The sequence below is a fragment of the Citrobacter freundii complex sp. 2025EL-00176 genome, assembly GCF_053309355.1.
In genome coordinates, this window is record NZ_JBRYHT010000001.1 from 286,734 (window position 1) to 402,076 (window position 115,343).

Below are 115,343 nucleotides of genomic sequence, written 5' to 3' on the forward strand. Positions count from 1 at the left end.
AGGGGATGAGTTATAAACAGTTATCTCAGGATAACGAGAAAGCTCAATTATTGCAGTCCCGACAATGGGGCGTGGAAGAAGTGTGCCGTCTCTATAAAATCCCGCCTCATATGGTGCAGATGCTGGAGAAAGCCACGAATAACAACATTGAGCACCAGGGGCTGCAGTTTGTGATGTATACGCTGTTGGCCTGGCTGAAGCGTCATGAAGGCGCATTAATGCGCGATCTGCTTTTACCCAGCGAGCGCAGTGATCTGTACATTGAATTCAATGTTTCTGGCCTGCTGCGCGGGGATCAGAAGTCACGTTATGAATCTTATGCATTAGGCCGCCAGTGGGGGTGGTTATCGGTTAACGACATTCGCCGCATGGAGAACCTTCCACCCATCGCCGGAGGGGACAAATACCTGACGCCTCTGAATATGGTCGACAGTAAACAAATCTTACCTGGCGATAACACGCCAACAGCAAAACAACTGGCAGAGATCAACTCTATTCTGTCCAGAAACTGAATATCACCCGCAGTGCGGGCTGACCTGGTAAACATCATGACAAAAAATTTAATTAATCTGCCGCATCTGGCGGCTATGGTCTTTGGTGTACCACATTACGTGACACGACAGACAATGGATTCTGTAAAAGCTGTGCTGGTTCCCCGTATTCAGGGAATATCAGAAGAGGCTGGAATTCACATGACGCAGGATCCTGATAACAATCAGGCGCCAGATTTGGTTCAACCAGCTGGTGGAATGGCAGTTATTCCTGTTCACGGCATTCTGGTTCCGCGTCGTGGGCAAATTACTGCAATGTGTTCTGAACTTACCAGCTATGAGCGCATACGTAGCCAGGTGCATGCTGCATTAAATGACCCTTCTATCAGTGAAATTGTGCTGGATATAAATTCTGGTGGTGGTGCGGCGGTTGGATGCAAGGAACTGGCCGATTATATTTTCCAGTCACGTCAAACTAAGCCTATTACTGCAATTGTGAACTACAGCGCCTATTCTGCGGCTTACTTTATCGCTTCGGCCTGCAGCAAAATTGTAGTCAGCCAGACCAGTGGAGTCGGCTCGATTGGAGTGATCATGGAACACCTGGATACTTCCAGGATGGAAGAGCAAATGGGGTTAACATTCACCACGATTTTTCGGGGAGATAACAAAAATAACGGTACACAACATGAGCCACTGAGTGAAGACGCTCGGGGAATGTTCCAGAGGATGATTGACGATATGTACGAGACGTTTATTACCTCTGTAGCGGAATACCGGAATCTTGCCCCTCAGACGGTGATTAACACGCAGGCCGGAATCTATTTCGGCGCTGATGCCATTTCTGCTGGTCTTGCCGATGAAGTTTCGGATCCTCAGTCCGCAATTAATGCCATTGCGGCAAAGTACAAACAACCTCAAAGAACCACTGCCATAAAGTTGCAGGCAGCCGCGATGGACCTGCAAACAAGAATGTAACCCGGCGCTAACGCGTCATTACCAGAAAGCAGCCTGTTGGCTGCTTTTTTTATGCCAAAAAGAGAGAAAAAACATGGATCATATTGAAGAGTTGCGTCGTGAACGTGCGGGTATTAATCAGAAGGTTCAGGTACTGGCGGCAGTAGAAACTGGTGGCGGTACGCTGACAGCGGAGCAGTTAACCGAATTTGACAGCCTGCAGCAACAGTTCACGGATATCAGCGCCAAGATTGAACGTCTGGAAGCGGCTGAACGTGCGGCAGCGCTTGTCGCCAAACCGGTTAAAGGCACACAGCAGGCTCCAGGTATCAGCATTAAGGCTGAGCCAAAGCAATATACCGGCGCAGGCATGACCCGTCTGGTGATGTCGATTGCGGCAGCACAGGGTAACGTCCAGGACGCTGCAAAATTTGCAGCTGAAGAACTGAATGACCAGTCTGTCTCGATGGCCATCAACACTGCCGCCGCGTCAGGTGGCGTTCTTATTCCGCAAAACCTTCACAGTGAGGTGATCGAACTGCTGCGCGATCGCACTATCGTTCGTAAGCTGGGCGCGCGCTCCATTCCGCTGCCGAACGGCAATATGGCGCTGCCGCGTCTGGCCGGTGGTGCGACGGCGAGCTACACCGGGGAAGGCAAGGATGCGAAAGTATCAGAAGCCCGCTTTGATGATGTGAAACTCACTGCGAAAACCATGATTGCGATGGTGCCAATCTCCAACCAGCTGATTGGTCGTGCTGGCTACAACGTAGAGCAGCTGGTTCTGCAGGATATTCTGACCGCGATTTCTGTTCGTGAAGATAAAGCCTTTATGCGCGATGACGGTACTGGTGATACGCCTGTCGGTATGAAAGCGCGGGCAACTGAGTGGAACCGCCTGCTGCCGTGGGAAGCTGCTGCAGAGGTTAATCTGCAGACGATTGATACCTATCTCGACAGCATCATCCTGATGGCTATGGACGGCAACAGCAACATGATTAGCTGCGGCTGGGGTATGTCGAACCGTACCTACATGAAACTGTTCGGTCTGCGCGACGGTAATGGTAACAAGGTCTACCCGGAAATGGCCCAGGGGATCCTGAAGGGATTTCAGATTCAGCGTACCAGCGCTATCCCGGCAAACCTCGGTGACGCAGGCAAAGAGTCGGAAATTTACTTCGCTGACTTTAATGATGTGGTTATCGGTGAAGACGGCAACATGAAGGTGTCGTTCTCGCAGGAAGCCTCCTACCAGGACGGGGATGGCAATCTGGTTTCCGCGTTCTCCCGTAACCAGTCGTTGATCCGCGTGGTGACGGAGCACGATATCGGCTTCCGTCATCCGGAAGGTCTTGTTCTCGGGACAAAAGTGCTGTTTTAACCGGTCCTGCACGCTGTGCGACCACGGTCGCACAGCGTAAAAGCACGTAATTCCCCAGGCCCGCAGCAGCGGGTTTTTTCTTTTCAGGAGCAAAACGATGACGACGAAAGCGGCAAAAGCAGCGGCAGCGGCGGCTGCAGCCGGTGATGTGAAAAAGCCGGATGAACTGACGCCGGAAAATACAGTGGACGGGGATGGCGGTCAGAATACTGCAGCGGGTTCAGGTGATACAGGTGTTGATCTGACCGGAAGTGAAACTAACGGGGCCACGGGCCTGACGGGAGCAGAAGTGGCGCGGAAAGCGGTTTTTTTCCTGGGGCCCTATCATCGTTATTCACGCGGTGATACGGCCTGTTTTGATGCTGAGTACGCAGAGAAACTGGTAGAACGCCATATTGCGGTATGGCCAGAAGATGCGGAAAAGGCGCTGAGTCCCCGCAAGGGAGCCGATGACCATGATACTGACATTGGATGATGTGAAAACCCAGCTCCGTCTGGAGCCGGATTTCACGGAGCATGACGACATGCTCACTAAAATGGTGGCGGCAGCGCAGAAGAGTATTGAGCGTGACTACTACTGCAAACTGGTGGGAAGCGATGACGAACTGCAGGCGCTGCCGGAAGGGGTACGCGGTTTTGTGGCGGATGAAGATATCCAGCTGGCCATGCAGTATCTGGTCGGGGATGCGTATCTGAATGGTTTCACTGGTCAGTGGCTGGAGACGGCTGCGGTCCGGCACCTTCTTTTCCCGTTGCAGGAGAACACGGTATGAGCCTGAAGCCGGAAGAAATGACCTGCCGTCTTTCGATTGGGTATATGCAATCCGGCCGGGGGCCGCTGGGTGAACATCTGCCGGAACAACTGGTCGCGACCGGGAAAGCCTGGGCGAAGCGCGAGCTGGTATCGGGCAGAAAGGTCCGCACACTGGATCAACAGCAGGTTGTTGAAACGTGTCTTTTTACCACTCATCCGAACCTGAATATTGATATCGACTGGAAAATAACGACGTCTGAACGGGTTTATATCGTTCGTAACGTCGAACGTCTTGCGGACCGCATCATCATCACAGGGGAGGCAGACGCACGTCATGATCGAGCTGGCATTAAAGACAGCACTTGAACGCCTGACCGGGCTGGATGTTTATCCTCTGCTCCTGCCTGATGAGCTGCAGGAGGGGATTACTTACCAGTGTATTTCCGATCCGGAGCTGTACGCCGGACTGTTGCGCACAGGTCTGATTGCGGGCCGCTTCCAGATAGCGATTCAACTGCTTAATGACTACACCCGCCTGTTACAGCTGGATAAGAAAATCAGCGCGGAATGGACCGCTATCGTGCATGGCCAGCTGGAGGGTTTTCCCGTGCAGAATGTGGTCCGGGGTGGAATACAGCAGAGTAAAACGGTACTGACCAGCGGCAATATTCAGTACCGGCTCGTGCGGGATTTTACCTTTCACTACCGGGACGCCTCACCATGATCACTATGGACGTAAAAGGGCTGGACGAGCTGGAGCGGCAGCTTACTGCGCTCGGTGAAAAGGTCGGCACGAAGGTGTTACGTGATGCAGGGCGTGAGGCGCTGAAAGTGGTGGAAGAAGACATGAAACAACATGCCGGCTTCGACGATGCGTCCTCTGCAGAGCATATGCGTGATTCCATCAAAATTCGCTCTTCCACCCGGAAAGGTCGCGGAAATACGGTGGTCACCCTTCGGGTTGGCCCCAGCAAAAAGCATTACATGAAAGCGCTGGCCCAGGAGTTCGGGACGGTTAAACAGGTTGCCGATCCGTTCATCCGTCCGGCACTGGATTACAACGTCCAGAAGGTTCTGCGCATTCTGACCGTAGAAATCCGCAATGGCATTCAGAACAGGTAGCAACCGCTGCCCACTATTTAAGAGAGAATCATTATGGCTGATGAAAATAACACGCCAAAATCATCCCCTGAGTACGCAATGCTTCCTGCCGGGACGGTGGTGAAGTTTGGGGAGGTAGGAGCCGCTGTAGCGGCGTTGAAACCGCTGATTAACTGCAAGGCGCTGGGCGCGACAGGTCAGACGGGAGGATTTGTCGACTGTACCACCCTGCTGGACAAGAGTAAGCAGTCGGTGTCAGACCTGCCGGAAGGGCCGGAGAAATCGCTGGGCTTCATTGACGACCCGGAAAACGAAGATTTCACCGCATTCCTCAATGCAGCGGAACAGCGTAAGACCGTTCAGTTTTATATTGAGCTGCCGAACAAACGAACGGCCTCAATGATCCTTGCGCTTTCAGGCTGGCAGATGAACGAAATCACCGCCCCTGCCAGTGAAGTTATCCAGATTACGGTGCAGGGTAAGCAAAACAATATTAAATGGGGGATCGCCGCCCCGGCGCCAGATGCCGGAGCGTAATCCGTTTCCCGTTACACACCGCCTCCGGGCGGTTTTTTTTCGTCTGAAAAACAGGATACACCATGTCTGAATTTAGCCTCTCCGAACTGAAAAAAGCCCTGCTCAGCGCAAAACCCTCTCCAATTAAAACCGAAATCTTCGGTACAAAGGTTTACCTGCGCCGACTGACGGCGGCTGAGCTTATTGATCATGAAGATGCGCTCATCGAGGCGCAGACCTCTGGCAATGCCCGCATGGCGTCTGAACTGAGCGTACAGATTGTTATCGACAGCCTGGTTCAGCCTGACGGCTCACCGATTAAAGCCAAAGACAAACCCACGGCGAAGGAGCTGCTGGCGGCACACGATAACGTTGCGCTTCTGGATGCCATCGACAAAGTGAAAAAGCACGGCATCGGTAAGCTGGATACCGCCGAAAAAAACTGAGTGACTCGCCCTGGCTGGAGCTGATTTTCTGGCTGGCCGACCGCTGGGGCGAGCCTGACCCGTCAAAAATTGCGGCGCTTCCGGCTGACACGCTTTTTCACTGGCGTGCTTTCTTCCTCAAACAGGGCATTTTCAAAAAGCCTTCGCCAGAAGGTTCTGACAATAACCCGCCCCCTGTAAAATCCACCACCGACGCCGTGAATCCGAGTCTGGATGCGCAGTGTGCGGCAGTCATGAAGGTATTAATGTAATGGGTGACGTTGCCTCTCTTGCCGTTGGGCTGCATCTGAATGCAGCGAACTTTAAATCGCAGCTGATGAGCGCCTACGGCAGCGCTGAGAGTCAGTCACGCCAGTTTAACCGCAATGCCCGGGCTGATGCGAAAAAGACGGAGGATGCCTATAAGCGTGTTTCTGCTTCGGTATCAGGGCTGGCTGGCAGGCTGGCAGCTTTTGCCGGGGCGGGGTTATCGCTGGGCACCATTATCAGCACCACGCGGCAGTACAGCCAGTCGTTGTCGGATTTGCAGGCTATCACCGGCGCCACCAGTGCGCAGATGAAACTGTACGATCAGGCGGCGCAGGAAATGGGCCGCACAACGGAATACAGCGCATCACAGGCCGCTGAGGCCATTAAGTTGATGGCTTCGGCAAAGCCTGAACTGCTGAGCACCTCTGCGGGGCTGACTGCGGCGACCAAAAGCGCGTTAACGCTGGCCCAGACCGCGGGTACCACGCTTCCGGATGCCACCCGAACGCTGGCCCTGTCATTAAACCAGTTTGGGGCGGGAGCCAGTGAAGCCGACCGGTATATCAACGTGCTGGCTGCTGGCGCGAAATTTGGCTCATCGGAGATAGCCGATACTGCTGCCGCGATTAAAAATGGCGGGGTGGCAGCGGCACAGGCTGGCGTAGGTTTTGAAACCCTCAATGCTGCCATACAGGTACTGGCAGAGCGCGAGGTTAAAGGCGGCGAGGCCGGGACCGCGCTGCGCAACGTGATCCTGAATCTGGAGAAGGGAACCGATAAGACCCTGAAGCCTTCTGTTGTCGGGCTGAGTCAGGCGCTGGAGAATCTGGCGGGAAAAAACCTGTCAACCAGGCAGGCCGTAAAGCTGTTCGGGGTGGAAAACCTCAGCGCGGCTTCCATCCTGGTGCAGAACCGCGAGAAGGTGGAGTCGCTGACCGCCGCCCTGACAGGTACGCAGACCGCGCATGAGCAGGCAGAAATCAGGGTAAATAACCTGAACGGCGATCTTCTCAGCCTGACTTCGGCTTTTGAAGGTCTGATTATTAAGGTGGGACAGAGCGGAAACGGACCGCTGCGCAGTGGTGTTCAGACCGTTACCGATGCCATTAATGGCCTGACGGATAATTTCAATACAGTAGCCAGCGTTGCGCTGTATACGCTGATTCCTGTTCTGGCGACAAAACTGACGGCAGGTATCAGGGGGAACATCGGTGCCTGGGTTGAGCAGCAGCAGGCAGTCAGGGCCAGCGCGATGGCGCAGGCCGATATGGCGCGAAAAACGCTGGAAAGTACCGCCGCCACGCTGGCACAGAATAACGCAGAATTCGGGCGTTATCGGGAAATGGAGAAAAGTGCCAGACAATTTGGCCTTAACGTGAGTTACCAGAGCGAGTTTAACCGCTTAATCCGGCAGGAAACCGAGCAGACACTGCTCTCCACCCAGGCAAAGAGCCAGCTGAATGCTGCCAATAAACAGCTTTCCGTTTCAGCCCGAGCGGCCTCTGCAGCAGTAGGTATGGTCAGAGGGGCGCTGGCACTGGTTGGCGGTCCGGTGGGGGCGGCGATGCTGGCCGGTTCGGCGTTGCTCTATTTCCATAATCAGGCGCAGGATGCCCGTCAGTCAGCGATTGATCTCAAAGATGCTGTTGTTGAAACCACAGCTGCTCTGATGAAGTTATCTGAGAAACAACTGGCTGTAAAACAACTGGATCTTACCGACCAACTAAATGACCAGTTAGATGAGCGAGGAAAACTACAGAACTACCTGAATTATGTGAACAAGCAGATCGAACAGTCCAATAAACAGGGATGGATTGGTGATTTTCTTGGTAATAAGAAAGATATGCAGGAAGCGCGCCAGCGTACCGAAGCGGCTCTCGAGTCGATGGATCAAGGTATAAATAAAACCCGCGATAATCTGGAAAACGTGGGTAAGGCCAGTTTCCTTGTTCAGACGGGGATCGCTGATTATGCCAGTCAGCTGGCCAGTGATATCAAGACGATAACAACCAGTACAACATCAGAAAGTGGACAGGATACTCCTTCCACACCCTGGACAGGTCAAGACGGTGACAGCGGTAAGGGGCAAAAGGCAAAGGTTAACCAGTATGATCAACTGCGGCGTGAAATCGAAGCGGCGCATACCTCAAGTCTCGGACGTATCAACCTGCAGGAGCAGGAAAGCGCCAGAAAACTCCTTGAAGCCGCCCGCGCTGACGGAGCCAGCGAGGCTGATATTCAGAAGACGCTGCTGCTGAATGCTGAAAACTATCAGAAACAGCGCCTCGAACTGGCAGAACAGTATGCGCCAGCCAGAGCCTCTCTGACGAAAGAGCGCGAAGCGAGCCAGGAGCTGAAGTCGCTCCTGAATGCCCGTCTTCTGGATGAAAAGGAATACCAGACGGCCAGAATCACGCTGGCACAAAGTACGGCCCGCGAACTGTTACAGGCACAGGCAGCGGCAGTGTCTGCCCCTCTGATTGATATCGCCGGGACGGTTGATCCGCTGGCAGAACTGCGCAATCAACTGGCCGAGCGTCAGTCACTGCTGCAGGCTTTTTACCAGAACGATGCGATCAACAAAGAGCAGTACGAACTGCTGAAGCAAAAGGCTGACAAGGATTCTGCGGATGCGCAGTACCAGACGGCGGTGGAGCTTTATAAGTCGCAGGGAAACCTGAACAGCCTCGCTATTGGCATGTTAGAGACCACCCAGGAGCGTTCCACTAACATGCTGACCGGCATGCTGGTAAACACCCAATCACTCCGGGACGGGATGATTGGGTTATTTTCCTCCCTGACTCAGTCGGTGATTAAAAACCTTGTCGATATGGCAACGCAGGCGCTGATTACCAACACCATCCTGAAATCCATTATGGGCATCGGCGGCAGTCTTTTTGGCGGCGCAGCCACTGCGAGTACCGGCACGGCCATCAGCAGTTTTGGCAGCAGTTTTAGTTTTAATGAGAAGGGCGGTGTTTATGACTCACCTTCATTAAGTGCCTACAGTAATGGCATCTATGACAGCCCGACCCTGTTTGCTTTTGCAAAGGGGGCAGGCGTGTTTGGTGAAGCAGGTCCGGAAGCCATTATGCCTCTGGCAAAAACGACTGACGGTACGCTGGGTGTCAGGGCGCTGGGTGACCCGGGTTCCTCTGGTGGTGGTATGAATGGGGGGATTGCTTATTCACCTGTGTATCACATTGCCATTCAGAATGACGGGCAAAACGGGGAGATAGGGCCGAAGGCATCGCAGATGCTGGTCAAAATGATCGATACGCGTGTCATGAGTATCCTGAGAACTCAGGGACGTGATGGTGGCATGCTGGCGGGAGGATAAGTGAAAACCTTTCATTGGGCACCCAGGGAGGGGATGCAGTCTTCTGTTTCCCCTTCGGTGACAACCATAAAATTTGGGGATGGCTATGAGCAACGTCGCCCGACCGGACTCAACCATCAGTTAATTAACTTCCAGCCTGTTTTCCGTATAACGTCGGACAATTCCCGCACCGCACTTGAAGCGTTTCTGGCCGAGCACGGAGGATATAAAGCCTTTCTGTGGCGACCGCCAAAATACAACCGCACGCTAAAAGTTGTCTGCCGGGAGTGGTTTGTTACGGACAACGTCACGTATTCCGATTTCAGCTGTAAATTTGAGCAGGTCATTGCTTAAGGATCCTTATGCAAGATATTCCTCAGAGCACCCTCAACGAAACCACGAAAACCGAACAGTCGGCCCGCATTGATTTGTGGGAAATCGACCTGACGGACTTTGGTGGCCAGCGTTACTATTTTTCAAATGAACTGAACGAGAAGGGCGAGCCGGTCACCTGGCAGGGCCGGAAGTATGACGTATATCCGATACAGGGAACCGGGTTCGACCTGGTAGGGAAAGGGACTACCGCCCGCCCGACGCTGGCGGTGTCGAACCTGTTTGGCATGGTTACGGGACTTGCGGCAGATATGCAGAGCCTCGTCGGGGCCACGGTGGTAAGGCATGTTGTGTACGCCCGTTTTCTCGATGCGGTGAACTTTACAGGCGGCAACCCGGAGGCCGATCCGGAACAGGAAGTAGTCAGCCGCTGGGTGATTGAACAACTGTCAGAGCTGAAAGCCACCACGGCGACCTTTGTGCTGGCCACGCCGACCGAAACGGACGGCAGCGTGTTTCCGGCGCGGATCATGCTGGCTGATGTCTGCAACTGGACCTACCGTTCTGAGGAGTGTGGGTATGCCGGGCCGCCTGTGGCGGATGAATTTGACAAACCCACGGCAGACCCGGCAAAAGATGCCTGCAGCAAATGTCGTACTGGCTGCGAGCTGCGTGATAACCTGCCGCGCATCGGCTGCTTCCTCTCGATTAACCGTCTTTCCTGATGGATACACCCATGAAAAAAACTATCCTGGCGCATGCCGCTGCGTGTGCACCGGCTGAATCGTGCGGCTGGGTGGTGAAGACGCCTGCCGGGGAGCGGTATTTTCCCTGCCAGAATCTTTCCGCTGAACCGACAATGTATTTCCGCATGGATCCGGCAGATTACCTTCAGGCGCAGGCGGTGGGAGATGTGGTGGCTCTGGTACACAGCCATCCCGATGGCCTGCCGTTTCTCAGCGATGTTGATCGCCGCCTGCAGGTGCAAAGTGGCCTGCCGTGGTGGCTGGTCTGCGATGACCGGATATACAAATTTCGCTGCGTGCCGTTCCTCACAGGGCGGGCTTTTGAGCATGGCGTGGCTGACTGTTACACCCTGTTCCGTGATGCGTACCATCTGGCCGGTATTGAGATGCCGGATTTTGCGCGGAAGGAGGACTGGTGGAAGCAGGGGGATAATCTGTATCTGGATAATCTGGAGGCGACCGGTTTTTACCGGGTGAATGCCACAGAGGCCCAGCCCGGAGACATTCTGATTTGTTGTTTTGGTTCATCGGTTGCCAACCATGCTGCGATTTACTGCGGCGACGGCGATCTGTTGCACCATATTCCTGACCAGCTCAGTAAACGCGAGAGGTATACCGACAAATGGCAACGCCGCACACACTCCATATGGCGACACCGGGCATGGCACGAGTCTGCCTTCACGGGGATTTACAACGATTTGGCCGCCGCTTCAGCCTCAGTATAAAAACGGGGGCCGAGGCCATTTACGCGCTGGCCATGCAGGTTCCGGGGTTCCGGCAGAAAATGAATGATGGCTGGTATCAGATACGCATTGCAGGCCTGGATGTGAATGAAACCAGCCTGTCAGCCCGTCTGCACGAGCCGCTGCCAGACGGTGCCATTATTCATATTGTCCCACGCATGGCTGGGGCTAAATCCGGTGGTCTGTTCCAGGTGGTGCTGGGAGCAGTAGCAATAGCCGCGTCCTTTTTTACAGCAGGGGCTTCACTGGCAGCCTGGGGAGCAGCGTTATCTGCCGGTGCTATTTCAGCATCTTCAGTCCTGTTTTCTATGGGAGCGGCCATGATGCTGGGTGGTGTGGCGCAGATGCTGACGCCGCAGGCAAAAATCCCCTCGTCGCGGCAGACCGATAACGGCAAACAGAACACCTATTTTTCGTCGCTGGACAACATGATGGCGCAGGGTAATGCCCTGCCGGTGTTATACGGTGAAATGCTGGTCGGATCCCGCACGATCTCCCAGGAAATCAGCACACGGGATGAAGGTGGCGGGGGGCAGGTGGTGATCATCGGTCGCTGACTTACTGCAGCATATTTGTATTTACATAGAACCGCCTCCGGGCGGTTCTGTCGTTTCAGAGGGAACAGATTATGGGTAAGGGTGGTGGCAGCAGTAAAACACCGCATGAGGCTCCTGACGACCTGAAATCTAGTCAGATGCTGACGGTAGTTGATGCCATCTGCGAGGGGCCGATTGAAGGTCCTGTGGACGGGCTGAAGAGTGTCAGAATTAACAAAACGCAGGTCCTCGGCAGCGACGGTAACGCGATGGTTCATGGTGTCACCGTGGTTTACCGCGTGGGGGAGGATGAGCAGACTGCGATGGAGGGGTTCGAAGACTCCGGTGCTGAAACCCTGCTGGGTGTGGAGGTGAAGAAGTCAGAGCCGGTGACCCGCACCATTACCACTAAAACGCTGGACCGTCTGCGCTTTACCTTTGGTGTGCAGTCGCTGGTCAGTACCAGTACCAAAGGCGACCGCAACCCGACCAGCGTACAGATGCTGATCCAGTTTCGCCGAGATGGCCAGTGGCAGGTGGAGCGGGATATCACCATTACGGGGAAAACGACCACGCAGTTTCTGGCATCTGTGGTGATTGATGATTTACCGCCCCGACCGTTTGAAGTCCGCATGCTGCGCCTCACTGATGACAGCACGACAGACCTGCTGCAGAACAAAACGGTGTGGTCGGGCTATACCGAAATCATCGATGTGAAACAACGTTACCCGAATACCGCTGTTATCGGCGTAAAAGTGGACGCGGAGCAGTTTGGCAGCCAGCAGGTCACGCGAAACTATCTCCTGCGCGGGCGTATTGTGCCGGTGCCGTCAAATTACGATCCGTTAAAGCAGACTTATACGGGACTCTGGGACGGGACGTTTAAACCTGCCTGGACAGATAATCCAGCCTGGTGTGTGCTGGATATGCTGACTCACCCGCGCTACGGCATGGGAAGCCGCATTGGTGTTGCCGATGTGGACAAGTGGGCGCTGTATGCCATTGCACAGTACTGCGATCAGCCTGTTCCTGACGGTTTTGGCGGGACCGAGCCACGTATCTCCTGCAATGCGTATCTGACGGATCAGCGTAAAGCGTGGGACGTGCTGGGGGATTTCTGTTCCCTGATGCGCTGCATGCCGGTCTGGAACGGCAGCACCCTGACGTTTGTGCAGGACCGGCCCGCCGATAAAGTCTGGACCTATACGCAGAGTAATGTGGTGATGCCCGCTGATGGTGCGCCGTTCATCTACAGCTTCAGCGCACTGAAAGAGCGCCACAATGCCGCCGAGGTCCGTTACACCGACCCGAACAACGGCTGGGAAACATCCACCGAACTGGTGGAAAACGACGCTGCCATCCGTCGCTACGGTCGCAACATTCTGAAGATGGATGCGTTCGCCTGTACCAGCCGTGGGCAGGCGCACCGCGCAGGACTGTGGGCCATCACCACCGAATTGCTGGAAACGCAGACGGTGGATTTTTCCGTAGGGGCTGAGGGGCTGCGACATGTTCCCGGCGATATCATTGAGGTCTGCGACAGTGATTATGCTGGCGTGACCGTGGGCGGACGCATCCTGTCGGTCGACAGCCTTACGCGCACGATCACGCTGGACCGTGAGGTGGAGATACCGGCAGGCGGCAATGTGGTGCTGAACCTGGTGGGCAGCAATGGCCAGCCTGTTACCGTCGCGGTCACCGCACACCCCGCCCCGGACCGCGTGACCGTCAGCCAGTTACCCGATGGCGTGGCGGAGTACAGTGTGTGGGGGCTGAAACTGCCGGACCTGCGCCAGCGGCTGTTTCGCTGCGTGGCCATACGGGAAAACGATGACGGCACGTATGCCATTACCGCCGTACAGCATGTCCCGGAGAAAGAGAGCATCGTGGACAACGGGGCGACGTTTGATCCGTTGCCGGACACAGGTATCACGAACACTCCGCCTGCCGTGCAGCACCTGACCACAGAGATTCTGGCGGAGGATGGGCAGTATCAGGCGCGGGCACGATGGGATACGCCGCGTGTGGTGAAGGGGGTGAACTTTTCCCTGCGCCTGACGGTGAAAGCGGAAGATAACAGCGACCGCCTGGCCAGCAGCCTGACCCTGACCGAAACGGAGCACACCTTCCGCAACCTGACGCCGGGGCGCTACACCCTGACGGTGCGGGCGGTGAATACCCAGGGCCAGCAGGGTGAACCTGCCAGCACGGATTTCAGCATCGCCGCGCCCGCAGTACCTTCTTATGTTGAGCTGACTCCCGGCTATTTCCAGATAACCGCCACCCCGCGCCAGGCGGTATATGACCCCACGGTGCAGTATGAATTCTGGTTTACAGATACGCAGATTGCCGATATCCGCCAGGTGGAAACCGATGCGCGTTATCTCGGCACCTCGCTGTACTGGATTGCGGCCAGCAGCAGTATCAAACCCGGCAGGGATTATTACTTCTATATTCGGGCCGTGAACCAGGTCGGGAAATCGGCGTTCGTGGAGGCTAAAGGGCAGGCCAGCAACGATGCGGCGGGCTACCTGGATTTCTTCAAAGGGGAAATCACCGAAAGCCACCTGGGGAAAGAACTGCTGGAGAAGGTGGAACTGACGGAAGACAACGCCAGCAGGCTGGATCAGTTTTCGGAAGAATGGCAGGACGCGAACGGCAAATGGAATGCCATGTGGGGTGTGAAGATAGAGCAGACCAAAGACGGGAAGCACTATGTGGCTGGTCTGGGCCTGAGCATGGAAGACACGGAAGAAGGGAAGGTAAGCCAGTTCCTGGTGGCAGCAAATCGTATCGCGTTTATCGACCCGGCAAACGGCAATGAGACCCCGATGTTTGTGGCTCAGGGTAATCAGATATTTATGAACGAGGTGTTCCTCAAATATCTGACGGCTCCCACTATCACCAGTGGCGGGAACCCGCCGACCTTTACGCTGACGCCTGACGGCAAACTGACCGCCCGTAATGCGGATATCAGCGGCCATATCAGTGCGAACTCTGGTGCTCTCAACAATGTGACGATTGAGGAAAATTGCACCATAAAGGGTACGCTCCGGGCCGAGCGTATTCTTGGGGATATTGTTAAGGCAGCGGGCAGGGAGTTTCCTTACTTCATAACCAATAATGGTGAAAAACGGTACGCCAACGGGACACTGACAGTCGTGATTGAAGATGACCAGTCTTTTGACCGACAGGTTTCCATTCCTGCGATTACCTTTCAGGGGGCAGCGTATGACAGCCAGACCAGTAATGACGTATGGGATGACTGTACGCTGACTGTCAGGAAAAACGGGGTGGAGATATACAACCAGACAAGCAGAGGTGTACCGGCCGTTTTTACGCGAACACTGGATATGCCTGCCGGGAGCGGACGAATGACGCTGAGTTTCAGCGTCAGCACACGCGGTAACAGCAGCGGCTATCCATTTTCCCGAATCAGTGACCTGCTGGTTATTGTGACGAAAAAGTCATCAGCCGGGATAACAATAAGTTAATGACAGAAACCGCCTTCGGGCGGTTTTTTTATGGAGGTACTATGCCGGTACTCATATCAGGCATTCTCAAAGATGGCGCGGGAAAACCCGTACAGGACTGCACTATTCAGCTGAGCGCCAGGAAAACCAGCCCGACCGTTGTGGTTGAGGTGACCTCATCCTCGGTTACGGATGCGAATGGCCACTACAGCATTGAGGCTGAACCGGGTTATTACAGTGTGTCACTGCTGCGGGAAGGTTTTCCTCCCTCAGTGGCCGGCGACATTTACGTGGCCCCGACCGATGCGCCGGATACCCTGAATGCGTTTCTCGATGCGCCGAAGGATGCGGATCTTCGTCCGGAGGTGATGAAACGCTTTGAGGAAATGGTAAACCGCACAGCAGCGCTGTACCAGGAGGTAGAGAAGGATCGGGAACGCGCCGAACAGGCCGCACAGTCAGCAGAGCAGAGTAAAGACGCGACAGCGTTGTCTGCAACGGCTGCGGCAGAGTCACAGCGCCTGGCGGCGCTCTCTGCCGATGCTGCTGATGTGTCTGCCCAATCTGCCACAGACTCTGCCCGGCAGACAGCACAGGACGTTCTGGCCAGCGGTGCAGATGCGGACAGTGCGGCAAAGTCTGCACAGACCGCGACGGAACAGGCCGGAGTGGCAAAAACTTCCGCTGATACGGCACAGAAAGCGCAGCAGGAGGCAGGTACTTCGGCACAGTCTGCAGCTGGAAGTGCCGAAAGTGCCGCCTCTTCAGCACAAACAGCGGGTGAGCATGCAGGCAATGCAGCTGTATCTGAAACCTCAGCGCGTGAAAGCGCCCTCACGGCTACACAGGCTGCAGAACAGGGTAATAACAGCGCAGCAGCTGCAGCACTAAGTGAACAGCATGCCAGGGGATCCAGCGACAAGGCCGCTAAATCAGAGACTGCGGCATCAGCCAGTGCAGAATCGGCATCTTCAAGTGGAGCGTCAGCCCTGCAGTCAGCCAAAACGGCTGAGAACCATAAAAATGAAGCCGCTGAGAGCGCCACCCGCGCAGAACAGGCCAGAGATGAGGCCCTGACGCTGCGCGATGAAGCTAAGGAAAATGCCCTGAATGCCCGGAACAGCGCACAGGATGCTGCTGCCAGTGAGAAAGAAAGTGGACAGGCAAGGGATGAAGCACAGCTTCTTGCTGAACAGGCCAGAAGTGCAGCCTCAAAAGCCGCCGCTGATACCATTAAAGAGATACAGGAAAGTGAAGACCTCAGTGGTCCGCCAGGTCCGCAGGGGCCAGCAGGTGCAAAAGGTGAAAAGGGTGACAAGGGAGACACCGGGTTAACGGGGGCAACAGGACCAATTGGCCCTGCTGGTCCGCAGGGACCGGCAGGTGCAAAAGGCGAAAAGGGTGACAAGGGAGACACTGGGCTAACGGGGGCTACAGGACCAACAGGCCCTGCAGGTCCGCAGGGACCGGCAGGTGCAAAAGGTGAAAAGGGTGACAAAGGAGATACCGGGTTAACTGGTGCCAGAGGGGCTACTGGAGCAACTGGCCCTGCAGGTCCGCAGGGACCGGCAGGCGCAAAAGGAGATAAGGGAGATAAAGGGGATACCGGGTTAACTGGACCGCAAGGACCACAGGGGCCTGCAGGCGCTAAGGGTGCAACAGGAGCTACTGGACCACAAGGACCGGCAGGCGCAAAAGGAGCAACAGGTGCTACGGGACCGCAAGGGCCGCAGGGACCAGCAGGTGCACCAGCGGGTGCTCTTCATGCTGTAGGTACGTTTGCGCTGGCATTTTTGGAACCACCCAGAAGTCCTTTGAATCCCGGTGTAAATTTTGCAGGGAGTAGCTTACTGGCGTGTGGAATTCTAACTGACAGCGATCGTAAAGCATCATTTTGTATCTGGGGTATTAACCAAGGATATAGGTTGCCGGGTACATGGCGTTCGTGTGGGATTGTAACCACTTCATCGAATGGTATATCTGGGAATGATTTTCAATATTATGCTGGTCTTTTTCAGCGAATTTCATAGCAGGAGATTGTATGAATATTGAGGACATTCAGGCTCCTGAGTGGGCGGATAAAGAACATACAGCAATTAACTGCAGGGTTAAATTTGCAGAGTTTGATGAGTTTCTGCCGTTCACTGCATGTCAGAATGATACTGAGGAGCATGGACGCCGTATCTACAGCGAGCTTGAATCAGGAAAGTATGGAACTGTAGCCCCTTATATTGTGACTGACAAGATGGTGGAGGATTTACGAAATCAGAAACTGACTGAAATCAGCAACTGGCGGGACGTTCAGGAAAACGCCAACATTATTTTTGAATTTGGTGGACAGCGGTGGGATGGAGGCAAAGCATCGCATGAGCGTCTTGCGCCCGTGGTTATGGCTGGCAGTGCAGGACAGTTACCGGAGGGATTTTTCTGGACGGATGCGGATAACCACGATGTTCCCGTTAATTTTGCGTTCCTGCAACAGCTGGAGGCAGCGATGGTGCAGGCAATGGTAATGCACGGCTTCAGAGTTCACGAGCGGCAGCGACAGATGAAAGAAGATGTGACACAGCTGACAGATATGAGCGCCATAATTGCTTACCAGCCAGGATGGCCGGAGGAGGCATAATGAGTCGCTTTACCACGCTAGCGATACTGGAAATGCTGGTTCACTACCGATGGCGCGTATACGCGCCATTTTCGTTAATTTGCATAGAGAAAGGCCTCTGCATGTGCAGGGGCCTTTTTTTGTGGCCTGTCCATGCCCCGCTAATCGGGATACGGGCAGACAGAACGAGCACAAAGCGGCTGGTAAACTGGCGAACGTTCGATAGTGCGGGTATTGAATGATTACCAGATTTCTACTGTTCACCCCAAACGGAGGATTTTAGCTATGGGGTTCCCTTCAACTGCCAGTGATTACGTTGAAACGAGGATCTCACTCGATCAGCAGCTTATCAACCAGCAACGACTTACTTCATGCGGGTATCACGTTCACATTTCAGGGAAGGGATACTCCAGGGGGCGCTGCTTGTGGTAGAGGCATCACTTACTGCCTGCGATGACTCACTGCTGATATGTGCAATCGACGGGGAAGCGATATCGGACTCACCCTCAACCCCACCTGATTAATCTGGAGAGCGGGCGAAAGGAGGCGCTGCCAGTAGATGATGACGGATACGGTTCTGCACCCGCTATATTCTGGGTGATTACTTACATCATCAATGATGCTAGGAATGCAGAGTTTGATGATTGCCCGGCCATGTGAGCACATTATTGCTAAGTGAAGTATGAAGTGGGGTTACGTGGTTGAGGCTAATTATCATTTCTGTCTGGATTGTTAGACAAACCAATCCCTACTTTTACCGCAGCGAACAACATGATGCACAGAGTGGTAATCGCGGCAAATACCAATAAGAGACTAGTAATCATAGAGCTTCTTAATGTCAGATGAATTCAATTGTCAGACAACTGTAAAGGGAAAAGGTTCCTGGCAATTATCGTGCTTGCTATTCAAGAGGATATTACAACCCGATAGAACCTAGTTGGCTGGTAATCTGTCGATAGTTTCACCCCAATAATCCCCCTGAGTTTCCCCGTACAGAAAACAGGCATAAAAAAACAGCCGTAAAGTCTGGTTCTTAAAGGAGTTTTGGTCGGCGCGAGAGGGTTTGAACCTCCGCCCCCCGACACCCCATGACGGTGGCTACTGTTTTTAGGATTGCTATGTGCTAAAAGCGGAAATAAATAACAATTGTTCGATAATCACTTTTAGTGATCAGAAGCATTAAATCCCCTGCAGCAATATGCAGGGGCTTATATATGATGCCGGGTGCCTCCCGGTAAGTCTTTGGGTAACCTCCCATGACTCGCTGCTTCAGTCGTGCATGATGAACATTCCAGCATAGGAGTCATCAGGTTAATTAGCCCTGCCGCTCAGGAGGATTCATCATAAAAGGCAAGATAGCATGAGGAGGGTGAGAGAAATATCGGCATTTAATCAGATAACAAAGAATATTTCTCTCATGTCAGTGTAGGTATTAAAATGTTGAATATGAAAAAAAGCCTGCTGTTAGCAGGCCGTAAATATTTTTAACTCATTTTTTGTTCGCTTCTGATAAATATGGTAAGAATGCAATCAAACGTGAAGCAGAGAGCATAAAAAAAGCTATAAATATTTCCTTGCCGCATCAAGTATCTCCTGTGACGTTAACTCCCTGTCAGAAGCTACGTAAACAATACCATGAACGCCAGTTAAGGAAGGAAAGCCTGCAGACATAATCCGAAAATGCGTTTCTTCACCGTTCGGATATTCCTGCCTGATAGAGGATATATCTTCCAGAACAGTCATGACTTTACAGGATTCAGCATTAAAGAAAACAAGGACTTTTATCATATTCCACTACCCTGTTCTCTCGTGGATGTAAACAGTCAGATGCCATAAGGTAAAAGCAAAGACGTGATGCTTTCGGAGGCAGCCTCGCCTCTTACGCACTTTATTATTTAACAAGCAGTTAGCTTCTGCTTTCAGACTTTTATGCAGCAACCCTGCACTTCATCACATCGGTCAGCACACTCATAATTGCGAAAAAACATGCTGACCTGATATTAAGAATAAACGACTTTTATCTGATTTAAGTTATGGAACTGTCTACTCAGGAATAATTCTTCATCGTTATCGCAGCTCCACAAAGATTTATTTATCGCAAAGTATTACGTTTGCAGCAGCAGGACCTTTGTCACCACTGTGAATGGCGAATTCAACTTTCTGTCCTTCAAATAAGGTCTTAAAGTTGTCGCCGTTAAGCGCAGAAAAATGAACAGAGATGTCTTTACTACCATCAAGAGGAGAGATGAAGCCAAACCCTTTGTCTTCGTTAAACCATTTTACCAAACCTTTAATTCTTATGGTCATACCAACTCCTGCCACACATGATTGTATTGATAGTAAACGTATAGTATTAAACGTATGGACTCAAAAGGAGGGGATATCAGCGATAACACCTGGTAATGAGGACTACACGGAAAATGTTTAACGTTCGTCTGTACATTGAACTGATGGGATTCATTAAGGCACGGTAATTAATAATAAGCAAATTATATTTTAGCCATCCAGAGAATCTGCAAGAGAAATTAAACTGGCAAAGGCCTCAACATCCCTTCAGGGTGCCTGTGGTTGCAAATATCTACTTCTCCTGAATTTCAGTGCCTCAAAATAAATAGATTAAAACTTAACCACATGTGATACGGTGAAGCTCGTTCATTGAAAGGTTAATGGTTATGTCTATTATCAATTACGCAATGAAACTCTTCACCAATGCGTCTACCGCCACTGCCGTCTGCCCTGTTTGTGGCTTAAAATCGGCTCAACTTCTGTCAAAAATCCGGCGCAATCAGGCCATGCTTTGCCCTGGATGTAAGGCTCTGTTTATCTCCCGACGCTAGCTCGGCCAAAAAACGCAGACAAAACTCATATTCTATACTTAAGTCAAATCTCGGCAGCTGTTAAATCCCTGATGCCTTACGCCCATCCTGAGAGAACGTTTCTGAACTGATTTTGCAACTGCTCCTGCATGCTAACTCTGCATCAGAGCAATGCTATGAAAATGAACCCCAGGGCGTGGTTTAACCGCTCCCATATTCCGATGAATGCTACCGAAAGCGTAACGTTTTCGGCGAACGATCCTGCAAGTGAAAGCACTCTGCAGTCAGAACTCTTTTCGACCGCCCAGATGGAACGCTACGGTCAGAAGCTCGCCCGGACCCATAAATTATCGCCGGATAAACATCCTTATTATCTTCTAAAAAGACTCGGCGAGAATGAGGCCATCATCACCCAAAGCTGTTATGAGTTTAACGCGGGTAAAAAGACCAGCATCATGCCTGCCGGGGAGTGGTTGCTGGACAATTATTATCTTATTGAGGAACAAATCCGCACGGTCCGCCAGCACTTGCCGAAAAGCTTTGGTAAAGGTCTCCCGTCGCTGATGTCGCCGCTGAATTGCCCACGAATTTACAATATTGCATCAGAGGCCATTGCTCACGGTGACGGGCGCTGGGATGTCGCCAGCCTGACTAGCTATCTCACTGCCTATCAACAGGTGACCCCGCTGACATTAGGTGAAGTCTGGGCGTTACCGGGAATGCTGCGCCTGGCGCTGATTGAAAATCTTCGTCGTATCAGTATCGAAGTGATCAAAGCGCAGCAGGACAGAACGCTGGCTGATATGTGGATAACAAAGATTTTCGGATGTGCAGAGAATGCCCCTGGCGATTTAATCATGGTGGTTGCCGATATGGCACGCTCCCGACCTACGTTAACCAGTGCGTTTGTCGCAGAGTTGGTGCGGCGCCTGCAGGGGCATGGCAATGCGTTGTCGTTACCTCTGACCTGGGTTGATCAGTGCCTTCGGGAACAGGGGATCACCACCGACGTTCTCATACATAATTTCAATCAACAGCTTGCCGCCAGCCAGCTATCTGTCAGTAACAGCATCGCGGGTCTGCGATTACTGAGTGAAACGGATTGGGCTGATTTCGCCGAAACGATAAGTGTCGTCGAACGGGCATTACGCAATGATCCTGCCGGTATCTATCCTCGGATGCACTTCAATACTCGGGATCATTACCGGCACGTTGTTGAGGTCCTGGCCAGGGACAGTGGTCTCAGCGAGCCTGAAGTTGCTGACAGGGTGCTGACGCTTTCAGGGAACAGTGCTCCCGATACACTGGAACATCATGTTGGTTATTATCTCGCAGGCGAAGGTCGGCAGGCGCTGGACATTCATCTGTTAGCAGACACCTCAAGGCTCATGCGCTTGCGGCACAGTTTCAACAGAATAACCCTGCTGTCATGGCTTGGAAGCCTGGCGTTGTTGACAATCGCAACGACCGCAACGATTTTGCACGAAACAGCCATGCAGGGCGTAGACTGGCTGTTGATCGCGGTGATATTCCCTCTGATTATCGCTGTAACTCAGTTAATGAGCGATTTACTCAGTGACGCAACCACCCGTTTTCGCGTTCCTCGCCCATTGCCGCGGATGGATTTCTCAACCGGCATTCCCCCTGACAGCGCCACTCTGTTAGTCATCCCCTGCATGCTGACCAGCCACGAAAGTTTCAGCCAGCTCCTCACCAGTCTTGAAGTCTGCTGGCTGGGGAATGAAAACGAAAATCTCAGGTTTGCGCTGCTCACTGATTTCGCTGATTCTGCAAATGAACCCTCGCCGGAAAGCCAGATGCTGCTCAGACAGGCGATCGCCGATACGCAGGCGCTGAATCGCCGCTATCCCTCCAGCCGCCCACGTTTTTATCTGCTACACCGCCAGCCTGAATGGAACCCCGCGGAAGGAACGTGGATGGGCTATGAACGCAAGCGGGGAAAACTGGCGTTACTGAATAGTTGGTTGCGCCATCCGGGGACACAATTCGTCAGCGTTGCAGACATGCCTGCTAATCTTTTACCGGGCCACATTAAATACGTCATTACCCTGGACAGTGATACGGTGCTGCCGCGCGATACGGCGCACAAACTGGTCGCGACGATGGCGCATCCGCTGAATATGCCAGAGTATGATCCGGTACGCCAGAGGGTTGTCAAAGGATTTGGCATTTTACAACCCGGCCTTGCGGAGGAGATACCACGCAACGGTCAGGGACGTTACGCCGCCATGCGCAGCAGCATACCGGGCAATAATCCCTATTCAATGATGTCTTCGGATATCTATCAGGATCTTTTTGGGGAAGGATCGTTCGTGGGCAAAGGGATTTACGATGTTGACATTTTTATGCAAGCCACTGCCAACACCTGCCCGGAAAACTTGGTTCTCAGCCATGATCTACTCGAAGGATGCTATGCACGTTCGGGTCTGCTGAGTGAGGTGTTACTCTATGAACAGTACCCGAATAATTATCTGTCGGATGTTGCACGCCGTTCACGCTGGATCCGGGGTGACTGGCAACTGCTTAACTGGCTGAAACCACGTGTCAGAAGAGCCGATGGAACCCGGACTAGGAATCCGCTGACCGCGCTTTCTTACTGGAAATTACTCGATAATCTGCGTCGCAGTCTGGTCGCCCCTTCATTACTGGTATTGCTGTTCTTCACCCTGCTAGGGGTACCTAATCCGATTTACTGGCTGGGCGTACTGTCGCTGATATGGCTGTTGCCAACCATCCTCTGCATCACCCATGACCTACTGCATAAACCTCTGCGTCGCCGCCTGAAGCCGCATCTGTTACTGGTAGGGGCGGGCGCGCTGAAGCGTTTGTCAGGTATCGGCCTTAATTTTGCGATACTGCCGCACGAAGCCGGATATTCGCTAAAAGCGATCGCCGTGACGTTATGGCGATTGGGGATCAGCAGGCGTCACCTCAGCCAGTGGGTCAGCCACAGCCAGGACAGCAATCAGGCCGGACCCACTGTCGCGCGTTTTTATCAGGCGATGTGGCTGAATGTTGCATGTGGTGTGATGCTGATAATACTGACCGGACAATTTGCTCCACAACTGCTGGGGATTGCGTTGCCGATCGGTTTGTTATGGTGTGTGGCACCGCTGCTGATGAGCTGGCTGAGTCGCCAGCCTGCGCGTAAGGTGTTTTCGCCCAATCCGGAACAAAAACAGCTGTTGCGCCAGACAAGTCGTGAAATCTGGGCGTTTTTTGAAACCTTTGCCACAGAAAAAGAGAACTGGCTTCCGCCTGATAACTACCAGGAAATACCGCAGCCGACGGTGGCCCATCGAACTTCTCCTACCAATATTGGCCTTTCCCTCATGGCTAACCTGACGGCATGGGACTTTGGCTACCTGCCCGGCGGGGAAGTGCTACGGCGCGTGTCGCTCACGCTCGACACAATGGATAAAATGGAGCACTACCGGGGCCATCTCTACAACTGGTATGACACTCGTACGCTGGCCCCCCTCAGCCCACGCTATATCTCAAGCGTCGACAGCGGCAACATGGCAGGGCATTTGTTGACACTGCGTGCAGGGCTGTCCGCCATGCGTCATCAGCCAGTTTTAAACCGCCAACAGATACTGGCGGGACTGAACGATACGCTGGATATTCTGGAAAAACAGTGGGGTCAGAACCCGCCTGACAGCTTGCGGTTGCTGCGAAAACACTGCCTGAGCGCGGTGTCGCTCTCTCCGCAGACATTTTTCAGCGAGCTGAAAAATATGCGCACCCAGTGCAATCACCTGAACACGCTATGCCATCAGGGATCTCCTATTCAGATGCGTTGGGCAGGACATCTGGAGCATCAACTGGTTCAGCTTTGCCATGAGTGGTCGCTGCTGCTTGGTTGGTTACCCGCATCCTGGAACGAACAGACGCTGCCGACTTTGTGTGAGCTTGCCCGCGCAACATTTACTGGTGCAGGAACCCCCCCGGCGTCAGCGACGGAGCAGGCCCGGATGCGACTCAATATTATCACTGAACTTGAACAACGGCTGGATGAGCATGCCCGGATGGATTTCGCCTTTCTGTACAGCGAACCAACCAGTCTGCTCAGTGTTGGCTATAACTGTGACACGAATATGCCTGACAAGAGCCACTACGATCTTCTGCCGTCTGAAATCCGCCTGACCAGCTTTCTTGCCATTGCCACTAATCAGCTACCTCTTAAAAGCTGGTACGCGCTGGGGCGACTGTTCACCACCATTGACAATGAAACAGCCCTGATGTCATGGAGCGGGTCAATGTTTGAATACCTGATGCCGAATCTGGTAATGCCCACCTGGCCTGGCAGCCTGCTCGATGAAATGAGTCAGTCGGCGGTTATGCGCCAGATTCATTGGGGGAAAGAACGCGGAGTACCGTGGGGCGTTTCAGAGTCTGGTTATCATGCTTTTGATGTTCAGCATAATTATCAATATCAGGCATTTGGTGTGCCGGGTCTCGGCCTGCGCAGGGGGCTTGCTGATGACATGGTTGTCGCCCCTTACGCCACACTGCTGGCGTTGATGGTTTCCCCACAGAAAGCTTGTGAGAACCTGATAAGGCTGCAAAAAAATGGCGCACTTGGTGAATACGGTTTTTATGAAGCGCTGGACTATACTCCCTCACGCCTCGCAACCGGTCAGCTCTATGCGGTGGTTCAGTCCTGGATGGCGCATCACCAAGGGATGGCGTTTCAGGCGCTGGCTCATGTGCTACTTGACGCCCCGATGACTGAACGCTTCATGTCCAGTACGGTCTTCCGCTCAGCGAGCCTGCTGTTACAGGAACGCGTGCCGGATGCAGTCGATCTGTACAGTCCGCGCCGTCATTTTGAATCTCATGAGGGCAGGGTCAAACCCGTTCGCTATGAACCCCGTATTTTCTATGGCGTGGACACGCCGGCCCCGGATATTCAACTGCTGTCCAACAACCATTATCATCTGATGTTGACCACGGGCGGCGGCGGCTATAGTCGCTGGAATAATATTGCGCTCACGCGCTGGCGCAGTGATACCACCCGCGATAACTGGGGAGCATTCTGCTATATCCGCGATATACAGACGGGGAATGTATCGAGCAATACCTGGCAACCGACAGCCCACACCAGCGGGCATGACGAGGAAGTGATATTCACCGATGCGAGTGCTGAATTCAGACGCTCTTTCGATGGGCTCAGCGTCAAAACTCAGGTTGTGATCTCCCCGGAGGATGATATTGAGTTGCGACGACTCACACTGATTCATCGTGGTCGCCAGCCTCGCTCTCTGGAACTGACAACCTATGCCGAAGTAGTACTGGCGCCTGAAGCCAGCGATCTGGCGCACCCGGCATTTAGCAATTTGTTTATTCAGACGGAACTGGATCCTGAGCGTGACGCTATTCTTTGCCACCGGCGCCCGCGTTCTCCGGGTGAAGCGAGTCCCTGCCTGTTTCACATGATGGTGGTGCATGGCGATAACCGTCATAACGTTTCGTTTGAAACAGACAGGGCAAAATTTCTTGGTCGTGGCAGAAACCCTGCGGATGCCCAGGCAATAAAGGCAGGCGGGGCGCTCAGCAACACGTCGGGGTCAGTGCTGGATCCGATCCTGGCAATACGCCACGCCATCACTCTGCAGCCGGGGCAGCCGGTCACGATTGATATCATTTATGGCATCAGCGAGACCCGCCAGCATAGCCTGGCATTGCTGGAAAAATACCGCGATTACCCTATCGCTGATCGCGTATTTGAACTGGCCTGGTCTCACAGTCTGGTGGTGTTACGCCAGATGAACGCCAGTGAAGATGATGCCACTTTGTTTAATCGTCTTGCCAGCGCGGTACTTTACCCTGTCCAGGAGCTGCGCGCCGAAGGCCAGGCGATCAGCCGCAACCGGCGTGGTCAGTCCGGTCTGTGGGGCTGGGCAATTTCAGGTGATCTGCCGATAGTGCTGATCAGTATTACCAGCGAGGAAAGTATTGCTTCAGTGACCACACTGATTCAGGCACACCGTTACTGGAGACAGAAAGGACTGGATGTTGATTTGGTTATCCTGAATAACAGTCCCGGCGGCTACCTGCAGGGCTTACAAAATCAGATTATGGACTTAATTTATGCCGGGTCTGAAGCCAGTCTGCTGGACAAAACGGGCGGTATTTTTGTTCGTAATGGCGAGCATCTCTCTGCTGAGGATAAGTTGCTTTTGATGAGCGTGGCCTGTCTTTATCTTGATGACCGCACAGGTAATATCAATGAGCAGCTTAATCAGCGTACTCATACCCTTAAACCTCAGGCCAGAACACTCATTCCACGGGCTGTACGCGAGCGTAATCAACATACGGACTGGAGTCCCGATATCAGTCAGTTATGCCATTTCAATGGGTACGGTGGATTTTCTCAGGATGGTCGGGAATATCAGATTGTTCTGCGGGAAGATGCGCAGACACCGGCACCCTGGTCAAACGTACTGGCAAATGCCCGTTTTGGCACTGTGATTTCAGAGGCGGGACAGGCCTACTCCTGGTATGAGAATGCACATGAATACCGGTTGACACCGTGGGAGAACGATCCGGTGAGCGATCGCAGCGGCGAGGCGTTTTATCTGCGCGATGAAGAGAGTGGTGAGTGTTGGTCACCGACGACTTTACCTGTTCGCGGACATGGTGATTACCTGACCCGCCATGGTTTTGGTTACAGCGTGTTTGCCCATCGAGAGAATGGTATAGACAGCGAGCTGACGGTCCTGGTTGCCGAAGAGGCGCCGGTTAAACTGGCGCTCCTGACGCTCAGTAACTCTTCGGGTCGGACACGCAAACTTTCCGTCACCGGCTATGTGGAGTGGACGCTCGGAGGAACACGAACTCGCTCAGCCCCTCACATTGTGACACATGCGGCCAGACCACCTGGCGGCTGCGGAGTGCTGGCGAACAACTTTTATGGCGATAACGGTAGCGGTCGTACTGCCTTTTTTGCCGTCAGCGGTAATGACTGTTCGTTGACCGGGGACCGCCGGGAGTTTATCGGTCGTAATGGTTCTCTGCACGCCCCGTCGGTCATGAAGCTACGCAGGCTTTCAGGTAAAACGGGCGCCGGTCTGGATCCCTGCGGGGCAGTACAATCGGCGGTAACATTAATTGATGGGGATCAGAGGACGTTTATTTTTATCCTTGGCGCAGAGGAGGATCATATTCGAGCTCAGGAGACGCTTGCCCGTTATATGAATGAGGAGACGGTCCGCGAGGAGCTGAACCGGGTTCACAACCACTGGCACAATGTGCTCGATAAAATTGTGGTTAACACTCCCGACACATCGGTAAATTTACTGGTGAATGGCTGGCTATTGTACCAGACGGTAGCCTGTCGCCTGATGGCTCGCAGCGGTTACTACCAGTCCGGCGGCGCATTTGGTTTTCGCGATCAACTGCAGGATACGCTGGCGCTGAGCCATGCTGATCCGAACCGGATGCGAGAACAGATAATCCTGTGTGCATCACGGCAATTTATTGAGGGTGATGTACAGCACTGGTGGCACCCGCCACACGGCAATGGAGTGCGCACTCGCTGTTCCGATGATTATCTGTGGCTTCCGCTTGCCGTTTGCCACTATGTTGAAACGACGGGGGATATGGATGTACTGGAAACACGTATTCCTTATCTGGAGGGACGTCCGCTTCAGCCTGGTGAAGAGTCTGCCTATGATACGCCGGTGATCAGCGGTACCGAAGAGACACTCTGGTTACACTGCGTCAAAGCCATTAAGTATGGACAACAGTTCGGGGAGCATGGTCTGCCGCTGATGGGGGCTGGTGACTGGAATGACGGCATGAACCGGGTGGGGATCGAAGGCAAAGGTGAAAGCGTCTGGCTGGGCTTCTTCCTGTTCGACATTTTGCAGCGGTTTGCGGCGCTGGCTGATCGCAGGCTGGATGAAAGCGTCGCCTCAATGTGCCGTTCACAGGCTATGCGCCTGCAAAGCAATCTCGAAGCCCACGCCTGGGATGGTGAATGGTACCGGCGTGGATATTTTGACGATGGTACTCCCCTGGGGTCGAAGGCTTCACAGGACTGCCGGATTGATGCGATTGCGCAGAGTTGGTCTGTATTGTCCGGGGCCGCAAGCCCGGGACGGTGCGCAATGGCCATGCAGGCGCTGGATAAGCACCTTGTGGATAACGAGGGGGGACTGATAAAACTATTAACACCTCCTTTCGATGGGCACGGTCCAAATCCTGGTTACATACAGGGTTACCTGCCTGGTGTGAGGGAAAACGGAGGACAGTATACACATGGCGCTATCTGGGCTGTGATGGCATTTGCCCGAATGGGGAATGCCGAACGCGCTTGGCAACTCTGGTCAATGCTCAACCCGATAAATCATACTCTGAATACAGACTCGGCCGGGATTTATAAAGCTGAACCTTATGTCATGAGTGCTGATGTCTACAGTGTCGCTCCCCATATCGGACGTGCAGGATGGAGCTGGTATACTGGTTCTGCAGGCTGGGCCTGGCGTTTACTTACCGAGGAATTACTGGGGATAAAACGTTCCGGTGCTGACTTTACGGTTCATGCCAGGTTGCCGGATGGGTGGACATCTTTTTCTATGAGCTATCAATATGGCGAAAGCCATTATCAAATTAGTGTCTCACGCGGCGATGCAGAACATCGCGTGACACTGGACGGTGTTCTCCTCCCTGATGACAGAATACCGCTGAAGGATGATGGACAAAACCATATGGTTGAGATCATTCAGAACTGACACTGAGTCCGGAGGCGCATTAACGTCTGCCGTTAATGCGCTGATTATCCCTGAGAACATCAATCGCAGTTTGCATGGCGATTTTGTCATCCCGCCTTTTTTGTTTGCCCTGCATGAACTGAAGGTATTCCAGCAAGGTGCGGGTATTAATCGGTCGGCCCTGTTTACCCACAGCCAGCACGGCTTCGCCAAGAATAATTTTCACTGGCGGTAGTTGTGCCGGATACCAGTCAAGGGTGTCTTCTGATTTCATCATAAATCTCTCACGGAAGGGTAGTGTATCATAAATCAGACATTCAATTTTCAATATTTGATATCCTGATTCAGACACAACTTAACATAACTTATGCCAGTTATTTTTATATTAAAGCGTATAATAATTACTGTATTCCTCAGAGAATTATTTATGTCTTATACAAAAGGGCTCAGGTATTTTAAAGAAAGACCGGTTCATGTTGCCTGCCCGGTGTGCGCACACAAAGCTGATCAGAAAGCAGGTAAACTAAGAAAAGATGCAGTTCTTGAGTGCCCTGCCTGCGGACTGTTGTTCAGACCTTCAGAATGCTGGTGTATCGGCGGCTGATCAGCTTCTGCCTTTTAACGTAAGTGATGTCGGGAAATGACAATATTTCTCCTGTTTTGCAGTTGTCGAGGGTATGATAATGAAATCTAAAAAATCTGTTTTTATTGAAGGACATATTCTGTCGAATAGCTGTCACGGGCAGGCTGGTCAACCTTTCTGCATTCACCGGGTCAGGTTTAGTAATGGTAAATATGCGATTATCCGGATGACATCCGGGATATGTTTCAAACCTGGCGAAATTATTCAACGAAAAGATTGCGAGTGGTTTTATAAACTTACCAAAATTCGCCTTCTTTCTTTTGAGTACCTTGAGGATGATGAATCAAGGAGACAATTTACTGAATATCAATGATAAATCCATGAATTTAATAACAGCCGTTACACGTTTCGGCAGAAACGAATTATGTGTTGAGCTACAGAGTTACATCAATGTGGCCTTTAGAACTAATATGCACAGCTATATTAATACAGATATTAACTCATAGAAAACATGGAATTAATCTGGTTATTCCCTCTGTTGTTAGGCTATCCGGTTAGAGATTTAAGAAATCATTCATCCACATATCGGACTCTTCAAACATCTCCTCCAGCATGCGGTTCAGCTTTTCCCGATCGCTTTTGCTGGCATCGCTATTCAAGCCGTTCGTCTGCATCGGTTTCACCTTCACTTCGGCATCAGGGAAAATCTGGTGCACCCGCTTTGTCAGTTCAGCCAAGATGATCTCTCTGGCACCAGCTAAACCTTCCACATTTCTTTTATCGTAAACTAGTTCAACGAACATAACTTATCCCATTAATACTGTATTAATATACAGTATTAATACACCAGAAGTTTTGTCTGTCAAGATACCAGCTATGAACAGTTAAGTTTTTGGGGATTTTTTGAAATAGATTTATGGCAAAAACGCACTGAAACACTGATGGCGTCTGGTTTCGGCTAAATTCATCCGTGGGGCATGGATGGGGCAAAAGTGGTTTATGAAGTTCGTTTAAGTTCGCTAATCCTGTTTTGTCGTGATATCGCTCATCCCTTGTTTCACGCGCTCCTGGACGATCTTTATCGATATTAAAAATTATGAGTTCATATTATGAAAATGTAGCAAAAAGGGTGTTTGTGCCTGAAAAGATGAACATTCTGCGTAGCGCGATTTACGCAACAGGAATAGACTGAAGCCGAGACTCTACCAAAGATGCTAAAGGTTTTTTTATGACACAACAGCCACAAGCCAAATACCGTCACGACTATCGTGCGCCGGATTACCAGATTACCGATATTGACTTGACCTTTGACCTGGATGCTGAAAAAACCGTGGTCACCGCAGTGAGCCAGGCTGTCCGTCATGGTGCATCCGATGCGCCCCTGCGCCTGAATGGCGAAGATCTGACCCTGGTGTCAATCCACGTGAACGACGAGCCGTGGACAGAGTATAAAGAAGAAGAGGGCGCTCTGGTCATCAGTCAGTTGCCGGAACGTTTTACGCTGCGTATCGTGAACGAAATTAGCCCGGCGGCCAATACCGCGCTGGAAGGACTGTATAAGTCTGGCGATGCGCTGTGCACCCAGTGTGAAGCAGAAGGGTTCCGCCATATTACCTGGTATCTCGACAGACCTGATGTTCTGGCGCGTTTTACCACCAAAATTATCGCCGATAAAACCCAATATCCGTTCCTGCTCTCTAACGGCAACCGCGTGGCGCAGGGTGAACTGGAAAACGGTCGTCACTGGGTGCAGTGGCAGGATCCGTTCCCGAAACCGTGCTATCTGTTTGCGCTGGTAGCCGGTGATTTCGACGTCCTGCGTGACACCTTTACCACCCGCTCAGGACGTGAAGTGGCGCTGGAACTGTATGTCGATCGCGGCAATCTGGACCGTGCGCCGTGGGCGATGACCTCGCTGAAAAACTCCATGAAATGGGATGAAGAGCGTTTCGGCCTCGAGTATGACCTCGACATCTATATGATTGTCGCCGTCGACTTCTTCAATATGGGCGCGATGGAGAATAAAGGTCTGAACATCTTTAACTCCAAATATGTGCTGGCCCGGACCGATACGGCCACCGACAAAGACTATCTCGATATTGAACGCGTTATTGGTCACGAATATTTCCATAACTGGACCGGCAACCGTGTGACCTGTCGCGACTGGTTCCAGTTGAGCCTGAAAGAAGGTTTAACCGTATTCCGCGATCAGGAGTTCAGTTCCGATCTCGGCTCACGCGCGGTAAACCGTATCAGCAATGTACGTACTATGCGCGGCCTGCAGTTTGCCGAAGACGCCAGCCCGATGGCGCACCCGATCCGCCCGGATATGGTCATCGAAATGAATAACTTCTATACCCTGACCGTGTACGAAAAGGGCGCTGAAGTTATTCGTATGATCCACACCCTGCTGGGTGAGGCTAACTTCCAGAAAGGGATGCAGCTGTACTTTGAACGTCATGACGGCAGCGCTGCGACCTGTGATGATTTCGTGCAGGCGATGGAAGATGCGTCCAATGTCGATCTCTCGCATTTCCGTCGCTGGTACAGTCAGTCCGGTACGCCGATTCTGACCGTGCGTGATGACTACAATCCGTCAACTGAGCAATACACGCTGACTATCAGCCAGCGCACGCCTGCCACGCCGGATCAGGCTGAAAAACAGCCGCTGCATATTCCTTTCGCCCTCGAGTTGTATGACAACGAAGGGAAAGTGATCCCGCTACAAAAAGGCGGGCATCCGGTGAATGCCGTGCTCAACGTTACCCAGCCAGAACAGACGTTTGTCTTTGATAACGTCTACTTCCAGCCGGTTCCGGCACTGCTGTGCGAATTCTCCGCACCGGTAAAACTGGAATACAAATGGAGCGATCAGCAACTGACCTTCCTGATGCGTCATGCGCGTAACGATTTCTCTCGTTGGGATGCGGCGCAAAGTCTGCTGGCGACCTATATTAAGCTCAATGTTGCCCGTCATCAGCAGGGCCAGCCGTTGTCGCTGCCGGTACATGTGGCCGATGCATTCCGCGCAATTTTGCTGGATGAGAAAATCGATCCGGCGCTGGCGGCAGAGATCCTGACGTTGCCTTCGGTGAATGAAATTGCCGAACTGTTCGACATCATTGATCCCGTGGCGATAACGGAAGTTCGCGAAGCATTGACTCGCACGCTGGCGGCCGAGCTGGCGGATGAATTCCTCGCTATCTATAACGCTAATCATCTTGACGAGTACCGCGTTGAGCATGCAGATATTGGTAAGCGTACGCTGCGCAATGCCTGCCTGCGCTTCCTGGCCTTTGGCGAAACCCATCTGGCTGACACGCTGGTCAGCAAACAGTACCGTGAAGCGAACAATATGACTGACGCCCTGGCGGCGCTGTCCGCTGCTGTGGCGGCGCAACTGCCATGCCGTGACGTATTGATGCAGGAGTATGACGATAAGTGGCATCATGACGGTCTGGTGATGGATAAATGGTTTATCCTGCAATCCACCAGCCCGGCGAGAAACGTGCTGGAAACGGTACGCGGTCTGCTGAAGCATCGTTCCTTCAGTATGAGTAACCCGAACCGCATCCGTTCGCTGATTGGCGCTTTTGCGGGCAGCAACCCGGCGGCTTTCCATGCGGAAGATGGCAGCGGCTATCAGTTCTTGGTCGATATGCTGACTGAGCTGAATAGCCGCAACCCGCAGGTGGCGTCACGTCTGATTGAGCCGTTGATTCGTTTAAAACGTTATGATGTCAAACGTCAGGCGAAGATGCGTGCGGCGCTGGAACAGTTGAAAGGCCTCGAGAATCTCTCCGGCGATCTGTTCGAGAAGATTGACAAAGCGTTAGCCTGATAATATTGCCGGATGGATCCGGCCTACCATTCACGCGTAGGCCGGATAAGCGGTAGCGCCATCCGGCGTTTTTAACCCTGCTTACGTAGCTGAACTTCATTTTCGCCGCGTTTCATAACCCGGTTCAACACTTCCGCTTCCAGCTCGGCTAGCCGCACCGATCCCAAACGACGGGGGCGCTGAATATCCACCGTCAGATCCAGCCCGATTTTGCCATCTTCGATCAACAGCACGCGGTCAGCCATCGCGACGGCCTCACTGACATCGTGCGTCACCAGCAGCACGGTAAAGCCGTGGTCCTGCCACAGCGAGACGATCAGATCCTGCATCTCAAGACGGGTTAACGCATCCAGCGCGCCGAGCGGTTCATCCAGTAACAGCAGGCCAGGGCGGTGAATTAATGCCCGAGCGAGGGCCACGCGCTGTTTTTGTCCGCCAGACAGGGCGGCAGGCCATTCCTCTGCCCGGTTTTCCAGGCCAACGGCGGCAAGCGCATTACGGGCCGCATCGCGCCATTGACCTTTCAGCCCCAGACCAACATTATCGATAACCGTTTTCCATGGCAGCAGACGCGCATCCTGAAACATCATGCGCGTATCATCCTGAATCTCTGCCAGCGGGGTGGTTCCGGCAAGTAATGCGCCTGAAGTGGGCGATTCCAGCCCAGCCAGCAGCCGCAGTAAGGTGCTTTTGCCACCGCCGCTGCGGCCCACTACGGCAACAAATTGCCCTGCCGGAATATGCAGATCTAATTGATTCAGCACCGTATTGGCGGCGTATTGTTTGGTCACGGCGCTCAGCAAAAGCGGCGTGCCCTGATTCAAGCGAGCGGTATTCATACAGTAGCCTCCTTCACATGGTAAGCCGGGTTCCAGCGCAGCCAGATCCGCTCCAGCAGTTGGGCGCTGACATCGGCAAGTTTGCCGAGCAAGGCATAGAGAATGATGGCCACTACCACCACGTCGGTTTGCAAAAATTCACGGGCATTCATCGCCAGATAACCAATGCCGGCATTGGCTGAAATGGTCTCCGCAACGATCAGCGTCAGCCACATCAGTCCGAGAGCAAAACGTACGCCAACCATAATCGAGGGCAGGGCGCCGGGGAGGATCACATGGATAAACAGTGAAAAGCCGGACAACCCATAGCTGCGCGCCATCTCCACCAGGCCGCGATCGATATTGCGGATCCCGTGCCAGGTGTTGATGTAAATCGGGAACAGTGTGCCCAAGGCGACGAGAAAAATTTTGGCGGATTCATCAATGCCGAACCACAAAATCACCAGCGGGATCAGCGCCAGATGGGGGACATTACGCAGCATCTGCACCGACGTATCCAGCAGGCGTTCCCCCCAGCGTGAAAGACCGCTGATGAGTCCCAGCGTCAAACCTAACGAGCCACCGATCGAGAATCCGATCAGCGCCCGCCAGGAACTGATCGCCAGATGCTGCCAAAGCTCGCCGCTGGCGGAGAGCGTCCAGAAGGCTTCGACAACCCCCTCCGGGGAGGGCAGGATGCGGGTGGATAGCCAGCCCATTGACGAAGCTATCTGCCAGAACGCCACCAGGCCTACCGGCAAAAACCAGGGGGCGAGGCGCAATAACCACCTGTTTTTCGGTGTTGTCATCAGCGTGCTCCTCAGCTTTGCGCGACCTTACGGGGAATAAATTCGTTAGCTACCGCTTCGCCTTGTTGGTGCAGGCGCTGTGGCTGTGGAATTTCAGGTATCGATACATCCAGATGCGGGAACAGTAACTCGCCAACTTTGTACGCCTCTTCCAGATGCGGATACCCCGACAGCACAAAGCTGTCGATACCCAGCGCGGCATACTCGTTGATACGCGCCGCGACGGTAGGACCGTCACCGACCAGCGCGGTCCCGGCGCCGCCACGCACCAGCCCAACGCCAGCCCACAGGTTCGGGCTAATCTCCAGTTTGTCGCGTTTACCGTTATGCAGCGCGGCCATCCGCTGCTGGCCAACCGAATCCGTTCTTGAGAAGGCGGCCTGGGCTTTGGCAATCGTGTCGTCATCCAGATGAGAAATCAGACGTTCCGCTGCCTGCCACGCCTCATCCGTCGTCTCGCGCACGATTACATGTAAACGAATACCAAAGCGGATCTTGCGTCCAAGCGCTGCCGCTTTGGCCCGCACTTGCTCAATCTTCTCTTTCACCTGTTCAGGCGGCTCGCCCCAGGTCAGATAGAGATCAACCTGCTCGGCAGCAAGGTCTTGCGCGACATCGGAAGAACCGCCGAAATAAAGCGGCGGCCAGGGCTGTTGTACGGGAGGAAAAAACAGCTTCGCGCCGCGGACGTGCATATGTTTGCCGTTGAAATCCACCGTTTCCCCCTGTAACAGCCGACGCCAGATCTGGGTGAATTCAGCAGAAGCTTCATAGCGCTCGGTATGATCAAGAAACACGCCGTCGCCAGCCAGCTCCTGTGGATCGCTGCCGGTCACCAGGTTAAACAGCGCCCGACCGTTAGAGAGCCTGTCGAGCGTTGCCGCCTGGCGTGCGGCAACCGTTGGCGAGGTTACGCTTGGACGTAGCGCGACCAAAAACTTGAGCCGCTGGGTAACGGGGATCATCGAGGCGGCTACCAGCCAGGCATCTTCACAGGAGCGACCGGTTGGGATCAAAACGCCGGTAAATCCCAGACGATCGGCGGCCTGTGCGATTTGCTGCAGATAACCGTGATCGACCGGACGCGAGCCTTCTTCCGTCCCCAGATAGTGACCATCACCATGGGTTGGTAAAAACCAGAACATGTTCAGACTCATAATTTTGCTCCTGTCTGCTGAGTGGGTTGCCAGATACGCTGGCGAATATCGATTTTTTTCGGCAGCAACCGGTTGTCATAAAACAGATCGGCGGTTTGTTGTTGCAGGGCGGCAACAGAGGCGCTGACGGGCGAGATGGTCGTTGGTGGTCGGTGATCCAGATAAGACGCAATCACTGGCTCTGGCAGCCCCATGGTTTTGGCCAGCAGGGTAATACTTTGCTGGCGCTGGCTGAGGGTTAACGCATCGGCCTGGCTAAAGGTATCCAGCACGCCAAGCACAAATGCCCCATTTTTCTCGGCATAAGGACGCGCGGCGAGATAAAAGGAGCCGGTTTGTTTGAGATCTGAGCCGTCTTTCAGCACGCGCACATCACCCTGCAACAACGCGGCGGAATAGTAGGGATCCCAGATAGCCCATGCATCAACGTTACCTTGCTGGAAGGCTGCTCTGGCGTCTGCGGGGGTCAGATATGTCGGTTGAATATCGGTAAATTTCAGCCCAGCCTGTTGTAAGGCTCGCAGCAGTAAATTGTGGGCACTGGAACCTTTCTGGAAGGCGACTTTATGCCCTTTAAGCTGTGCCACGCTTTGGATCGGGCTGTTTTTGGGCACCAGAATCACTTCGGCTTTCGGTTTGGGCGGCTCGACGCCAACGTAAACCAGATCGGCTCCGGCGGCCTGGGCGAATATCGGCGGAATGTCACCGGTACTGCCGAGATCGATACTGCCAATATTGAGTGCTTCCAGCATTTGCGGCCCTGCCGGGAACTCAATCCACGAGATTTTGGTCTGCGGGTAGCGTTTCTCCAGTAGCTGATGGCTTTTAGCCAGCACCATGCTGACGCTTCCTTTCTGGTAGCCTATGCGCAGCGCGTCTGGTGCAGACTCTACGGCATGGGCGAGCGTTGAAAGTGACAGCAATCCGGTCAACGCCAGCCACGGCGTGTGACGCTTGAGCAGATTAAGCATGGGCGGCACCTCGCAGAGCATTCAATTGAGGGAGTTGGACGTCGCGACGATGCAACGCCAGCCAGAAGGTGTCGAGCGCATTGTCCAGACGCAGTTGCAGGTTGGGCGTAAACTGCGGTTTATGCTGATAATCAATCACCTGTGAATCATCAGCAAAAACACCGTGCAGGATTTCCTGGGCTTTTAACGCGCTCAGCACCGGCTTAAGCGCATAATCAACGGCCAGTAAATGCGCAACGGTACCGCCTGTTGCCAGCGGCAAAACCACTTTGCCTTCCAGTGCGCGTTCAGGGAGCAGGTCGAGTAACGTTTTCAACGCGCCGGAGTAAGCTGCTTTGTAGACTGGTGTTGCCACAATCAATCCGTCGGCGTCGTGCAGTTGTTCGACAAAGGTTTTCAGCGCAGGGCTGTCGAAGCGCGCATAAATCAGGTCTTCTGGGGCAAAGTTGTGCAGATTCCAGTGACAGACTTCGACATCCTGACCGTTCAGTTTTTCTCGGGCATATTCCAGTAACGCGCTGGAGCGAGAGGGGAAGCGTGGGCTTCCCGCCAGAGTAATGACGCGCATAATTTCAATCTCCCCTTATAACCAATTGTTCGCTTTTATTTAACATTGATAACAATTTGTGCAGTCTGGCAGAGAGATTTTGTTTATCGAAATGATTTATACGGCATAGAAAAGTTGAAAAATGAATAAAACGACAGAAGCAGGAAAACGATTGCTATTTATTGCCGCAGGTCAATTCCCTTTTTGCTCGCGATCGCACATAATACGCCCCCGGTTTGCACACCGGGAATCCAGGAGAGTTCATGTACTACCCCTTCGTTCGTAAAGCCCTTTTCCAGCTCGATCCTGAGCGCGCTCATGAATTGACATTCCAGCAGTTACGTCGCATTACCGGCACGCCGCTCGAAGCGCTTGTCCGCCAGAAAGTACCCGCAAAACCGGTTACCTGTATGGGGCTGACGTTTAAAAATCCGCTCGGGCTTGCTGCCGGACTGGATAAAGACGGGGAGTGCATCGATGCGCTCGGTGCGATGGGATTCGGTTCAATTGAGATTGGTACCGTGACGCCACGTCCCCAGCCCGGGAACGATAAACCACGTCTGTTCCGTCTGGTGGATGCGGAAGGTTTGATCAACCGCATGGGATTCAATAACCTGGGTGTTGATAACCTGGTGGAGAACGTTAAGAAATCACATTTTGACGGCATTCTCGGCATTAATATTGGTAAGAATAAAGATACTCCGGTAGAAAACGGCAAAGATGACTATCTGATTTGTATGGAAAAAGTCTATGCTTACGCTGGTTATATCGCGATTAATATCTCTTCACCGAATACGCCGGGATTACGCACGCTGCAATACGGCGAAGCGCTGGACGATCTGCTGGTGGCAATTAAAAATAAGCAAAACGATCTGCAAGCGATCCACCATAAATATGTTCCGGTGGCCGTAAAGATCGCGCCGGATCTTTCCGTCGAAGAACTGATCCAGGTTGCTGACAGTTTAGTTCGGCATAATATTGATGGCGTAATTGCAACTAACACCACTCTCGATCGTTCTCTCGTACAGGGAATGAAAAATTGCGATCAAATGGGTGGCTTGAGTGGTCGTCCGTTACAATTAAAAAGTACAGAAATTATTCGCCAGTTGTCTCAGGAATTAAATGGTCAGTTGCCGATTATTGGCGTTGGCGGTATCGACTCGGTCATCGCCGCGCGTGAGAAAATAGCCGCTGGCGCTACCCTGGTACAGATTTATTCGGGCTTTATTTTTAAAGGTCCACCATTGATTAAAGAAATCGTCAGCAATATCTGAATGCTACCTTAATCACAAACCAGGGCTTTATTTCTAGCCCTGGTTGTTTTATATTCCTTTACTGTTGCTTATTTAAACATTCTGAGCTTTTATTATTAGGGCAATAAACGAAGCGGCAAAAGGATACTGTCGTCATGGCTATGATTAAGGAAAGGAGAGAAACTGATGCGAATTAAACCCGACGATAACTGGCGCTGGTATTATGATGAAGAGCACGATCGTATGATGCTCGATTTAGCCAATGGTATGTTATTCCGTTCGCGTTTTGCTCGTAAAATGCTCACTCCTGATGCCTTTTCTCCTTCCGGATTTTGCGTTGATGACGCCGCGCTTTATTTTTCCTTTGAAGAAAAATGCCGCTACCTGGATTTAGCGAAAGAACAAAAAGCGGAACTGGTGCTCAATGCGCTGGTGGCTATTCGTTATCTTAAGCCGCAGATGCCAAAAAGCTGGCACTTTGTCGCCCACGGCATTAACTGGACGCCAGTGGTAGGGGACGCTGCCTGTGTCGATTTAAGCGATACCGATGAGCAGGTAAACCTGTTAGTGGTTGAACCGGGTGAAAACGCTGCGCTTTGTCTGCTGGCACAACCGGGCGTGATGATTGCCGGGCGCACCATGCAACTTGGCGACGCCATTAAAATCATGAATGACAGACTGAAACCGCAGACAATGGTTGACAGTTTCAGCCTTGAGCAGGCGGTTTAACTTTCCAGCCTGATTGCCGTTTTCGGCACACAACTACAGCACAGAATCGTCCCGTCATCTCCCATCGCTGATTTTTTCAGCGGGCTCACTTCGCCTTCTACCAGCCGAATTCGACAGCATCCGCAAATTCCCGCCCGACATGAGTAGGGGACCCGGATACCCTGGTTTTCCAGCTGTTCAAGCAATACCTGTTGATTATTTCCGCGAAAGGTCTGTCCCTGCCACTCGATAAGCACCGTGGCGTCGGGTTGTTGCAACGGGGCTGTATCGTCGGTTTCTGCCGCGCCATATACTCTGGCCGGACCGGTGGACAGAATTTCAACCTCGTCGCCGACGCGAATCACGCCGCTGTTACGCGCAATGAGATTCTGACCAAAATCGACATCGCCGTTATCCGTCGCAGTGCGAAAGCTTTGCAGCGTGGCCAGCGGTTCACCGGACGGATGTTTCAGGCCTTTCTCAGGGCTGACGGTGGTAAAGATGCAGCGGCTACAAGGTTTTGCCACATCAAAAATAACCTCGCCAATGCGGATCACTTTCCAGGTATCTTCTTCCCAGGCCCCAGCCCCCGAGACCACCAGATTTGGGCGGAATTGTTCCATTTTTACGCTTGCCGGGCAGCGCTGCTGTAGATCGCGCAATGACGCTTCGTTGGTCAAAAGGTACGGATAACCGTCAGCAAAGGATAAAGGAACATCATCGCGGCGCTTCACCCGGCGCGTTAGCTGCGGACCCACCCAGCGAAGCTGCACGTCACGGGAGAAAAAACCGCTCAGCCACTGGTTGATAGCCGCTGGGGCAATCCGCGCGGTAAAATGGTTGCCCCACACTTCCGTCGGTGCATCCTGCAGGGCGAAGTCGGCAAATTGCACAAGCGCGCTGCTGCCGTCTGGTGCCGTAAGATGCAATCCATCGTGGAAAGGAGAAGGGGTAAAACGCACCATCTGTGGGAACTGTCGGGCGGTAATGAACGTCCCGTCGGGTTCGGTAATCATAAAAATGCGATCAAAGGCGAGACCACTAACGTCTGCCAGAGCGTGGGTAAGCCCAATACCGCGCATTGATTTAACCGGATGAATAAAAAGTCGGGTTAACGTGACCACTGTACAGCCCCTCGAGCGAAAATAAGCCTTCAACTTTATGACATACCGCCCATATTAGCTATAATGCGCAGCAATTTTCTCGGAGTAAAAGTGACATTATGAATTCTCTGTTTGCCAGTACGGCCCGCGGGCTGGAAGAGCTGTTAAAAACTGAACTGGAAAACCTTGGCGCGCTGGAGTGTCAGGTCGTTCAGGGTGGGGTCCATTTTAAGGGCGACACGCGGCTTGTTTACCAGAGCCTGATGTGGAGCCGCCTGGCCTCGCGCATTATCCTGCCGATGGGAGAGTGCAAGGTCTACAGCGATCTTGATCTGTACCTCGGTGTTCAGGCAATCGACTGGACAGAGATATTTAATCCGGGCGCTACCTTTGCGGTGCATTTTAGCGGCCTGAACGAAACCATTCGTAATAGCCAGTACGGGGCGCTGAAGGTAAAGGATGCGATTGTCGACGCCTTTACCCGTAAAAATCTGCCGCGTCCGAATGTGGATCGTGAATCTCCGGATCTGCGTATTAACGTGTGGCTGAATAAAGATACCGCCAGTATTGCGCTCGATCTGAGCGGTGATGGCCTGCATCAGCGTGGCTATCGCGATCGCGCAGGTCAGGCGCCGATTAAAGAAACGCTGGCTGCCGCCATTGTGATGCGTTCAGGCTGGCAACCGGGCACGCCGCTACTCGATCCGATGTGTGGCTCCGGTACGCTGTTGATTGAAGCGGCGATGTGGGCAACCGATCGTGCGCCTGGTTTGCACCGTGGTTATTGGGGCTTTAGCGGTTGGGCGCAGCACGATGATGCTGTGTGGCAAGAGGTTAAAGCCGAAGCGCAGGTGCGTGCGCGTAAAGGGCTCGCTGACTACACCTCGCACTTCTATGGGTCTGATAGCGATGCTCGCGTAATTGAAAAAGCGCGCAGTAACGCCCGTCGCGCCGGAATTGCCGATCTGATGACGTTTGACGTTAAAGATGTCGCTAAACTGAGCAACCCGTTACCGAAAGGACCGTACGGGACGGTTATCAGCAACCCGCCATACGGTGAACGTCTGGATAGCGAACCGGCGCTGATTGCCCTGCACAGCCTGCTGGGACGCACAATGAAAAACCAGTTTGGCGGCTGGAATCTGTCCCTGTTTAGCGCCTCGCCGGATTTGCTCAGCAGCCTGCAGTTACGTGCTGATAAGCAATTTAAAGCCAAAAATGGTCCGCTGGATTGCGTGCAGAAGAACTATCACGTTGCAGAAACCACCGCCGACAGTAAGCCTGCCACGGTCGCAGAAGATTATGCCAACCGCCTGCGTAAGAATATTAAGAAGCTGGAAAAATGGGCGCGTCAGGAAGGTATTGAATGCTACCGCCTGTACGATGCCGACCTGCCGGAATACAACGTAGCAGTGGACCGTTACGGTGACTGGGTCGTGGTGCAGGAATACGCACCGCCGAAAACGGTCGATGCGCAGAAAGCGCGTCAACGTCTGTTCGATATTATTGCCGCTACGCTCTCGGTACTGGAAATCGCGCCAAATAAACTGGTGCTGAAAACCCGTGAACGTCAAAAAGGGAAAAACCAGTATCAGAAAATGAATGAGAAGGGTGAATTCATTGAGGTAAGCGAGTACAACGCACGTCTGTGGGTGAATCTGACTGACTATCTTGATACCGGTTTGTTCCTCGATCACCGCATTGCGCGTCGCATGCTGGGTCAGATGAGTAAAGGTAAGGATTTCCTTAACCTGTTCTCCTACACCGGTAGCGCCAGCGTTCATGCCGGACTGGGCGGCGCGCGTAGCACCACGACGGTTGATATGTCGCGTACCTACCTGGAATGGGCGGAACGCAACCTGCGTCTGAACGGCCTGAGCGGTCGTGCTCACCGTCTAATTCAGGCCGATTGTCTGGGCTGGCTGCGCGATGCCAATGAACAGTTCGATCTGATTTTCATCGATCCGCCAACGTTCTCTAACTCTAAACGCATGGAAGACTCGTTTGATGTGCAGCGCGATCATCTGGCGCTGATGAAAGATCTGAAACGTCTGTTACGTAAAGACGGGACGATCATGTTCTCCAATAACAAACGTGGATTCCGTATGGATCTCGAGGGTCTGGCTGAACTGGGATTGAAAGCACAAGAAATTACCCAAAAAACGCTTTCCCAGGACTTTGCCCGTAACCGTCAGATCCACAATTGCTGGCTGATTACCGCAGCCTGAAAGGATAAGTAAATGTCATTGATCAGTATGCATGGTGCATGGCTGTCGTTCAGCGATGCGCCACTTCTTGATAATGCGGAACTGCATATCGAGGATAACGAACGCGTCTGTCTGGTAGGCCGTAACGGCGCGGGCAAATCGACGCTGATGAAGATCCTGAACCGTGAACAGGGTCTTGACGACGGGCGTATTATTTATGAGCAGGATTTGGTTGTCGCACGTCTGCAACAGGATCCGCCGCGTAACGTCGAGGGCAGCGTGTATGACTTCGTTGCCGAAGGTATTGAGGAACAGGCTGAATACCTGAAGCGTTATCACGATATTTCGCGCCTGGTAATGACCGATCCCAGCGACAGAAATCTGAATGAGATGGCGCGGGTTCAGGAAATGCTCGATCACCACAATCTGTGGCAGCTCGAAAGTCGCATTAATGAAGTGTTGGCGCAGCTGGGGCTGGATCCTAACGCCGCGCTTTCGTCGCTGTCTGGTGGTTGGCTGCGTAAAGCGGCGCTGGGCCGCGCGTTAGTGAGTAATCCGCGCGTACTGCTGCTGGATGAACCGACGAACCACCTGGACATTGAAACTATCGACTGGCTGGAAGGATTCCTGAAATCCTTCAACGGGACAATCATTTTCATTTCCCACGACCGTTCATTTATTCGCAATATGGCGACGCGTATTGTCGATCTTGACCGCGGCAAGCTGGTGACGTATCCGGGGAACTACGATCAGTATCTACTGGAAAAAGAAGAAGCGCTGCGGGTAGAAGAGTTACAAAACGCCGAGTTTGATCGCAAGCTGGCGCAGGAAGAAGTTTGGATCCGCCAGGGTATCAAAGCGCGTCGTACCCGTAACGAAGGCCGTGTGCGCGCCCTGAAAGCGATGCGTCGCGAGCGCGGGGAACGTCGCGAAGTGATGGGCACGGCGAAGATGCAGGTCGAAGAGGCGAGCCGTTCAGGCAAGATTGTCTTCGAAATGGAGAATGTGGATTATCAGGTCGATGGTAAGCAACTGGTAAAAGATTTCTCCGCGCAGGTGCAGCGTAGCGACAAAATTGCGTTAATTGGCCCTAACGGTTGCGGCAAGACGACGCTGCTCAAACTGATGTTAGGCCAACTGCAGGCAGACAGTGGACGCATTCATGTTGGGACCAAGCTGGAAGTGGCTTATTTCGATCAGCACCGCGCTGAACTGGATCCGGATAAAACCGTAATGGACAATCTGGCCGAAGGTAAGCAAGAGGTGATGGTTAACGGTAAACCCCGCCATGTGCTGGGCTACCTGCAGGACTTCCTGTTCCATCCGAAACGGGCGATGACGCCGGTACGCGCGCTCTCCGGCGGGGAACGAAACCGCCTGTTGTTGGCGCGTTTGTTCCTGAAACCCAGTAATCTTTTAATTCTCGATGAACCAACGAACGATCTTGACGTCGAAACGCTGGAACTGCTTGAAGAGCTGATTGACAGCTATCAGGGCACCGTACTGCTGGTGAGCCACGACCGTCAGTTTGTGGATAATACCGTTACGGAATGCTGGATTTTCGAAGGCGGGGGTAAAATTGGTCGTTATGTCGGCGGTTACCATGACGCGCGCAGCCAGCAATCGCAGCATGTGGCGTTTAAACAGCCCGTTGTGAAAAAAACAGAGGAAGCTGTTGCTCCTAAAGCAGAAATTGTCAAACGTGGCACGAGCAAACTAAGCTATAAACTGCAGCGCGAACTGGAGCAACTCCCCGCACAGTTGGAAGAACTGGAAGCTAAGCTGGAAACATTACAAGCTCAGGTTGCTGACGCCGCTTTTTTCAGTCAGCCGCACGAGCAAACACAACAGGTTTTAGCTAATCTGAACGAAGCGGAACAAGAACTTGAGCAAGCCTTTGAGCGCTGGGAGTATCTTGAATCTTTGAAGAATGGCGCATAATTTAAAGGAGCACATATGTGCGAACATCACCATGCCGCGAAGCATATTTTGTGCTCGCAGTGTGACATGCTGGTGGCGTTACCGCGCCTTGAGCATGGTCAGAAAGCGGCATGTCCACGATGTGGCACTACGTTAACGGTTGAGTGGGACGCGCCAAGGCAGCGTCCTACTGCCTATGTTTTAGCAGCGCTGTTCATGCTGCTTCTATCAAACCTCTTTCCTTTTGTGAATATGAACGTCGCAGGGGTAAGCAGCGAAGTGACGTTGCTGGAAATCCCCAGCGTGCTCTTCTCTGAAGATTACGCCAGCCTCGGCACGTTCTTTTTATTATTCGTTCAGCTGGTTCCCGCGTTTTGTTTACTGACTATTCTGCTGCTGGTGAACCGGGCCGAAATGCCCGGCTGGCTAAAGGCCCGGCTGGCGCGCGTGCTGTTCCAGTTGAAAAGCTGGGGGATGGCGGAAATCTTCCTCGCCGGTGTGTTGGTCAGTTTCGTTAAGCTGATGGCTTATGGTGATATCGGCGTGGGCAGCAGTTTCATCCCATGGTGCTTATTTTGTGTTCTACAGCTACGGGCGTTCCAGTGCGTTGACCGCCGTTGGCTGTGGGATGACATTGCGCCAATGCCTGTCATTAAGCAGGAATTAAAGCCAGGCGTGCCCGGCATCCGGCAGGGGCTGCGTTCTTGTTCCTGCTGCACCGCGATTCTTCCTGCTGACGAACGGGTGTGCCCACGCTGCGAGACGAAAGGCTATGTGCGTCGTAAAAACAGTTTGCAATGGACGCTGGCGTTATTGTTCACGTCAATCATGCTTTATCTTCCTGCCAACATCCTGCCGATCATGATCACCGATTTGCTCGGCTCCAAATTGCCGTCAACGATTCTTGAAGGCGTGGTTTTGATCTGGAGCGAGGGTTCTTATCCGGTGGCGGCTGTTATCTTTATCGCCAGTATTATGGTGCCGACGTTGAAAATGATTGCCATTGCCTGGCTATGTTGGGATGCCAAAGGGCACGGCAAACGTGACAGTGAACGTATGCACTTGATTTATGAAGTGGTGGAATTTGTCGGTCGCTGGTCAATGATCGACGTTTTTGTGATTGCGGTACTCTCTGCGCTGGTGCGTATGGGAGGGTTAATGAACATTTATCCTGCAATGGGTGCTTTGATGTTTGCTTTAGTCGTCATTATGACAATGTTTTCTGCGATGACATTTGATCCGCGTCTGTCGTGGGACCGTGAACCAGAACCAGATCATGAGGAGTCCTGACAGCATGGAATCTAAAAGTGGGGAAGCCAAAGTGCAGAAGGTGAAAAACTGGTCGCCCGTGTGGATATTCCCAATCGTTACTGCGCTCATTGGCGCGTGGGTCCTGTTTTATCATTACAGCCATCAGGGGCCACAAGTCACGCTGATTACAACCAATGCCGAAGGGATTGAAGGGGGCAAAACGACGATTAAAAGCCGCAGCGTCGATGTCGGCATCGTTGAAAGTGCGACCCTGACGGATGATTTAACCCATGTGGAGATTAAAGCTCGTCTTAACTCCGGAATGGAAAAGCTGCTGCATAAAGACTCTGTTTTTTGGGTTGTTAAGCCGCAGGTTGGTCGTGAAGGTATCAGCGGCCTGGGCACGCTATTGTCCGGGGCTTATATTGAACTGCAGCCTGGCAATAAAGGCAGCAAGCTGGAAAATTACCAGTTGCTGGATGCGCCGCCGCTGGCACCGCCAGACGCGAAAGGGATCCGCGTGATACTGGACAGCAAAAAAGCCGGACAGTTAAGCCCTGGCGATCCGGTATTGTTCCGTGGTTATCGCGTAGGTTCGGTTGAGACCAGTACCTTTGATGCGCAAAAACGGACTATCAGCTACCAGCTTTTCATCAATGCGCCTAACGATCGTCTGGTGACCAGCAATGTGCGTTTCTGGAAAGACAGCGGGATCGCCGTGGATCTTACTTCTGCAGGTATGCGCGTAGAAATGGGATCGCTCTCCACGCTGTTTGGCGGTGGCGTAAGTTTTGATGTGCCAGAAGGCTTAGAACAGGGCGAACCGGTCGCACAACAGTCCGCGTTTAATCTTTATGACGATCAAAAAAGTATTCAGGATTCCCTGTATACGGATCATATTGATTACCTGATGTTCTTTAAGGATTCGATTCGTGGTTTGCAGCCAGGCGCTCCGCTGGAGTTCCGCGGTATTCGTTTGGGAACAGTAAGCAAAGTCCCTTTCTTCTCACCGAATATGCGTCAGGTGTTCAACAATGATTACCGCATTCCGGTACTGGTACGTATCGAACCAGAACGGCTGAAGGCGCAACTGGGAGAAGACACGGATGTTGGCGCTCATCTGGAGCAACTGCTCAAACGCGGATTACGCGCATCGCTGAAAACCGGGAACCTGGTGACCGGCGCGCTGTATGTCGATCTCGACTTCTACCCGAAAGAACCGCCGATTACCGGTGTGCGCGAATTTAATGGTTATCAGATTATCCCGACGGTGAGTGGCGGTTTGGCGCAGATCCAGCAACGTCTGATGGAAGCGCTGGATAAGATTAATAATCTGCCGTTGAACCCGATGATTGAGCAGGCGACCAATACGTTGTCAGAAAGCCAGCGTACGATGAAGCATCTGCAAACCACGCTGGATAACATGAATAAGATTACGTCCAGTCAGTCAATGCAGGATCTTCCGGCAGATATGCAAACTACGCTTCGGGAACTTAATCGTAGTATGCAGGGCTTCCAGCCGGGATCGGCAGCCTACAACAAGATGGTGGCAGATATGCAGCGTCTTGATCAGGTACTGCGCGAACTGCAACCAGTACTGAAAACGTTGAACGATAAGAGCAATGCGCTGGTATTTGAAGCGAAGGACAAAAAAGATCCAGAGCCGAAGAGGGCGAAACAATGAAAAAGTGGCTAGTGGTGATGATGGCGGTCTGGCTGACGTCATGCAGCTCCAGCGGAGAAAATAAAAGCTATTACCAGCTTCCTATCGCGCAAGGGGGCGTCCAGAGTTCCGCCAACCAGGGTAACCGTCTGCTGTGGGTTGAGCAGATTGCGGTGCCGGACTATCTGGCGGGTAATGGGGTGGTTTACCAGACCAGCGATGTGCAATATGTGATAGCGAATAATAATCTCTGGGCCAGTCCTTTAGATCAGCAATTGCGCAATACGCTGGTGACCAACCTCAGTATGCAATTACCTGGCTGGGTTGTCGCTTCGCAGCCGCTGGGAAGCACGCAGGACACGCTGAACGTCACTGTAACCGGCTTCCACGGCAGGTACGATGGGAAGGTTATCGTGAGCGGCGAATGGCTACTGAATCACCAGGGACAGTTGATTAAACGCCCATTCCACATCGAAGCTGTGCAGACCAAGGACGGCTACGATGAAATGGTGAAAGTTCTGGCCAACGCCTGGAGCCAGGAAGCGACGTCAATTGCTCAAGAGCTGAAACGCATTCCTTAAGCTTAAATAATTGTAAATTATACCGCCCCTGGTTCATTGCCCGGGGCGGTTTTTTTGCATGAAGATAACTGTTCTGACTGATTATTTTTGTACAAATGATTTAGCGGGTAGCTCACAAATATGACACTGGCGTGAATTTTGCGCATTGACGAGCCTGATGTTTAGGGGTATTCGTTTAGTGTGATTGCACACTTAGTAATCACTGTTTTCTTTTCCACCAGAACTAAAGATGAGGGAAACGAGGCATGAAGAGACAAAAACGAGATCGCCTGGAACGGGCACATCAACGTGGATATCAGGCCGGCATTGCCGGACGCTCAAAAGAAATGTGTCCCTATCAGACGCTGAATCAGAGATCATACTGGCTGGGAGGCTGGCGAGAAGCCATGGGGGATAGGGTTTTAATGGCCTGATTCTGTCTCTTTAGATAAAAGAAACCTCCGCAGAGCGGAGGTTTCGCCTTTTTGCAGAACGGATAAGGCGCTTACGCTGTCATCCAACAACGACGCAACGCCTGAACTTTGCGATTAGAACGCGGAAGTGTCCTGGAAAAGGCCCACTTTCAGATCGTTTGCGGTGTAGATCAGACGACCATCAACCAGCACTTCACCATCAGCCAGGCCCATGATCAGGCGACGGTTAACGATGCGTTTGAAGTGAATGCGGTAAGTGACTTTCTTCGCGGTCGGCAGAACCTGACCGGTGAATTTCACTTCGCCTACGCCCAGCGCGCGGCCTTTACCTTCGCCGCCCAGCCAGCCGAGATAGAATCCAACCAACTGCCACATGGCATCCAGACCCAGGCAGCCTGGCATTACCGGATCGCCGATGAAGTGGCATCCGAAGAACCACAGGTCCGGGTTGATATCCAGTTCAGCTTCAACATAACCTTTGTCAAAGTTACCACCGGTTTCGGTCATCTTGATGACACGGTCCATCATCAGCATGCTTGGTGCAGGCAGTTGTGGGCCTTTTGCGCCAAACAGCTCACCGCGACCAGAGGCAAGAAGGTCTTCTTTTGTATAGGATTCGCGTTTATCTACCATGTTCTCTGTAAGCCTTATTTTATTGAAGCACGCAGGATAGCTAACACGTGTACGCTGAACAAGTCCGATCAGTTCGGAATAATCCAGTTCAGCCAACGTAGCGGCCATGGAAAACGGTGACGACCTTCCTGCTGCGTAGCTGTCGCAATGCGCTCCTGGATGGTTTGCATCAGCGTTGTCTGGCCTTCGCCATCCCACACCAGATTTAATAACAGCGGCAACGCATCAGTCACGTCGTCCACCGCCCAGATAGTGAATTTTTCTTCTTCTATGGCCTGTAGCAGCGCCGGTTGCAGGCTCAGGTGTCTGACGTTAGCGGATGGAATGATAACGCCCTGCGTGCCTGTTAGCTCACGCTGCTGGCAGATGGCGAAGAAACCTTCAATTTTCTCGTTCAGACCGCCGACAGGTTGCGCCCGACCAAATTGATCGACAGAACCAGTAATGGCGATGCTTTGATTCACAGGGACGTCGGCGAGGGCGCTAATCAATGCGCACAATTCCGCCATCGACGCGCTGTCACCGTCTACTTCGCTGTATGATTGCTCAAAGGTCAGCGAGGCAGAGAAAGGAATTTGCTGTTCCAGCTGAAGTTCAGACATCAGGAATGCCTGCATAATCATCATGCCCTTGGCATGAATATTTCCTCCCAACTCGGCTTTGCGCTCAATATCTGTGAATTCGCCATCGCCAATATGCACCACGCAGCTGATACGTGATGGTTCCCCAAACGCGCGAGGATGCCCAGGAAACTCTATGACCGACAGGGCGTTGATCTGACCAATTCGCTCGCCTTCCGTTTCGATAAGGATTTGCTCTTGCAGGATCTCATCCTGCATACGTTCGGCCAGGAATCCTTCCCGCCATTCGCGCTGAGCTAGCATCAGGCTGAACTGCTCCGCTGTGCAGGTTTCGCTCTCGCATAGCGGGGCCACTTCTTTGAACTGTCGGATGATCCACAAGGGGTTAAGCGGCAACGTATCCTGTTCGCCGGTATAGCGCACCGCTTCGCGGATCAGAACCTGCCAGGCATCAGGGGCGGGGTAGGGCAAATTGTTGCGCGTGGCGGTATGTGTTACCCACTGACACCACTGTGTCATGGTTTCGGCATCGACTATCTGCAGGTTGTCTTCAAACTCGCTGTAGATGGCCTGCTCAGCCAGTTCCGGCTCCATGTCCTGAAAATCTGCCAGTGATTCACGTTCACCGACTAAAATCACTTTCAGTTTAAGCGGCATAGGCGGAACGGAAACGGGCAATGGGCGAGACTCATCAAAAGCTACCCAGTCAAAACGCTCGTGGCTGACAATGGCTTTCAGGCGCATCCACAGCAGCGGTTGGGCCAGCAGGGTGCGTAATGAAATAACCAACACCCCGCCATTTGCCTGATGTACCAGACCTGGCTGCAGGGTAATATCGCCATTGAATTGACGCAGACAGCCAAACAGTTGTTCGGCTTCAACCCAGTCAGCGTTGACCACCTGAGTTAACGTCGCAAAATTGTCTTCTGCTTTTTCCGCTGTACGATACCGGATAGTGTGACCAGAGATATCATAATGACCTCCAGTCAGGCGTTCTGCATCCGTGTGCAGTGTACGTGCGGCAGTTGCAATAAGATTAAGGTATTCAAGCTCTTCCGGCGCTTTTACCAGCATGAACGAGGACGTCGTCCAGTGCTGCAGAAGCTGCTCTAGCGCGAATTGTAAACGTGGCTGAGTATCACTAAGTAAGGTATCGGTGTCGTCAGTGACGTGCGGCTGTGCAAATACTTCCTGATAACTGTCGGTATCAGGAACCAGATCACGCCATGCAAGTTTCGTAATGGTCAAAGTTGATGTTTTTTAGTCTGTTGTTAAAAACGAGATTATACCGTAACCCTCATCACTACACACCTGGAAAGCACTGCGAAACGGATGTGATGACGCGCGGCAGTTCACAGGCTGGATATTCTTTTCTTCAGTTGCTCAAAAAGCTGATATTCTGATAAGAGTTACACGGTAACATTGAGATCGCAATGAAATATCAACAACTTGAAAATCTTGAAAGCGGCTGGAAGTGGAAGTACCTGGTGAAGAAGCATCGTGAGGGGGAATTAATAACCCGTTACGTAGAGGCCAGCGCTGCCAAAGAAGCCGTTGATTTATTGCTAACCCTCGAAAATGAACCGGTTCGGGTCAATACCTGGATTGAAGAACATATGAACCCTGCGCTACTAAATCGTATGAAACAGACCATACGGGCGAGGCGCAAGCGGCACTTTAATGCTGAGCATCAGCATACGCGAAAGAAATCTATCGATCTGGAATTTATGGTTTGGCAACGCTTAGCAGGCCTTGCGCAGAGGCGTGGTAAAACGCTTTCTGAAACCATTGTGCAATTGATTGAAGATGCGGAGCACAAAGAGAAGTACGCGAATAAAATGTCGACATTAAAACAGGATTTACAAGCACTGCTGGGAAAAGAGTAGTGGCAGGGTGGTTTAATGTGTGGCGTAGTGATGTGCTTTGATTAAAATACTGATGAAAAAAAACCCCGCGATGCGGGGTTTTTTATAAGACGATAACTTAAGCCTGAGGCTGAGTTACAACGTCTTTGATACCTTTAACTTCGATCTCGACACGACGATCCGGAGCCAGGCAGTCGATCAGTGCAGCGCGAGCTTTCACGTTGTCACAGGTGTTGCCAGTAACCGGGTTAGATTCGCCCATGCCACGTGCAGAGATTTTGTCAGAAGGAATACCTTTAGAGATCAGGTAATCAACAACGGACTGAGCACGTTTCTCAGACAGACCCTGGTTGTAAGCGTCAGAACCGATGCGGTCAGTGAAGCCCAGAACCACTACGGAACCGTCTTTCGGATCCAGGTTGCTCAGCTGGCTGTACATCTGGTCCAGAGCCTGCTGGCCTTCTGGTTTCAGAGTTGCTTTGTTGAAGTTGAACAGAACGTCAGACTTCAGAGTGAAGTGCTTGGTCTGTACTTCTGGAGCCGGAGCCGGAGCAACAACTACTGGAGCTGCTTCTTCCTGCTGGCCGAAACGGTAAGAAACACCAACGCTCAACAGACCGTTATCCGGACGACCGCCAACGGTGTTCGCGTCACCGATGTTGTTGGTCCACTGGTATTCCAGACGGGTAGCGATTTCAGGAGTAATTGCATACTCTACGCCACCAGCGAATACTGGGGATACGCCAGTGTCATGGTCTTTGAAGCCGGTGTTGTTTTTAGCGTCTGCACGCCAAACCATACCACCCAGACGGGTATAAACGTCCAGATCGTCAGTGATTGGGTAACCCAGTTTAGCGGTCAGCTGAACGCCCTGAGCTTTGAAAGCGCCGTTGTTGTGAGTCTGGTCAGTGTAGCCTTTGTACGGCATACGGCCTAACCAGTCGTAACCCATTTCGAAACCTACGTACGGGTTAACCTGGTAACCACCGAACGCACCAGCACCCAGTTGGTTTTCGTGGGTAGGACCGGCGTTGTTGATCTGGTTGTTGCCAATATCATGGTACTGAGACCAGCCCAGTTTAGCACCAGCGTACCAGGTGTTATCTTTCGGAGCGGCCTGCGCCACGGTAGCGAAACCAGCCAGTGCCACTGCAATTGCGATAGCTGTCTTTTTCATTTTTTGCGCCTCGTTATCATCCAAAATTCGCCATGAATATCTCCGAAGAGAGATAACACGGTTAAATCCTTCACCCGGGGACCAGTTCAATAGTTACTCTACCGATATCTGCGGCTTACGCCGAGCACCCCTGGCGATGTAAAGTCTACAACGTAGTTGAAAACTTACAAGTGTGAAGTCCGTCAGGCATATGAAAAAAAAAGGCTTGTATACATAATATTTAACATTTATGGATTAATAAACGCACTGAAGATTTCCTGAAAACCGCTTGAGACAGGCGTTCGGACGAAAAACGCGTTAAAGCTCAACGGCAAATTGAAGCATGAAAAAAAATTCCAGGATAAATCCTAATTTTACTCAATGATACAAATTCGAGTGAATTTTTAGCCCGGAATGCTGTCTCCCCGCAAGTGACTGTGCGCGAACAGGACGCATGATAAATCCCATAGCATTTCCTTCATCAGCCGCTTTTACCAGTTCGGCATGTTCCTCTTCCGTTAATTCTTCTGCCAGCCAGCCGATAACGACGCTGTAATTACCTGTGCGCAACGCACGGATCATTGATTCCAGCGTATTGCAAGGGGAGAGTTGGTTAATCTGCATCACTTTTGTCAATGGCAGGCCGGCTGACTGCACCCACTCCCGGCTTAATTTTTGCTGAGGCGTCAGCCACAGCTGCCAGCGTGATTGCTGCCCTAACTGTTGCAGCAGAGGAAGCAGCAGTAGTTGCGTCATCATGGGCTGGTCCTCGCGATAGACCACTTCACTGATAAGCCCAGCGGTTGCGTTCTCTGATGAAACGCGCGCAATGTTGCTTGATGTGGAAGAGAACGACGAAGAACGATTTGCATAGCCTGAAGTGTACATAATCAATCCAGCCCTGTGAGTTACTGTATGGATATACAGTAACCCTGCTATCAACAAAGATCAACCTTATTTTCGGAAACAGGTTCGCAATTTTTAGTCGTAATTACGGCAAAAATAAAATTCATCTTGCCCCATACGAATAAGTTGCCTATTTTCGTCATTAACGGATCTGTTACTGAAAATCATTTGCTTACGTTATGATTTAAAAGGATTTTTATGAAAGAACTTTCTTATGCAAAGATCTATAAATCACAAGAATATCTGGCATCTCTGGGAACCATTCATTATCGCTCATTGTTTGGCAGCTACAGTCTGACGGTTGGGGATACGGTCTTTGCTATGGTCGCCAGCGGTGAGTTATATCTTCGGGCCTGCGAGCAGAGCGTACAGTACTGTGCAAAAAATTCGCCTGTCTGGCTGACATTTATAAAGCGCGGGCGTCCGGTGGTACTCAACTACTATCAGGTGAATGATGCGCTGTGGCAAAACCAGCAGCAGTTGGTGTCGCTATCGCGCTATTCATTAGATGCTGCAGTTAAGGAAAAACAGAGTCGCTTTGCTCAACATCGTCTGCGGGAACTACCAAATATGACGTTTCATCTGGAGACCCTGCTAAATGAAGCAGGAATTAAAGATGAGGGAACATTGCGAACGTTGGGCGCCCAAATGTGCTGGCTGAAACTGCGGCAAAATAATCCAGCCCTGACGGTAAAAATACTTTATGCCCTTGAAGGCGCGGTCGGCGGCGTACATGAAGCAGCGCTCCCGGCGGTCCGTCGCCAGGAGCTGGTGGAGTGGGTCAGTTCTCTTACGCCGGAACCGGGGTATTAGAAGGCAATACGGCAATTTGCTGTTGTAATCGCCGGATTTCCGGGAGCAGGGCGATCAATAGCCCAACTTGCTGTATAACAAGTGGTTCTTTACTGTCCGGACGTGGCTCAAGATGCTGAATTCGATGCTTCAGTCCCTCCAGCGCCTGGTAGACGCGTTGTTCGTCTGCGGGTTGATAGTGAAGCGCGTCATCAACGTAGCAGACGGCATCATCCAGTAATGCCAGAACGTCCGGGTTGGTTAACTGTTCGCGATGTGCACCAAGGGCGGAAATGTAGCTGGTAAACGTATGATTGAGGCACAGTAAGCGAAACGCTGTTTCTCGCGTTTGGGCCGTGACATCCGGTTCACTCGACATGTTCGACACCACAGAGGCAAGCTCTGCATCACGATTGTGTGCGTCACGACGGGCGATACGGTATGCCATACGATTATCACGACCCTGATGATATTGTTCGAGAATAGCATCGAGGTAACGACAGTTTGCGTCAGTGGCCCGCTCAATGACTCGTGGCAGGTTACGAAAACGCCAGTCTGGCCAGATAAAACTGACGGCAGCCCACGCGATGGCACACCCTATCAGCGTATCGATGACGCGCGGCAGCGCAACTTCGAAACCTTCACCGAGCAGATTAAAGCACAGCAGTACCAGCAGCGTGATAAACATCGTGGCGTGCGCATACTGAACGTTGCGAAAGGCAAAAAATAGTACGCCAGTGATCACCAACAGTATCAACTGACCTTCCAGAGAGGGAACGAACCACAGGATCGGTAAACCAATGGCGATCCCTACTAATGTGCCGATAATCCTTAGCGCCAGGCGGTGTCGGGTGGCGTTGTAGTTTGGCTGACAGACAAACAGACTGGTCAGCAGGATCCAGTACCCGTGGTTCATCCCGGTAATCTGGATGATGGCATAGCCGACACAAAGCACCAGCGACATGCGAACCGCATGGCGAAACAGGGCTGACTCAGGCGTAAAATTACGGCTCAGACGTAACCAGATATCGCTGAACCCATGCGGACTGTCATCGGCAAGCTGATTTTCAGACTCATTACGCGAGAGTACCTGAGCCTGTTCGGACTCAATGGTAGCCAATTGGGCATCAATAGCCCGCAGGTTCGACAGCAAAAATCCCAGCGTGTTGAGCAGGTCGGTAGGCTCACCACTGGCATGCATACGATCGAGTGCGGCATCTATATGCGTGAAGACGCGCTCAAAGTGAGGATCGTGCTGGTAAGGCGTGCGTAATAAAATACAACGAGACAGTTGCGCACACGCTTGCCCTTGCATCGACATCAGGCGCTGAAAGCGGAACATCACGTCGCTGTGGCGGAAGTGTTCGCGCAGCGTTTGATACTGAATATGTGAAGAGCTGGCGCGCTCGTGAATATCCTGCGCTACAAAATAGTAATGTAGCGTGCGACGCGTTCCGCGCTGCCCGCGGTCGCCGCGCAGGCGAGTCAGTAACGATACCTTGGTCTGGTTTAGCGTCGCCATCAACTGCCCATTAGCGAGGGCCAAATCATACAACGGCGCCTGGCTTTCATCTTCAATGTCGGGATCAAAAAGGCGTGATTTCAGTTCCAGGTAGTGCGCTAACTGTTCGTAGCTACGCGCCAGATTGTCCTGCAGTGGGCGGATGGGGAACAGCAGATGCCCGGTCAGCGTCAGGAGGTTGTACCAGATAGCACCAGCGAGTAACAAGATCGGCTGCTGATACCACTGATCGTAAAGCGATGTTCCCAGCATGGTATAGATGGCAATCAACAATGCACCAAAGGCGATGGTTGCATAGCGCTGGCCTAACCCCCCCAGCAGAATGAAGCCGCTGGTGGAAAGCGTTAACCCAATGGCAAACAGCCATGGCCATGGGAAGAGCAGTTCTACAGAGGCCGAGGCAATAAAAAAGCAGATCAGCGTAATGATCAAATTGCGCAGGCGGCCTGCAAGACGATCGTCCAGATCGGTCAGCGCGGCAGCGACCATGCCCAGTGTGAGCGGAATGGTCAGCTTAACATCGCCCAGCCACCAGGGTAGCGCTGTGGTGCCACAAAGCGCGATAAAAATGCGCACGTAGTACAGCCAGGTGCTGTTCCAGGTATAGCGTTTAAGCAGCGGACTTAACATAAAGGCCATCAGTCCTGATTATTCAAAGCGACGGCGCGCATTGGCTTCACGCGCAGCGCGGGCAACTTCGACAGAAACCACCCGACGCCCCACCGGCCAGAGCGCAATAGCGGCAATTTTAAAGTTCGCAATGCCCACCGGAATACCAATAATCGTAATGCACTGGGCAATGCCGGAGACAATGTGCATCAGGCACAGCCACCAACCGAAGAAAATCAGCCAGAAAATATTGAGCAATGTGCCACCGGTATTAAGAAGCACGTTTTTCCCTGCCGGATTAAGTTCATCGACATGAATCGCTTCGTTGCCATAGGGAAACAGCGAGAGTCGGGTTATTTCCCAGCATGAACGGGTCAAGGGTAATGTAAAAATAAGCACAATACTGACCAGCGTAGCCAATAGCCAGGCCAAGGTGGTGGCGAACCCACCTAACACAAAATTTAAAATATTCAGAACAGTACGCATAAACCCTCGATTAACTCTGGTTTTCTGTGAATTCGGCAATTGTAACGTTTTTTTGGGCTGGAGCACGTTTTCTCTGGCGGTTACACTGATATGCAAACCTCTTCGTGTGGATCCGCTTGAGTCTTATGGAACTGAAAGCTACTTCTCTTGGAAAACGTCTGGCGCAACACCCTTACGATCGGGCCGTTATTCTCAATGCCGGGATTAAAGTTTCCGGCGATCGTCACGAGTATCTTATTCCCTTCAACCAATTACTGGCTATTCATTGCAAACGCGGTCTGGTATGGGGGGAGCTGGAGTTCGTGCTTCCGGATGATAAGGTGGTACGGCTTCACGGTACAGAATGGGCGGAAACGCAACGCTTCCATCACCATTTAAATACGCTCTGGCAGCAGTGGAGCCAAGAAATGAGTGAGGTGGCTGCAGGAGTGTTGCAGCAACAATTGGATGCGATTGCAGCGCGCACCAGTGAAAATAAATGGCTGACCCGTAGCCAAACCTCAGGATTGCAACAGCAGATCCTCCGTGCCTTTGCCGCATTGCCGCTCCCGGTGAATCGGCTGGAAGAATTTGAAAATTGTCGTGAGGCGTTACGCCAATGCCAGGCATGGTTGCAGGATATTGAGGCCTGTCGTTTACAGCACAATCAGGCATATACCGATGCGATGCTGGCGGAGCATGCCGAGTTTTTCCAGCACATTGAATCTTCGCCGCTGAACCCTGCCCAGGCGCGCGCGGTGGTGAATGGTGAGCAAGCATTATTGGTGCTTGCAGGGGCGGGAAGCGGAAAAACATCGGTTCTTGTCGCTCGAGCGGGTTGGTTGTTAGCGCGAGGCGAGGCGGCGGCTGAACAAATTCTGTTGCTGGCGTTCGGTCGTAAAGCGGCTCAGGAGATGGACGACCGCATCCGTGAACGTCTGCATACGGACGAGGTCACCGCGCGGACGTTTCATTCACTGGCGCTGCATATCATTTCGCAGGGCAGCAAAAAAGTCCCGACGGTGAGCAAGCTGGAAAATGACGCCGCTGCGCGCAGCAAACTCTTCATAACTACCTGGCGTCAGCAGTGCAGCGAGAAAAAAGCGCAGGCCAAAGGCTGGCGACAATGGTTAGAAGAAGAGATGCAGTGGTCTGTACCCGAAGGTAACTTCTGGGACGACGAAAAATTACAGCGGCGTTTGGTTTCCCGGCTCGATCGCTGGGTTAGCCTGATGCGTATGCATGGCGGAGCGCAGGCGGAGATGATTGCCAATGCTCCGGAGGAGATCCGCGACCTGTTCAGTAAACGCATAAAGCTCATGGCGCCCCTGCTCAAAGCCTGGAAGAGCGCCCTGAAGGAAGAGAATGCCGTCGATTTTTCCGGGTTGATCCATCAGGCCATAGTTATTCTGGAAAAAGGGCGATTTATCAGTCCCTGGAAGCATATTCTGGTCGACGAATTTCAGGATATTTCTCCTCAGCGTGCCGCCTTGTTGGCCGCGTTACGCAAGCAAAACTCGCAGACAACGCTGTTTGCCGTAGGCGATGACTGGCAGGCCATTTACCGATTTAGCGGGGCGCAACTTTCTCTGACCACCGCGTTCCAGCAAAACTTTGGCGAGGGCGATCGCTGTAATCTCGATACGACTTACCGTTTCAATAGCCGTATTGGCGAGGTCGCAAATCAGTTTATCCAGCAGAATCCCCATCAGCTTACGAAACCGCTCAACAGCCTGATGACAGGGGATAAAAAAGCCGTCACATTGCTTGATGAAAACCAGTTGGATCTGCTGTTGGATAAACTGTCGGGTTTTGTGAAAACGGAAGAGAGAATTCTGGTCCTGGCGCGATACCATCATCTGAAACCGACCAGCCTGGAGAAAGCAGCTACCCGCTGGCCTAAGCTACAGCTGGATTTTATGACTATCCATGCCAGTAAAGGTCAGCAAGCGGACTATGTTATTGTCGTCGGTCTTCATGAGGGTAATGACGGCTTTCCTGCGCCAGCCCGCGAGTCGATTATGGAAGAGGCGCTGCTCCCGGCGGTTGAAGATTTTCCGGATGCCGAAGAGCGAAGGTTGCTGTATGTGGCACTAACACGCGCACGCCATCGGGTGTGGTTGCTGTTCAATAAAGAAACACCATCGTGTTTTGTTGATGAGCTTAAACAACTGGATGTCCCGGTGACGAGGAAACCCTGAAACGCAGGCGGTAGTTGCCGCCTGCCTGGGCATTATTTGAGGCGTTCTGCCAGATAACGGGCGTAATCCGGGATCAGTATGTCCGTCGCATCGTTGAAGTTTGGCGACTGGATAATAAAATCTGCCGTCGACACGTTGGTGGCGACCGGAATGTTCCAGACGGTGGCAAGGCGCAACAGAGCTTTGACATCAGGGTCGTGGGGAACGGCGTTGAGCGGATCCCAGAAGAAGATCAGCACATCAATTTTCCCTTCTGAAATCAGCGCGCCCACCTGTTGGTCGCCCCCCATAGGACCACTCAGCATCGCGTTGACGTCCATTCCTGTCGCGCGTTGAATTAAGTTTCCTGTTGTTCCCGTGGCATACAGAACGTGTTTTTCCAGTAACGGCTGGTGGCGTTCCACCCAGCTCATCAGCATCTTTTTACAGTGATCGTGTGCCACCAGCGCAATATGTTTACGCGCTGGCAATGTGCGAGTCGTTAATTCCATAGTACAGCTCCCAAGTTAACCTTGTTACAGAGTACTGGAAGCACTTGACGCTGCAAGAGAAAGACAAAAAAAATGCGTCTGGGAACATAAATGTCATGAAGAAGGCTGTTTCTGGGCCCATTGCAGAAAGTTAGTTCGTGTTTGGGCGTCGGCCTGCTCAAACCAAAATTTTAATCGTTGTTCGGTCAGCGTTTGCGACTGAGGCGGCACCCGATCCAGTTCAGACACCCCAGAAAGCAGCGAGCTGTCGTCGGCCATCATGGTGGCGAATTGTGGCAATGACGCATGTTTAGCCGCTTTGTTATAGCGTTCTGTTTCCATTTCATAATCCACGCTTTTCGCCGTGGAGGTGATGGACAGAATATCCAGCTTAACGGGGATGGGCATGGCGTCACCATCCAGCAGTTCCACACGAGGTGCATCATCGAAATGTGATGCGTCCCGCTCATTGTTCAGACGTGGAAGATGAAAATTAACCTGGCTGACGAGCTGAGTATCAAAGCTGATAACTAGCGGAGGAGAAATATACAGGCGTTCTTCGTGGCTGGACAGGCGAAGGGTTTTTTCTACGCGAAATACAAGCTGGTGCCGACCATTTTCCAGCTCAATACTGTCGGCGCCACGCAGTAATGAGCTGGAGACTTTTTTTCCGTCCAGCACCAGAAGGTCAATTTCACTCGACAGACGCAAAGAGGTAGCAAAAACGGTTACCGGCAAACACAGAGCAATCAAGGCTGTCACAATGCCGGCTTTCATAGGTATCTCCTGTCCAGAAAATATCTGCATCAGATGTATCTAAATTTTTCGTTGATCATGTTTACTAACATATAGACATATTTTTGAGTTTAGCTCTCATGCGCCAGTATGGGATGAATGGTTGCAAGGCCAGGTTTGTCGTACACTTTGTTAAACAGCCTGGAGGAAGACGATGAAAGAGACCGATATTGCTGGCATTTTGACATCTACCCGTACGATTGCACTGGTTGGTGCAAGCGATAAACCCGATCGTCCAAGCTATCGGGTAATGAAGTATTTACTCGATCAGGGCTATCACGTTATTCCTGTTTCGCCAAAAGTCGCTGGGAAAACGCTGTTGGGGCAGCAGGGGTACGCGACGCTGGCGGATGTGCCGGAGAAAGTGGATATGGTGGATGTCTTTCGTAATTCTGAAGCGGCGTGGGGCGTTGCTCAGGAGGCTATCGCCATCGGAGCGAAGACCTTATGGATGCAGCTTGGGGTGATTAACGAGCAGGCAGCTGTACTGGCACGTGACGCGGGGCTGACGGTGGTCATGGATCGCTGCCCGGCGATTGAGATCCCGCGGCTGGGACTGGCGAAGTAAGGTTGTGTTGTTGCCTTAAGGCACGTCGATAATCCGGCCCGCGTGGCTGGCCGGATTAGTAGCATAAACCCGATAAGCGAATTGCCATCGGGCCTGTGTTAGCATCAATTACGCAGGCGCGGAGCCTGAAGCTGTTTACGGATTGTTCGCGCCAGTTCATCCATCGACGGTTGCTCCGGATGTTCTTCCTGTAGCTCGCTACTCAGCTGTGCTTCGGCCAGATACGTATGCACCGGCAGACCATTATCGTCTTCCATCACCACGTGATACCAGGGAGCAGCGCGAAGTTCGTCGTTAACCGCCAACTCATCGGCTGACGGTTCATCAAGCGAATATTCCGGGTCGATATCCACGACCACTCCGAGGTAACCTAACAGGGAATGGCGGACCTGCTGGCCGATACCGAATTTGCTGGCAATCATAGTCACCTCCCGGGAAATAGATACCCTCTATGTAAGGGTAATATTCCACTTTTCAAGTTACATGATGCGACAGGCAAACCCTTTCAGATACAGCCCTTCCGGGTAGGTAGCGATCACCGGGTGATCGGCGGCCTGACGGAACTGCTCTATAAATTGTACATCACGACCAGCATCTATTGCGGCGTCAGCGATGATTTTCTGAAATAAATCGGTAGTCATCAGTCCGGAGCAGGAGAATGTCAGCAAGACGCCGCCGGGATTGAGCAACTGAATAGCCAGCATATTGATGTCCTTATAGCCGCGGCAAGCGCCCATCAACTGGCTTTTGTTTTCGACGAACTTCGGCGGATCCATCACGATGACATCAAATTTCTCACCGCGATCGCGGTAGGCGCGCAGCAGTTTGAATACATCATCACGCACGAATTCGGCTTTGCTCAGATCCAGCTTGTTCAGTTCCACGTTCTGGCGGGCAATATCGAGCGCTTCCTGAGAAGTATCGACGCTGACCACCTGACGGCATCCGCCCATTAATGCCGAGACCGCAAAGCCGCCGGTATAAGAGAAACAGTTCAGAACCCGTTGATTTTCTACATAACGACGCGTGGCCAGGCGGCTGTCGCGTTGATCGAGGTAATAACCGGTTTTGTGACCGTGTTGAATATCAACCAGCAGCTTCATCCCGTGCTCTTCGATAGGCAGCAGGGCTGGCGGCATTTCGCCCGTTACTGGCCCTTGGGTCAGCTCCATACCTTCTTTTTTACGCACGGCCACGTCGCTACGGTCATAAATAGCGCAGTCCGGGAAAACAATTTGCAGGGCGCTAATCAGCGCGGCGCGTTGATATTCCGCCCCGGCGCTGAGCAGTTGCAATACCAGAAAGTTGCCGAAGCGGTCAATGGTGATGCCCGGCAGTCCATCGGATTCTCCTGCGATCAGACGGTAGCTGTCCAGCCCGTCCTTTTTCGCCAGCCAGTCGCGCCAAGTTTGCGCCTGTTGCAGACGACGGGTGAAGAAATCAATATCGATGGATTCAGACTTGTCGAATGTCCAGACGCGTGCGCGGATCTGCGACGCAGGCGAGTACGCGCCGCGTGCTAACCATTTACCCTGATGATCAACAATATCGATGGTTTCACCGAGGTTGGCTTTACCTTCCATACGTGCGACAGCACCGGAAAATACCCACGGATGGCGGCGCAGTAATGATTTATCGCGCCCTTTGGCTAACACTAAACGAGGATAATGTGGAATTGTAGATTCAGTCATGCGGAGCAACCTCTCACAAACAGTGACGCGGGCTGGAGTAAAGTACCAACCTGAAACTATTAAAATAAAATGGCGCGTAGAGTAGCACAGATGATGCGGTCAATCATCAGCGTATGGCGCTGGGCGTTTCGGCACAAAACGCTATCACAGAGGCACAGTTTCTTTTATACCCACCGTTTACATTGCTATTTCTTAATCAGAAAAAGGAAATGTAATGAAAGCTGTCTACTCTCTGGCTACCGCCGCTATTGTTGCGTTGAGTTTTGATGCCTCTGCCGCCTCGACGTTTAGCCTCACCAGCACCGACATACCCGCTAACCTGCAATTATCGCAAAAACAGGTATTTAAGGGATTTGGCTGCAGTGGCGACAATATTTCCCCGCAGTTGAGCTGGCAAAATCCGCCAACTGATGTCAAAAGTTTTGCCATTACGCTGTTTGATCCAGATGCGCCAACGGGAAGCGGCTGGTGGCACTGGACCATCGTAAATATTCCGGCTCAGGTCCACACGCTTCCTGGCGGAGCCAGCATGGACAAGTTACCCGCTGGAGCAGTTCAGGGACGCAATGATTTCGGTTATGCTGGATTCGGCGGCGCTTGTCCACCTCCGGGCGATAAACCTCATCGCTATCAGTTTACCGTGTGGGCGTTAAATACCGACGCGTTGCCAATTGACAGTAACGCCAGCGGTGCGCTGGTCGGTTTTATGCTGAACAGCCACGTGATTGCCAAAGCTGAATTAACCGCCACTTACGCAAGAAAATAAAGAGGATACACTGGTGCAGGATGTCCATTTTCGCCATAACAACCTTACCACCGCTGAGGTGCGTTCCGGCCATCTGCACCGCCTGCACCGGGTTAAACTGTTTTCTGCTGCTATTTGCCATATTACGCAGGGAAGTAAGGTCATTATTCAGGATGACAATCGTTTGGTTGCAGGGCCGGGTGAGCTGATTATCATTCCGGCGAATACGCCTCTGGAGATTATTAATCAGCCGGAGCAGGGAGCATTTCGCTCGGATTTGCTGTTGCTGTCGACGAGCATCATTACCACGTTTAAAAATAACTGGGTCAAGGATTTCCCTCCGGCAAAATTGACGTCGCTATGCACGCCCATGAGTAACGGACTGGCATTTATGTGGGAAAGCCTGCTGGATGCTGTACGCCAGGACTTACCTGCAAAATTGCAGGAGCATCAGGCGATGGGATTATTGCTGGCACTACTGCACGATGGTGTGGCGGGGCCGCTGCTTATCGAGCGACGGTTTAATCTTACTGAACAGGTGCGACAACTTATTATGTTATCCCCTGCTAAGCTATGGACTGCTCAGGAGATTGCCGGTCACTTGTCCATCGGTACCTCAACGTTACGCCGACGATTGCAGATAGAATCGCAGAGTTACCGGCAGATAGTCGAAGAGGTGCGCATGTCCTGTGCGCTCTCTCAACTACAATCGACCACGCTGCCGATTGGCGAAATTGCGTTACGCTGTGGCTATCTGTCAGGTTCACGATTTACCGCAAGATTCCGCCAGCATTACGGATGCCTGCCGAAACAGGTGCGCTGATGCCTTGTAACTGTTCCTTCATTTATGTTGATTAGGAGAACCGCAATGTCGAATGTCTGCATAATCGCCTGGGTCTATGGTCGGGTTCAGGGGGTAGGATTTCGCTACACCACGCAGCATGAAGCGCAACGATTGGGATTGACCGGATATGCGAAGAATATGGATGACGGCAGCGTAGAGGTTGTCGCCTGTGGCGAAAGCGACCGGGTGGAACAGCTAATGAAGTGGTTAAAAGCCGGAGGGCCGAGCAGCGCCAGGGTAGAACGGGTTCTCAGTGAACCACACCGCCCTGGCGACGAGCTAAAGGGATTTAGTATCCGCTATTAAATACATTTGACCGGTTTCGGCAGGCCGGCAATTTTAGTCGCCTGCTTGGCCGGACCTTTTGGGAACAGACGGTAAAGATAACGGCTGTTGCCTTTCTCTTCGCCAAACTTGTTGGCCATCGCTTTTACCAGCATGCGGATAGCGGGGGAAGTATTAAACTCCAGATAAAACTCGCGTACGAAACGCACCACTTCCCAGTGTTCGGGGGAGAGGTTGATACCTTCGTTTTCGGCGATTTTCTCCGCCAGCGGTTCGCTCCACAGCGTAGTATCTTTCAGATAGCCTTCGCTATCGGTCTCAATTTCCTGGCCTGCAAAAATGAACATAGTGCTCTGTCGATAAAGTAAAAACCGCCCCTAGTCTAGCAAATAAGGGGCGGCGTGAGAAACCTCGACCTACAGAAGCAGCTGCAGCAGATTGTTGGCATTAAGCTTCTTCAGCGCGTTACATTTATACGTCGATACCTGTTTTTCGCTAATCTGCGTCATATGCGCAACATGTTTCACCGATTGCCCGTTAACCAGCCTGTCGAGAACATTGAACTCCATGCCTGTCAGACAACAATTCAGGCTGCGTACCCGCCGGGGCTCTTTCGCAAACATATACGGCGCATCCACGACGGCAAGTCTGTCATCAATGATATACAAGGTCAGCGTGGTAAAACGCTTTCGCAAATGCGTTGCCAGTGCCCAGCCTTTTTCATTGCACACCAGATAAACGGTTCCCTCCCAGCGCCGGGCCTCCAGTTGCAGCAGAATGTCGACCAGCGCCAGATGCGTCCTCGCGACGGAAAAGCGGCAACGCACAACGAGGGTGTCGCAGGCCAGCATCGAACGACGCCACTTTACCGTGCCGCACTTCACCTGAGTCGGAGCGTTACGGCGCAGAAGGGCATAGCGTAACCCTTCGGCATAAAAACGATTATTATCAAGAATGACGTAATTCACGGCGGCCTCTTTATAACGTACTGGGCGTGTAGATAATGCGTAGCGTACCGGTGTAATCCCCGGCATTTTTACTGCTGGCGGTAAAGGCAGGCGTTTTCAGGATAATAGGGGCTGGTACGCACAATACGCTCTCGCGCCCGCCGGGCAGCACGACCTGACGCAGATACTGCGGATCGTTTGTGCCTTGCCAGACCACGGTTTTACCGTTAGCGACGGTTTCGGTTGCGCCAGTGATGGGATTGGTGACAAAGACCTGATAGTCGAGACGATCCCGCGCATCGGTTTGGCTTCCGCCGCGTCGCCGGATGGAAAACGCGCCTTCGGCACGGCCTGAAGTGGTGAGCTCGTCGTCCTCAAACCGAAGATAAGTGCGGGTGCTGGTACTGTTTTTTCCGTCGTACAAGCACATATCAAGCGTGTTTTCCCCCTTGATTTCACTGCCGCCCGGCCGCCCTGGGAAGTTAGTCAGGTTAAGGTTAACGATAGGCGTTGAGTGTGGAAATGCCGGCAGATATATTTGCTGATTACTCGGATCGACCACTTCAATGCGAATATTTGCCTGCCAGTTGGCGATGCTGAGATAGCCAGGACATCCGACATTTACGTCATTGAAGTTCCCGCCACAGTCGGCGCTCCCCCACTCACGCAGGTTCTGCTTCAGCGTGGCGGTCCAGATCCCTGGCAGGGCGAGCTTATCCAGTTCGCTTTTCACGATAAAGAAATCGAAGTAAGGCTCTCTGTTCCAGGCCGTGATATCTCCTGTTCCGCCTGTGACAAAACTGGCAAAGGTAAAGACTTTATTGTTGATAAACATATGGTGTTCGCCATACACCTTGATATCTACCGTTTTGCCGGTGAGGGCGTGGGTAAAACGTAAATTGATGGCATAAGGCGCAGCCGGGTTCGCCGAGAACCACACCGGGGCGGTCATGCAGGCGCCATTGGTGGTGTCGGTACGGGATAAGCAGGTCAGGGTATTGCGTCCCCACTTTTGCGGATCGACGGCATCATAGCCACTCGGTTCATGAACCCAGATATCAAAACGTGCAGGCGGTGCCACGCGATCGTAGCTTATACCGACGCTGGAGTTTCTTCCCGCAGGGGCGCCCGCCAGCACCTGGCCAGCCCACAGGAGCAGGAAAAGTAAAATAATAAGGCTTTTGTTCACATCATTTCCCTTTAGTGAGGTTGCCTGCATTCATGGCAGTCGGGCCAGTCGGCACGCTACGTCCGGCGAGCATCAGTTGGGCCTGTTGCTGGACCGTATCCGGCAGGGCGGAGAAAGTTAATTCCCGACAAGGGATCGACCCGACGTAGCGCACGACGTCGCGCATACTTTTCACGTTTAGCGCGCACTGATAAAACTGCTGCTGACGCACCAGGTAGAGGTTATGCAGCAAAGCGTCGCTTTGGGCGCTAAACCCGCCGTTGCCAAGGTCGCTCCAGCCGTTTACATTCAGTGGCACGCCGCCAATAAACGGCGAATGTTGTTCGTCAGTTAACTGGCCGAGCCATGTATAGCTTGCGGTGGTTTGCACGTGCCGACGCAGCAGTTTGCCTGGCACCATAAACAATGTTCTGCTGCCGGAACCTTGTGTGATTTCACTGCTGGCACCATGGGAGACATCCAGCGATTCGTTAATCGTCAACGTCGTCTGCTGATAGCCCGGCACGGCGAAGAGGGCGCGGCTATTGCCTGGGATGTCTGCGCTGCCGCCGTTATCCAGCGAGACCGCGACGCTCGGATCCTGGGAATCTTCCGGCGTGGCCACGTTAACCGCGATGGCTGAAGCAGGACGTCCGTCGCTCCAGCGTCCCAGCCACAGGCCAGATCGCGACAGCGCGAGCGTTGAGCTGTAATTGCCGCTGCTGCTCAGGGTATGACGCCCATCCTGACGATTCCAGGCATCGCTGACGGTCAGACTGCCGTTGCCATAGCGCCCGCCCTGGCGCGTATAGGCAGAGGCATTGAGCGAATCGCTGTTAATGCCTGACGCGCTCAGTCCATACTCATTTTCACCACGTGCATCGGCATACCAGTTGTGCGCCACGTTGTAGCTCAGCTGGTTTTTTTCTTGCTGCTGGTGCTGCCACGTTGCGCCCAGAGAGGTATAACTCGTCGCATCGCCCTGACGGTTATGAGCCATTGACAGGCTCACGCTCAGGTAGCCGCCTTTATCCCTACCTTCGCGGGAGTCATCGTTACGCATAAAAAGGTTAATGCTGCTGTTGATGTTCAGGCCGCTCGCGCTGAAAGCCGTACTCAAGCCGCCCTGCCAGGCCCGCGTGCGTGAGCGGGTCATATAAACCGACTCCCACGGCAAACCCGCATCATGGCGATCGTCACTGTCCGGGAGGTCCCGACGAGCAACGTAACGACCTTCGTTGCGGTTATCCGAATATCCCAGGCTCGCGTACCAGGTGCCGACAGGGACGGAAAACATCACCGACAGGCTTCGGTAACAGCCATTTACGGCGTCAAAACCTGCGCTTCGGGTATTGCAGTGTTCTGCTGATAACGCGTTGCGATAGAGGCTCAGTGAAAAACCGTCGTTATAGCTGATTTGCTGAATATTGCCGCGTTGACCTTCGCTGCCGTATAGGTAGCTAAAGCGGGTACTTAGCACGCCATCGATCGGGCCGGTGTTGAAACCACGGCTCCAGTCGAGCGCATTTTCCAGAAAACGCTGGTTTTTCTTTATCGTTGCGCCGCTGGTCAGCGCCAGCGTCGGAGTGACAGGCAGGCGGATGCCCGCCTGCGCGACCGCGCTGCGTTCATCGTTTTGATCGTTATTGTCAGTTTCGCCCCCCTGCAGGAACCACTCGACGCGGTCGAAAGGGGTTATGCCTGTGCGGGTAAACGGTACCTGCTCGGTGCGCGTCAGCCGGTTATTCTCATAGACAGACAACGTCACGGTATAGCTCCCGTCCGGGAACGAACGGGCGTCCAGGGTTTGCGCCCCGGCATTCAGATAAAAACTGGCCAGCAGTTGATTACCCCGGCGGGCGTCAATACGCGCATCGTGAGAAAGCAATACGGTGATAGGCGTACCCTTGGACTGCTGAACCGGATTGATCCATGCCCTTGTCGAGCCTGTGCGCAAGCCGCGAATTTTGCCCAGCGGCAGTTGGCTGAGATTGATATTCCCGCCGGCATTGCTGAACAGATCGCGAGTGTCCATCTCGCCCAACTGGACATAGTATTGCCGCCAGATATCCTGACGAAACCAGGCATTGTTGACGGTTATCTCCTGTTGCTGCTGGTGTTTCGAGCGTTGCCCCATCCAGGTCCAGTCGAGGTTAAAGTAGCCGTCCTGGGTGAGTGCCAGCGCGCCATTGCCCTGAACGGTGGCTGATTGGTAATCCCTGTCGGCAACAAAATTTATATTCTGTTGATGGATCAACGCATTCTCGGTGTCCTGCGTGGGCTGATACCATTGGCTGTCAGTGGTTTGTTTAGGCAGAAATTTCTTGTCGAAAAACAGATTAATACGGGCGTTATTCTCATCATAGATAATGGCCGCACGCTGGGTATCAAGGTAATCGCATCCCGTTGCGGAGCCATTGCTGCTGCATGCCAGGTTGCCGTTACGGGCCAGTGGAACGGCCAGGGCGGCAGACACGGTGGCAACGAGGGCAGGATCGTCATTAAACTGCCGTTTGATGGCTGCAACGACGGTATCGGGCGCGACAAAACTTACCGTTTCAAGCGTGATATCCGTTTCAAAAAGGCCAAGCGACTCGCCATAGAGGTTTACTTCTGTCCACAGGCGCTGCGTTTTCGCTAGATCTTCGAAACCTGCCGGGACGGCCATCTCTGCGCAGGCGAGTTGGATGGATGCGGGTAACAAAGCAACTAAGAGGAGAGTATTTCTGTGAAACGCCATGAACGAGCCTCGACATCATCCTGACGTCAGAGGGTGGGCACCCTCTGACGTTATTCCTTAGGTACTGTGGTGTTACGCACCGCCTTCCGTGGTCGTCGCCTGCGTCAGCATCAGGCTGACAACGCCGCTGTACTGACCGGTTTTCAGAATGCCTTTGGTGGTCTGAGAAATGGTCAGTGGCAGTACCGCTGAACCGTTTTCAATGTTGCCTGGGAACAGTTCAGTTCCGGTAAACTCGGCATCGGTGGTAGACAGTGTTTTATCACCCAGAATCACCGTCATCGGTACAATCTGGTCACCATCCGTATTGGTGAGCTTTGCCGCACTAACGAGGCGCACTTTGACGTTGCTGGTGGCGGAGTTAGACCACACCTTGGTGTTCAGGCGGTAGCTTTCCAGACCACGACCAGGCAGATACTGCATGTCGATGCTGGCTGGCAGCGGCGTGTTGTCGGCCTGGGTCATATCCAACTGTGAGTCAACGCTGGCGTTAACGGTAATGTCTTTTTGAATCGCCAGTGCGCTAAAGGACGAGGCCATCGCGGCAACAATCATCAGAGGTTTAATATACTTACGCATTGATATCTCCATATTTACAAATGAGCACCTTGGCTCTTTAAACGAACTACGTGGGTTTTTACTGTGATGCCGTGTTATTGCACGACGGGTAAGTCAGCTTCTTCAGCGGTTTTATTCACCCAGTTGAAGTAGCGGAATTTATATTTTTGGCCTTGTTTCTGTGTGAGCGTTTTTAATTTCCGTTCAGTGTCCGGATAAATCGTCGCGTCTTCTTTTATCCATTTACACGATGAATTTGCATCACAAATACCAATCTCTCTGAGCGGCACACGCAGCGTGCCGCTGTTTTTTAACGTCCCCCTGCGAGGGTCGATCGACAGTGAAATTACGTTTTCTTCTGGCGCAATATGGACCAGTGCGCCCCAAATCACATTGACGCCCAATGTTGCCATCGCCGCAGGACTTTCTGCCTTGCCGGGAATAATGCTGTCAGGTTGTTTTACCCCTTCAAAATAGACGCGCCAGGTGGTCTCTTTTTTCGGAGGCATAAGCGATACCAAACGAACTACGCGCATCGCGCCTGCCGCGAGAGCAAATTTTTCGGGCGTAACCACCACGCCACCTTCTTTCCACGACGCCACGTCAATTTCTTTTTCCTCGGCTGTTCCGGGATTAAGAATTTTCTTTTGCCTCACTCGAATGAACTGAATATCATCCGTTTTTGAAGCCACCTTAATTTGCGCCGCACCGGATCTGTCTACGTTCAGTTCCATGGGATACACGCTCATATTGGCCATTGTCATTTCTGAGAAAAATGGCAATGACAGCGCGGCGACATAAAAGGCGGTTGTCATGCTGACTCTTTTTTTCTGTTTCACAATCAGTCTGCCTGCTCTGAGTTTAAAGGCGGCGCGTTAACACCAGGACACCGTCTGCTTTCGTATCGCTTCAGGGCAGGGAAACTTTAACCAGAACAGCGGTTTGTGAAAATTTGTATTAGTTAACTCGTTATATACAGTTTTTTATCCTGCTTTTCTGGCTTTAAGGTTGTATAGTTAAGCGAAAATACCGCGACCAGGGATGGGAAGAAAATTCCTTCTGATGAAAAAACAAGCAAGTCAGGAGGCGGTTTTCATGTCGATGTACCAGGGAATAAAAAGCATGCGGTTACAGCCGAGAATAAAAGATGTTTTTTATATGCAATAATTCGTTGTTATTTGATCCTGAAGCACATGCAATAAGCCTTGTTGGACAACCTGAGTCTGTATTAACACTTTCGGCGCCAGCCGTTCGTCTTTTACAGGAATTTATTAAACACCGAGGACGCGACCTGAGCCGGGAGGAATTGATCGCTCGCGTATGGGAAGAGTTTGGCTTTACGCCATCCGGAAATAATCTTAATAAAGCGGTAAGCGAACTGCGTAAAAGCTTCCAGTCTTTGGGAGAGGGGCACGAATTTATCGTCACAGTCCCGCGCTATGGATTCCGTTTTGATGCCGATGTAATTTTTCAGCCTGGTGAGAACATTCAAGCCGCTGAGCCGCAATCCCCTTCTACGCAACCAGACGTACAGCCCCGGCGCACTTACCTGAAAAGGTGGTTGATTATAGCGATAGTGATCGTCGCAGCGTTGGGGGCGGGCATTTACCTTAGCCGCCCGCAGGAGATAACCGTGCCGGCGAAATTAAAGCCGGTCGAGGAAAAAATCGCGCGCTGCAGTATCTGGATTATCAACGATCATGGACGACCGTTAGTGCTCTCGAAATTAGCCGAGCGACTGGAGGCCAATAATGTGGCTTGCGAGCGCGAGGAGTACGATATTTATTATTTCAGTGCCCGTTTTTCGCTTGCCGCTGCTGATGAAGTATTCATTGGCGCTTGTCCGGTCAGTGAAACCAGCTTGTGTAAAACCATTCGCTATAAAAGCGGGGCCGAAAAATGAAAATAAGGCTTCTTTTTGGATTGGGCGGTGCTGTGGTCGGCGGCGCGCTGGCGCTATTTTACTATTGCGGCGCGGTCGGCAAAACAGATGTACTGGCCTGCAGCACTGAATTTAACTTTACCCGCAATGAGGGGAAAGCTAGTGAAGTGAAGGTCAATACGATTGCCCAGTTCTATTTTCATCGGTACGGTACAGGATTGACCACCTATAAAGGTGCGGCAAGAGCGGGGGGGCAAAATTTAATCATTGACAGGGATGTGGACTTTACGTGGGAGCGGCGGGACGATGACAACGTCATTGTATTGAGTTACACCAAAACCTGGCGTCGCCACAATGATAATACTCCCGATGCCCAGTGGGGAAGCTTCGCCTGGCCGACCGCTCGCTACTATCTCACCATCTCCGAACTTTCACCTGCCGTGTGGCTGATTCAGGACCGGCGTTATCCTACCTATATCTGCCGGGGTGAATAAGGTATAAAAAAAAGAGAATGCCAATGGCATTCTCTTTTTTCGTATCAGTGATGCTGCTTAATCGCGGCTGGCGAAGCCCAGAATGCTCAGCAGGCTGACGAAGATGTTGTACAGCGAAACGTACAGGCTAACAGTTGCGCGGATGTAGTTGGTCTCACCGCCACGGATGATATTACTGGTTTCAAACAGGATTGCGCCTGAAGAAATCAGAATAAACACCGCGCTGATCGCCAGATGCAACGCTGGCAGTTGCAGGAAGATATTTGCAACCATACCAATCAGCACCACCACGATACCTGCCATCAGCATACCGCCGAGGAAGGACATATCTTTACGCGTGGTCAGCACATACGCAGAGCAGCTGAAGAAGACCAGCGCCGTTCCGCCCAGCGCCATGCCGATAACATCACCCATGCCCGCAGACAGGTAGGTATTCAGAATTGGCCCCAGAATGTAGCCCAGGAAGCCGGTAAAAGCGAAAGCTGACAGAATACCAACGGGTTTATCCGCCGTTTTATAGGTCAGGAACATCAGACCATACATACCCACCAGCGTCAGGATAAGTCCCGGAGAGGGCAGCATCAGCACCGTGCTGGCGGTCGCAGTGATCGCCGAAAACGCCAGCGTCAGGCTGAGCAGGAAATAGGTGTTGCGCAGCACCTTATGTGTGCTGAGTAGCGATGTACGATCGCGCGAAGAACTAATAATACGATCCATGAGTCACTCTCTTATGACAGATGTAATTAATGATGAAGGATAATGAAATCAAGGGGAATGACACAGCGGTTTTACCCATCTTTACGCATTTTAACCCGCCAGGCTCAAGCATATTATTTCAGCAAAAGCTCCCGAATCAGATGTTAGCACTGTATGTGTAAAAATGCCTGTTAGATATCTGCCAGGTAACTGAAAAATATTGCGTTATTCCCGGTTCTCTCTGACAGTGACAGCGGTGTCATCATAAACAGAGCAATAAGGTAAAGGGAATGACTCAAGATAAAACGAAGAGATTTACATTTACGCTGTTGGCTGTCTGTTTGATGTCGGTAAACGGCGCGGCAAGGGCAGCAAATGTTCCCGCAGGAACAGTACTTGCAGAAAAACAGGAACTGGTGAGAAACAACGGCAGCGAGCCGGCGTCGCTGGATCCGCATAAAGTCGAAAGCAACGTGGAGTTTAATTTAATCAGCGATATGTTCGACGGCCTGGTGGCAGTTAAGCCGGATGGGTCTGTTGAACCCCGTCTTGCCGCATCCTGGGAGAATAAAGGTAACACCGTCTGGACCTTTCATTTACGTCCAGGCATAACCTGGTCGGATGGATCTGCTATCACCGCACAGGATGTCGTCTGGAGCTGGCAGCGTCTGGTTTCGCCGCAAACGGCTTCACCTTATGCCTCGTATCTGGGCAATATGCACGTGATGAATGCGGTCGATATTGCGTTGGGTAACAAAGATCCCGCCACGCTGGGGGTTAAAGCCCTGGATGATACCACGCTGGAAATTACCCTGACGCAACCGACGGCGGCATTTCTGGCGATGCTGGCGCACCCGTCGCTGGTCCCTTTAGATAAAGTGCTGATTGGCCGCTTTGGCGATAAGTGGACTCGCCCAGAGCACTTTGTCAGCAGCGGGGCGTATAAATTATCGCAGTGGGTGGTCAATGAGCGCATTGTTGCCGAGCGTAACCCGCATTACTGGGACGATCGGCACACGGTCATTAATAAAGTCACTTACTTGCCCATTAGTTCAGAGTCTGCTGACGTTAACCGCTATAAGGCGGGTGAAATTGACATTGTGTACAGCGTACCGGTCAATCAGTTTGCGCAGTTGAAAAAGACCATGGGCAATGAACTCCATGTCTCGCCTCAGCTTTCAACCTATTACTATCAGTTCAATACAACCAGAGCGCCCTTTAATGACCCACGCGTGCGTCGGGCGCTGAATATGGCGTTGGATAAAGACATCATTGCGCAAAAGGTGATGGGGCAAGGGCAACGTGCGGCGTGGGTTATCAGCCAGCCCGAAATTGGTGGGGTACAACTGCATGCACCAGAGTATGCGTCGTGGCCACTCGACAAACGCCTTGCTGAAGCTAAAAAATTGCTCACGGAGGCCGGATATGGTCCAGAACATCCATTGAGCTTAAATCTGCTCTACAACACCTTCGAAACGCACCAGCGTATTGCGATTGCCGCATCGTCGATGTGGAAGAAAAATCTTGGTGTTGAGGCGAAGCTGCAAAATCAGGAATGGAAAACCATGCTGGATACCATGCACACCGGTAATTTTGACGTTGTGCGCTATGCGTGGATAGCCGACTATGACGATGCCTCAAGTTTCCTCAATATTTTCCGTACCGGCGACAGTGAGAACACCACTGGTTACAGTAACCCTGCCTTTGATGAAGCGATGCATAAGGCAGCGAAAGCAAGTTCATTGGAAGAGCGAGGTAAATACTACCAGCAGGCCGAAGCTCTGTTAGGTGAGGATGTACCTGCGATTCCGATTTATCACTATGTTCGCACGCATCTGGTGAAGCCGTGGGTGGGGGGATTTGCACCGGATAACCGCGGAAATTACTACACCAAAGATATGTACATCAAAAAGCATTAAGCGTGGCAGCCGCTATTTGTGCTGAATAAATGGTCAATCTGTTTTTATTTCAGTCGATTAACACTATTTTGGCTGTTTTTCAGGCAAACGAACACATTGGTGCTTTACAGGTCCGTTCGGGATGTTTATAGTGCGCCTCATTGGAAGCGTGGCCGAGCGGTTGAAGGCACCGGTCTTGAAAACCGGCGACCCGAAAGGGTTCTAGAGTTCGAATCTCTACGCTTCCGCCAATTTCTTAACAAAATCAATAGCTTAATGGTTGGTTTTGATTTTGTACTGCATAAAGTATTGCATTAAAAGCCCGTGTAAACGGGCTTTTTTGTATCTAAAATCTGGTATTTACCCGCAACAAATATTTTAAACACTCCGCTCTTGCCTGAGAAAGGCCCCTACCTGTTTCTCTTCCTATACAGATTAACCAAGCAACATCCTTAGGTCACAAACGTGTATTCGTGACGCTTAACTGGACAACTAATTGTTCTGTCGGTTAAAACAGCTAAAAAAGTTAACTGGTAATTGAAAATGAAAGCTAGTGAAGTCATGAAGGCTGCAAAATCATGGTTCAAGCTGAGTAACTATGATGTGTTGCAGGAGATCACTGTCAACGATCTGAAGAGGGAAGTGATTGCCCGGTTAGAAATGGCTGAGCACAATTTTGCTGTTGAGATTGATGAAAGCGACTGGATGTACCGTCAAATCCATCTGGATAACGAAACCAAGATTTTATCTGGGCAACCATTGCTGGCAAGCAAGCGTGATAAACCAGCTCCAGTTTACGGTAAAGATTACCCATTAAGACAAGCTGTTGAAAACCCGCTTGCAGATGCTAAAAGGCATATCAGGCACATGACTGTATTTGATGTGGCGAAATATGCACATAGGTTGAGTGATATAAAGATACTTACCCGTGTGGGACCTAACGATGGTGGTGCTCTTTCGCCTAAATCAGCAAATGTAGGGCAGTGGCGGTTGACCGATATTGAAAAGCTTAATTCTTATACACCGCTGTATCTTGAACTTAACCTCAGAGCGCTCACAGATGAAGAAGTGATAGAGCATATGAAGCGTATGCTTCCTGAATGGCGTAGGACTCATGATCTCCCTGAACCTCAAGCTAGAGCTTCAAGGTTCGGGATTTCAACAATCAAAAAATTGATTAACTTCCAGACCATCCCTATGTTGGACTTGCTGTTCTGGGCAAAGAGAGAAAACGTCAAAATTTCGTATGAGATGTTGGCTCGTCTTCTACATCCAGATTCATCAGAGTCGATCAGAGGTGGTTCCAATATCAAAGATACTGATAAACCGTTTGCCGATAAAGTGCTTAACCGTGAGTTCGAAAAGGCCTTTAACGTCTACTTAAGTAAAAACGATGACATGATCAATACAAAAGTTGCTGATGTTATGAGAATGAATGAAAAAGAGGAGTGAAAGCGGTAGTCCATTGCTTCAAAACCAGTGAGGGGCTGCTGCTAAGCAAGCGCCTCTTTTTTCAAAACCAGCGAAATCCACAAATTTTCAATTTCCCCGAAAATCATCCCCCGCCAATTTCTAAAAAAATCTTGTTTTCCAATATCTGCATCATGTGATCTCAATTTTTCCTATTATAGCTCTTGTCGAAACAACAGAGGAAAAGGCAAATGAGAAATGAAATCGCAGGTAAAAGATTAATCCGTGTTCCAGAAGTTCTGAGAAGAGTCGGATTTAGTCGAACGACAATGTATGAGCTTATCAAGGAAGGCCGATTCCCGGATAAGGTAATCATAGGGGCAAGATCTGTAGCCTTTGTGGAAAGTGAGATTGAAGCATGGATTGAAAATACCATTTCCGATTCACGCAGAAATAATAAATAACATAAAAGAGGAAGCAAAAATGAAAGTACAAAAGATAGAAATACATGTTAGCAATGATGATACAAAATACTTTGTTCTAAAAAGTGGCGAAGAATATGACTACTATTTGCGGTGTATGAATGAGTATATGGGGGAAAGATTCTATCATAACCTTGAAGACGATGGTTATATGGACGGTGTTTTAAAATCAATAATAGAGAACGGCAAGAAAGATTTTAATGAGTTCTTGAAAAAACATAAATATAAAGCATCGATTAAAAACGTATATTTTGATGAAGTGCTTGTCAATCTGAGGCAGATACATCATGTGATGAGTCACTATATTTTATATACATAATCGATAGCGTCATCTATTCGGCCCCGCAAGGGGCTAATGTAAAACGAAATGAATAAAGTAAGCATTTAATAATGAGGATATAAACATGGCTAAAGAAAATATTATTGAAAATAAATCAACAGAACTGTTTTATGATCTGGCTTGTAGATCGTTTTCCGCAAGTTGGAATATGTTCATGGAAGTGAATGGCGATGGAGATGCCAATGACTATCTAGATGATCCGGTTTTTATGAGTCCATTTATTATTTATGTGATTGACCATATTCAGAACAACTTTAAAAGATTCACCACACAAGAAGGAAACTGCGGTGATATTAATCAGGTCAACTTTGAACAAGTAGCAGCCCTGCTGGTAGGGTATTCAGATAACTTTAGAAAGTAAGAACTAATCTTGCCCCGCAAAGGGCCAACTATAAACAGAAGGGAAAAACAGATGAAGAATGATATGTCAGTAATCGTAAGTATGTTATGTGAAAAAACACCTAAAGTAATGAATCTTATCCAAGAGAGCTTGGATATATTTATCGCATTGAGAGGTAGCTCTGTCGAAGAAATCATGAATGATAAGACCTTGTTAGATGATTTAAATCGTTATGTAAATGAGACACTGTATGATGAGATGGATCTGGAATATGGTTCTGTAATCATAAAAATAGTATCTAATAAATAGTATTAATACCTTCTCGATATTTATCTAATATTTAACTTAATAAAAGTAATCAGTATGAAAGAGATTATTTTAAATGAAAGCAATAAAGTGACAATAAACATTATTTCAAATGTATTACAGGGATATTGCGAAACGATCTATAGCATCTCTGAAAAACAGTCTGAAACAGCCATGAATATTTTAACTGGGGAGGTGTTATCAGAGATACTTTATGATGTTTTGATTGCCTGTGAAGTTGAAGACTATGTTAAAAGCGGAAGAGGCAAAGATGTATCTGAGATCAATATGGATGAGTTAAAGGAAACGATTTTATACTGGCATAAAGAGCATATTATTGAACTTGTACTGAAAAACATAAAACCGGATGATGCTGATGAGCGTATTTATTGGAAGTTAAAAATGACGGTGAATCAGTATTGAAAAATGGCAATATTCCCTCGTGCAGAGGGAAATAATCCTATAATGAACTGGAGAGAACCAATATGATTGATGAATTTCACGTAATATATATGTATAAAAAAATCCAAGCTGAAGCGGCTACTACCGACATCAAAACATTGGAGCAGCTTTTGAAGAAGTTCCGCCAAGTTGTCGCGGAGCGCCGGGAAGAATACTATCAGGAGATTGGTGAGAAAAAGGCTCAGAAATTGAGGGCTAAGAGATTACAACAGTTGCATGAGAAAATGGGGCGTGATCGAGTATCACCGGCGGATCTCATTGACTGATAATAGAAAGTCATAATAATGTATCTTCATCAAGCAACGGAGGTATCTATGGGCTGGGAACTTCACATAGTAAGAACAGAACATTGGTTCGATAGCGCAAATGATCCAATAAGTAGTGAAGAATGGCTTCAGCTTGTTGATAGTGATGACGAACTATCAATAGATCATAAGAACGGTGATTTTTATGCTATTTGGAGTGGTCAAAGTGAACACGATGAACCTTGGCTTGATTGGAATGATGGAAGGATTTCGACTAAGCATCCAGACGAGGCGCTTTATTGTAAGATGTTGCAGATAGCTGATAAGTTAAATGCTGTAGTTGTTGATGAGGATGACCATAAATATTTACTATCAAGTGATCTGATGAATCCGTCATGGGTTAACTCATCATCTACTGGTAAAAAAATATCTTTATGGGACAGATTAACTTCGAAGCTAAAATAGTATATATTCAGTTTGTTATCAAAGATACTATTGATACCACTATATGATCATTAAATTCTGACACTGCTAAAACTTCATTTGAGGTGAAATTTTAGCAGGACTTAATGGCGCTTATAAATTACTTCCTGAGCAATCAGCTTTTCCTAAAATATAATCATTTATTTCTTGGCTAAATTCTATAGTGATTTTATCATTAATAAAATGAATTCTGGAATAGTGTTTGTTTATAAATGCTCTAATAGATACATTTTTTCCATCATTGACAATCAATCTAATTCTATTAGCTTCAATGGGTGAACCAAACATGATGTCAGCCGTATTACCATCAATGATACCTGACAATCTTGAAACAAAATTAGGATTATTTTCATAACCATCAAATGTTGAATCAATTTGTGTTCCCCATGCATGATTAAAAGTTAATGCAAGTTTTTTAGTTAATAGTGACGCGTATGATATTTCTATAAATGATGATGAGAAACATATTATGCGTAATGGGTATTTCCCTGAAAAAGTAGATGAAGCATTATCTGGCTTCTTTTGGCATTGCTCTGAGTAATATAATCTGGTAATAACCATACTATCTGCCTTTAAAATAATATGTAAATCAATCCTTGATTTCAATGGCTTCACACCATCATTATTTATGAAATACCATTCATAAAATCCACCACAATATTTAGCTATTGAAGTATCTGCGCTTTCACCGTTACATATGTCAGACTCACTATAAAGCATTTGCGATGAAATGTGTTCCGCTAGATCTTCCGTTGCTGATATTACAATACTATCCGACCATCCACCCAAAGAGTTGATAAACTCATCCTGTCGCCTAATAATGACTTCCAATAAAGATGCTCCAGTTCCTGAAACATAACACTTGCCAAAATTATCTGTTATTATCTCTTTGCATTTATTATGAGTTAATGGGGAAAGATTTCCATCATTATCTCTTACGATACCTAATAGTGAAAAAGAATGACTTCTAGGATTATTTAATAGGAGTTTGTCAATATTATCTCTGGTTATGTTACTAGTTGGTTCATAATTAGAACGATTGAGAAAATCTGCTGATAAATCACACCAAAAGTTAAATGCGTCACGACATTCGCCTGAAAAAGCTAATAGTCCTGATCTATTAGGTAATATAAATGTTTTTCTTCCCAATCTGGTGATATGCCATCTTTTGTTATCAGTAGTCCATTCACTGCATGTTTCACCTAATGCAGGAAGCCAAACTGTTTTTTTTTGAGAGAGATCTGGTCCATCTGTGTTTAGCAAAGTATCAGCGATAATATGGGGTTCTTTCTCACTATTCAAAAGTGCAATAGCTGTCATAGTATATCCTATAGTTGAAAGGTTATAAAATTGACCAACTCTCTTCTATAGCATATTTAAACAAAAAAATCATTATTTAACTTTGTGTTTTACAAGTATGAGTTCTCTTAAAACATTTCGATAGATTGTACACTCGACCTTCTGCGATCAATTGCAATCCAATTTCTCTAATAACGGTTTCCGGCGTGTTGGTTTTGTTATCAAGTTATATTTATTGTTTTATGTGGATAACACTTTATTTTTTGATTTTATATTTATTAGATTTGCTAGAATCAATCTTTGAAAGGTAATATGTTTTCATAAATGTTAAACGATCACCATTAAACATGTAATCGGGGTTAATAAAGTAATAGTTCTGTATCATGGTCTCTGCAATAAACTTCTTGTCAGCAAGTTCTTTCATGCCTTTGAAATATGTTGTTCTGGATATTTTTACGACATCTTGATCAACAATATCGTATGACATCAAGATAGTGTCAGTATCCTTATTATCTCTGATAGCAAGATAAAGGATCTTGAAAACTTTTTTACCCGATGAAGACAGTCCTTCAATAGCAGATACTCCGTCAACATAAAGTTTCACGAACTGTGTCTTATCAACCTCTATAGCCTGATAGAAACCGCCATTACCAACTTGCTCTCCAGTATTTTCATTAACTAATGCTAGTCGATCTTTTCCTGTAGTAATACGTCTAACGCCAGTTTTTGTATGTAGACTTGTATCATTAAGAAATGGGTTTTTAGTATGACGTGGGAGACCTCTTCTTGATTTCTTTACTTCAGTTTGTATCTTATTTTCTATCATGGTATTTACTCCTTTATTTTTTAGTTATATATTTAAGTGAATACTATATTTTGCGTGCAAGTCAATACTTAAAGTTTATGTTTTTTAAAATAACTAACACTTAATGATTTTAATTTTGAAACTTGTAGTGCTACAACATATATATATAAATAACACTATATCATTTTTATTTGAGAATAGTTATCAACTTAAGTACCGGGATTCGGGACTTTAACTCCCGGATGTCGGTACTTGGTTTTAAGCTATAGCTGGCCTGAGAGCATTTTTCTTCTTCATTATTCAATTAGCGAAGCTGAGAACAACTATGCAGAGGTATTTTGGGGTACAGTTCTACTTTTTATTTCATTGGTTTCTTCTCTTCAATTTATATCTCAGCAAAGTGATTGTTTGAAACAATCACTAAGCGCTGCTGATATCTTATTAAAGTTGAAATTGTTTCCCATTTACCTCATAGCGGCTATCGCCGCAATTCTTCATGGATAAATCCATCATCAACAGGGATGAACCCTGTTCCAGCAATGTGATTGTTTTGAACAATCACGAAGTGCTGCTTCTGAAAATATAGTTTTCCAATGTGTTTAAGAGCAAATGCCATATGTCGAGAATAAGATATTATGTGCAGGCACATGATCGGTTTTCGATATTAGTATAATACTTTGAACATTAAATCTCATTTCATATCAGTGTCAGGGCGTAGCCGTGCGGTAGCACATGAGCATTAGCTCATAAGATAAATATTTTTTTTCAAACAGAATGATAACCAAGAAGTAATCCATGCTGCGCATGGTGAGTTAAATTTGATTTTACTCAGTGATAAATGATATTTAATTACATAACAGACAAAATAAGGAAGGCGTGTAATGAAAAAAATAAAAACAATAAGTATCTTTAAATCAAATGAAAACATCCCTTTGATGACGTGTATCGTAAACGATATAGAAGAAAGTAAAAATGGAATAAAGCTTATTCTGGAAAACGGCGAAAGCATCAATATTAAAGATTACGGTTATTTCTTCCTGTCAGAGGGCGAAGGCGATTTGGACAGGGAGCGAATGTTAAGTAGTTACAGAAGGTTGATTTCTGAACTCAGTCAGATCAGTGAAGAAACCGTAAAATCATTAATGCTCTGACCTGAACATCCCACTGCTGCTGTTATGATATTAACTTCATGAAAGATATTACTTTTTAAGTAAAACCAGAAATCGGTAAGTGATAAAACTCGTGCGGTATCACCGAGCAGCAGGGGTATAAGCTATGCCATGTCGGCTTAGGTCAAGTCTGTGACATTTTCCTCTGCTTCAGATCGCTGTAGACAGGTTTTGTTCCACCTATAAAAGTATCAGAACAAATCATGTGTGCTGCTTCATTCCTTATCCCTTGATCATTTAGCTAAAGCAGGACAACTGTGGCTATCGAATATTTCCCATCACTCCCAATTAATTGATACAAAAGATCGATAAATCACTATTGATAGTTTTAATCGATTGAAATCTGATTATCGATCGATGTTTTAATTGTTCATATCGATCGATAATCATTATTTGATAGCTTTAAACTATCGTTTGTTTTGTATCGATCGATTTAAACGATATGACGAACAACAAAAATAATTCAATCCTATCAATTGATTAGAAGATGATTCCTGATCTGCGGGCAAGAATACTTAGATCGGGCGAGACAAATCAGACTAAATCTTTGAGGAATAAATGAAAGGACATAACTTCTTACCACTGGTGGTCTCTCTGGCATTTCTTACTGGATGCCAACAGCTCAACGATGGTGTGAATAGCGTTAACGGGGCAATTAACTCTTCACTGTCATCATTGGACAGCACCGTTGATAAAGCGCTGGGGGTTTCAGCTTCCGGTCAGGATAGTGGTCCAGCAACGTCCATTACTGGTCTTGGTGCTGTCTGCAAAGACTATGAAGAAAATGCAATGGCAGCAGAAAAGAAATGGACTGGCAAAAGGATCTCTATCATCAATGCCACTGTTCTCGAGGTTACGAAGGGCAGAAGTACCAGCGATATGATGACGGGAATGCCCATGTCAACCCCTAACTATTACCTGCTATTCAAAACAGCCGATACAAGCTATTGTGGTGGTATGGTCTGGATTGATTACTATTCTGGCCTTGATGATACGGTTCTGACTTACAAAAAAGGTCAGAAAGTCAGTGTCACTGGAACAGTCAACAACTTCGAAGTTCGTGGCTTCGCTACCGTCAACAATGCCGATATGCCAGTTCGTCTGGTTGTTCTGAGAAATGGCACTATCAATCATTAATTTAGGGTTAATAAAATGCATAAAATATCGTTAGTGGCCGTCGGGGCTATTTTGCTTGTCGGTTGTGGAGATAAGGGAGATTTTGAGAAAACGATAAATAACAAAATTAGTAAGGAGCCTGTTTGTTATTCTTTTAATACAAAAGAAAATAACAGTAATGCTTATGAAAGCTTCAGCGAACCCGGAGTTTTCGTCAGAGTTAATGTTCGAGGAAATGATGTGAGTCCTATCTTGGAAGGACTTAAAAAATCGGGCTTAATCGATATTGAATTCGAACAACAAGCGTTTACCCGTGTTGCAGCCTTATCAGCAACAGATAAAGGTGCTAAAGCGAAATTTTGGGATAAGGAGCATGGGGCTTGCGTAGGTACTAGAACAGTGGATGAAATAAAAGAGTGGACTGAACCCAGCGACGCAGGTGGTCAAAAAGTAACACGGGTATCATATACATGGAAATTGTCAGATATCCCAAACTGGGTTGATAAGGACGCGTTTGCCAGATCTGGGGTCAAAGGCATCGACAAATCTGAGAAAGCTACTGCGATATTAGTTAAAACTAATAATGGTTGGAAAGCTAGCGGTTTCTAATGTCAAAGCGAGACATTATTTATATCAAGAAAATACTTGAAGGTATTTGCTGTATCATTTAAAGGAATAATTATGCGTAAGTCATTAGTAATGGTTCTAGGATTTTCTATTGTTCTGACTGGTTGTGAAAAAGCTGTTGAAAATAAAAATATTTCTGAGCTTACAAGTGAAGAAGCAGATGGTATTTGCAAAAGACCAGATGTTATTACACAGATAGAAAATAGCTTCAGAGAGGGGAGTATTGAATTCTTAAATAGTAATCCATTAAACTATTCCCCGTTTATTGATAGATATAACTCTGTAGAACAACTTTCTGACAATAGAAGAGCGTCAAGGATTGATGTTAGCTATAAATATAGTTCGGATGATTTTTCAAAAGGATTCGGAACTACCGATAAAGTTAAAGTAAGTAACGCAAGGCTAACTGGCACAGGTAAAGACGATTTATCATGTAGTGCTAAAATAGAGTTCACATCTGATAAAATCTATGGGATTTCATTTTCAGATAATTTCACTTACAATATAAAAAAAGAAAACGATAAATTTGTTACTGACATTAAACTTTCTCTTGAAGGACTAACACGTAGTAAAAGTGAACCTACGGTATCTCAAAAGGAGTGGCGTGATAAGTATGAAGAGAAACTTAATGCAGATGATGATATGTTGAGGAATATTCCTGATTCTGAATATAAAGTCATCTCACAGAATGATATATATTACATTTACTTTGCGCAAGCACCACGTAAGTTCAGCGATGATGAATTGATGGGATTCTTTAGCTCTAAGTGGAACAATACGACTGATGTCTTTGCCAAAGAAGATATTAAAAAAGAAGAACTTCCTAAAATAAAAGAAAAAATTGAGCAATATAAAAATCTGAAAAACATATTGTCTTACTCAACTTTTAATTTGAGTCAGCAACTGGCAGACAAAAATGCTCTCAAAACAGAAAGTGGTGAAAAATCTATAGAAACTTCTACTAGTTGGTTTTCTACACGTGATAGCTATGACATGACGAAGAAGGGTTATAGCTATGAAGCGCCCTCATGTAATATGAACGGCGGTTTAACAATCGAACGACGTGGAATCCGCTTCACTACAGATGATTCTTTACGTGGGTGTGTAGTTGGCGTACCGGATGACAAAGCTCGCGAAGTATCTGCTAAGCTTGCTGCCATAGGTAGACAAGGAGGTAATGCTGGCTTCTTTGTTAAATCTTATCTTCATATCTCTAAGGTCGATGGTAGTGACAATACCATTCATACGACTGTGATTAAGGATGAAGTTAACGTTTACGATCCTGAAACCAATGAGCTTATTCTTGATACCGTAGTTAGATAGCTGCTATACACATATACACTTCATGGTGCATGCTTACTGGTTCTGGGATAAACATGCACCTGAAGTGGAGTGCAAATAGGCTGGAGCTTCAACACACTCATAAATAGAAGGAATATATGATTCAGTTAATAATAGTGGTTTTCTTGGGGCTTCTGTTAAACATACCATCACTTACACCGGTGCTTTTTCTCAAAAAGACACAAAAGAGCGTGAAGGTATCGATGGCGGTCAGACTGTTTCTACTTAACGCTTTCTTGGTGCTGTCATTGGTGACGGTTTCGCAGAATATTACGCAAAAATACGGGCTGTTTCCTATATGGCTGGTATGTGTTGCTATCGCTCTTTTTATGGTTACTCTGGTATCAACAGTTAAATTCGTGCGTAAGAATTTAACTGTTGGTAAAAGTCGGACTATTATCCTTTCATCATTCCTGATTGTCTATGCCACCAGATTTCATGCCGTGTTTTCAGATGTGTATGGAAGTGGATATACGCTTAACGGATACAACACCGCATGGACATTTTTCTTCTTGTTTGCCTGTCTGTTGGCTTATATCGGTTGCTTTGGGAGTAAAACATATTCTGGTTATTCTGCGCCGTCATCTGCATCGCAACCTGATTATTCTAAACCAACCAAAGAGTATGAAACACAATCTCAAGTTGACTACGATATTGCTGTAAAGGGGCGGAGTGTTCTATCTGATCCCAATCTAAGCATTGTTGAGCAACAGCGTTATCGGGATGCTCTTGAGAAAAAAGAAAGAGAAGATTGGTAAAATATATTTACATTACTTAATAAAGCCGATGGAAATCGGCTTTGAAATTTCTTATTGGAATTCATTGACATTATCTTATCTAAATTTGGCCTTTTATTTTCTATATCCCCGTGGCCTCATACGTGGGGCTTTATCTTTGCTGGCATGTGGTATGAGATCCATGCGATGATCGCTTTCCGGCTGTTCGTTCTTAGGGCTGCTTGGGAAACGGCTGATCTCATCCGGTGTTGGTTTATAGTCATCTTGGTTAAACTTGGCTTTTTTCTCATATTCAGTGCGAGAGATATGACGGCCTAATACCTCGTCAAAGACGTAGTTTTCAGCAATACGTTTATCATGTTCTTCACTGATAAGATCAATTTGGAATTTGTTTGCTTTAGCCCATACAAACTTCTGCTTGAAAAAATCTATGACAAGAGTTGTGAAGCGTTTAAAGATATTATCTTGACGTGTAGTAGCCTGTTTCCTCTTGCCACGTTCAGGGGCGCTTCTGGATGCCCTGTTTGGGTTTTGAGAGGAGGATGTTTTCAGAATAGTATTTATTCCAGAATCAGAAATACTTGCCGATGGTTTCTTACCAGCAATGACCTTACTGACTTTGGATTTATCACGGTAAGATTTAACACCACGCACACGATTATGAGGAACTGGTGCTACCAATACAGGCCTTTGTGTTTCATGAGTAGAAGAGCCGGAGTGCGTTTTTGGTAATACGATTTCTTCTGGTTCAGCAAGATGTGTAATCGTAAAGCTTCTGACATCAATGACGATTTCAAGATCAAGTTCGCTGAATGTTTTGTAGACTTCAACTGCTTCCTGCTTGGCAGCGTCACGAACAGCTTGTTCTGTGGCTCTTTGTTCCTGAGCCGCCTTACTACGCCATTTGGCACTGGGGATGCGTTTCATTGGAGGACGGTTTGTTTCAGCGGCTTTTGCAAGCCATAGAGCTTTTTCTTCATTATACAGAGCAACTGCTGCTTTCTCTAATGCTTCTTCGTGCTGGGCTTGGAGAGAGCGATGGTCAATACGTTCTGATGAACCAGCGGCAGCGAGGTAGCTGTTAGCCATAGCTGACCATGATTCACGCCATAAAACAGACATTTTTCTGTCGTTCCAGCTCCTTTCCTTTTTACCAAAACCTTCCGGGCCTATAGTTTTTAATGTCAACATAACGTGAGCATGTGGGTTGTCGCTATCAAGATCATGAAAAGCGATGTCGGCAATCATGCCTTTATCAACGAAATTTTTCTGGCAATACTCAAGAACAAGTTTTTTCTTGTCGTCATTGTTTAACCCGGCAGGAATAGCAACATCGAAATAACGGGCTGTTTGTCCGTTATTTTGACGCTCGACTCTTTCAACTTCATTCCACAATGCTGCAGAGTCTTTTATGATGTGTGCAGGAGCATTAGCAGGAGCTAATATGAAATGCCCGTATAAATCTGTACGTCGGCTATAATCATAGGTATCACCCGTTCTTTCATCTGTGATTCTGCAACGAGCATGATAGGCAGCTTTAGCAACGGATGATTTGCCCTCTGAACGTTTCACAATTTTAAAATCAAGATGAAAAATAGCCATACAATAAAAAGAACCTCAATATAAATTTAAATATCAAACCAAAATATAAATCTCCAATGTGACTATGCTGGTTTTAGTTTTTCGTAAGAAAAACTCTGGTGTTGACGTTGACCTTGTTTCCGAAGGAAACGGTGTTAGCCTGCGGCAGGCAACCGTCGGTAGACCCCACACGCTCACGAAGTGAGTGTATAGGTGGGCATTGCTTTATTTTTATATCTCCTGAAGGAGCTAAAAATAACGACAATGTTTTAAGTTTTTCTATATTATTAATAATAACGCTAGTTTTACAGGTTGTGAAATTAACAGGGCTAGAATCGGATGAACGGCTTAGGTAGCGTATTTATATTAAATGTTTTTTCAAAGAGCGCCCGTAAGGGCAAATGGAGTTCTTTTCTCTCCCGCCGTAAGGCGGGAAAGTGGAATTGAGATAAAATCGTGAAAATAACAGATGCTTTTATGTGTTGCACAATTCACAGGTTAAGAACAGAAATCAGAATAAAAAGATAACAGATTAAATTGTCTTCATTGATTTGATAAAATAAGTAACGCGGAGAGTATTAGATATTTTAAGTTAGCGATTGCACTCGTTTGTGTTGCATAATTTTATTATGAGCTTACTGACATCATGTTTTTAAAACCAAATCACCATTTTTCGGGATGAATCCCATTATTAACAGGGCAAACCTGTTCAGCAGGTGATTGTCTGGAACAATCATCTGGTGCTGCTCAACCTTATGCCTATGATTTGACCTTTACCTTTTTTAATTGTATTCAATATTTTTAAGAACTAAAAGGATAAGTAATTATGAGTGATACTGATAACAGTAGAAAACAACGAACAGAAAAAACAATTAAGCAAAAAATAGCTTCGGCGCAGATGCGTTTAAATCGTCTTAAGAGTAAAGAAAAATCTTTATCGAAGAGTGTTGAGACTCGATTGAAGATCATCCTTGGGGCCGAAGTAGCTAAAGCGGCTGGAAGTAAAATAGAAGATGTGGATAAGGAGTTTGTGCTTGGACTAATGTTATATTTTCAAAGCGTGAGCGCTGAAGATAAGATAAAGCTTCAGATACTTGGAAAAAGATTCCTTGCAGATATGATTGGCAGACAAGAATAACAACTGTGCTATTATTAAATAATAAGGATATGAATGTGCAATTTGGTGAACTGGATAATACCGCATTAATCTTAATGAGTGCAAACGTTATAACTTGGAGTATAAATATTGGCTTGTTGAGTTTATGGGCCTTTAACAGAATGGCATAGCAAAAAGTCAATTAAAAATGACTGATGTCATTTCATACCCATAATAAATACTATTGGGTTTTAATAATCTGTTTTTATCATAAATAACACAACGTCCATTGACCAATTTTTTATTTTTGTTAATTAATCGATTATAGGGTCAAAGAGGATGATAAAAATGAAAGAAATAAATCAAAAGGGGTTTTCTTTATTGGAGTTGACATTAGTTTTGGGTATTGGAACAGTGATGGCGTTCGTAAAATTTCAGGACATGAAAACTAATCAGGAAAACATGATGGCTGATACTGTTGGTAATCAGATAAAACAGATAGGAGAGGCGGTAAATCGCTATATAAGTATCCACTATGACAAACTATCAACTCTTTCATCAAGTAGCAGTCAGTCCAGTGATCCGGGGCCAAGGGTATGTTCTGGTAATAGTTGTGAAATTACATATCAGACTTTGGTGAATGAAGGATTGCTGCCTGTGAGTTATACAGGTATCAACATGCAAAAGTCTTCTTACAAGATAGTGTTAAAACGTTCAGGAATAGCTCCTAACTTTGTTATCAATGGTCTGATTACAACAACATCGCCTTGGCTGGAAGGCGGAAAATATCGTTATGATTTGTTAGGAAAGTCTATGCAGGTCGCTGGCATTGATAGTGGAATGACGCAATCAGCTACTTTAGTATCAGGTCTACATGGCGCATGGACAGAAACATCATCAGCTTTTAATAATATCACTGCAGCGGGTCTGCTGGCGTATCGTGTTGGATACGATTCTTCTATGTATTCAGTGTATTTGCGTCGTGATGGCACATTACCTATGACCGGTAATTTAAACATGGGTAATCAGGACATAAATAATGCCAGAAATATAGCGGCAGCGGGAACCATAACTACGGAGGTATTACGAACTGGCGGGGCAGCGGCGATAGGTACAAAATTAGATGTTGGCGGTGTGGCAACATTAAACTCTGATTTGAACGTAGCTGGCAATGGTCAAGTCAATGGCAATTTAAATTCTAATAATAGCGTATCAGGAACAACCATAACGTCCAGAGGGGAGACCTACACGCAGAACTGGTTCAGAACTATGGGGGATGGAGGGATTTACTTCCAGAAATATGGAGGCGGTTGGTATATGACGGACACGAATACCATAACTGCCTACGCAGGTAAAAATATTCAAACAGCGGCAGGTGTTTATGGTGGATATGTTCACTCTACTGGAAATATTGATGCTGTTGGACAAGTTTATGGTGCTGGTGGGGTTGTGTCAGGTGGTAGAACAACAGTTGGAGAATATCTTCAACTAAATGGAGTGGCCTATGCTGGAAATGGATGTTCTCCTAATGGTTTACAAGGGCGGGCAGTTGATGGTTCTATATTATCTTGCACTAATGGTGTGTGGAAAGAAGGGGGCGGAAGTGTAAATAGGATGTTTATTATTGTTGAAGGAAAGTGTTATGTTCCAAATAAAGATACCGGAGGTTGTTCTTGTCCAAACGACCCTAATCGTTTAAAACAAATAGAAGTATCAAGATATCGAGGAAATGAATGTAATAATGGTGGAAGTAACTGTAGAGAGCCAGATAGAAGATTATATACATGTAATTAGGTGACTGGCGGCATTACGAACAGTTTACTTCCACTGGGGCTGATTTGGTTGCCCCATATGTGGGAATATACATTCTCTCCAAGGGGGAGTTTCCTTTAAGGGAAAACGAAAGGGCCGTTAGGCCCTCTTGTTTAAATATTTATTTCATTTAAGTAATGACTCAAGTTGTTCAGCTATTTCATCAATGGTATTTATCGATGTATTTAATGCCATTTTATCTACTAGTGTAGGGCTGAATTTTAAGATATCAGACTTAGATACTTCGTGCCAGATAGGTAGTATTATTTGGTCTTCACCGTTCATCTCTCTGGCAGTCAAACCATTTAATTCATACTCTGTCCAGTCCTTTTTGATAAAGGATTTAGATAAAACAACAACTCCAAACCGAGAGTTTGCTAATCCATAATCGATTGTCTTACGTAGACTTTTACCCCAACCTAAAGAGAATTCGTCATACCATACATTTATCCCTTTTGCTTTTAACAACTCAGCAAGGGGACGGACAAAACTATCTTTATCTTCTGTTGCATGAGAGATAAAAACATCATAACTCTCTAGAATATCTTCTGTCTCATCAGGTTTGTTGATAATTTGACGATTAAAATTATGGCTTGAAGATATTGCTCTTTTTTGTGATTCCAACTCCCTTGTGATTTTTTTCTGATGATCTAACTGCTCTTTTTCAATTTTCTTTTGAGCTGCAATCCTTTTTTTCTGCTCATTATCTTGTTCTTTAAGGAGTTGGACTTGATAACGATGTAAGTCTCCAGTTTTGGTTGCTATTTTTTTATTGATATCTGCTTTTTTAGAACTACACTTTGAAACGTCGTTATTATAACGATTGATTTCTGACATTTTTGAGTTCAAGGTGCTTAATGATGTCGATTTAGTGATACTACGTTCTATTTGATTTATTTTTCCTGAAAGTTGAGCTTCTTTACGTTGCTCGTCGGATAGTTGTTTTTGTAAATTAGCAATGTCTTTTTGTAGTCTGTTGATATTTGACATGGTAGTACTTACTGACATTAGATGTTCTCCCTGACGATATTGTGTGCAATATACTACGTCGCTAATGAATTTTAAAGCTTTCTCTCAATGTTTTATATTACTCTACGGGCTGTAAAAATAATTTCCGTAGTGGTGTTTTCTTAATGATAATATCTCCAGTAGTTATTAATATACCTCTATCAATCAAAGGTTTCAGAGTCTCATGGATTATATTTCTTCTAAAAATAAGATGGCGATGAGGTAATTGAATGGTTTCCTTATTGGCGATTGCCTCTGCTTCTAAAGATATAAATTCAGGATCGAGAGGTAGGATGTCACTCATTTCATCAAATATGTTATAAACAGTAATGCCACTTCCATTTGGTATATTATCTATTATGTTAAGCATAATGCTAATTATTAAAACTGACCATCTCTGGAACATCCACAGGCTGGGTGATTCTTTCATTTCTTTAAGCATTATAGGTAATTTGGGCCACTTCCTCTGCATGCTCGGAGTAAATAGGTTATTGTTTATAAGCCATTTATTCCATGTACTGTAGTCTCTATTGAATAGTTCATCGGTCATGTCTAAATACTCATATGAGCGATTTTTCAATCTATTGCTCATATGAATTGTTAGGGATTTTGTGTGTATGTTTTCTTTACAATTTTTAATGAACTGAGATCGTAGTCGTGATTTTTCTTTTTCAAGTGATGGATATTTCAACCAGCGCCATTGAGGTTTGTTACTATCTATAGGATAGAATCTTATAATCACACTTCCATCAAAATCATCCATCAGATTCAAATCAAATTCATTTAGTAAATATATTATCCATATATGAAATTCTTTACCTTTATGCAAGGTGTCTCCACGTAGGATAACACAATCATCTTTTTTTTGTATAACCGATATTTCATCAACGGCACGATTCTTCTTTTTGTAAAGGCAGAAGCTTTCAGTAAAAACTTCATTAGATTCTTCATAAGTTATACTCTCATGAATACTTGGTAGGAATATGGTTTTATTTTCCAGTGTTTTGTTGATTGAATTTAGTGTATTTTTTAATCTTCTTGAACGTCTTTCATTTATTTCTTTTTCGACAGCTGACTCATGACATTCAATCGCTTTAATACATTCAGAGTAATAAAACCATTCATTGGGCACTTGATTGTTTTTAATACGTTGATGCCATTCTTCTATCTCGATATCTTCAGAGTATTCAAACACTAACTCTACTGAATTTATTTTGTTATTTTTATAGTAACGTACCTTTTCAGGCTCGCATTTGTGTGTTACGCAGATCTCGACGATGTATAATCCAGTATCTGTGTTAAGGCAGACATCTGACACATAGTTTCCGATTCTGTGTTCTAAGGCTGCGGCTAGTATTTGGGTTTTTATTAGTGGTGTTTTTAGCGTGTGATTCTTATACGTAAAAGTCATTTGATGTATTGTTAATACATCTAAGCTAAGAAAATAATGTTGCATTGCTAAATGCAACTGTGTCATTCGGCAAGCACGATTTTCAATAAGATTTCTATGGGCGAAATGATGTTTTTTTAATTTTCCACCATTGCGAGCAATTAATTCATCATTACATGACTTACATATGCAATTACACTTAGCTCCATTAGGAACATCATCAATATGCATGATCTGTTTTGTTTCTTTTTCCACTGCATATTCAATGATCACTACAAACTCCATTTCTTTACTATGACTGACTTGTCTAGATTAAATCCTTGTATTATGTATGTCTACTGTATAAGGCAAAGCCATCCTTGGCTTTCATGCCTTGATATGATGTGAGCAAACTCAAATAGCCTGACCACACTGATATGGTTTACATCAAGGAAATCAGCACACCACTGGAGCATCAGGCGGCGCTGTTCGAGGTGTTTTGCCTTGTGTGTATAAGCAGCACGGACGACGTTGCTTTCCTTATATATCATCTGAAGCTCTATCGCGTCTTCTGACCACAAACCTGACTCAAACCATGTCCACAGACGTCCTGTTTCGTGTCATTCCCGCATATTGTGCGGGGTTTTGTTTATGGTGTTTTCAAACAGAATAGTTAGAAAGTAACAAAGCAGTACTTTGACCACTCATCCATCAAAGCTACACGCTTAGGCCATAGCGTCCCGCGTTGGTATGCTGCTTCAGCCTTATCTGCCAACTGGTGAGCCAGCGCATGTTCAATTACCTCACGTTGATGGTCTGTGGTTTCACCAGCCCAATCACGAAAAGTTGAACGGAAGCCATGCTGTGTTAAACCACTATGTCCCATTCGTTTCAATACAGCCAGCAATGACATATCAGATAGTTGTCCACCTCTTGGGGCAGGGAATACGAGATTATTGTCCTTAAAGCGCGGTAAATCCTTTAACAGGATAATGGCTGCATCAGACAGCGGAACCCGGTGTTCTTTGCTGGCTTTCATTCTGCTGGCAGGGATGGTCCAAGTTTTGTTCTTCAGATCTATTTCTGACCATTCAGCGCCACGGACTTCACCAGAGCGCGAAACTGTCAGTATTGAAAACTCAAGTGCTCGCGCTGAAATGCCTGCTCGTTTACGTAGTTCGGTCATGAACGAACCGATCTCGTTGTAGGGTAATGCAGCATGATGCTTTTGGGTCTGAACCTTGCTTGGCATTGGCAGGAGGGGCTTAAGCATACCTTTCCATGAAGCAGGGTTATCGCCCTCAAAGTATTCTTTCGCTTTTGCGTAATCAATGATCGCTTCAATGCGACCACGCAGACGGCTGGCAGTTTCGTTTTTTGTTAACCAGATTGGTTCAAGTATCGCTAATAGGTCAGTCTTTGTAATCTCAGCGATGGGTTTTTGACCAATAACAGGATAAGCATACGTTTCCAGCGTGGACCGCCATTGGGCAATGTGTTTCTGGTTCTTTAGCTCTTTGGTCTTAATTGCGATAACGTCTTCAGCACAGCTAGCAAAGGATTTGTTCTTGTGGGCCAGACGTTCCTGATGCGCTTTATGGGCGTGCTTTTCTGCAAGAGGGTCAATGCCATTACGGATTTGTTTACGCAGCTCACGAGCTTTATCACGCGCTTCTGCTAATGAAACTTCAGGGTAGGGGCCTAGACCCATGTTTAAACGTCTCGGAACGGTTCTTCCTAGAGCATTTACTCTTACCCCCATAGCAACGCAAAGTATCCACGAACGTGACTGACCCCGGACCCGGAGATACAAACCGTCAACGCCACCAACCGCATAAGAGCCTTCAGTTTTTAGCTTGGCAACAGCCAGTCCGGTGAGTTCTTTGGCTTTCTTTGGCATATGTTAAATCCTGTCATACAACCCGCCATGCATAAGGTACTGCATAAAATGTCAGATTTTTTCGGATGTCGCAAGACGTCCTCGAACAATTGTTTTTGACAACATATTGTTTATTAATGATAAAAATGAACTATTTCTGGCGTCTTTGGACGTTAATTTGGCGGACTACGCTTCCGCCAAACATGAAAAAGGGGTTACCGAAAGGTAACCCCTTTTTTTACGCGTCAATTCTGAGTGCATATTACATCAACATCTCATGAGTGGTCGTAGAAGCGGTTATTTTCCGGACAATCTTGGATGCACCTTGCATTGCTATCTCTATCTATTCTTCTGAACTGATCTATATCAATTTATCTGGATAATCTTTAGCATCCTTTCTGCAGGGTTAAATTGATTTGATGAATGAATTTCCCTCTTCAGATCAACAGATTAAATTATATCATCTCCATTTTGTTACCAGTAACGCTCTGTTTTTCTCATAAAAACAACATTTCCCATCCTTGCGTTAACAAAACAAGGCGATTATTTTTACTTTAACTGACAAACATAGAAACTATTAGTCAGGTAATTATTGATTGATTTGACTTATTAATAAAGCAAATACAGGAATGTTTTATGAGCAATAACGGAAATGAGGGCGTTCCCTCGAGGCGGCGTTTTTTACAGCAAACGTTAGCAATTATCCCTCTGACTGCTATGGGTGGCAGTCTGGTTACCCTGAGCACCTCCGCATCATCCGCATCTTCTGAAGGCGTATCAGCCCAGTATGTTCCGCGTTTTTTTAATAACGATGAGTGGATGTTTGTACTGGCGGTGGTCGATCGACTGATCCCTGCAGATGAATACGGCCCCGGGGCGGTGAGCGAGGGCGTGCCGGTATTTATTGATAAACAGATGGAGTTGCCTTATGGCTACGGGCATCTGTGGTATATGCATGGGCCCTTTGCTGATGCCGTTCCTGAGCTTGGCTATCAGTCTCATCTGGTTCCGCGCGAAACCTGGCGCCGCGGTATAAAGGCCGTGAATCAGTGGTGCCTGGAGAAGCAGCAGAAAAACTTTGTCGAACTGACCCATCCCCAGCAGGAAGAGGTTCTGCGCCAACTGGAAAGCGGAACGCTGACTTTTGAAAACGTGCCGGGGAAAATCTTCTTTACTCAGATGCTGGAAAACACCAAAGAGGGATACCTGGCCGATCCGCTGCACGGAGGCAATCAGACAATGGCATCGTGGAAACTGATCGGATTCCCGGGGGCGCGTGCTGACTATCAGCAGGTGATGGATAACCCTGGTAAGCCTTATCCACTGGGGCCGGTAAGCATTTCAGGGAAGAGGAGTGTATAACCATGACAATTAAAAAAGAACCTGTAGATGTGGTTATCGTGGGCTTTGGCTGGACCGGTTCGCTAATGGCGATGGAACTCGCGGACAGCGGGCTGAAGATTCTAGCGCTTGAACGCGGTGAAGCGCGCGACACATATCCTGATTTTGCCTATCCGCGTATCGCAGATGAATTGACCTACGGTATACGGCTGAAACTATTCCAGAATGCGTCGAAAGAGACGGTAACCGTGCGCCATACCCAGTCTGATACCGCTTTGCCGTATCGTCGATTTGGCTCCTTCCTGCCGGGAGACGGTGTTGGCGGCGCTGGCGTGCACTGGAACGGGATGCTCTGGCGCCCGCTGGAAGCCGATCTCAAGATGCGCAGTACGGTCATCGAAAAATATGGCGCGGATTTTATTCCGGCAGATATGACGGTTCAGGACTATCCGTTTACGTATCAGGAGATGGAGCCATTCTTCGACAAGTACGAGAAGATCTGCGGTACCGCCGGACAGGCGGGTAATGTGCAAGGTCAGATTGTGGAAGGCGGTAACCCCTTCGAGGCCGAACGGCAGCACCCCTATCCGACGAAAGCGCTAAAACAACAATACTCCGGAATACTGTTCAGCAAGGCGGCTAAAGAGCTGGGATACCATCCGTTTCCGGTTCCGGCTGCTAACTGTAGCGAACCGTTTACCAACCCTTATGGCGTCCAGCTTGGCGTGTGTAACTACTGTGGATTTTGCGAGCGTTTCGGCTGCTTTAACTACTCTAAAGCCTCACCGCAATCCTGCGTGTTGCCTGCCTTGAAGCAATATAAGAATGTTGAGCTGCGCACTGAATCTCATGTATTGCGGGTTAACACCGACTCGACGGGGAAGAAGGCGACAGGAGTAACCTACATTGACGCCAACGGACAAGAGGTGGAACAACCGGCCAGCCTGGTTGTGTTGAGCGCTTTCCAGTTGCACAACGTGCGGCTACTGCTGCTGTCGAAAATCGGTAAGCCTTATGATCCGGTGACTGGACAAGGCGTGGTTGGACGCAATTACGCCTACCAGATGAATGGCGGTATCTCTTTATTTTTTAACCAGGATCATGATTTTAATCCGTTTGCCGCGACCGGGACTACCGGAATGTTTATTGATGATTTTAATGCGGAGAACTTTGATCACAGCAAACTGGGATTTGTCGGTGGCGCGACAATTTCCGCCACCATCACCGGTGGACGCCCAATCCAGCAGATGTCCACGCCAAAAGATGCGCCGAAGTGGGGTAGCGGCTGGAAGAAAGCTATTAAAGAGAGCTACCTGCACACGATGAACGTAGGGTCATCCGGTTCAGTGATGCCCTACAAACAGTGCTATTTGGATCTCGATCCAACCTATAAAGATCTGCATGGGCAGCCGCTGTTGCGTATGACCTTCGACTGGCAGCCGAATGAGCTGAAAATGACGCATTTTATTGGTACGAAAGCGGAAGAGATCGTTAAGAAAATCAACCCTCCACATTATGAAATGGGCTTCAAAAAGATGGATGCGCATTATGACGTGCGTCCCTATCAGTCGACCCATACCACCGGTGGCGCAGTCATGGGCGATAACCCTAATACGAGCGTGGTTAACAAATACATGCAGAGCTGGGATGTACCCAACGTCTTTGTTCTGGGGGCCTGTTGCTTCCCGCAAAACCTGGCCTATAACCCGACGGGGATCGTCGGTGCGACGGCGCTGTTTGCCGCGCATGCGATTCGTACACAGTATCTGGCAAACCCAGGCCCGTTGGTTCAGGCATAAGGGAGGGATTAACATGACGATTCAATGGAAAGCGTTGCTTCCGGTGCTGCCGCTGGCTTTACTGGCCTCCGCCGTTCAGGCCGGAACCACCAGCCAGAGTTTCAGCCAAGGACAACAGCTCGCAGCGGCGGGCGATTGTGTCGCTTGTCATACCGCTGCGGGCGGCAAGGCTTACGCTGGTGGCCTTAAAATGAGTACGCCAATTGGAGCGGTCTACTCAACCAATATTACGCCGGATAAAGAGACCGGGATCGGTAACTATCGTTACGAAGATTTTGTCAAAGCGGTACGGGAGGGGGTGGCGAAGGATGGGCGCAATCTCTATCCCGCTATGCCGTATACTTCCTATGCCAAAATTACCGATCGGGACATGCATATCCTGTATGACTTTTTTATGCAGCAGGTGCCCGCTGTAAAACAGCAAAATCGAGATAGCGATATTCCCTGGCCGCTAAGTATGCGCTGGCCGTTATCTATCTGGAATGGGATATTTCATGATGATGCGGTCTTTACGCCGGATGGCGCTCAGAGCGCGCAGTGGAATCGTGGCGCTTATCTGGTGCAGGGTCTGGCGCACTGCGGAACCTGTCATACGCCGCGCGGGATCGGTTTTCAGGAAAAAGCACTGGATCAAAATGGTGCTGATTATCTGACCGGTGGTACGCTGGAGGGGTGGCATGCACCGGATCTCACCGGAAACGTGAAAAGCGGGCTGGGACGCTGGTCGGCGCAGGAAATTACTGAATTCCTGAAGACAGGTCGTACTGATAACAGCGCGGCATTTGGTTCCATGACTGACGTGGTGGCGCACAGTACTCAGTATCTGAGCGATGACGATCTTGCAGCGGTGGCCGTTTATCTGAAGTCGCTGAAATCTTCCGATCCGCAGGCCGTGGCGCCAAAAGTTGATACTGAAACGTCACTGGCGCTGATTAAGGGCGACATGAGTAAACCCGGTGCGAAGGAATATATGGATAACTGTTCGGCCTGTCACCGTATTGATGGTCAGGGATATGCGAAAACCTTCCCGGCTCTGGCGCATAACTCAGCGGTGCTGAGTGACGATCCGTCCTCGTTAATCAGCGTAGTGCTGCGGGGAGGTCAAATGGCGGTCACGCAGGATGAGCCTACCGGGCTAACCATGCCAGATTTTGCCTGGCGTCTGGATGATAAACAGGTAGCCTCACTGCTGACCTTTGTGCGCAGCAGTTGGGGTAACAACGCGCCAGCAGTAACGGCAGACGACGTGAATAAATTGCGTAAGGATCTGCAAGAAACGAAACAGCAGTAACAGATGGCGGTTCCTGGGGCAATCAGGAATCGCCATGCATTCTGGGTCGATGTCTAATATCCGATGTGGTTTGTGACCTGTAGAGATAGCAATTTCAAACAGTCCCGGTCAACCGGGTCTTATCATGAATTCGCGATAAAGCGAGACAGGCGCTGGCGCAACACGCGGTTTTCCTGACGCAACTGCGCGTTCTCTTCTAACAACGTCAGCGCAACGGCGATTCCGGGCCAGTCAAGCTCCAGCTCCTGGCGCAGGCGCATTGCGCGTCGCATTACGGTCAGGGCATGATCGTCAAAGGTTTCGTCTTCATGGGGTTCAATCACCCCTAAGCCGACAATCTCATGCAGTTCCTCTTCTGATACACCGGCGTACAGACAAAATTCGGTAATGGTAAAGGTGACGGTGACGTTAGCCATTATGCTTTCCCCCACTCTTTGCGCGGATCAAAGGTCTTTTGTGCATCTGCCAGTTGTTGCCACAGAGCGGCGCTGGTGTCGTCAGGTTTCGGCGGCATCACTATTTTGATCACCGCGTACAAATCGCCGGTATGTTTTTTACTCACCAGACCTTTGCCCTTAATGCGTAACCGCTGCCCGGCCTGACTGCCCGCAGGAATAGTCAGCAGGATGCTTTCTTTCAGCGTCGGTACGGTCACTTTCGCGCCCAAAGCGGCTTCCCACGGTGCTACGGGAACGACCACTTCCAGATCCTGATTGACGATATCGAACAGTGGGTGCGGTGCGATATGAATCACCAACCACAAATCACCGTTCGGTCCTCCGTTTTCACCAGGAGTACCCTGGCCTTTCAAACGGATACGCTGACCGTTGCCCACGCCTGCCGGGATTTTCACGTTCAGCGTTTTGGGAATTTCCCGTTCAACCATGCCAAAGGCATTGTAAACCGGCAGGTTGTAACTGATAGTGCGGCTGTGCTCAGTGAGCGTTTCTTCAAGGAATACGGCAACTTCAATTTCAATATCGTGTCCGCGACTGGCATGGCGCTGTCGCGTGTGGTGTGCATGCTGACCGAAAATGGAGGAGAAAATATCGTCGAAATCTTCGGCGCTATAGTTTTGATTCTCTCCTTGCTGGAATTGACGGTTGAACTGTGGGTCGTTGCGGTGCTGCCACAACTGGTCGTACTCGGCGCGTCGCTGTTCATCACTCAGTACTTCCCAGGCTTCAGCAACCTCTTTGAACCGGGCCTCTGCGTCAGGTTCTTTGCTGACATCAGGATGGTATTTACGGGCGAGTCGACGATAGGCGGTCTTGATTGTCTTGAGATCGTCTGTCGGTTTCACGCCCATAATGGCGTAATAATCCTTTAATTCCATAGCGTTCTCTCGTGTAAATCAACACTTGCAGAAGGTGAACCCTGACAAAAGGTATCACCGCTAAGTTTAGGGTAATCCTGATAACGGCGAATGCCAACCGGGAAGAAAGGATATCGGTATAAATGATGCGGGTGTCGCACCACCAACAGCGCGTTGCAAGGTTGTGGCGTCTGTTATGTGGTGCGACTAGTCGGATTAGCGAAATATCAGGATTTGGTTATCAGGAAGCGGACCGTGTCTGCATAGTTCTGTACAAAAGAATTAAGGTCATCTGATTTCAGCCCCTTCGGGTTGATCATATATTTACCGTTAATAAAAATGGCAGGCACACCTTTTAAATCTACAGCTTTAGCCATTTCCTGTTGTTTGGCGGTGAGTGATTTCACGGCAAAGCTATTCCACGCGGCATCATAATCGCTGGCGCTAACGCCGGCGTTGATAAATACGTTACGAATATCGTCCGCTGTCTTAATCGTTTGTTTTTTCTGCACGGCATCAAAAAGCAATGGTTTCACTTTATCCTGCACGTTCAGGAGAATAGCGACGGACCAGGCATGCGTCATGTCTTGCCCTAAAGGGCCTAAAAAGTCGACGTGATACTCGGTGAGTTTGACATCAGCAGGCAGAACTTTTTTCACGTTATCAGTCACTTTAAACACTTCATCGTATTGATAGCATGAGGGGCAGTAAAACGAGAAAAACTTCAGCGCCGCGGGTGCTGTGGCGACGGGCTTTTCCAGTGAGATAAATTGTTTGCCGTCGGTAAATGTTGCTGCCTGGGTGCTAACTGTGAAAAGTAATCCAATCAGGGGTAATAAATATTTTTTCATTTCCATATACTCTAAATAACATTTATTAAACAAGTTGTTCTTGAAATGAACGGGTGTCCATTGCGTTTCGCTATAATACGATACTCACATTGCAAATGTACTGACCCTTACTTTCATTTACGCATCAATACATGGCAGTGCGTTAGAAGTGTCTTTTTTAAACCGGCGTGAAATATTATGTGGAATCTTTCGTAAGACATGAATAATAACTAGCGCAACCTTTTAAGAGTTATTGAATTCGCAATGTTATATTGTAATAAATAATGCTGAGAATATGGTGAATAGTGATTTCAAATATAGCGTATTTATTGCGCGAAGGCGTGTATAACCTTCAAACAGCAGGACATAACTTTACAGCGCAAAGGTTGCTAAAACCTGGCGAGTGGTTAAGATAACCCGCATCAATCAGTGAGGGTAGCATGGCGAAACGTCAACGGATGGGATGGTGGTTCCTCTGTCTGGCATGTGTTGTGGTGATGGTTTGCACCGCGCAACGCATGGCGGGCCTGCACGCGTTGCAGATGAACACCGTTACCACAAACGTTGTCACAAGCGAACAAGCGCAACCTGATGAGGCTACCCCGGTTACGCCATGTGAACTGAGTGCGAAGTCGTTACTGGCAGCGCCGCCGGTACTATTTGAAGGCATTATTCTAACACTGTGTCTGCTGCTGTCGCTGCTGGCACCAGTGCGCGCGTTTCGTTTACCTTTTTTCCCACCGCGAGCCATCTCGCCGCCCACTCTCAGAGTACATCTCCGATTTTGCGTTTTCCGTGAATGACAGAACAGCCGTTGCTGACTGTTAGATAATTATTCACGGAGAAAAACTATGATGACTGTTTTCAGGCAGGCGCTGCTCTGTCTGTTATTACTCTGGCTGCCCGTATCCTGGGCGGCTGAACCCAGCTGGCTACGTTCACCCGACAACGATCACGCCAGCGTGCGATTACGTGCCGATACGTCCGCAGCCGGTGAAACCCGCCTGCTGCTGGACGTTAAACTGGAAGATGGCTGGAAAACCTACTGGCGTTCGCCGGGGGAAGGGGGCATCGCGCCGTCTATTGCCTGGAAGGGCGAAATGCCCACGGTCGACTGGTTCTGGCCAACGCCTGCACGCTTTGAGGTCGCCAATATCACCACCCAGGGGTATCACGATCGGGTGACGTTCCCGATGGTGGTGCGCGGCAGATCGCCCGCCACGCTTAGCGGCGTTTTGACGCTATCCACCTGTAGCAACGTTTGCCTGTTGACGGATTTTCCTTTTTCCGTGACGCCCACCGCTCAGGATCCGACTTTTGCGCATGACTACGCTCAGGCGATGGGGCAGATCCCGCTCGCCAGCGGCCTGACGGATTCTCTTCATGCCGGAGCGCGTGCTGGAGAGCTGGTCGTTGAGGCGCAGCGCGCCGGAGGCTGGACTGCGCCAGGGCTGTATCTGGATGCCGTAGAAGATGCGGATTTTGGTATGCCGCAAATCCAGGTTGACGGGGAAACGCTACGCGCCACGGTACCTGTGCATGATGGCTGGGGGGAAGGCGCGCCGGATCTGCGCGGTAAGTCGGTCACGCTGGTGCTGGCTGATAACGGGGTTGCGCAGGAAAGCCGTCTTGCTATTGGCGAAGCGCCAGCCATCGATAACGCTTCGCTTCCTCTGTGGCAAGTAGCGTTAATGGCGCTATTGGGCGGGTTGATCCTCAACCTGATGCCCTGCGTGTTACCGGTGCTGGGCATGAAGCTGGGGTCGATTTTACTGGTTGAGGAAAAAAGCCGTCGCCAGATTCGCCGTCAATTCCTCGCATCGGTAGCCGGAATATTGGTGTCCTTTATGGCTCTAGCGCTATTGATGACGGTGCTGCGGTTAACCAATCAGGCGCTTGGCTGGGGGATCCAGTTCCAGAATCCGTGGTTCATCGGTGTCATGGTACTGGTGATGCTTACGTTCAGCGCCAGCCTGTTCGGGTGGTTTGAATTCCGCCTGCCTTCAGCAATGACTACCACGCTGGCGACTCACGGCGGCAACGGCCTGTCGGGTCATTTCTGGCAAGGCGCATTTGCGACCCTGCTCGCCACGCCGTGCAGCGCCCCGTTTCTGGGCACGGCGGTGGCGGTGGCACTGACGGCCTCATTGCCGACGTTGTGGGGACTGTTTATCGCGCTGGGTCTGGGGATGAGCCTGCCGTGGCTGCTGGTGGCCCTGCGTCCGGGTCTGGCGCTGCGCCTGCCGCGGCCAGGGCGCTGGATGAATATCCTGCGGCGCCTTCTCGGCGTGATGATGCTGGGTTCTGCTATCTGGCTCGCGACACTGCTGATCCCGCATTTAGGGCTGGCAGGGCAAAGTAGCGCTAAAGAGAGCGTCAACTGGCAACCGCTTAGCGAGCAGGCAATTGAAGAGGCGTTGGCGCAACACAAGCGAGTGTTTATCGACGTCACGGCGGACTGGTGCATTACCTGTAAGGTAAATAAATACAACGCCTTGCATAAAGATGACGTCCAGGCCGCGTTGCAACAGCCGGATGTGGTGGCGCTGCGCGGCGACTGGACGCTCCCTTCTGAAGCCATCACCGAATTTCTGAAAAAACGCGGCCAGGTTGCTGTGCCGTATAACCAAATTTATGGACCCGGTCTGCCGGAAGGTCAGGCGTTGCCAACGTTGTTAACCCGCGATGCGGTGCTGCAAACGTTGAATGATGCCAAAGGAGTTACCCCATGAAGATGATGATTGTTCTGCTGTTAACCCTGTTTTCTGCCGTCAGCGTGGCGAAAGAGCCTGCGCCATTTACCCCGGAACAGGAAAAGCAAATCGAAGCGCTTATCCAGGAAGCCCTGTTTAACGACCCCAACAGTCCGCGTATTGGTGCAAAGCAGGCGAAACTGACGCTGATAAACTTTACCGATTACAACTGTCCATACTGCAAACAGCTCGATCCAATGCTGGAGAAAATTGTGCAGAAATATCCTGACGTGGCGGTGGTCATTAAACCCCTGCCGTTTAAAGGGGAAAGTTCGGAACTGGCGGCGCGGACCGTGCTGACCACCTGGCATCAGCATCCGCAGCAGTTTCTGGCGCTGCATGAAAAGCTGATGCAGAAGAAGGGCTATCATACCGACGTGAGTATCAAACAGGCCCAGGAAAAAGCGGGTGCCACTCCGGTGACGCTGGACGCGCAAAGTGCTGAAACGCTGAGCACGAATCTGCAACTGGCGCGCCTGGTCGGGGTGCAAGGTACTCCTGCAACGATTATTGGCGATGAACTCATTCCCGGCGCGGTACCGTGGGAAACGCTTGAGGAAGTCGTAAAAGAAAAACTGGCGGCAGCCAATGGTCAGTAAGCTGCGCCGCTGGCTGCGCGAAGGGGTAATCTTACTGGCGTTGTTGGCCGGTGTGATGCTGCTGATGGATGCCTGGCGTGCACCGCAGCTCCCTGCCTCTTTTGACAGCGCACCTTTACAAACGCTGGATGGTGAAACCGTCACGCTGGCGGCGCTGAGTCAAAACGAGCCGGTATTGCTCTATTTCTGGGCAAGCTGGTGCGGCGTGTGTCGTTTCACGACGCCGGAAGTCGCCAGGCTACGTTCGCAAGGGGAAAACGTGATGACCATTGCGCTACGCTCCGGTAATGAAGCCGAAGTATCTCGCTGGCTATCGCGTAAAGGCGTGGACTTTCCGGTCATCAATGATGCAAACGGGGCAATTTCCCGCAGTTGGCAAATCAGCGTCACGCCTACGCTGGTGGTGATGTCGCAAGGCCGGGTGGTGTCTACAACCAGCGGCTGGACCAGCTACTGGGGCATGAAGCTTCGGCTGTGGTGGGCGAAAACGTTCTGATATTCGTGCCGGGGAAACCCGGCATTTTTTATGGAGCCGTCGCTAAAACGGGAGGACATATTTCGTTGTCTGGCGAAGCAAGCAGGGTGATTGGTGTTCAGAATGGGTCACCTTCTCTTTGCAGGAAAGTGCAGTATGGCGAGTTCTTTAGCGTTTGGACCTTCTCTGGTAATGATGATTGCCGCCACATTTGTCCTCGCAGGCATGGTGAAAGGGGTCACCGGTATGGGGTTACCCACCGTGGCGATGGGCATCCTCGGATCGCTTATTTCGCCGGTTGCCGCGGCGGCAATGCTGCTCTTACCCTCGCTTATAAGTAATTTGTTCCAGTTTGGCGGCCGCGGTAATACACGCAGATTACTTAAACGGCTGTGGCCTATGCTGTTGACGGTAGTGGTAGCGACCCTGCTTGCCAGCGCCTGGATTACCGGCGGCGACACGGCCCGTACCCAGTTTGCGCTCGGCGTAGCGCTGGTGGCTTACGCCATCTGGACGTTGGCGGGTAAGACGATCGCGGTGACGCCGCACCGTGAAAAACCATACTCCCTCGTTATTGGATTCGTAACCGGCTTGCTGACCGGCGGAACTGGCGTATTTGTGATGCCTGCGGTGCCCTGGATCCAATCCCTGGGTTTTGAGAAAGATGAACTGGTGCAGGCGCTGGGGATCTCTTTCACATTTTCAACGCTGGCACTGGCGCTTGGACTGTGGTGGCACAATGCGCTGCCTGCACAGTCGCTGAGCTTATCGGCTTTGGCCATTGTTCCTGCGCTGATTGGTCAGTGGCTGGGGACCCGCGTACGTCGGGTTATTTCTCCGCTGGTGTTTAAACGCTGTTTTCTGTTGTGTCTGCTCGGACTGGGTGTAGAGATGATGTTACGTGCGGCGTGACCCTTCGGTGACTTTAGCGCGCTTTCATGGCATCGTTAATGCAGATATTCAGGGCCAACGAGGTCACTATGGCATCCGTGATGTTAAAGGAAGAAGAGGGCGAACTTGAATCGCGCATGGCGCTCACGGCGGCAGCCATGGCCGATAAATCGCGCTCACGTATGCTGTGTGCGCTGATGGATGGCCGCGCCTGGGCCGCCACCGAACTCAGCGCCGTAGCGGATGTGTCCGCTTCGACTGCCAGCGCTCACCTGGCGCGTTTGTGCGAACAACATTTTGTGGTAGCGCTCGCTCAGGGCAGGCATCGTTATTTTCGCCTCGCAGGCGCGGAGATTGCTGAGCTGCTGGAACGACTAATGGGGGTGGCGTGGGCGACATCTACGCCTCGAAAAATCACCACGCCCCTAAGCTTGCGGCATGCCCGTACCTGCTACGACCATCTCGCCGGAGAAGTGGCGGTGAGACTGTTTGATACGTTCGTTTCCCGCCAGTGGTTAACGTCGGATGGTGAAACGCTGACTGAGCTCGGGCAGGAAAAGCTGACGGAAATGGGGATTGTCCTCTTTGCCGGCTCATCACGGCGGAAATTAGCCTGCGGTTGTCTGGACTGGAGTGAGCGACGATACCACCCTGGCGGTGTGCTTGGCGCAACGCTTCTACGCTGGTTTACCGAACAAAAGTGGATTAAAACGCAGACCGGTAGCCGCCATGTCACCTTTACCCCACTTGGGATCCGCAAACTCAATAGCGAGTTCGGTATTAAAACAACACGGTAGATGCCCTGTTTTGCGAAAGCGTTCCCGGAAAAATCTCTTGTTTCTGTCACACTCTGTTGTGATTGATAACAACAAGAGGTCGTAGGGATGAATAAATCGTTAATCGCCGCAGCCGTGGCAGGGGCTGTATTACTGTCAGGCGCCGCGCACGCGCAGACCGCGCCGGAAGGCTACCAGCTTCAGCAAGTATTGATGATGAGTCGGCATAACTTACGTGCACCTTTAGCCAATAACGGCAGCGTTCTTGAGCAGTCCACGCCTAAACAATGGCCGGAATGGGATGTTCCTGGCGGGCAACTCACCACCAAAGGCGGCGTGCTGGAAATCTATATGGGTCACTACATGCGTGAGTGGCTGGCAGAGCAAGGGATGGTAAAAACGGGCGAATGTCCGGCTCCAGACACGGTCTATACCTATGCGAATAGCCTGCAGCGTACGGTTGCTACGGCGCAGTTCTTTGTCACCGGCGCGTTCCCGGGGTGCGATGTTCCAGTTCATCATCAGGAAAAAATGGGCACCATGGATCCCACCTTTAACCCGGTGATCACCGATGATTCTGCCGCCTTCAGCCAGCAGGCCGTCCAGGCGATGGAAAAAGAGCGCAGCAAAATGCAGCTCAGCGACAGCTATCAATTGCTTGAGCAAATGACCGACTACAAAGACTCGCCGTCCTGTAAAGAAAAACAGCAGTGTTCCCTGACCGACGCCAAAGATACGTTCAGCGCCAAATACCAGCAGGAGCCAGGGGTGTCAGGGCCATTAAAGGTGGGGAACTCGCTGGTCGATGCTTTCACGCTGCAATATTACGAAGGGTTCCCGATGGACCAGGTTGCCTGGGGGGAGATTAAATCCGATCAGCAGTGGAAGGTGCTGTCGAAGCTGAAAAATGGCTATCAGGACAGCCTGTTTACCTCCCCGGAAGTGGCGCAAAACGTCGCCAAACCGCTGGTAAAATATATTGATAATGCGCTGGTCACTGAACGCGCGAAAGCACCGAAAATAACCGTGCTGGTGGGGCATGACTCAAACATTGCTTCGCTGCTCACGGCGCTGGATTTCAAACCGTACCAGCTTCACGATCAGAACGAGCGTACGCCGATCGGCGGGAAGATAGTCTTCCAGCGCTGGCATGACAGCAAGGCGAATCGTGATCTGATGAAAATCGAATATGTCTATCAAAGCTCGCAGCAGTTGCGTAATGCGGATGTCCTGACGCTGAAATCCCCGGCGCAGCGCGTGACGCTGGAGCTGAAAGGGTGTCCGGTAGATGCGAACGGCTTTTGCCCGATCGATAAGTTCGATAGCGTATTGAATGAGGCGGCGAAGTAAAAGAGAAACTCCCCCGTGCGAGCGGGGGAGTCAGAGCGCTAGACGTTTTTGCGTTCGATAGTCTGTTCACCCCAAAAGAGCGAATCTTTGTCTGTTTTCTCAAAGGCTTTGATGAGCACCTCATCGCTACCTTCTTCCCAAATTTTTTCCGCCAGTTTCTCGTCATAATGCGCGACTTCAAAAATGGCTTCGGCTATTTCCGGCGATGTATTGCGCAGACTTGCCCATTCACCGACGTGATGGGCTTTCGCTTCTTGAGTTGGCATTCGAATCCTCCTGTTGAAGATTAGCCGTTGAGTTTTACTGCCAGACCTGCGACATATTCACCCTGATAGCGGGCGATAGATAACTCTTCCTGACTTGGCTGACGGGAGCCGTCGCCTCCGGCAATGGTAGTTGCACCGTAAGGCGTACCGCCGCGAACCTGTGAAACATCAAACAGCTCTTGCGCTGCGTAGCCGATAGGCACAATCACCATCCCATGATGGGCAAGCGTCGTCCAGGTTGAGGTAATGGTTTGTTCCTGACCGCCGCCGGTCCCCGTTGAGCTGAATACGCTGGCGAGTTTGCCGTACAGCGCGCCGGAAGCCCACAGCCCGCCAGTCTGATCAAGGAAGGTACGCATCTGGCCGGACATATTGCCAAAGCGTGTGGGGGTACCAAAAATAATGGCGTCGTAATCAGCCAGTTCTTGCGGGGTGGCGACTGGTGCATTTTGTGTTTTACCGCCCGCCTTGAGGAAAATCTCAGGCTGCATGGTTTCCGGTACACGCTTAATGATGACTTCCGCGCCGTCTACCTTATTCGCGCCTTCTGCAACTGCATGGGCCATAGTTTCAATGTGTCCGTACATGGAATAATAAAGCACCAGAACTTTTGCCATTTTACACTACTCCTCGAGTTAACCGTGTCCGTAGCGATTCGCTACCTACCTATAAAGATATGACGTACTGTCAGGAGTGCAAATTTCACAATCACTTCTTTGATTTATAACAATTTTTATAACATCCTCTTTTGTTGCAAAATGATACATATTTAACCGGGAGAAATTCAGTAGTCATAAGAAAGGCTTATTGATTTCTTGATGTTATTATTTTGGTTATGCAGCGGATCCTGTTGCAGGATATTACAGTTTGCTGGTCAACAGGCCGGTCTTCACTAAGCTTAATTCCACGTAGCGAAAACAAGGGCATCGCCCAAACGCTGCGTTGAGGTATCACTCCTCAGTACCTATGCAATATGATGTCTAATCAATGACGGAGGTCAGTAATGGCAAACCATCGAGGCGGTTCCGGTAACTTTGCGGAAGACCGCGAAAGAGCATCAGAAGCAGGTCGAAAAGGTGGCCAGCACAGCGGGGGAAACTTCAAGAATGACCCGCAACGCGCTTCAGAAGCAGGCAAGAAAGGGGGCAAAAATAGCCACGGCAATAATAAATCGTAATTATTGTATTGCCTGCTAGTTATGTCGTGACGGTCTCTTGTTTCATCTTAGCCGCCACGAAGCCACCGCCGCCGGGATCTTCCGGCGGTTTTTTTTCATCTCCAAGGTTGAACTGTAACAAAACGCAACGCAGACTAATGACATTCTGTTGATCGGGTGTCTCATGTCTTTACTTTCTCGTTATTCCTTTTCTGTTAAACCTCAGGAGGCGATCCTCATTGTGATCACCATGTTCTGGGGTGGAACGTTTTTGGCGGTGCAATATGCCGTTACCCTGAGCGGACCCTTTTACTTTGTCGGTGTGCGCTTTGCTACAGCCGCGTTGGCCGTGGCGCTTCTGTCGTGGCGAACGCTGCACAAGCTGACCTGGCTGGAGGTTAAAGCTGGCGTGGCGATCGGCATTGCGATAGCGCTGGGCTATAGCCTGCAAACCTGGGGCTTGCAGTTTATTCCCAGCAGTAAATCGGCGTTTATTACCGCGATGTACGTACCGCTGGTGCCGCTGTTGCAATGGCTGTGTCTGGGGCGGATACCAGGCCTGATGCCGTGTGTCGGGATTGTACTGGCCTTTATCGGGTTGATTTTTCTTGCCGGTCCGGGGGGAGATTTACTGGCGCTGGGCGAAGGTGAGTGGATCACGCTCGCGGGCGCGGTGGCGATTGCGGCAGAAATTATTCTGATTAGCGCATGGGCGGGAAAAGTGGATGTGCGTCGAGTAACTGTGGTGCAACTGGCAACCGCTTCTGTGGTGGCGTTTATTGCCATGGCCCCGGCAGGAGAGTCTGTGCCGCCGATGTCGACAGGATTGCTGGTGGTCGCGCTGGGATTAGGCATTTTTAGCGCGATTATTCAGGTCACCATGAACTGGGCGCAGCGCAGCGTTTCGCCGACGCGGGCGACGGTCATCTATACCGGTGAGCCGGTGTGGGCGGGGATCTTTGGTCGTCTGGCGGGTGAACGCTTACCGCTCCTGGCTTTGTTGGGCGCGGCATTCATTATTGTTGGCGTACTTGTCAGCGAACTGAAGTTCAAAAAGAAAAAAGCACAGCCGCAGGCGGTGCCTCCGGAATCGCTTTAATTTAACCATTCACCGCGTGATTTGGTATGCTGACGCCCTCACAAGAAGGAGAGGGCGCATGGTCCAACGCGCAGAGAAAAAAAACGGTAAACGCTCGCAAGCCGTCAGTGCAAAACGTCAGGCTATTTTAACCGCGGCATTAAATATCTTCTCCCAATATGGGATCCACGGTACGCGTCTGGAACAGGTGGCAGAGCAGGCGGGCGTGTCAAAAACCAATTTGCTCTATTATTACCCGTCAAAAGAGGTGCTCTATATTGCCGTTTTACGGCAAATCCTTGATATCTGGCTGGCACCGCTGAAGGCGTTTCGCGAAGACTTTGCGCCGCTGGTAGCCATTAAAGAATACATTCGCCTTAAGCTGGAAGTGTCGCGCGATTACCCGCAGGCTTCCCGGTTGTTCTGCATGGAGATGCTGGCGGGTGCGCCATTGTTGATGGCTGAATTAACGGGCGATCTTAAAACGCTGATTGATGAGAAATCGGCGTTGATTGCCGGATGGGTAAGCAGTGGGAAACTGGCTCCTGTCGATCCGCACCATCTGATTTTCATGATTTGGGCTTCAACACAGCATTATGCAGACTTTGCCCCCCAGGTAGAGGCGGTAACCGGCGCAACGCTGCGTGATGAAGCCTTTTTTAATCAGACCGTTGAGAGCGTACAGCGGATGATTATTGAAGGGATCCGCGTGCGTTAGCTGGCAGGCGGTAGCGGACAGCTTAAATCGCCTTCTTCACACTGTAAAAGCGAGGCGAGAAACGCTTCGCGCTCGTTGGTCTTATCCGTTAAACACTGGCTGGAAATCATCGCCTGGGCGCTACCACCTTCGGTGCCAGAGCTGATTAACGCACAGTCTGCATCGCGCAAGGTTATCCACGAAGTTTGCGCTTTTTTCAGTAAATCGCGCTGGGTTGGGGCGGCGCGCTTCAGCGCATTTTGATACGTTTCATTAAGTTTGGCGTCGGCTGCTTTAAACTGCTCTGCCGCACAGGTGTTCATTTCAGCTTGATTATTCGCGTTGGTACAGTCATCTGCCAGCGCCTGTCCGCTCAGCAGCAGCGCTGCACATGTCAGTAAAATTCGTTTCATGTTTCCCTCTGGCTTTATAAAAAAGGCCCCGTTACCGGAGCCTTAATTAAGCACAACCTTAGCCGATTGTCATCAGGCTGGCGTTCCCTCCGGCAGCGGCAGTATTGACGCTCAGGGAACGTTCAATATACAGCCTCTCAAGCAGAATATTGCTTTCGCCGCGGGCAAATCCCTGAACCGACACAATCGCACCTTCACGGGCCGCCACCGCTTCACACAACGCGCGAAGCTGATCGGAATCGCCATGGAAAATAACGGCATCGAACGGTTGCGTGGTGATGCTATCCGCTTTGGCAAATTGGATGCGTCCGGAGACCGCGCCAGGCAGACGTTTAGCCAGCTCGCGATGGAACGCATCATCCGGCCACAGGATCAAGCTTCCCACCGAAGTCACGGCGGCAACCTGCACCAGCGCATCCTGCTCGTCATCGGCGATACACAGTACGCGCTCGCGTGGTAACAGCGTCCAGGTATTGCGCTCGCCGGTTGGCCCTGGCAACAGACGTTGCGTTCCGGCCTGCGCCAGTTCGCCAAACTGTTGGCAAAGCGTACGCAGCGACGGGCGATCGGCGGCCCATTCGGTGAGCGCTTCCAACGGTTGAACGAGTGCCGCTTTAAGCTGCGCGTCTACCGGATAGTCTGCATCCTGACGGGCAAGCGTAATACCCAGCGCATTCTCCGGACGGTTAGCCAGCAGGCGGTACAGGTACAGCGGTCCACCTGCTTTTGGTCCGGTTCCTGACAAGCCTTCGCCACCGAATGGCTGCACCCCGACGACGGCGCCAACCATATTACGGTTAACGTACAGGTTCCCCACATGTGCAGATCCCGTGACCTGAGCGATGGTTTCATCGATACGAGTGTGGACGCCCAGCGTCAGGCCGTAGCCGGAGGCATTAATTTGTTCAATCAGGCTGCCCAGATTGTTACGGGTGTAACGCACGACGTGCAGTACCGGACCGAACACCTCTTTTTGTAATTCATCGAAGCTTTCCAGCTCAATAAGCGTCGGGGCGATAAAGGTACCGGTTTGCCATTCCCGCGCATCGTCGCTATTTTCGCGCACGGCCTGGAACACCGGACGTCCTTTGGCGCGCATGGCCTGAATATGGCGCTCAATATTGGCTTTGGCTTCTTCATCGATAACCGGCCCAATATCGGTAGTCAGGCGACCCGGGTTACCCATGCGGCATTCCGCCATCGCCCCGCGCAGCATTTTCAGCGTGTGGTCGGCAATATCATCCTGCAGACACAGGACGCGCAGCGCGGAGCAGCGCTGTCCGGCACTGTCAAACGCAGAGGCCAGCACGTCCACTACAACCTGTTCCGTCAGCGCTGAGGAGTCGACGATCATCGCGTTCATACCACCGGTTTCGGCGATAAGCGGAATTGGTCGGCCCTGAGCATCAAGGCGGGTCGCAATATTGCGTTGCAACAGCGTGGCGACTTCCGTCGAGCCAGTAAACATCACGCCGCGTACGCGCTCATCGGAAGTGAGCTGCGCCCCGACGGTTTCGCCCTGGCCCGGCAACAGTTGTACCACGCCCGGCGGTACGCCCGCTTCGAGTAAAATCGCGATACCCTGGGCGGCAATCAGCGGGGTTTGTTCCGCTGGTTTTGCCAGTACGCTGTTGCCTGCGGCCAGCGCGGCAGCAATCTGTCCGCTGAAAATGGCCAGCGGGAAGTTCCACGGGCTGATACACACCACCGGGCCTAACGGACGATGGGTTTCATTATCGAAATCATCGCGCACCTGGCCTGCATAATAGTGCAGGAAATCTACCGCTTCGCGCACTTCTGCAATGGCGTTGCTGAAGGTTTTACCCGCTTCGCGCACCAGAATGCCAATCAATTGCTGCATCTGGCCTTCCATCAGAATGGCAGCGCGATGCAAAATAGCGGCGCGCTCTTGTGGCGGCGTCGCAAACCAGATTGGCGCATTATTGACGGCGTTTTGTAACGCCTGTTCCACTTCGCTGTGAGTCGCTTCCCGCACGTAGCCGACAATGTCTTTTGGCTCGGCCGGGTTAACCACCGGGGTCATTTCACCGTCAGCAACCGGCTGCTCCAGCATCGGTTTGGCGTGCCATTTTTGCAGCGCGCTATTGAGCAGGGCAGAGGACAGCGAGGCCAGACGATGTTCGTTAGCCAAATCCAGCCCGCCTGAGTTTTCCCGGCCTTTGCCGTACAGGTCGCGCGGCAGGGGAATCTTCGGATGCGGCAAACCTGCCTGGCCTTCCTGTTGCGCCAGTTTTTCCACGGCTTCTACCGGATCGGCAACCAGTTCGTCCAGCGGCAAAGTGGTGTCAGCAATACGGTTGACGAACGACGTGTTAGCGCCGTTTTCCAGCAGACGACGCACCAGGTACGCCAGCAGCGTTTCGTGCGTACCTACTGGCGCATAAATACGGCATGGACGGTTCAGTTTGCCATCCGCGACTTTGCCGGTTACCTGTTCGTATAGTGGTTCGCCCATGCCGTGCAGGCACTGGAACTCGTACTGACCAGGATAATAGTTTTGCCCCGCTAACTGATAAATCGCCGCCAGCGTGTGGGCGTTATGGGTGGCGAACTGCGGGTAGATCAGATTCGGTACCGCCAGCAATTTTTTCGCACAGGCCAGATAGGAAACGTCGGTATACACCTTACGGGTATAGACCGGATAGCCTTCCAGGCCGTCCATTTGCGCACGCTTGATTTCGCTATCCCAGTAGGCGCCCTTAACCAGACGGATCATCAGACGGCGGCGACTGCGGGTGGCGAGATCGATCAGATAGTCGATAACAAACGGGCAGCGCTTCTGGTAGGCCTGAATAACAAAGCCGATACCGTTCCAGCCCGCCAGTTCGGGTTCGAAGCACAGTTT

110 protein-coding genes, 1 tRNA gene and 2 pseudogenes (2 of these 113 cut by a window edge) are annotated in these 115,343 nt (G+C 50.0%); 71 read left to right on the top strand and 42 right to left on the bottom strand.

The window, feature by feature from the left end; all coding sequences use genetic code 11:
• The 19 genes and pseudogenes from ACVXHP_RS01405 to ACVXHP_RS01495 form a co-directional block, all read left to right on the top strand.
• Positions 1 to 512: the final stretch of a phage portal protein gene (locus tag ACVXHP_RS01405; protein WP_126318631.1), read on the top strand. The gene continues 748 nt to the left of window position 1, outside the view; only the last 512 of its 1,260 coding nucleotides appear in the window; its start codon lies beyond the left edge, outside the window; it ends in the stop codon at positions 510 to 512.
• A 36-nt stretch (positions 513 to 548) separates the two neighbouring features.
• A complete protein-coding gene (locus tag ACVXHP_RS01410; RefSeq protein ID WP_447570717.1) occupies positions 549 to 1,469 on the top strand; it encodes a S49 family peptidase in 921 nt (306 codons plus the stop codon).
• Positions 1,470 to 1,542: 73 nt separating this feature from the next.
• Positions 1,543 to 2,829 carry a phage major capsid protein gene (locus ACVXHP_RS01415; protein ID WP_447570718.1) on the top strand — a complete coding sequence of 429 codons (1,287 nt, stop codon included), beginning with the start codon at positions 1,543 to 1,545 and terminating at the stop codon, positions 2,827 to 2,829.
• A gap of 97 nt (positions 2,830 to 2,926) precedes the next feature.
• Positions 2,927 to 3,304, top strand: a complete 378-nt coding sequence (locus tag ACVXHP_RS01420; RefSeq protein WP_044700565.1) for a hypothetical protein — start codon at positions 2,927 to 2,929, stop codon at positions 3,302 to 3,304.
• Complete coding sequence (locus ACVXHP_RS01425; protein ID WP_003832371.1) at positions 3,285 to 3,602, top strand: head-tail connector protein; 318 nt, start codon at positions 3,285 to 3,287, stop codon at positions 3,600 to 3,602. The genes ACVXHP_RS01420 and ACVXHP_RS01425 overlap by 20 nt, the downstream gene beginning before the upstream one ends.
• Positions 3,599 to 3,949: a head-tail adaptor protein gene (locus ACVXHP_RS01430; RefSeq protein WP_447570719.1), complete on the top strand. Its 351-nt coding sequence runs from the start codon at positions 3,599 to 3,601 to the stop codon at positions 3,947 to 3,949. Before ACVXHP_RS01425 ends, ACVXHP_RS01430 begins: the two co-directional genes overlap by 4 nt.
• Positions 3,918 to 4,307 carry a hypothetical protein gene (locus tag ACVXHP_RS01435; RefSeq protein ID WP_447570720.1) on the top strand — a complete coding sequence of 130 codons (390 nt, stop codon included), beginning with the start codon at positions 3,918 to 3,920 and terminating at the stop codon, positions 4,305 to 4,307. The genes ACVXHP_RS01430 and ACVXHP_RS01435 overlap by 32 nt, the downstream gene beginning before the upstream one ends.
• A complete protein-coding gene (locus ACVXHP_RS01440; RefSeq protein WP_032943069.1) occupies positions 4,304 to 4,705 on the top strand; it encodes an HK97-gp10 family putative phage morphogenesis protein in 402 nt (133 codons plus the stop codon). The genes ACVXHP_RS01435 and ACVXHP_RS01440 overlap by 4 nt, the downstream gene beginning before the upstream one ends.
• 33 nt (positions 4,706 to 4,738) lie before the next feature.
• Positions 4,739 to 5,221: a hypothetical protein gene (locus ACVXHP_RS01445; RefSeq protein WP_003832379.1), complete on the top strand. Its 483-nt coding sequence runs from the start codon at positions 4,739 to 4,741 to the stop codon at positions 5,219 to 5,221.
• Between the two features lie 62 nt (positions 5,222 to 5,283).
• The gene (locus ACVXHP_RS01450) at positions 5,284 to 5,646 is read left to right on the top strand and encodes a phage tail protein (RefSeq protein WP_166465632.1); all 363 of its coding nucleotides are present in this window, start codon (positions 5,284 to 5,286) and stop codon (positions 5,644 to 5,646) included.
• 250 nt (positions 5,647 to 5,896) lie between these two features.
• Positions 5,897 to 9,235, top strand: coding sequence for a phage tail tape measure protein (locus ACVXHP_RS01455; RefSeq protein ID WP_447570721.1), 3,339 nt, complete (start codon positions 5,897 to 5,899; stop codon positions 9,233 to 9,235).
• Positions 9,236 to 9,568: a phage tail protein gene (locus tag ACVXHP_RS01460; protein ID WP_137378226.1), complete on the top strand. Its 333-nt coding sequence runs from the start codon at positions 9,236 to 9,238 to the stop codon at positions 9,566 to 9,568.
• A gap of 8 nt (positions 9,569 to 9,576) precedes the next feature.
• A complete protein-coding gene (locus ACVXHP_RS01465; RefSeq protein ID WP_447570722.1) occupies positions 9,577 to 10,272 on the top strand; it encodes a phage minor tail protein L in 696 nt (231 codons plus the stop codon).
• A gap of 11 nt (positions 10,273 to 10,283) precedes the next feature.
• A complete protein-coding gene (locus ACVXHP_RS01470) occupies positions 10,284 to 11,018 on the top strand; it encodes a C40 family peptidase (protein WP_447570723.1) in 735 nt (244 codons plus the stop codon).
• On the top strand, positions 10,916 to 11,593 hold the full coding sequence (locus tag ACVXHP_RS01475) for a tail assembly protein (protein ID WP_137378229.1): 678 nt from the start codon (positions 10,916 to 10,918) through the stop codon (positions 11,591 to 11,593). Before ACVXHP_RS01470 ends, ACVXHP_RS01475 begins: the two co-directional genes overlap by 103 nt.
• Before the next feature lie 71 nt (positions 11,594 to 11,664).
• Positions 11,665 to 15,066, top strand: coding sequence for a phage attachment tail tip protein J (gene gpJ / locus ACVXHP_RS01480; protein ID WP_447570724.1), 3,402 nt, complete (start codon positions 11,665 to 11,667; stop codon positions 15,064 to 15,066).
• Between the two features lie 41 nt (positions 15,067 to 15,107).
• Entirely contained in the window at positions 15,108 to 17,075 is a 1,968-nt protein-coding gene (locus ACVXHP_RS01485) for a prophage tail fiber N-terminal domain-containing protein (protein ID WP_447570725.1), read from the top strand.
• Between the two features lie 11 nt (positions 17,076 to 17,086).
• The gene (locus ACVXHP_RS01490) at positions 17,087 to 17,671 is read left to right on the top strand and encodes a DUF4376 domain-containing protein (RefSeq protein WP_447570726.1); all 585 of its coding nucleotides are present in this window, start codon (positions 17,087 to 17,089) and stop codon (positions 17,669 to 17,671) included.
• 264 nt (positions 17,672 to 17,935) lie between these two features.
• Positions 17,936 to 18,310: pseudogene (locus ACVXHP_RS01495) on the top strand (HumD family translesion DNA polymerase).
• Between the two features lie 47 nt (positions 18,311 to 18,357).
• Here the strand turns inward: ACVXHP_RS01495 and ACVXHP_RS01500 are convergent.
• From ACVXHP_RS01500 to ACVXHP_RS01510, 3 genes are all read right to left on the bottom strand, one after another.
• Positions 18,358 to 18,474, bottom strand: a complete 117-nt coding sequence (locus ACVXHP_RS01500) for a YnaM/YnfT family protein (RefSeq protein ID WP_352477250.1) — start codon at positions 18,472 to 18,474, stop codon at positions 18,358 to 18,360.
• Positions 18,475 to 19,210: 736 nt separating this feature from the next.
• On the bottom strand, positions 19,211 to 19,438 hold the full coding sequence (locus ACVXHP_RS01505) for a hypothetical protein (protein WP_126318603.1): 228 nt from the start codon (positions 19,436 to 19,438) through the stop codon (positions 19,211 to 19,213).
• Positions 19,439 to 19,738: 300 nt separating this feature from the next.
• Entirely contained in the window at positions 19,739 to 19,957 is a 219-nt protein-coding gene (locus ACVXHP_RS01510) for a cold shock domain-containing protein (protein WP_080625051.1), read from the bottom strand.
• 365 nt (positions 19,958 to 20,322) lie between these two features.
• On the opposite strand from ACVXHP_RS01510, the gene ACVXHP_RS01515 reads away from it, so the two are divergent.
• Positions 20,323 to 20,487 (top strand): YnfU family zinc-binding protein, encoded by a 165-nt coding sequence (locus ACVXHP_RS01515; RefSeq protein WP_223121789.1) that lies wholly within the window; start codon positions 20,323 to 20,325, stop codon positions 20,485 to 20,487.
• A gap of 155 nt (positions 20,488 to 20,642) precedes the next feature.
• Complete coding sequence (locus ACVXHP_RS01520) at positions 20,643 to 29,225, top strand: GH36-type glycosyl hydrolase domain-containing protein (RefSeq protein ID WP_447570727.1); 8,583 nt, start codon at positions 20,643 to 20,645, stop codon at positions 29,223 to 29,225.
• Between the two features lie 19 nt (positions 29,226 to 29,244).
• On the opposite strand, the gene ACVXHP_RS01525 is transcribed toward ACVXHP_RS01520, so the two are convergent.
• Positions 29,245 to 29,478, bottom strand: coding sequence for a hypothetical protein (locus tag ACVXHP_RS01525; protein WP_079938079.1), 234 nt, complete (start codon positions 29,476 to 29,478; stop codon positions 29,245 to 29,247).
• A 153-nt stretch (positions 29,479 to 29,631) separates the two neighbouring features.
• On the opposite strand from ACVXHP_RS01525, the gene ACVXHP_RS01530 reads away from it, so the two are divergent.
• Positions 29,632 to 29,808: a YnfU family zinc-binding protein gene (locus ACVXHP_RS01530; RefSeq protein ID WP_216350677.1), complete on the top strand. Its 177-nt coding sequence runs from the start codon at positions 29,632 to 29,634 to the stop codon at positions 29,806 to 29,808.
• A 79-nt stretch (positions 29,809 to 29,887) separates the two neighbouring features.
• Complete coding sequence (locus tag ACVXHP_RS01535) at positions 29,888 to 30,160, top strand: hypothetical protein (RefSeq protein WP_191214947.1); 273 nt, start codon at positions 29,888 to 29,890, stop codon at positions 30,158 to 30,160.
• 181 nt (positions 30,161 to 30,341) lie between these two features.
• Here ACVXHP_RS01535 and ACVXHP_RS01540 read toward each other — a convergent pair whose 3' ends face one another.
• A complete protein-coding gene (locus ACVXHP_RS01540) occupies positions 30,342 to 30,590 on the bottom strand; it encodes a DinI family protein (RefSeq protein ID WP_126318597.1) in 249 nt (82 codons plus the stop codon).
• A 425-nt stretch (positions 30,591 to 31,015) separates the two neighbouring features.
• On the opposite strand from ACVXHP_RS01540, the gene pepN reads away from it, so the two are divergent.
• Complete coding sequence (pepN, locus tag ACVXHP_RS01545; protein ID WP_447570728.1) at positions 31,016 to 33,628, top strand: aminopeptidase N; 2,613 nt, start codon at positions 31,016 to 31,018, stop codon at positions 33,626 to 33,628.
• Between the two features lie 71 nt (positions 33,629 to 33,699).
• Here pepN and ssuB read toward each other — a convergent pair whose 3' ends face one another.
• The 5 genes from ssuB to ssuE are packed head-to-tail and all read right to left on the bottom strand — an operon-like array spanning position 33,700 to position 37,951.
• Positions 33,700 to 34,467, bottom strand: coding sequence for an aliphatic sulfonates ABC transporter ATP-binding protein (ssuB, locus tag ACVXHP_RS01550; RefSeq protein WP_447570729.1), 768 nt, complete (start codon positions 34,465 to 34,467; stop codon positions 33,700 to 33,702).
• Positions 34,464 to 35,255 carry an aliphatic sulfonate ABC transporter permease SsuC gene (ssuC, locus tag ACVXHP_RS01555; RefSeq protein WP_316130362.1) on the bottom strand — a complete coding sequence of 264 codons (792 nt, stop codon included), beginning with the start codon at positions 35,253 to 35,255 and terminating at the stop codon, positions 34,464 to 34,466. The genes ssuB and ssuC overlap by 4 nt, the downstream gene beginning before the upstream one ends.
• Positions 35,256 to 35,266: 11 nt before the next feature.
• A complete protein-coding gene (gene ssuD, locus ACVXHP_RS01560) occupies positions 35,267 to 36,412 on the bottom strand; it encodes an FMNH2-dependent alkanesulfonate monooxygenase (RefSeq protein ID WP_200006984.1) in 1,146 nt (381 codons plus the stop codon).
• On the bottom strand, positions 36,409 to 37,383 hold the full coding sequence (locus tag ACVXHP_RS01565) for an aliphatic sulfonate ABC transporter substrate-binding protein (protein ID WP_447570730.1): 975 nt from the start codon (positions 37,381 to 37,383) through the stop codon (positions 36,409 to 36,411). The genes ssuD and ACVXHP_RS01565 overlap by 4 nt, the downstream gene beginning before the upstream one ends.
• Complete coding sequence (gene ssuE, locus ACVXHP_RS01570; RefSeq protein WP_061381850.1) at positions 37,376 to 37,951, bottom strand: NADPH-dependent FMN reductase; 576 nt, start codon at positions 37,949 to 37,951, stop codon at positions 37,376 to 37,378. Before ssuE ends, ACVXHP_RS01565 begins: the two co-directional genes overlap by 8 nt.
• A 242-nt stretch (positions 37,952 to 38,193) precedes the next feature.
• Between ssuE and pyrD the strand changes: the two genes are divergently transcribed.
• Together pyrD and zapC are read left to right on the top strand one after the other, a co-directional pair.
• Positions 38,194 to 39,204: a quinone-dependent dihydroorotate dehydrogenase gene (pyrD, locus tag ACVXHP_RS01575; RefSeq protein WP_447570731.1), complete on the top strand. Its 1,011-nt coding sequence runs from the start codon at positions 38,194 to 38,196 to the stop codon at positions 39,202 to 39,204.
• 165 nt (positions 39,205 to 39,369) lie between these two features.
• A complete protein-coding gene (gene zapC, locus ACVXHP_RS01580; protein ID WP_447570732.1) occupies positions 39,370 to 39,912 on the top strand; it encodes a cell division protein ZapC in 543 nt (180 codons plus the stop codon).
• Here the strand turns inward: zapC and ACVXHP_RS01585 are convergent.
• Entirely contained in the window at positions 39,909 to 41,015 is a 1,107-nt protein-coding gene (locus ACVXHP_RS01585) for a YcbX family protein (protein ID WP_447570733.1), read from the bottom strand. The genes zapC and ACVXHP_RS01585 overlap by 4 nt on opposite strands.
• Positions 41,016 to 41,113: 98 nt before the next feature.
• Here ACVXHP_RS01585 and rlmKL point away from each other — a divergent pair, with 98 nt between their 5' ends.
• From rlmKL to rmf, 6 genes are all read left to right on the top strand, one after another.
• The gene (gene rlmKL / locus ACVXHP_RS01590; protein WP_447570734.1) at positions 41,114 to 43,222 is read left to right on the top strand and encodes a bifunctional 23S rRNA (guanine(2069)-N(7))-methyltransferase RlmK/23S rRNA (guanine(2445)-N(2))-methyltransferase RlmL; all 2,109 of its coding nucleotides are present in this window, start codon (positions 41,114 to 41,116) and stop codon (positions 43,220 to 43,222) included.
• 12 nt (positions 43,223 to 43,234) lie between these two features.
• On the top strand, positions 43,235 to 45,142 hold the full coding sequence (locus ACVXHP_RS01595) for an ABC transporter ATP-binding protein (protein ID WP_304697774.1): 1,908 nt from the start codon (positions 43,235 to 43,237) through the stop codon (positions 45,140 to 45,142).
• 15 nt (positions 45,143 to 45,157) lie between these two features.
• Positions 45,158 to 46,411, top strand: coding sequence for a membrane integrity-associated transporter subunit PqiA (gene pqiA, locus ACVXHP_RS01600; RefSeq protein WP_316130352.1), 1,254 nt, complete (start codon positions 45,158 to 45,160; stop codon positions 46,409 to 46,411).
• A gap of 4 nt (positions 46,412 to 46,415) precedes the next feature.
• Positions 46,416 to 48,056: an intermembrane transport protein PqiB gene (gene pqiB, locus ACVXHP_RS01605; RefSeq protein WP_165407405.1), complete on the top strand. Its 1,641-nt coding sequence runs from the start codon at positions 46,416 to 46,418 to the stop codon at positions 48,054 to 48,056.
• Positions 48,053 to 48,616 carry a membrane integrity-associated transporter subunit PqiC gene (pqiC, locus tag ACVXHP_RS01610; RefSeq protein ID WP_447570735.1) on the top strand — a complete coding sequence of 188 codons (564 nt, stop codon included), beginning with the start codon at positions 48,053 to 48,055 and terminating at the stop codon, positions 48,614 to 48,616. Before pqiB ends, pqiC begins: the two co-directional genes overlap by 4 nt.
• A gap of 245 nt (positions 48,617 to 48,861) precedes the next feature.
• Positions 48,862 to 49,029 (top strand): ribosome modulation factor, encoded by a 168-nt coding sequence (gene rmf, locus ACVXHP_RS01615; protein ID WP_003035871.1) that lies wholly within the window; start codon positions 48,862 to 48,864, stop codon positions 49,027 to 49,029.
• 114 nt (positions 49,030 to 49,143) lie between these two features.
• Here the strand turns inward: rmf and fabA are convergent, their stop codons facing one another.
• Together fabA and ACVXHP_RS01625 are read right to left on the bottom strand one after the other, a co-directional pair.
• Positions 49,144 to 49,662 (bottom strand): bifunctional 3-hydroxydecanoyl-ACP dehydratase/trans-2-decenoyl-ACP isomerase, encoded by a 519-nt coding sequence (fabA, locus tag ACVXHP_RS01620; protein WP_003035875.1) that lies wholly within the window; start codon positions 49,660 to 49,662, stop codon positions 49,144 to 49,146.
• Between the two features lie 68 nt (positions 49,663 to 49,730).
• A complete protein-coding gene (locus tag ACVXHP_RS01625) occupies positions 49,731 to 51,491 on the bottom strand; it encodes an AAA family ATPase (protein ID WP_447570736.1) in 1,761 nt (586 codons plus the stop codon).
• Positions 51,492 to 51,676: 185 nt separating this feature from the next.
• Between ACVXHP_RS01625 and matP the strand changes: the two genes are divergently transcribed.
• A complete protein-coding gene (gene matP / locus ACVXHP_RS01630; protein WP_042314187.1) occupies positions 51,677 to 52,129 on the top strand; it encodes a macrodomain Ter protein MatP in 453 nt (150 codons plus the stop codon).
• A 97-nt stretch (positions 52,130 to 52,226) separates the two neighbouring features.
• Here the strand turns inward: matP and ompA are convergent, their stop codons facing one another.
• Together ompA and sulA are read right to left on the bottom strand one after the other, a co-directional pair.
• A complete protein-coding gene (gene ompA / locus ACVXHP_RS01635; RefSeq protein WP_447570737.1) occupies positions 52,227 to 53,285 on the bottom strand; it encodes a porin OmpA in 1,059 nt (352 codons plus the stop codon).
• A 357-nt stretch (positions 53,286 to 53,642) separates the two neighbouring features.
• Positions 53,643 to 54,152: an SOS-induced cell division inhibitor SulA gene (gene sulA, locus ACVXHP_RS01640; protein WP_316130402.1), complete on the bottom strand. Its 510-nt coding sequence runs from the start codon at positions 54,150 to 54,152 to the stop codon at positions 53,643 to 53,645.
• Positions 54,153 to 54,368: 216 nt separating this feature from the next.
• Here sulA and ACVXHP_RS01645 point away from each other — a divergent pair, with 216 nt between their 5' ends.
• Positions 54,369 to 54,983 carry a TfoX/Sxy family DNA transformation protein gene (locus ACVXHP_RS01645; RefSeq protein WP_447570738.1) on the top strand — a complete coding sequence of 205 codons (615 nt, stop codon included), beginning with the start codon at positions 54,369 to 54,371 and terminating at the stop codon, positions 54,981 to 54,983.
• Here ACVXHP_RS01645 and yccS read toward each other — a convergent pair.
• Together yccS and ACVXHP_RS01655 are read right to left on the bottom strand one after the other, a co-directional pair.
• Complete coding sequence (gene yccS / locus ACVXHP_RS01650) at positions 54,961 to 57,114, bottom strand: YccS family putative transporter (protein WP_316130404.1); 2,154 nt, start codon at positions 57,112 to 57,114, stop codon at positions 54,961 to 54,963. The genes ACVXHP_RS01645 and yccS overlap by 23 nt on opposite strands.
• An 18-nt stretch (positions 57,115 to 57,132) precedes the next feature.
• Complete coding sequence (locus ACVXHP_RS01655) at positions 57,133 to 57,579, bottom strand: YccF domain-containing protein (RefSeq protein WP_005123514.1); 447 nt, start codon at positions 57,577 to 57,579, stop codon at positions 57,133 to 57,135.
• 125 nt (positions 57,580 to 57,704) lie between these two features.
• Here ACVXHP_RS01655 and helD point away from each other — a divergent pair, with 125 nt between their 5' ends.
• Positions 57,705 to 59,759, top strand: a complete 2,055-nt coding sequence (helD, locus tag ACVXHP_RS01660) for a DNA helicase IV (RefSeq protein WP_447570739.1) — start codon at positions 57,705 to 57,707, stop codon at positions 59,757 to 59,759.
• Between the two features lie 32 nt (positions 59,760 to 59,791).
• Here helD and mgsA read toward each other — a convergent pair whose 3' ends face one another.
• Both mgsA and csgI read right to left on the bottom strand, forming a co-directional pair.
• The gene (gene mgsA / locus ACVXHP_RS01665; protein WP_016152487.1) at positions 59,792 to 60,250 is read right to left on the bottom strand and encodes a methylglyoxal synthase; all 459 of its coding nucleotides are present in this window, start codon (positions 60,248 to 60,250) and stop codon (positions 59,792 to 59,794) included.
• A gap of 93 nt (positions 60,251 to 60,343) precedes the next feature.
• Positions 60,344 to 61,006, bottom strand: coding sequence for a curli synthesis inhibitor (gene csgI, locus ACVXHP_RS01670; RefSeq protein ID WP_447570740.1), 663 nt, complete (start codon positions 61,004 to 61,006; stop codon positions 60,344 to 60,346).
• Positions 61,007 to 61,178: 172 nt separating this feature from the next.
• Here csgI and ACVXHP_RS01675 point away from each other — a divergent pair, with 172 nt between their 5' ends.
• Entirely contained in the window at positions 61,179 to 61,592 is a 414-nt protein-coding gene (locus tag ACVXHP_RS01675) for a CoA-binding protein (protein ID WP_188232527.1), read from the top strand.
• Positions 61,593 to 61,696: 104 nt separating this feature from the next.
• On the opposite strand, the gene hspQ is transcribed toward ACVXHP_RS01675, so the two are convergent.
• Both hspQ and rlmI read right to left on the bottom strand, forming a co-directional pair.
• Complete coding sequence (gene hspQ, locus ACVXHP_RS01680) at positions 61,697 to 62,014, bottom strand: heat shock protein HspQ (protein ID WP_043015794.1); 318 nt, start codon at positions 62,012 to 62,014, stop codon at positions 61,697 to 61,699.
• 57 nt (positions 62,015 to 62,071) lie between these two features.
• Entirely contained in the window at positions 62,072 to 63,283 is a 1,212-nt protein-coding gene (gene rlmI, locus ACVXHP_RS01685; RefSeq protein WP_447570741.1) for a 23S rRNA (cytosine(1962)-C(5))-methyltransferase RlmI, read from the bottom strand.
• Between the two features lie 214 nt (positions 63,284 to 63,497).
• On the opposite strand from rlmI, the gene ACVXHP_RS01690 reads away from it, so the two are divergent.
• The 3 genes from ACVXHP_RS01690 to yccX are packed head-to-tail and all read left to right on the top strand — an operon-like array spanning position 63,498 to position 65,178.
• Positions 63,498 to 64,049 (top strand): YbhB/YbcL family Raf kinase inhibitor-like protein, encoded by a 552-nt coding sequence (locus tag ACVXHP_RS01690; RefSeq protein WP_447570742.1) that lies wholly within the window; start codon positions 63,498 to 63,500, stop codon positions 64,047 to 64,049.
• A gap of 13 nt (positions 64,050 to 64,062) precedes the next feature.
• Complete coding sequence (locus ACVXHP_RS01695; protein WP_447570743.1) at positions 64,063 to 64,851, top strand: helix-turn-helix domain-containing protein; 789 nt, start codon at positions 64,063 to 64,065, stop codon at positions 64,849 to 64,851.
• A gap of 45 nt (positions 64,852 to 64,896) precedes the next feature.
• Positions 64,897 to 65,178, top strand: coding sequence for an acylphosphatase (gene yccX / locus ACVXHP_RS01700; protein ID WP_447570744.1), 282 nt, complete (start codon positions 64,897 to 64,899; stop codon positions 65,176 to 65,178).
• Here the strand turns inward: yccX and tusE are convergent.
• The 6 genes from tusE to ACVXHP_RS01730 all read right to left on the bottom strand — a co-directional run bounded on the left by tusE (position 65,175) and on the right by ACVXHP_RS01730 (position 71,409).
• Positions 65,175 to 65,504, bottom strand: coding sequence for a sulfurtransferase TusE (gene tusE / locus ACVXHP_RS01705; protein ID WP_200006950.1), 330 nt, complete (start codon positions 65,502 to 65,504; stop codon positions 65,175 to 65,177). The genes yccX and tusE overlap by 4 nt on opposite strands.
• 69 nt (positions 65,505 to 65,573) lie before the next feature.
• Positions 65,574 to 66,125: a LuxR C-terminal-related transcriptional regulator gene (locus tag ACVXHP_RS01710; protein WP_316130407.1), complete on the bottom strand. Its 552-nt coding sequence runs from the start codon at positions 66,123 to 66,125 to the stop codon at positions 65,574 to 65,576.
• Between the two features lie 10 nt (positions 66,126 to 66,135).
• Positions 66,136 to 67,293, bottom strand: coding sequence for a CfaE/CblD family pilus tip adhesin (locus tag ACVXHP_RS01715; protein WP_447570745.1), 1,158 nt, complete (start codon positions 67,291 to 67,293; stop codon positions 66,136 to 66,138).
• 1 nt (position 67,294) lies between these two features.
• Positions 67,295 to 70,012 (bottom strand): TcfC E-set like domain-containing protein, encoded by a 2,718-nt coding sequence (locus ACVXHP_RS01720; RefSeq protein WP_447570746.1) that lies wholly within the window; start codon positions 70,010 to 70,012, stop codon positions 67,295 to 67,297.
• Between the two features lie 72 nt (positions 70,013 to 70,084).
• The gene (locus tag ACVXHP_RS01725) at positions 70,085 to 70,591 is read right to left on the bottom strand and encodes a CS1 type fimbrial major subunit (RefSeq protein WP_200006942.1); all 507 of its coding nucleotides are present in this window, start codon (positions 70,589 to 70,591) and stop codon (positions 70,085 to 70,087) included.
• Between the two features lie 74 nt (positions 70,592 to 70,665).
• Positions 70,666 to 71,409, bottom strand: a complete 744-nt coding sequence (locus ACVXHP_RS01730; RefSeq protein ID WP_304697791.1) for a fimbrial protein — start codon at positions 71,407 to 71,409, stop codon at positions 70,666 to 70,668.
• Between the two features lie 308 nt (positions 71,410 to 71,717).
• On the opposite strand from ACVXHP_RS01730, the gene ACVXHP_RS01735 reads away from it, so the two are divergent.
• Positions 71,718 to 72,473 (top strand): winged helix-turn-helix domain-containing protein, encoded by a 756-nt coding sequence (locus tag ACVXHP_RS01735; RefSeq protein ID WP_316130807.1) that lies wholly within the window; start codon positions 71,718 to 71,720, stop codon positions 72,471 to 72,473.
• Positions 72,470 to 72,946 (top strand): hypothetical protein, encoded by a 477-nt coding sequence (locus ACVXHP_RS01740; RefSeq protein ID WP_447570747.1) that lies wholly within the window; start codon positions 72,470 to 72,472, stop codon positions 72,944 to 72,946. The genes ACVXHP_RS01735 and ACVXHP_RS01740 overlap by 4 nt, the downstream gene beginning before the upstream one ends.
• Before the next feature lie 57 nt (positions 72,947 to 73,003).
• Here the strand turns inward: ACVXHP_RS01740 and yccA are convergent, their stop codons facing one another.
• Positions 73,004 to 73,663, bottom strand: a complete 660-nt coding sequence (gene yccA / locus ACVXHP_RS01745) for an FtsH protease modulator YccA (protein ID WP_003035917.1) — start codon at positions 73,661 to 73,663, stop codon at positions 73,004 to 73,006.
• 269 nt (positions 73,664 to 73,932) lie between these two features.
• Between yccA and ACVXHP_RS01750 the strand changes: the two genes are divergently transcribed.
• From ACVXHP_RS01750 to ACVXHP_RS01795, 10 genes are all read left to right on the top strand, one after another.
• Positions 73,933 to 75,561, top strand: a complete 1,629-nt coding sequence (locus ACVXHP_RS01750; RefSeq protein WP_447570748.1) for an ABC transporter substrate-binding protein — start codon at positions 73,933 to 73,935, stop codon at positions 75,559 to 75,561.
• A gap of 142 nt (positions 75,562 to 75,703) precedes the next feature.
• Positions 75,704 to 75,791, top strand: a tRNA-Ser gene (locus ACVXHP_RS01755).
• Positions 75,792 to 76,083: 292 nt separating this feature from the next.
• Entirely contained in the window at positions 76,084 to 76,992 is a 909-nt protein-coding gene (locus ACVXHP_RS01760) for a DUF6387 family protein (RefSeq protein ID WP_181596880.1), read from the top strand.
• Positions 76,993 to 77,201: 209 nt separating this feature from the next.
• A complete protein-coding gene (locus tag ACVXHP_RS01765) occupies positions 77,202 to 77,414 on the top strand; it encodes a helix-turn-helix transcriptional regulator (RefSeq protein ID WP_200006932.1) in 213 nt (70 codons plus the stop codon).
• A 19-nt stretch (positions 77,415 to 77,433) separates the two neighbouring features.
• Positions 77,434 to 77,751, top strand: a complete 318-nt coding sequence (locus ACVXHP_RS01770) for a hypothetical protein (RefSeq protein ID WP_200006930.1) — start codon at positions 77,434 to 77,436, stop codon at positions 77,749 to 77,751.
• An 85-nt stretch (positions 77,752 to 77,836) separates the two neighbouring features.
• Positions 77,837 to 78,133, top strand: coding sequence for a hypothetical protein (locus ACVXHP_RS01775; protein WP_447570749.1), 297 nt, complete (start codon positions 77,837 to 77,839; stop codon positions 78,131 to 78,133).
• 51 nt (positions 78,134 to 78,184) lie between these two features.
• Complete coding sequence (locus tag ACVXHP_RS01780) at positions 78,185 to 78,421, top strand: hypothetical protein (protein ID WP_023302109.1); 237 nt, start codon at positions 78,185 to 78,187, stop codon at positions 78,419 to 78,421.
• A gap of 54 nt (positions 78,422 to 78,475) precedes the next feature.
• Entirely contained in the window at positions 78,476 to 78,841 is a 366-nt protein-coding gene (locus ACVXHP_RS01785) for a hypothetical protein (protein WP_200006926.1), read from the top strand.
• A gap of 62 nt (positions 78,842 to 78,903) precedes the next feature.
• Entirely contained in the window at positions 78,904 to 79,146 is a 243-nt protein-coding gene (locus ACVXHP_RS01790) for an H-NS family histone-like protein (protein ID WP_192465014.1), read from the top strand.
• A gap of 48 nt (positions 79,147 to 79,194) precedes the next feature.
• The gene (locus tag ACVXHP_RS01795) at positions 79,195 to 79,590 is read left to right on the top strand and encodes a hypothetical protein (protein WP_200006924.1); all 396 of its coding nucleotides are present in this window, start codon (positions 79,195 to 79,197) and stop codon (positions 79,588 to 79,590) included.
• Positions 79,591 to 79,701: 111 nt separating this feature from the next.
• Here ACVXHP_RS01795 and ACVXHP_RS01800 read toward each other — a convergent pair whose 3' ends face one another.
• Together ACVXHP_RS01800 and ACVXHP_RS01805 are read right to left on the bottom strand one after the other, a co-directional pair.
• Positions 79,702 to 80,928: a hypothetical protein gene (locus tag ACVXHP_RS01800; RefSeq protein WP_200006922.1), complete on the bottom strand. Its 1,227-nt coding sequence runs from the start codon at positions 80,926 to 80,928 to the stop codon at positions 79,702 to 79,704.
• A gap of 235 nt (positions 80,929 to 81,163) precedes the next feature.
• Positions 81,164 to 81,733 (bottom strand): replication/maintenance protein RepL, encoded by a 570-nt coding sequence (locus ACVXHP_RS01805; protein WP_447570750.1) that lies wholly within the window; start codon positions 81,731 to 81,733, stop codon positions 81,164 to 81,166.
• An 860-nt stretch (positions 81,734 to 82,593) separates the two neighbouring features.
• Between ACVXHP_RS01805 and ACVXHP_RS01810 the strand changes: the two genes are divergently transcribed.
• From ACVXHP_RS01810 to ACVXHP_RS01830, 5 genes are all read left to right on the top strand, one after another.
• The gene (locus tag ACVXHP_RS01810; RefSeq protein WP_200006918.1) at positions 82,594 to 82,863 is read left to right on the top strand and encodes a hypothetical protein; all 270 of its coding nucleotides are present in this window, start codon (positions 82,594 to 82,596) and stop codon (positions 82,861 to 82,863) included.
• Positions 82,864 to 83,439: 576 nt separating this feature from the next.
• Positions 83,440 to 84,018 (top strand): hypothetical protein, encoded by a 579-nt coding sequence (locus ACVXHP_RS01815; RefSeq protein ID WP_200006916.1) that lies wholly within the window; start codon positions 83,440 to 83,442, stop codon positions 84,016 to 84,018.
• Between the two features lie 15 nt (positions 84,019 to 84,033).
• Positions 84,034 to 84,606, top strand: a complete 573-nt coding sequence (locus tag ACVXHP_RS01820; protein WP_200006914.1) for a DNA-directed RNA polymerase subunit beta — start codon at positions 84,034 to 84,036, stop codon at positions 84,604 to 84,606.
• Positions 84,607 to 84,678: 72 nt separating this feature from the next.
• Entirely contained in the window at positions 84,679 to 85,947 is a 1,269-nt protein-coding gene (locus tag ACVXHP_RS01825; RefSeq protein ID WP_200006912.1) for a hypothetical protein, read from the top strand.
• 116 nt (positions 85,948 to 86,063) lie between these two features.
• Positions 86,064 to 86,723, top strand: coding sequence for a hypothetical protein (locus ACVXHP_RS01830; protein WP_200006910.1), 660 nt, complete (start codon positions 86,064 to 86,066; stop codon positions 86,721 to 86,723).
• Positions 86,724 to 86,816: 93 nt separating this feature from the next.
• Here ACVXHP_RS01830 and mobQ read toward each other — a convergent pair whose 3' ends face one another.
• Positions 86,817 to 88,304 (bottom strand): MobQ family relaxase, encoded by a 1,488-nt coding sequence (mobQ, locus tag ACVXHP_RS01835; RefSeq protein ID WP_200006908.1) that lies wholly within the window; start codon positions 88,302 to 88,304, stop codon positions 86,817 to 86,819.
• An 805-nt stretch (positions 88,305 to 89,109) separates the two neighbouring features.
• Between mobQ and ACVXHP_RS01840 the strand changes: the two genes are divergently transcribed.
• Both ACVXHP_RS01840 and pilV read left to right on the top strand, forming a co-directional pair.
• Positions 89,110 to 89,421, top strand: a complete 312-nt coding sequence (locus ACVXHP_RS01840) for a conjugal transfer protein TraD (RefSeq protein ID WP_200006906.1) — start codon at positions 89,110 to 89,112, stop codon at positions 89,419 to 89,421.
• A 306-nt stretch (positions 89,422 to 89,727) separates the two neighbouring features.
• The gene (gene pilV, locus ACVXHP_RS01845; RefSeq protein ID WP_447570751.1) at positions 89,728 to 91,173 is read left to right on the top strand and encodes a shufflon system plasmid conjugative transfer pilus tip adhesin PilV; all 1,446 of its coding nucleotides are present in this window, start codon (positions 89,728 to 89,730) and stop codon (positions 91,171 to 91,173) included.
• A gap of 144 nt (positions 91,174 to 91,317) precedes the next feature.
• On the opposite strand, the gene ACVXHP_RS01850 is transcribed toward pilV, so the two are convergent.
• The 4 genes and pseudogenes from ACVXHP_RS01850 to ACVXHP_RS01865 form a co-directional block, all read right to left on the bottom strand.
• Complete coding sequence (locus tag ACVXHP_RS01850; protein ID WP_200006902.1) at positions 91,318 to 92,199, bottom strand: TIR domain-containing protein; 882 nt, start codon at positions 92,197 to 92,199, stop codon at positions 91,318 to 91,320.
• A 79-nt stretch (positions 92,200 to 92,278) separates the two neighbouring features.
• On the bottom strand, positions 92,279 to 93,862 hold the full coding sequence (locus ACVXHP_RS01855) for a hypothetical protein (RefSeq protein WP_200006900.1): 1,584 nt from the start codon (positions 93,860 to 93,862) through the stop codon (positions 92,279 to 92,281).
• A gap of 62 nt (positions 93,863 to 93,924) precedes the next feature.
• Positions 93,925 to 94,230: pseudogene (locus ACVXHP_RS01860) on the bottom strand (hypothetical protein); the annotation flags it as partial.
• 11 nt (positions 94,231 to 94,241) lie between these two features.
• The gene (locus ACVXHP_RS01865) at positions 94,242 to 95,468 is read right to left on the bottom strand and encodes a tyrosine-type recombinase/integrase (RefSeq protein WP_200006898.1); all 1,227 of its coding nucleotides are present in this window, start codon (positions 95,466 to 95,468) and stop codon (positions 94,242 to 94,244) included.
• Positions 95,469 to 96,083: 615 nt separating this feature from the next.
• On the opposite strand from ACVXHP_RS01865, the gene ACVXHP_RS01870 reads away from it, so the two are divergent.
• From ACVXHP_RS01870 to ACVXHP_RS01880, 3 genes are read left to right on the top strand one after another with little or no spacing between them, the layout of a single operon-like run.
• Positions 96,084 to 96,809: a gluconate 2-dehydrogenase subunit 3 family protein gene (locus ACVXHP_RS01870; protein ID WP_200006896.1), complete on the top strand. Its 726-nt coding sequence runs from the start codon at positions 96,084 to 96,086 to the stop codon at positions 96,807 to 96,809.
• Between the two features lie 2 nt (positions 96,810 to 96,811).
• Entirely contained in the window at positions 96,812 to 98,587 is a 1,776-nt protein-coding gene (locus tag ACVXHP_RS01875; RefSeq protein ID WP_200006894.1) for a GMC family oxidoreductase, read from the top strand.
• A gap of 13 nt (positions 98,588 to 98,600) precedes the next feature.
• A complete protein-coding gene (locus ACVXHP_RS01880) occupies positions 98,601 to 99,878 on the top strand; it encodes a c-type cytochrome (RefSeq protein WP_447570752.1) in 1,278 nt (425 codons plus the stop codon).
• Positions 99,879 to 100,000: 122 nt separating this feature from the next.
• On the opposite strand, the gene cbpM is transcribed toward ACVXHP_RS01880, so the two are convergent.
• The 3 genes from cbpM to dsbA form a co-directional block, all read right to left on the bottom strand.
• Entirely contained in the window at positions 100,001 to 100,294 is a 294-nt protein-coding gene (gene cbpM / locus ACVXHP_RS01885; RefSeq protein WP_447570753.1) for a chaperone modulator CbpM, read from the bottom strand.
• Entirely contained in the window at positions 100,294 to 101,214 is a 921-nt protein-coding gene (cbpA, locus tag ACVXHP_RS01890) for a curved DNA-binding protein (protein WP_316129626.1), read from the bottom strand. Before cbpA ends, cbpM begins: the two co-directional genes overlap by 1 nt.
• A 206-nt stretch (positions 101,215 to 101,420) precedes the next feature.
• Positions 101,421 to 102,044, bottom strand: coding sequence for a thiol:disulfide interchange protein DsbA (dsbA, locus tag ACVXHP_RS01895; protein ID WP_137370518.1), 624 nt, complete (start codon positions 102,042 to 102,044; stop codon positions 101,421 to 101,423).
• Positions 102,045 to 102,463: 419 nt separating this feature from the next.
• Here dsbA and ACVXHP_RS01900 point away from each other — a divergent pair, with 419 nt between their 5' ends.
• The 7 genes from ACVXHP_RS01900 to agp all read left to right on the top strand — a co-directional run bounded on the left by ACVXHP_RS01900 (position 102,464) and on the right by agp (position 108,867).
• Positions 102,464 to 102,826, top strand: coding sequence for a copper resistance protein (locus ACVXHP_RS01900; protein WP_447570754.1), 363 nt, complete (start codon positions 102,464 to 102,466; stop codon positions 102,824 to 102,826).
• 48 nt (positions 102,827 to 102,874) lie between these two features.
• On the top strand, positions 102,875 to 104,755 hold the full coding sequence (locus tag ACVXHP_RS01905; protein ID WP_447570755.1) for a protein-disulfide reductase DsbD family protein: 1,881 nt from the start codon (positions 102,875 to 102,877) through the stop codon (positions 104,753 to 104,755).
• Positions 104,752 to 105,375: a DsbA family protein gene (locus tag ACVXHP_RS01910; RefSeq protein ID WP_316129629.1), complete on the top strand. Its 624-nt coding sequence runs from the start codon at positions 104,752 to 104,754 to the stop codon at positions 105,373 to 105,375. Before ACVXHP_RS01905 ends, ACVXHP_RS01910 begins: the two co-directional genes overlap by 4 nt.
• Entirely contained in the window at positions 105,365 to 105,871 is a 507-nt protein-coding gene (locus ACVXHP_RS01915; protein ID WP_447570756.1) for a protein disulfide oxidoreductase, read from the top strand. The genes ACVXHP_RS01910 and ACVXHP_RS01915 overlap by 11 nt, the downstream gene beginning before the upstream one ends.
• 135 nt (positions 105,872 to 106,006) lie before the next feature.
• On the top strand, positions 106,007 to 106,762 hold the full coding sequence (locus ACVXHP_RS01920) for a sulfite exporter TauE/SafE family protein (protein ID WP_447570757.1): 756 nt from the start codon (positions 106,007 to 106,009) through the stop codon (positions 106,760 to 106,762).
• Between the two features lie 68 nt (positions 106,763 to 106,830).
• Positions 106,831 to 107,538, top strand: coding sequence for an ArsR/SmtB family transcription factor (locus ACVXHP_RS01925; protein WP_447570758.1), 708 nt, complete (start codon positions 106,831 to 106,833; stop codon positions 107,536 to 107,538).
• Between the two features lie 87 nt (positions 107,539 to 107,625).
• Positions 107,626 to 108,867, top strand: coding sequence for a bifunctional glucose-1-phosphatase/inositol phosphatase (gene agp / locus ACVXHP_RS01930; protein WP_447570759.1), 1,242 nt, complete (start codon positions 107,626 to 107,628; stop codon positions 108,865 to 108,867).
• A gap of 38 nt (positions 108,868 to 108,905) precedes the next feature.
• Here agp and ACVXHP_RS01935 read toward each other — a convergent pair whose 3' ends face one another.
• Both ACVXHP_RS01935 and wrbA read right to left on the bottom strand, forming a co-directional pair.
• Complete coding sequence (locus ACVXHP_RS01935; protein WP_038639537.1) at positions 108,906 to 109,133, bottom strand: YccJ family protein; 228 nt, start codon at positions 109,131 to 109,133, stop codon at positions 108,906 to 108,908.
• Positions 109,134 to 109,153: 20 nt separating this feature from the next.
• The gene (gene wrbA / locus ACVXHP_RS01940; protein WP_003036019.1) at positions 109,154 to 109,750 is read right to left on the bottom strand and encodes an NAD(P)H:quinone oxidoreductase; all 597 of its coding nucleotides are present in this window, start codon (positions 109,748 to 109,750) and stop codon (positions 109,154 to 109,156) included.
• A 386-nt stretch (positions 109,751 to 110,136) separates the two neighbouring features.
• Between wrbA and ACVXHP_RS01945 the strand changes: the two genes are divergently transcribed.
• The 3 genes from ACVXHP_RS01945 to rutR all read left to right on the top strand — a co-directional run bounded on the left by ACVXHP_RS01945 (position 110,137) and on the right by rutR (position 112,085).
• A complete protein-coding gene (locus ACVXHP_RS01945) occupies positions 110,137 to 110,310 on the top strand; it encodes a con-10 family general stress protein (RefSeq protein WP_003036022.1) in 174 nt (57 codons plus the stop codon).
• Positions 110,311 to 110,473: 163 nt separating this feature from the next.
• The gene (locus ACVXHP_RS01950; protein WP_316129634.1) at positions 110,474 to 111,388 is read left to right on the top strand and encodes a DMT family transporter; all 915 of its coding nucleotides are present in this window, start codon (positions 110,474 to 110,476) and stop codon (positions 111,386 to 111,388) included.
• Between the two features lie 58 nt (positions 111,389 to 111,446).
• The gene (rutR, locus tag ACVXHP_RS01955) at positions 111,447 to 112,085 is read left to right on the top strand and encodes an HTH-type transcriptional regulator RutR (RefSeq protein ID WP_038639547.1); all 639 of its coding nucleotides are present in this window, start codon (positions 111,447 to 111,449) and stop codon (positions 112,083 to 112,085) included.
• Here rutR and ACVXHP_RS01960 read toward each other — a convergent pair.
• A complete protein-coding gene (locus ACVXHP_RS01960; protein WP_316129635.1) occupies positions 112,082 to 112,477 on the bottom strand; it encodes a lysozyme inhibitor LprI family protein in 396 nt (131 codons plus the stop codon). The genes rutR and ACVXHP_RS01960 overlap by 4 nt on opposite strands.
• 58 nt (positions 112,478 to 112,535) lie before the next feature.
• A protein-coding gene (gene putA, locus ACVXHP_RS01965) for a trifunctional transcriptional regulator/proline dehydrogenase/L-glutamate gamma-semialdehyde dehydrogenase (RefSeq protein WP_447570760.1) crosses the window boundary here: on the bottom strand, positions 112,536 to 115,343 show its 3' portion. 1,155 nt of this gene lie beyond the right edge of the window; 2,808 of the gene's 3,963 nt are visible here — the last part of the coding sequence; its start codon lies beyond the right edge, outside the window — the gene reads right to left on this strand; its stop codon occupies positions 112,536 to 112,538.

Coding starts and splice junctions, on each gene's coding strand:
- wrbA (WP_003036019.1), bottom strand. CDS start 109,750: ATGGCAAAAGTTCTGGTGCTTTATTATTCCATGTACGGACACATTGAA.
- ACVXHP_RS01780 (WP_023302109.1), top strand. CDS start 78,185: ATGAAGAATGATATGTCAGTAATCGTAAGTATGTTATGTGAAAAAACA.
- ACVXHP_RS01920 (WP_447570757.1), top strand. CDS start 106,007: ATGGCGAGTTCTTTAGCGTTTGGACCTTCTCTGGTAATGATGATTGCC.
- ACVXHP_RS01675 (WP_188232527.1), top strand. CDS start 61,179: ATGAAAGAGACCGATATTGCTGGCATTTTGACATCTACCCGTACGATT.
- matP (WP_042314187.1), top strand. CDS start 51,677: ATGAAATATCAACAACTTGAAAATCTTGAAAGCGGCTGGAAGTGGAAG.
- ACVXHP_RS01455 (WP_447570721.1), top strand. CDS start 5,897: ATGGGTGACGTTGCCTCTCTTGCCGTTGGGCTGCATCTGAATGCAGCG.
- ACVXHP_RS01765 (WP_200006932.1), top strand. CDS start 77,202: ATGAGAAATGAAATCGCAGGTAAAAGATTAATCCGTGTTCCAGAAGTT.
- ACVXHP_RS01800 (WP_200006922.1), bottom strand. CDS start 80,928: ATGACAGCTATTGCACTTTTGAATAGTGAGAAAGAACCCCATATTATC.
- ACVXHP_RS01770 (WP_200006930.1), top strand. CDS start 77,434: ATGAAAGTACAAAAGATAGAAATACATGTTAGCAATGATGATACAAAA.
- ACVXHP_RS01760 (WP_181596880.1), top strand. CDS start 76,084: ATGAAAGCTAGTGAAGTCATGAAGGCTGCAAAATCATGGTTCAAGCTG.
- yccX (WP_447570744.1), top strand. CDS start 64,897: ATGTCGAATGTCTGCATAATCGCCTGGGTCTATGGTCGGGTTCAGGGG.
- ACVXHP_RS01935 (WP_038639537.1), bottom strand. CDS start 109,133: ATGCCAACTCAAGAAGCGAAAGCCCATCACGTCGGTGAATGGGCAAGT.
- yccA (WP_003035917.1), bottom strand. CDS start 73,663: ATGGATCGTATTATTAGTTCTTCGCGCGATCGTACATCGCTACTCAGC.
- pyrD (WP_447570731.1), top strand. CDS start 38,194: ATGTACTACCCCTTCGTTCGTAAAGCCCTTTTCCAGCTCGATCCTGAG.
- ACVXHP_RS01515 (WP_223121789.1), top strand. CDS start 20,323: ATGTCTATTATCAATTACGCAATGAAACTCTTCACCAATGCGTCTACC.
- gpJ (WP_447570724.1), top strand. CDS start 11,665: ATGGGTAAGGGTGGTGGCAGCAGTAAAACACCGCATGAGGCTCCTGAC.
- rutR (WP_038639547.1), top strand. CDS start 111,447: ATGGTCCAACGCGCAGAGAAAAAAAACGGTAAACGCTCGCAAGCCGTC.
- ACVXHP_RS01910 (WP_316129629.1), top strand. CDS start 104,752: ATGAAGATGATGATTGTTCTGCTGTTAACCCTGTTTTCTGCCGTCAGC.
- ACVXHP_RS01475 (WP_137378229.1), top strand. CDS start 10,916: ATGGCAACGCCGCACACACTCCATATGGCGACACCGGGCATGGCACGA.
- ACVXHP_RS01440 (WP_032943069.1), top strand. CDS start 4,304: ATGATCACTATGGACGTAAAAGGGCTGGACGAGCTGGAGCGGCAGCTT.
- pqiB (WP_165407405.1), top strand. CDS start 46,416: ATGGAATCTAAAAGTGGGGAAGCCAAAGTGCAGAAGGTGAAAAACTGG.
- rlmKL (WP_447570734.1), top strand. CDS start 41,114: ATGAATTCTCTGTTTGCCAGTACGGCCCGCGGGCTGGAAGAGCTGTTA.
- ACVXHP_RS01945 (WP_003036022.1), top strand. CDS start 110,137: ATGGCAAACCATCGAGGCGGTTCCGGTAACTTTGCGGAAGACCGCGAA.
- ACVXHP_RS01465 (WP_447570722.1), top strand. CDS start 9,577: ATGCAAGATATTCCTCAGAGCACCCTCAACGAAACCACGAAAACCGAA.
- ACVXHP_RS01565 (WP_447570730.1), bottom strand. CDS start 37,383: ATGCTTAATCTGCTCAAGCGTCACACGCCGTGGCTGGCGTTGACCGGA.
- ACVXHP_RS01905 (WP_447570755.1), top strand. CDS start 102,875: ATGATGACTGTTTTCAGGCAGGCGCTGCTCTGTCTGTTATTACTCTGG.
- ACVXHP_RS01505 (WP_126318603.1), bottom strand. CDS start 19,438: ATGATAAAAGTCCTTGTTTTCTTTAATGCTGAATCCTGTAAAGTCATG.
- ACVXHP_RS01720 (WP_447570746.1), bottom strand. CDS start 70,012: ATGGCGTTTCACAGAAATACTCTCCTCTTAGTTGCTTTGTTACCCGCA.
- ACVXHP_RS01810 (WP_200006918.1), top strand. CDS start 82,594: ATGAAAAAAATAAAAACAATAAGTATCTTTAAATCAAATGAAAACATC.
- yccS (WP_316130404.1), bottom strand. CDS start 57,114: ATGTTAAGTCCGCTGCTTAAACGCTATACCTGGAACAGCACCTGGCTG.
- ACVXHP_RS01510 (WP_080625051.1), bottom strand. CDS start 19,957: ATGACCATAAGAATTAAAGGTTTGGTAAAATGGTTTAACGAAGACAAA.
- ACVXHP_RS01450 (WP_166465632.1), top strand. CDS start 5,284: ATGTCTGAATTTAGCCTCTCCGAACTGAAAAAAGCCCTGCTCAGCGCA.
- ACVXHP_RS01735 (WP_316130807.1), top strand. CDS start 71,718: ATGTTTTTTATATGCAATAATTCGTTGTTATTTGATCCTGAAGCACAT.
- agp (WP_447570759.1), top strand. CDS start 107,626: ATGAATAAATCGTTAATCGCCGCAGCCGTGGCAGGGGCTGTATTACTG.
- sulA (WP_316130402.1), bottom strand. CDS start 54,152: ATGTACACTTCAGGCTATGCAAATCGTTCTTCGTCGTTCTCTTCCACA.
- ACVXHP_RS01925 (WP_447570758.1), top strand. CDS start 106,831: ATGGCATCCGTGATGTTAAAGGAAGAAGAGGGCGAACTTGAATCGCGC.
- ACVXHP_RS01725 (WP_200006942.1), bottom strand. CDS start 70,591: ATGCGTAAGTATATTAAACCTCTGATGATTGTTGCCGCGATGGCCTCG.
- pilV (WP_447570751.1), top strand. CDS start 89,728: ATGAAAGAAATAAATCAAAAGGGGTTTTCTTTATTGGAGTTGACATTA.
- ACVXHP_RS01435 (WP_447570720.1), top strand. CDS start 3,918: ATGATCGAGCTGGCATTAAAGACAGCACTTGAACGCCTGACCGGGCTG.
- ACVXHP_RS01425 (WP_003832371.1), top strand. CDS start 3,285: ATGATACTGACATTGGATGATGTGAAAACCCAGCTCCGTCTGGAGCCG.
- hspQ (WP_043015794.1), bottom strand. CDS start 62,014: ATGATTGCCAGCAAATTCGGTATCGGCCAGCAGGTCCGCCATTCCCTG.
- mobQ (WP_200006908.1), bottom strand. CDS start 88,304: ATGGCTATTTTTCATCTTGATTTTAAAATTGTGAAACGTTCAGAGGGC.
- ACVXHP_RS01805 (WP_447570750.1), bottom strand. CDS start 81,733: ATGATAGAAAATAAGATACAAACTGAAGTAAAGAAATCAAGAAGAGGT.
- rlmI (WP_447570741.1), bottom strand. CDS start 63,283: ATGACTGAATCTACAATTCCACATTATCCTCGTTTAGTGTTAGCCAAA.
- ACVXHP_RS01525 (WP_079938079.1), bottom strand. CDS start 29,478: ATGAAATCAGAAGACACCCTTGACTGGTATCCGGCACAACTACCGCCA.
- tusE (WP_200006950.1), bottom strand. CDS start 65,504: ATGTTCATTTTTGCAGGCCAGGAAATTGAGACCGATAGCGAAGGCTAT.
- ACVXHP_RS01870 (WP_200006896.1), top strand. CDS start 96,084: ATGAGCAATAACGGAAATGAGGGCGTTCCCTCGAGGCGGCGTTTTTTA.
- ssuB (WP_447570729.1), bottom strand. CDS start 34,467: ATGAATACCGCTCGCTTGAATCAGGGCACGCCGCTTTTGCTGAGCGCC.
- ACVXHP_RS01540 (WP_126318597.1), bottom strand. CDS start 30,590: ATGTTCGTTGAACTAGTTTACGATAAAAGAAATGTGGAAGGTTTAGCT.
- helD (WP_447570739.1), top strand. CDS start 57,705: ATGGAACTGAAAGCTACTTCTCTTGGAAAACGTCTGGCGCAACACCCT.
- ACVXHP_RS01490 (WP_447570726.1), top strand. CDS start 17,087: ATGAATATTGAGGACATTCAGGCTCCTGAGTGGGCGGATAAAGAACAT.
- ACVXHP_RS01790 (WP_192465014.1), top strand. CDS start 78,904: ATGATTGATGAATTTCACGTAATATATATGTATAAAAAAATCCAAGCT.
- ACVXHP_RS01690 (WP_447570742.1), top strand. CDS start 63,498: ATGAAAGCTGTCTACTCTCTGGCTACCGCCGCTATTGTTGCGTTGAGT.
- ACVXHP_RS01850 (WP_200006902.1), bottom strand. CDS start 92,199: ATGTCAGTAAGTACTACCATGTCAAATATCAACAGACTACAAAAAGAC.
- cbpM (WP_447570753.1), bottom strand. CDS start 100,294: ATGGCTAACGTCACCGTCACCTTTACCATTACCGAATTTTGTCTGTAC.
- ACVXHP_RS01470 (WP_447570723.1), top strand. CDS start 10,284: ATGAAAAAAACTATCCTGGCGCATGCCGCTGCGTGTGCACCGGCTGAA.
- mgsA (WP_016152487.1), bottom strand. CDS start 60,250: ATGGAATTAACGACTCGCACATTGCCAGCGCGTAAACATATTGCGCTG.
- ACVXHP_RS01485 (WP_447570725.1), top strand. CDS start 15,108: ATGCCGGTACTCATATCAGGCATTCTCAAAGATGGCGCGGGAAAACCC.
- ACVXHP_RS01530 (WP_216350677.1), top strand. CDS start 29,632: ATGTCTTATACAAAAGGGCTCAGGTATTTTAAAGAAAGACCGGTTCAT.
- ACVXHP_RS01830 (WP_200006910.1), top strand. CDS start 86,064: ATGATTCAGTTAATAATAGTGGTTTTCTTGGGGCTTCTGTTAAACATA.
- csgI (WP_447570740.1), bottom strand. CDS start 61,006: ATGAAAGCCGGCATTGTGACAGCCTTGATTGCTCTGTGTTTGCCGGTA.
- ACVXHP_RS01825 (WP_200006912.1), top strand. CDS start 84,679: ATGCGTAAGTCATTAGTAATGGTTCTAGGATTTTCTATTGTTCTGACT.
- ACVXHP_RS01445 (WP_003832379.1), top strand. CDS start 4,739: ATGGCTGATGAAAATAACACGCCAAAATCATCCCCTGAGTACGCAATG.
- ACVXHP_RS01645 (WP_447570738.1), top strand. CDS start 54,369: ATGAAAGAACTTTCTTATGCAAAGATCTATAAATCACAAGAATATCTG.
- ACVXHP_RS01430 (WP_447570719.1), top strand. CDS start 3,599: ATGAGCCTGAAGCCGGAAGAAATGACCTGCCGTCTTTCGATTGGGTAT.
- ACVXHP_RS01840 (WP_200006906.1), top strand. CDS start 89,110: ATGAGTGATACTGATAACAGTAGAAAACAACGAACAGAAAAAACAATT.
- ACVXHP_RS01900 (WP_447570754.1), top strand. CDS start 102,464: ATGGCGAAACGTCAACGGATGGGATGGTGGTTCCTCTGTCTGGCATGT.
- ACVXHP_RS01535 (WP_191214947.1), top strand. CDS start 29,888: ATGAAATCTAAAAAATCTGTTTTTATTGAAGGACATATTCTGTCGAAT.
- ACVXHP_RS01740 (WP_447570747.1), top strand. CDS start 72,470: ATGAAAATAAGGCTTCTTTTTGGATTGGGCGGTGCTGTGGTCGGCGGC.
- ompA (WP_447570737.1), bottom strand. CDS start 53,285: ATGAAAAAGACAGCTATCGCAATTGCAGTGGCACTGGCTGGTTTCGCT.
- pqiA (WP_316130352.1), top strand. CDS start 45,158: ATGTGCGAACATCACCATGCCGCGAAGCATATTTTGTGCTCGCAGTGT.
- ACVXHP_RS01420 (WP_044700565.1), top strand. CDS start 2,927: ATGACGACGAAAGCGGCAAAAGCAGCGGCAGCGGCGGCTGCAGCCGGT.
- ACVXHP_RS01875 (WP_200006894.1), top strand. CDS start 96,812: ATGACAATTAAAAAAGAACCTGTAGATGTGGTTATCGTGGGCTTTGGC.
- ACVXHP_RS01410 (WP_447570717.1), top strand. CDS start 549: ATGACAAAAAATTTAATTAATCTGCCGCATCTGGCGGCTATGGTCTTT.
- fabA (WP_003035875.1), bottom strand. CDS start 49,662: ATGGTAGATAAACGCGAATCCTATACAAAAGAAGACCTTCTTGCCTCT.
- ssuD (WP_200006984.1), bottom strand. CDS start 36,412: ATGAGTCTGAACATGTTCTGGTTTTTACCAACCCATGGTGATGGTCAC.
- pepN (WP_447570728.1), top strand. CDS start 31,016: ATGACACAACAGCCACAAGCCAAATACCGTCACGACTATCGTGCGCCG.
- ACVXHP_RS01950 (WP_316129634.1), top strand. CDS start 110,474: ATGTCTTTACTTTCTCGTTATTCCTTTTCTGTTAAACCTCAGGAGGCG.
- ACVXHP_RS01655 (WP_005123514.1), bottom strand. CDS start 57,579: ATGCGTACTGTTCTGAATATTTTAAATTTTGTGTTAGGTGGGTTCGCC.
- ssuE (WP_061381850.1), bottom strand. CDS start 37,951: ATGCGCGTCATTACTCTGGCGGGAAGCCCACGCTTCCCCTCTCGCTCC.
- cbpA (WP_316129626.1), bottom strand. CDS start 101,214: ATGGAATTAAAGGATTATTACGCCATTATGGGCGTGAAACCGACAGAC.
- zapC (WP_447570732.1), top strand. CDS start 39,370: ATGCGAATTAAACCCGACGATAACTGGCGCTGGTATTATGATGAAGAG.
- ACVXHP_RS01915 (WP_447570756.1), top strand. CDS start 105,365: ATGGTCAGTAAGCTGCGCCGCTGGCTGCGCGAAGGGGTAATCTTACTG.
- ACVXHP_RS01795 (WP_200006924.1), top strand. CDS start 79,195: ATGGGCTGGGAACTTCACATAGTAAGAACAGAACATTGGTTCGATAGC.
- ACVXHP_RS01520 (WP_447570727.1), top strand. CDS start 20,643: ATGAAAATGAACCCCAGGGCGTGGTTTAACCGCTCCCATATTCCGATG.
- ACVXHP_RS01865 (WP_200006898.1), bottom strand. CDS start 95,468: ATGCCAAAGAAAGCCAAAGAACTCACCGGACTGGCTGTTGCCAAGCTA.
- ACVXHP_RS01500 (WP_352477250.1), bottom strand. CDS start 18,474: ATGATTACTAGTCTCTTATTGGTATTTGCCGCGATTACCACTCTGTGC.
- ACVXHP_RS01750 (WP_447570748.1), top strand. CDS start 73,933: ATGACTCAAGATAAAACGAAGAGATTTACATTTACGCTGTTGGCTGTC.
- ACVXHP_RS01415 (WP_447570718.1), top strand. CDS start 1,543: ATGGATCATATTGAAGAGTTGCGTCGTGAACGTGCGGGTATTAATCAG.
- rmf (WP_003035871.1), top strand. CDS start 48,862: ATGAAGAGACAAAAACGAGATCGCCTGGAACGGGCACATCAACGTGGA.
- ACVXHP_RS01815 (WP_200006916.1), top strand. CDS start 83,440: ATGAAAGGACATAACTTCTTACCACTGGTGGTCTCTCTGGCATTTCTT.
- pqiC (WP_447570735.1), top strand. CDS start 48,053: ATGAAAAAGTGGCTAGTGGTGATGATGGCGGTCTGGCTGACGTCATGC.
- ACVXHP_RS01775 (WP_447570749.1), top strand. CDS start 77,837: ATGGCTAAAGAAAATATTATTGAAAATAAATCAACAGAACTGTTTTAT.
- ACVXHP_RS01595 (WP_304697774.1), top strand. CDS start 43,235: ATGTCATTGATCAGTATGCATGGTGCATGGCTGTCGTTCAGCGATGCG.
- ACVXHP_RS01960 (WP_316129635.1), bottom strand. CDS start 112,477: ATGAAACGAATTTTACTGACATGTGCAGCGCTGCTGCTGAGCGGACAG.
- dsbA (WP_137370518.1), bottom strand. CDS start 102,044: ATGAAAAAATATTTATTACCCCTGATTGGATTACTTTTCACAGTTAGC.
- ACVXHP_RS01785 (WP_200006926.1), top strand. CDS start 78,476: ATGAAAGAGATTATTTTAAATGAAAGCAATAAAGTGACAATAAACATT.
- ACVXHP_RS01820 (WP_200006914.1), top strand. CDS start 84,034: ATGCATAAAATATCGTTAGTGGCCGTCGGGGCTATTTTGCTTGTCGGT.
- ssuC (WP_316130362.1), bottom strand. CDS start 35,255: ATGACAACACCGAAAAACAGGTGGTTATTGCGCCTCGCCCCCTGGTTT.
- ACVXHP_RS01880 (WP_447570752.1), top strand. CDS start 98,601: ATGACGATTCAATGGAAAGCGTTGCTTCCGGTGCTGCCGCTGGCTTTA.